Annotated in this window: 82 protein-coding genes and 2 pseudogenes; 43 read left to right on the top strand and 41 right to left on the bottom strand. The window is 62.4% G+C overall.

The genetic code is table 11. From position 1 onward, the window contains the following. The first annotated feature begins 163 nt into the window (after positions 1 to 163). The gene (locus tag ACIPO9_RS26310) at positions 164 to 1,984 is read left to right on the top strand and encodes a glycoside hydrolase family 15 protein (RefSeq protein ID WP_400784269.1); all 1,821 of its coding nucleotides are present in this window, start codon (positions 164 to 166) and stop codon (positions 1,982 to 1,984) included. A 203-nt stretch (positions 1,985 to 2,187) separates the two neighbouring features. Here ACIPO9_RS26310 and alkB read toward each other — a convergent pair whose 3' ends face one another. The 3 genes from alkB to ACIPO9_RS26295 all read right to left on the bottom strand — a co-directional run bounded on the left by alkB (position 2,188) and on the right by ACIPO9_RS26295 (position 3,460). Continuing rightward, positions 2,188 to 2,865: a DNA oxidative demethylase AlkB gene (alkB, locus tag ACIPO9_RS26305; protein WP_274130895.1), complete on the bottom strand. Its 678-nt coding sequence runs from the start codon at positions 2,863 to 2,865 to the stop codon at positions 2,188 to 2,190. 31 nt (positions 2,866 to 2,896) lie between these two features. Beyond that, positions 2,897 to 3,076, bottom strand: a complete 180-nt coding sequence (locus tag ACIPO9_RS26300; protein WP_274130827.1) for a hypothetical protein — start codon at positions 3,074 to 3,076, stop codon at positions 2,897 to 2,899. A gap of 75 nt (positions 3,077 to 3,151) precedes the next feature. Continuing rightward, positions 3,152 to 3,460 carry a DUF1883 domain-containing protein gene (locus tag ACIPO9_RS26295; protein ID WP_274130828.1) on the bottom strand — a complete coding sequence of 103 codons (309 nt, stop codon included), beginning with the start codon at positions 3,458 to 3,460 and terminating at the stop codon, positions 3,152 to 3,154. Positions 3,461 to 3,629: 169 nt separating this feature from the next. On the opposite strand from ACIPO9_RS26295, the gene ACIPO9_RS26290 reads away from it, so the two are divergent. After that, on the top strand, positions 3,630 to 3,986 hold the full coding sequence (locus ACIPO9_RS26290) for a hypothetical protein (protein WP_400784268.1): 357 nt from the start codon (positions 3,630 to 3,632) through the stop codon (positions 3,984 to 3,986). Positions 3,987 to 3,992: 6 nt separating this feature from the next. Here ACIPO9_RS26290 and ACIPO9_RS26285 read toward each other — a convergent pair whose 3' ends face one another. Next, entirely contained in the window at positions 3,993 to 4,274 is a 282-nt protein-coding gene (locus ACIPO9_RS26285) for a hypothetical protein (protein WP_400784267.1), read from the bottom strand. Between the two features lie 171 nt (positions 4,275 to 4,445). Next, positions 4,446 to 4,628 carry a hypothetical protein gene (locus ACIPO9_RS26280; protein WP_274130831.1) on the bottom strand — a complete coding sequence of 61 codons (183 nt, stop codon included), beginning with the start codon at positions 4,626 to 4,628 and terminating at the stop codon, positions 4,446 to 4,448. A gap of 362 nt (positions 4,629 to 4,990) precedes the next feature. Here ACIPO9_RS26280 and galU point away from each other — a divergent pair, with 362 nt between their 5' ends. The 4 genes and pseudogenes from galU to ACIPO9_RS26260 all read left to right on the top strand — a co-directional run bounded on the left by galU (position 4,991) and on the right by ACIPO9_RS26260 (position 9,178). After that, a complete protein-coding gene (gene galU / locus ACIPO9_RS26275; RefSeq protein WP_274130832.1) occupies positions 4,991 to 5,860 on the top strand; it encodes a UTP--glucose-1-phosphate uridylyltransferase GalU in 870 nt (289 codons plus the stop codon). A 163-nt stretch (positions 5,861 to 6,023) separates the two neighbouring features. Beyond that, the gene (gene gorA / locus ACIPO9_RS26270) at positions 6,024 to 7,379 is read left to right on the top strand and encodes a glutathione-disulfide reductase (protein ID WP_400784265.1); all 1,356 of its coding nucleotides are present in this window, start codon (positions 6,024 to 6,026) and stop codon (positions 7,377 to 7,379) included. Positions 7,380 to 7,462: 83 nt separating this feature from the next. After that, positions 7,463 to 8,743, top strand: a pseudogene (locus ACIPO9_RS26265) (ATP-binding protein); the annotation flags it as partial. A gap of 75 nt (positions 8,744 to 8,818) precedes the next feature. Continuing rightward, the gene (locus ACIPO9_RS26260; RefSeq protein WP_400607750.1) at positions 8,819 to 9,178 is read left to right on the top strand and encodes a response regulator; all 360 of its coding nucleotides are present in this window, start codon (positions 8,819 to 8,821) and stop codon (positions 9,176 to 9,178) included. On the opposite strand, the gene ACIPO9_RS26255 is transcribed toward ACIPO9_RS26260, so the two are convergent. Beyond that, positions 9,175 to 9,882, bottom strand: a complete 708-nt coding sequence (locus ACIPO9_RS26255) for a DNA-binding protein (protein WP_400784263.1) — start codon at positions 9,880 to 9,882, stop codon at positions 9,175 to 9,177. The genes ACIPO9_RS26260 and ACIPO9_RS26255 overlap by 4 nt on opposite strands. Positions 9,883 to 10,230: 348 nt before the next feature. On the opposite strand from ACIPO9_RS26255, the gene ahpC reads away from it, so the two are divergent. Both ahpC and ahpF read left to right on the top strand, forming a co-directional pair. Beyond that, positions 10,231 to 10,794: an alkyl hydroperoxide reductase subunit C gene (gene ahpC / locus ACIPO9_RS26250; RefSeq protein ID WP_274130835.1), complete on the top strand. Its 564-nt coding sequence runs from the start codon at positions 10,231 to 10,233 to the stop codon at positions 10,792 to 10,794. A gap of 135 nt (positions 10,795 to 10,929) precedes the next feature. After that, a complete protein-coding gene (ahpF, locus tag ACIPO9_RS26245) occupies positions 10,930 to 12,492 on the top strand; it encodes an alkyl hydroperoxide reductase subunit F (protein WP_400784262.1) in 1,563 nt (520 codons plus the stop codon). A gap of 171 nt (positions 12,493 to 12,663) precedes the next feature. On the opposite strand, the gene gloA is transcribed toward ahpF, so the two are convergent. Next, the gene (gene gloA, locus ACIPO9_RS26240; RefSeq protein ID WP_400784261.1) at positions 12,664 to 13,191 is read right to left on the bottom strand and encodes a lactoylglutathione lyase; all 528 of its coding nucleotides are present in this window, start codon (positions 13,189 to 13,191) and stop codon (positions 12,664 to 12,666) included. 151 nt (positions 13,192 to 13,342) lie between these two features. On the opposite strand from gloA, the gene ACIPO9_RS26235 reads away from it, so the two are divergent. Then, positions 13,343 to 13,894 carry a DUF4946 domain-containing protein gene (locus tag ACIPO9_RS26235; protein ID WP_274130838.1) on the top strand — a complete coding sequence of 184 codons (552 nt, stop codon included), beginning with the start codon at positions 13,343 to 13,345 and terminating at the stop codon, positions 13,892 to 13,894. A gap of 413 nt (positions 13,895 to 14,307) precedes the next feature. On the opposite strand, the gene ACIPO9_RS26230 is transcribed toward ACIPO9_RS26235, so the two are convergent. The 8 genes from ACIPO9_RS26230 to ACIPO9_RS26195 all read right to left on the bottom strand — a co-directional run bounded on the left by ACIPO9_RS26230 (position 14,308) and on the right by ACIPO9_RS26195 (position 24,922). Then, a complete protein-coding gene (locus tag ACIPO9_RS26230; protein ID WP_274130839.1) occupies positions 14,308 to 14,670 on the bottom strand; it encodes a histone-like nucleoid-structuring protein, MvaT/MvaU family in 363 nt (120 codons plus the stop codon). Positions 14,671 to 15,032: 362 nt separating this feature from the next. Beyond that, positions 15,033 to 16,130, bottom strand: a complete 1,098-nt coding sequence (locus ACIPO9_RS26225; RefSeq protein WP_274130840.1) for a tetratricopeptide repeat protein — start codon at positions 16,128 to 16,130, stop codon at positions 15,033 to 15,035. Between the two features lie 303 nt (positions 16,131 to 16,433). Next, the gene (locus ACIPO9_RS26220; protein ID WP_274130841.1) at positions 16,434 to 17,831 is read right to left on the bottom strand and encodes an efflux transporter outer membrane subunit; all 1,398 of its coding nucleotides are present in this window, start codon (positions 17,829 to 17,831) and stop codon (positions 16,434 to 16,436) included. Continuing rightward, positions 17,831 to 21,022 carry an efflux RND transporter permease subunit gene (locus tag ACIPO9_RS26215; RefSeq protein ID WP_274130842.1) on the bottom strand — a complete coding sequence of 1,064 codons (3,192 nt, stop codon included), beginning with the start codon at positions 21,020 to 21,022 and terminating at the stop codon, positions 17,831 to 17,833. Before ACIPO9_RS26215 ends, ACIPO9_RS26220 begins: the two co-directional genes overlap by 1 nt. Positions 21,023 to 21,034: 12 nt before the next feature. After that, entirely contained in the window at positions 21,035 to 22,276 is a 1,242-nt protein-coding gene (gene mexE / locus ACIPO9_RS26210) for a multidrug efflux RND transporter periplasmic adaptor subunit MexE (RefSeq protein WP_274130843.1), read from the bottom strand. 138 nt (positions 22,277 to 22,414) lie between these two features. Further along, positions 22,415 to 23,056 carry a 3-oxoacid CoA-transferase subunit B gene (locus ACIPO9_RS26205; RefSeq protein ID WP_400784259.1) on the bottom strand — a complete coding sequence of 214 codons (642 nt, stop codon included), beginning with the start codon at positions 23,054 to 23,056 and terminating at the stop codon, positions 22,415 to 22,417. 8 nt (positions 23,057 to 23,064) lie between these two features. Further along, positions 23,065 to 23,760, bottom strand: coding sequence for a 3-oxoacid CoA-transferase subunit A (locus ACIPO9_RS26200; protein ID WP_274130847.1), 696 nt, complete (start codon positions 23,758 to 23,760; stop codon positions 23,065 to 23,067). A 247-nt stretch (positions 23,761 to 24,007) separates the two neighbouring features. Continuing rightward, the gene (locus ACIPO9_RS26195) at positions 24,008 to 24,922 is read right to left on the bottom strand and encodes a LysR family transcriptional regulator (RefSeq protein WP_274130848.1); all 915 of its coding nucleotides are present in this window, start codon (positions 24,920 to 24,922) and stop codon (positions 24,008 to 24,010) included. Between the two features lie 473 nt (positions 24,923 to 25,395). Between ACIPO9_RS26195 and ACIPO9_RS26190 the strand changes: the two genes are divergently transcribed. The 5 genes from ACIPO9_RS26190 (at position 25,396) to pgm (ending at position 34,574) form a co-directional block, all read left to right on the top strand. Further along, the gene (locus ACIPO9_RS26190; RefSeq protein WP_274130849.1) at positions 25,396 to 26,430 is read left to right on the top strand and encodes a zinc-dependent alcohol dehydrogenase family protein; all 1,035 of its coding nucleotides are present in this window, start codon (positions 25,396 to 25,398) and stop codon (positions 26,428 to 26,430) included. A 672-nt stretch (positions 26,431 to 27,102) separates the two neighbouring features. After that, entirely contained in the window at positions 27,103 to 28,608 is a 1,506-nt protein-coding gene (locus ACIPO9_RS26185) for a hypothetical protein (protein WP_400784258.1), read from the top strand. Between the two features lie 100 nt (positions 28,609 to 28,708). Further along, positions 28,709 to 30,103: an aminotransferase class I/II-fold pyridoxal phosphate-dependent enzyme gene (locus ACIPO9_RS26180; protein WP_400784256.1), complete on the top strand. Its 1,395-nt coding sequence runs from the start codon at positions 28,709 to 28,711 to the stop codon at positions 30,101 to 30,103. A gap of 459 nt (positions 30,104 to 30,562) precedes the next feature. Beyond that, complete coding sequence (locus tag ACIPO9_RS26175) at positions 30,563 to 32,788, top strand: ATP-dependent DNA helicase (protein ID WP_400784290.1); 2,226 nt, start codon at positions 30,563 to 30,565, stop codon at positions 32,786 to 32,788. Positions 32,789 to 32,927: 139 nt separating this feature from the next. Further along, positions 32,928 to 34,574, top strand: a complete 1,647-nt coding sequence (pgm, locus tag ACIPO9_RS26170) for a phosphoglucomutase (alpha-D-glucose-1,6-bisphosphate-dependent) (RefSeq protein WP_400784254.1) — start codon at positions 32,928 to 32,930, stop codon at positions 34,572 to 34,574. A 307-nt stretch (positions 34,575 to 34,881) separates the two neighbouring features. On the opposite strand, the gene ACIPO9_RS26165 is transcribed toward pgm, so the two are convergent. Continuing rightward, positions 34,882 to 35,577, bottom strand: a complete 696-nt coding sequence (locus ACIPO9_RS26165; protein ID WP_274130853.1) for a pirin family protein — start codon at positions 35,575 to 35,577, stop codon at positions 34,882 to 34,884. A 364-nt stretch (positions 35,578 to 35,941) separates the two neighbouring features. Here ACIPO9_RS26165 and ACIPO9_RS26160 point away from each other — a divergent pair, with 364 nt between their 5' ends. After that, a complete protein-coding gene (locus tag ACIPO9_RS26160; protein ID WP_400784288.1) occupies positions 35,942 to 38,356 on the top strand; it encodes a UvrD-helicase domain-containing protein in 2,415 nt (804 codons plus the stop codon). A gap of 140 nt (positions 38,357 to 38,496) precedes the next feature. On the opposite strand, the gene ACIPO9_RS26155 is transcribed toward ACIPO9_RS26160, so the two are convergent. Then, positions 38,497 to 38,778, bottom strand: coding sequence for a DUF1652 domain-containing protein (locus ACIPO9_RS26155; RefSeq protein ID WP_400784252.1), 282 nt, complete (start codon positions 38,776 to 38,778; stop codon positions 38,497 to 38,499). A 489-nt stretch (positions 38,779 to 39,267) separates the two neighbouring features. On the opposite strand from ACIPO9_RS26155, the pseudogene ACIPO9_RS26150 reads away from it, so the two are divergent. Continuing rightward, positions 39,268 to 40,065, top strand: a pseudogene (locus tag ACIPO9_RS26150) (MCP four helix bundle domain-containing protein); the annotation flags it as partial. Continuing rightward, positions 40,060 to 40,923, top strand: coding sequence for a methyl-accepting chemotaxis protein (locus ACIPO9_RS26145; protein WP_400784287.1), 864 nt, complete (start codon positions 40,060 to 40,062; stop codon positions 40,921 to 40,923). The pseudogene ACIPO9_RS26150 and the gene ACIPO9_RS26145, both read left to right, overlap by 6 nt. A 264-nt stretch (positions 40,924 to 41,187) precedes the next feature. On the opposite strand, the gene ACIPO9_RS26140 is transcribed toward ACIPO9_RS26145, so the two are convergent. The 5 genes from ACIPO9_RS26140 to ACIPO9_RS26120 all read right to left on the bottom strand — a co-directional run bounded on the left by ACIPO9_RS26140 (position 41,188) and on the right by ACIPO9_RS26120 (position 46,409). Beyond that, positions 41,188 to 42,159 (bottom strand): 2-hydroxyacid dehydrogenase, encoded by a 972-nt coding sequence (locus ACIPO9_RS26140; protein ID WP_400784251.1) that lies wholly within the window; start codon positions 42,157 to 42,159, stop codon positions 41,188 to 41,190. A gap of 15 nt (positions 42,160 to 42,174) precedes the next feature. Continuing rightward, positions 42,175 to 43,491 (bottom strand): MFS transporter, encoded by a 1,317-nt coding sequence (locus ACIPO9_RS26135; RefSeq protein WP_400607122.1) that lies wholly within the window; start codon positions 43,489 to 43,491, stop codon positions 42,175 to 42,177. A gap of 71 nt (positions 43,492 to 43,562) precedes the next feature. After that, positions 43,563 to 44,528, bottom strand: coding sequence for a sugar kinase (locus ACIPO9_RS26130; RefSeq protein ID WP_400607120.1), 966 nt, complete (start codon positions 44,526 to 44,528; stop codon positions 43,563 to 43,565). After that, the gene (locus tag ACIPO9_RS26125; RefSeq protein ID WP_400784250.1) at positions 44,521 to 45,318 is read right to left on the bottom strand and encodes a sugar phosphate isomerase/epimerase family protein; all 798 of its coding nucleotides are present in this window, start codon (positions 45,316 to 45,318) and stop codon (positions 44,521 to 44,523) included. Before ACIPO9_RS26125 ends, ACIPO9_RS26130 begins: the two co-directional genes overlap by 8 nt. Before the next feature lie 107 nt (positions 45,319 to 45,425). Beyond that, entirely contained in the window at positions 45,426 to 46,409 is a 984-nt protein-coding gene (locus tag ACIPO9_RS26120; RefSeq protein ID WP_400784285.1) for a LacI family DNA-binding transcriptional regulator, read from the bottom strand. 456 nt (positions 46,410 to 46,865) lie between these two features. Between ACIPO9_RS26120 and ACIPO9_RS26115 the strand changes: the two genes are divergently transcribed. The 5 genes from ACIPO9_RS26115 (at position 46,866) to ACIPO9_RS26095 (ending at position 51,491) form a co-directional block, all read left to right on the top strand. Further along, positions 46,866 to 47,999, top strand: a complete 1,134-nt coding sequence (locus ACIPO9_RS26115) for an MFS transporter (protein ID WP_400607116.1) — start codon at positions 46,866 to 46,868, stop codon at positions 47,997 to 47,999. A 285-nt stretch (positions 48,000 to 48,284) separates the two neighbouring features. Then, positions 48,285 to 48,896 carry a hypothetical protein gene (locus ACIPO9_RS26110; protein WP_400784284.1) on the top strand — a complete coding sequence of 204 codons (612 nt, stop codon included), beginning with the start codon at positions 48,285 to 48,287 and terminating at the stop codon, positions 48,894 to 48,896. A gap of 211 nt (positions 48,897 to 49,107) precedes the next feature. Next, complete coding sequence (locus tag ACIPO9_RS26105; protein WP_400784249.1) at positions 49,108 to 50,028, top strand: DNA-3-methyladenine glycosylase family protein; 921 nt, start codon at positions 49,108 to 49,110, stop codon at positions 50,026 to 50,028. Between the two features lie 83 nt (positions 50,029 to 50,111). Next, complete coding sequence (locus ACIPO9_RS26100; RefSeq protein WP_400607111.1) at positions 50,112 to 50,633, top strand: methylated-DNA--[protein]-cysteine S-methyltransferase; 522 nt, start codon at positions 50,112 to 50,114, stop codon at positions 50,631 to 50,633. Between the two features lie 54 nt (positions 50,634 to 50,687). Continuing rightward, complete coding sequence (locus ACIPO9_RS26095) at positions 50,688 to 51,491, top strand: isocitrate lyase/phosphoenolpyruvate mutase family protein (protein WP_400784248.1); 804 nt, start codon at positions 50,688 to 50,690, stop codon at positions 51,489 to 51,491. Positions 51,492 to 51,757: 266 nt separating this feature from the next. On the opposite strand, the gene ACIPO9_RS26090 is transcribed toward ACIPO9_RS26095, so the two are convergent. Together ACIPO9_RS26090 and ACIPO9_RS26085 are read right to left on the bottom strand one after the other, a co-directional pair. Next, entirely contained in the window at positions 51,758 to 52,795 is a 1,038-nt protein-coding gene (locus tag ACIPO9_RS26090; protein ID WP_400784246.1) for an LLM class flavin-dependent oxidoreductase, read from the bottom strand. A 95-nt stretch (positions 52,796 to 52,890) separates the two neighbouring features. After that, complete coding sequence (locus ACIPO9_RS26085) at positions 52,891 to 53,376, bottom strand: flavin reductase family protein (RefSeq protein ID WP_274130872.1); 486 nt, start codon at positions 53,374 to 53,376, stop codon at positions 52,891 to 52,893. A 371-nt stretch (positions 53,377 to 53,747) separates the two neighbouring features. Here ACIPO9_RS26085 and ACIPO9_RS26080 point away from each other — a divergent pair, with 371 nt between their 5' ends. Beyond that, positions 53,748 to 55,166 (top strand): purine-cytosine permease family protein, encoded by a 1,419-nt coding sequence (locus ACIPO9_RS26080; protein WP_400784245.1) that lies wholly within the window; start codon positions 53,748 to 53,750, stop codon positions 55,164 to 55,166. A gap of 114 nt (positions 55,167 to 55,280) precedes the next feature. Here the strand turns inward: ACIPO9_RS26080 and ACIPO9_RS26075 are convergent, their stop codons facing one another. The 6 genes from ACIPO9_RS26075 to ribBA form a co-directional block, all read right to left on the bottom strand. Continuing rightward, positions 55,281 to 55,913: an START domain-containing protein gene (locus ACIPO9_RS26075; protein WP_400607100.1), complete on the bottom strand. Its 633-nt coding sequence runs from the start codon at positions 55,911 to 55,913 to the stop codon at positions 55,281 to 55,283. Between the two features lie 186 nt (positions 55,914 to 56,099). Further along, a complete protein-coding gene (locus tag ACIPO9_RS26070) occupies positions 56,100 to 57,260 on the bottom strand; it encodes an ABC transporter ATP-binding protein (RefSeq protein ID WP_400784244.1) in 1,161 nt (386 codons plus the stop codon). Continuing rightward, entirely contained in the window at positions 57,257 to 58,072 is an 816-nt protein-coding gene (locus ACIPO9_RS26065; protein WP_400784243.1) for an ABC transporter permease, read from the bottom strand. The genes ACIPO9_RS26070 and ACIPO9_RS26065 overlap by 4 nt, the downstream gene beginning before the upstream one ends. A gap of 6 nt (positions 58,073 to 58,078) precedes the next feature. Next, the gene (locus ACIPO9_RS26060) at positions 58,079 to 59,023 is read right to left on the bottom strand and encodes an ABC transporter permease (RefSeq protein ID WP_400784283.1); all 945 of its coding nucleotides are present in this window, start codon (positions 59,021 to 59,023) and stop codon (positions 58,079 to 58,081) included. After that, complete coding sequence (locus tag ACIPO9_RS26055) at positions 59,020 to 60,045, bottom strand: ABC transporter substrate-binding protein (protein WP_400607093.1); 1,026 nt, start codon at positions 60,043 to 60,045, stop codon at positions 59,020 to 59,022. Before ACIPO9_RS26055 ends, ACIPO9_RS26060 begins: the two co-directional genes overlap by 4 nt. A gap of 320 nt (positions 60,046 to 60,365) precedes the next feature. Next, entirely contained in the window at positions 60,366 to 61,475 is a 1,110-nt protein-coding gene (gene ribBA / locus ACIPO9_RS26050; RefSeq protein ID WP_400784242.1) for a bifunctional 3,4-dihydroxy-2-butanone-4-phosphate synthase/GTP cyclohydrolase II, read from the bottom strand. 124 nt (positions 61,476 to 61,599) lie between these two features. Between ribBA and ACIPO9_RS26045 the strand changes: the two genes are divergently transcribed. Next, positions 61,600 to 61,893 (top strand): DUF1330 domain-containing protein, encoded by a 294-nt coding sequence (locus tag ACIPO9_RS26045; RefSeq protein WP_400784241.1) that lies wholly within the window; start codon positions 61,600 to 61,602, stop codon positions 61,891 to 61,893. A 153-nt stretch (positions 61,894 to 62,046) separates the two neighbouring features. Here ACIPO9_RS26045 and ACIPO9_RS26040 read toward each other — a convergent pair whose 3' ends face one another. From ACIPO9_RS26040 to ACIPO9_RS26015, 6 genes are all read right to left on the bottom strand, one after another. Beyond that, a complete protein-coding gene (locus ACIPO9_RS26040; protein WP_400784240.1) occupies positions 62,047 to 62,610 on the bottom strand; it encodes an NUDIX hydrolase in 564 nt (187 codons plus the stop codon). A 1-nt stretch (position 62,611) separates the two neighbouring features. Continuing rightward, positions 62,612 to 63,364, bottom strand: a complete 753-nt coding sequence (locus ACIPO9_RS26035) for a GntR family transcriptional regulator (protein WP_274134711.1) — start codon at positions 63,362 to 63,364, stop codon at positions 62,612 to 62,614. A 161-nt stretch (positions 63,365 to 63,525) separates the two neighbouring features. Continuing rightward, entirely contained in the window at positions 63,526 to 64,026 is a 501-nt protein-coding gene (locus ACIPO9_RS26030; protein ID WP_400607083.1) for a flavin reductase family protein, read from the bottom strand. A gap of 12 nt (positions 64,027 to 64,038) precedes the next feature. After that, the gene (locus ACIPO9_RS26025) at positions 64,039 to 65,520 is read right to left on the bottom strand and encodes an aldehyde dehydrogenase (protein WP_400784239.1); all 1,482 of its coding nucleotides are present in this window, start codon (positions 65,518 to 65,520) and stop codon (positions 64,039 to 64,041) included. Further along, entirely contained in the window at positions 65,517 to 66,350 is an 834-nt protein-coding gene (locus tag ACIPO9_RS26020) for an alpha/beta fold hydrolase (protein ID WP_274134705.1), read from the bottom strand. Before ACIPO9_RS26020 ends, ACIPO9_RS26025 begins: the two co-directional genes overlap by 4 nt. A gap of 47 nt (positions 66,351 to 66,397) precedes the next feature. After that, positions 66,398 to 66,988, bottom strand: coding sequence for an amino acid synthesis family protein (locus ACIPO9_RS26015; RefSeq protein ID WP_400607078.1), 591 nt, complete (start codon positions 66,986 to 66,988; stop codon positions 66,398 to 66,400). Positions 66,989 to 67,249: 261 nt separating this feature from the next. Here ACIPO9_RS26015 and lexA point away from each other — a divergent pair, with 261 nt between their 5' ends. The 4 genes from lexA to ACIPO9_RS25995 are packed head-to-tail and all read left to right on the top strand — an operon-like array spanning position 67,250 to position 73,029. Continuing rightward, positions 67,250 to 67,867, top strand: a complete 618-nt coding sequence (gene lexA, locus ACIPO9_RS26010; RefSeq protein ID WP_400784238.1) for a transcriptional repressor LexA — start codon at positions 67,250 to 67,252, stop codon at positions 67,865 to 67,867. After that, entirely contained in the window at positions 67,867 to 68,484 is a 618-nt protein-coding gene (imuA, locus tag ACIPO9_RS26005; RefSeq protein WP_400784237.1) for a translesion DNA synthesis-associated protein ImuA, read from the top strand. Before lexA ends, imuA begins: the two co-directional genes overlap by 1 nt. Positions 68,485 to 68,491: 7 nt before the next feature. Further along, a complete protein-coding gene (locus ACIPO9_RS26000) occupies positions 68,492 to 69,928 on the top strand; it encodes a Y-family DNA polymerase (RefSeq protein ID WP_400784235.1) in 1,437 nt (478 codons plus the stop codon). Continuing rightward, the gene (locus tag ACIPO9_RS25995; protein WP_400784234.1) at positions 69,925 to 73,029 is read left to right on the top strand and encodes an error-prone DNA polymerase; all 3,105 of its coding nucleotides are present in this window, start codon (positions 69,925 to 69,927) and stop codon (positions 73,027 to 73,029) included. The genes ACIPO9_RS26000 and ACIPO9_RS25995 overlap by 4 nt, the downstream gene beginning before the upstream one ends. Before the next feature lie 466 nt (positions 73,030 to 73,495). Here ACIPO9_RS25995 and iolG read toward each other — a convergent pair whose 3' ends face one another. Further along, entirely contained in the window at positions 73,496 to 74,494 is a 999-nt protein-coding gene (gene iolG, locus ACIPO9_RS25990) for an inositol 2-dehydrogenase (protein ID WP_400607067.1), read from the bottom strand. 53 nt (positions 74,495 to 74,547) lie between these two features. After that, a complete protein-coding gene (locus ACIPO9_RS25985) occupies positions 74,548 to 75,573 on the bottom strand; it encodes a LacI family DNA-binding transcriptional regulator (protein WP_400784232.1) in 1,026 nt (341 codons plus the stop codon). Positions 75,574 to 75,737: 164 nt separating this feature from the next. Between ACIPO9_RS25985 and ACIPO9_RS25980 the strand changes: the two genes are divergently transcribed. Continuing rightward, positions 75,738 to 76,589, top strand: coding sequence for an SDR family oxidoreductase (locus ACIPO9_RS25980; protein WP_274134689.1), 852 nt, complete (start codon positions 75,738 to 75,740; stop codon positions 76,587 to 76,589). After that, a complete protein-coding gene (locus ACIPO9_RS25975) occupies positions 76,586 to 77,737 on the top strand; it encodes a phytanoyl-CoA dioxygenase family protein (protein WP_400784230.1) in 1,152 nt (383 codons plus the stop codon). The genes ACIPO9_RS25980 and ACIPO9_RS25975 overlap by 4 nt, the downstream gene beginning before the upstream one ends. A gap of 134 nt (positions 77,738 to 77,871) precedes the next feature. On the opposite strand, the gene ACIPO9_RS25970 is transcribed toward ACIPO9_RS25975, so the two are convergent. Then, entirely contained in the window at positions 77,872 to 78,915 is a 1,044-nt protein-coding gene (locus tag ACIPO9_RS25970) for a LacI family DNA-binding transcriptional regulator (protein ID WP_400784228.1), read from the bottom strand. 193 nt (positions 78,916 to 79,108) lie between these two features. Between ACIPO9_RS25970 and ACIPO9_RS25965 the strand changes: the two genes are divergently transcribed. The 5 genes from ACIPO9_RS25965 (at position 79,109) to ACIPO9_RS25945 (ending at position 83,738) form a co-directional block, all read left to right on the top strand. Next, on the top strand, positions 79,109 to 80,200 hold the full coding sequence (locus ACIPO9_RS25965) for a fatty acid desaturase family protein (RefSeq protein WP_400784226.1): 1,092 nt from the start codon (positions 79,109 to 79,111) through the stop codon (positions 80,198 to 80,200). A 37-nt stretch (positions 80,201 to 80,237) separates the two neighbouring features. Then, positions 80,238 to 80,570, top strand: coding sequence for a MocE family 2Fe-2S type ferredoxin (locus ACIPO9_RS25960; RefSeq protein ID WP_400784225.1), 333 nt, complete (start codon positions 80,238 to 80,240; stop codon positions 80,568 to 80,570). Then, complete coding sequence (locus ACIPO9_RS25955; protein WP_400784223.1) at positions 80,567 to 81,808, top strand: NAD(P)/FAD-dependent oxidoreductase; 1,242 nt, start codon at positions 80,567 to 80,569, stop codon at positions 81,806 to 81,808. The genes ACIPO9_RS25960 and ACIPO9_RS25955 overlap by 4 nt, the downstream gene beginning before the upstream one ends. Further along, the gene (locus ACIPO9_RS25950; RefSeq protein WP_400784222.1) at positions 81,801 to 82,643 is read left to right on the top strand and encodes a sugar phosphate isomerase/epimerase family protein; all 843 of its coding nucleotides are present in this window, start codon (positions 81,801 to 81,803) and stop codon (positions 82,641 to 82,643) included. The genes ACIPO9_RS25955 and ACIPO9_RS25950 overlap by 8 nt, the downstream gene beginning before the upstream one ends. Before the next feature lie 243 nt (positions 82,644 to 82,886). Then, complete coding sequence (locus ACIPO9_RS25945; protein WP_400784221.1) at positions 82,887 to 83,738, top strand: urea carboxylase-associated family protein; 852 nt, start codon at positions 82,887 to 82,889, stop codon at positions 83,736 to 83,738. A 275-nt stretch (positions 83,739 to 84,013) separates the two neighbouring features. On the opposite strand, the gene ACIPO9_RS25940 is transcribed toward ACIPO9_RS25945, so the two are convergent. Together ACIPO9_RS25940 and ACIPO9_RS25935 are read right to left on the bottom strand one after the other, a co-directional pair. Continuing rightward, entirely contained in the window at positions 84,014 to 84,415 is a 402-nt protein-coding gene (locus tag ACIPO9_RS25940; RefSeq protein ID WP_274134680.1) for a hypothetical protein, read from the bottom strand. A 7-nt stretch (positions 84,416 to 84,422) separates the two neighbouring features. Next, positions 84,423 to 85,361 carry a LysR family transcriptional regulator gene (locus ACIPO9_RS25935; RefSeq protein WP_400784219.1) on the bottom strand — a complete coding sequence of 313 codons (939 nt, stop codon included), beginning with the start codon at positions 85,359 to 85,361 and terminating at the stop codon, positions 84,423 to 84,425. Between the two features lie 211 nt (positions 85,362 to 85,572). Here ACIPO9_RS25935 and ACIPO9_RS25930 point away from each other — a divergent pair, with 211 nt between their 5' ends. From ACIPO9_RS25930 to ycaC, 8 genes are all read left to right on the top strand, one after another. Beyond that, positions 85,573 to 86,856 (top strand): MFS transporter, encoded by a 1,284-nt coding sequence (locus ACIPO9_RS25930; RefSeq protein ID WP_400784281.1) that lies wholly within the window; start codon positions 85,573 to 85,575, stop codon positions 86,854 to 86,856. An 18-nt stretch (positions 86,857 to 86,874) separates the two neighbouring features. Then, on the top strand, positions 86,875 to 88,149 hold the full coding sequence (locus ACIPO9_RS25925) for a glucarate dehydratase family protein (protein WP_400784218.1): 1,275 nt from the start codon (positions 86,875 to 86,877) through the stop codon (positions 88,147 to 88,149). 471 nt (positions 88,150 to 88,620) lie between these two features. Continuing rightward, positions 88,621 to 89,121, top strand: coding sequence for a GNAT family N-acetyltransferase (locus tag ACIPO9_RS25920; RefSeq protein WP_400784217.1), 501 nt, complete (start codon positions 88,621 to 88,623; stop codon positions 89,119 to 89,121). 72 nt (positions 89,122 to 89,193) lie between these two features. Next, entirely contained in the window at positions 89,194 to 89,805 is a 612-nt protein-coding gene (locus ACIPO9_RS25915) for a hypothetical protein (protein WP_400784215.1), read from the top strand. A 161-nt stretch (positions 89,806 to 89,966) separates the two neighbouring features. Then, positions 89,967 to 90,383: a DoxX family protein gene (locus ACIPO9_RS25910; RefSeq protein ID WP_400607038.1), complete on the top strand. Its 417-nt coding sequence runs from the start codon at positions 89,967 to 89,969 to the stop codon at positions 90,381 to 90,383. Then, on the top strand, positions 90,376 to 91,008 hold the full coding sequence (locus tag ACIPO9_RS25905) for an antibiotic biosynthesis monooxygenase (RefSeq protein WP_400784214.1): 633 nt from the start codon (positions 90,376 to 90,378) through the stop codon (positions 91,006 to 91,008). The genes ACIPO9_RS25910 and ACIPO9_RS25905 overlap by 8 nt, the downstream gene beginning before the upstream one ends. Positions 91,009 to 91,156: 148 nt before the next feature. Then, positions 91,157 to 92,995: an amidohydrolase gene (locus tag ACIPO9_RS25900; protein WP_400784280.1), complete on the top strand. Its 1,839-nt coding sequence runs from the start codon at positions 91,157 to 91,159 to the stop codon at positions 92,993 to 92,995. Between the two features lie 96 nt (positions 92,996 to 93,091). After that, positions 93,092 to 93,712, top strand: coding sequence for an isochorismate family cysteine hydrolase YcaC (gene ycaC / locus ACIPO9_RS25895; RefSeq protein ID WP_274134673.1), 621 nt, complete (start codon positions 93,092 to 93,094; stop codon positions 93,710 to 93,712). Positions 93,713 to 94,026 lie beyond the last annotated feature (314 nt).

The following is a 94,026-nucleotide window of genomic DNA, read 5'->3' as shown; positions in this document are numbered from 1 at the left end:
AGCTTGACCTCCTGCCAGGCGGATTCAAACGATGCCCCGTAGCAGCACGGCTTGCCGGCGGGAGCGGTGTGTCAGAAAACCCTCTGTGCCTGACACACCGCTCCCGCCGGCAAGCCGTGCTGCTACGGGTTCTTCACCCAGACACCAGAAGGACACGCACCTAATGGCTGTACCGATTGAAGACTACGCGCTGCTCGGCAACTGCCGCACCGCAGCGCTGGTGACCCGCGACGGGTCGCTGGACTGGTTGTGTTTTCCGCGTTTCGACGCGCCTGCCTGCTTTGCTGCCCTGTTGGGCGACAGCGACAACGGTCGCTGGAAAATTGCCCCGCAACAGACCGCCAACTGCCAGATCACCCGCCGTTATCGCGACGGCACGCTGATTCTGGAAACCCTGTTCACCACCGATACCGGCCGCGCGATGCTCATCGACTTCATGCCCATGGCAGTCGATAACAGCGTGGTGCGTCTGGTGGTGGGGCTGGAAGGCGAGGTCGAGCTCGGCATGGATCTGGCGATTCGCTTCGATTACGGCAGCAACGTGCCGTGGGTCGAAAAGCGCGAGCCCCATGTCATGACGGCTGTCGGCGGCCCGGAAATGCTGGTGTTGCGCACACCGGCCGAAGTGCATCCGATGGATCACCACACTGAAAGCCTGTTCAGCGTGAAGGCCGGCCAGCGCCTGGGTTTCGGACTGACCTGGCAGGCGTCCCACGAGCCGGTGCGCAAGGGCTTCGATTGCGAGCAGGCGCTGGAACAGACCGAAAGCTTCTGGCGCGAGTTCTCCGACCGTTGTCCCGACGTCGGCCCCTGGTCCGAGCAGGTCAAGCGCTCGCTGATCACCCTCAAGGCCATGACCTATGCGCCCACGGGAGGCATCGTCGCCGCCGTGACCACCTCGCTGCCTGAGCAACTGGGCGGCGAGCGCAACTGGGACTACCGCTTCTGCTGGCTGCGTGACGCAACCATGACGCTGCTGGCCTTCATGAACCTGGGTTATTTCGATGAAGCCACGGCGTGGCGCAACTGGCTGTTGCGCTCGGTGGCCGGCAACCCTGAACAGGTGCAGATCATGTACGGCCTGGGCGGTGAGCGGCGCCTGCCGGAATATGAACTGCCCTGGCTCAGCGGCTATGAGGATTCGCGCCCGGTGCGGATCGGCAACGCAGCGGCCACCCAGATGCAACTGGACGTGTATGGCGAAGTGGCGGATGCCATGACACAGGCGCTCAAGAGCGGGCTGCCGCGCTTGCCGCGCAGTATCGAGATCCAGAAGGTCATCATGCCGTTTCTGGAGAGCGTGTGGCGCAACCCTGATGCCGGGATCTGGGAAATCCGTTCCGAGCCACGGCATTTTACACATTCCAAGGTGATGGCCTGGGTGTCGTTCGACCGCAATGCCGGTGTGCTGGCGCAGAGTGACAACCCGGAAGACCGCGAGCGTGGGCTGCATTACCGCAAGATCGCCGACGAGATCCACGCCGACGTCTGCGCCAGGGGCTACGACGCCCAACTGGGCAGCTTCGTGCAGACCTACGGCGGCAAGGAAATGGATGCCAGCCTGCTGCAGATCGCCTTGACCGGGTTTCTGCCGGTCGAGGATCCGCGCGTGGCCGGCACCATCGCGCAGGTCGAGAAAGCGCTGATGCAGGATGGGCTGCTGTTGCGCTATGACAGCGAGCGCAGCACCGATGGCGTGTCGGGCAGCGAAGGCACCTTTCTGGTCTGTTCGTTCTGGCTGGCGGATGTGTATGTGTTGCAGGGGCGCGAGGAGGAGGCGGCCGCGCTGTTCGACCGCTTGTGCGGCCTGTGCAACGACGTCGGTTTGCTGGCCGAGCAGTATGATCCCAGGGCCAGGCGCATGCTCGGCAATTTCCCGCAAGCGTTCAGCCACATCGGCATCATCAACACCGCCCTGAACCTGCACCGCGTGATCTGCCCGGTCAGGGCCCGGGCCGCCCATGAGGATGCGGTGACGCAGTGATGCATTCACGCCGCATACCCGTAGCAGCCGGGCTTGCCTGCGGGGGCGGCCTTGAGATCGCTCCCGGCGGCAAACCGTGCTGCTACAGAAGCATCGCTACGTACCTGTAGGAGCGCGCTTGCCCGCGACTGCGGCGTGTCAGTCACTGCAATGGGAACAGACACACCGCCGTCGCGGGCAAGCGCGCTCCTGCAGCATCAGTGTCAACGTGCCTTGCGAAAGGTGAAGTTGATCCGCTGCTCGCCCAACTGCGGATGCTCCGCCTGTTTGATCGGCATCACGCCGTGGTAGCGCAGGCGGTCTTCGCCGCCCCAGACCACCACATCGCCATGAAACAGCGGCACCCGTTGCGTGGCGTCGCTGCGGGCATGGCCGCCGAACAGGAAAATGGCCGGAATGCCCAGGGATACCGACACCACGGGCCACTGATAATCGCGCTCGTCCTTGTCCTGATGCAGCGACAGCCTTGCGCCTGGAATGTAGCGGTTGATCAGGCAGGCATCAGGCTGGAAGCCCGCAAACCCCGCAGCCTCGGCTGCTGCGCGTGCCAGCTCCATGAACACTTCAGGCATTGCCGGCCAGGGCTGGCCGGTCTGCGGATCGATGGGGCTATACAGGTAGCCGTTGCGGTCGGTGGTCCAGCCGAACTGGCCGCAACTGCTCAGCGCAACCGACATGGTGTAACCACCCGGGGTGACCATGTTGCGAAAGGGCGCCTGTGTCAGCGTCGCTTCCAGGGCAGGCAGCAAGCGGTCTAGCAGGGGCAGGGCAAAGCCACGAAACACAAAGGATTGCGCCCCGATCTGCTCGGTGGACGGCGGCTGCGGGCTGTCGTCGGCGAACAGGTCGAATGTGGCGGGCGTAGTGCCTTTGCGTTGCATCATCGCGGCGTGCCTGGCTGTCTGTTGGCGCTTACAGCGCTTTGCTGACCTTGACGTCACTGATGACGTCGTCGCTGTCGCCGTGCATCTTCTGCAGGGCTGCCAGGGCTTCTTCGGCGGACGGCGATTGCAGCAGGGCGAACTCGAAGCGGCGCTCGCCGTTGAGTTTGTAGCTGATGGCGTATTTGACGACGGGGGCTTGGTTGCTCACGTTGGGTTCCTTGGCAGGTGTCAGGTGCGCGTGCTGCAACGAAGCTTTCACGCGCACCGGTGTCTAATGAAAGAATCAGCTCAGGCGCGACGAGGTGCGGCGAACGATCTTGATCGAGTGGGTGAACGTGGTCTTGCGCCCGCCGCCGTGGCTGTCCATCTTGCGCCCGGCGGTGTCGATGGTGATGTTCCAGAAGCCGCTGCTGGGCACCGTGATCTTGGCCGGGAAGCGGTCAAATGCGCCGCCGTGGTAGGTGTGGCGCCCGCCGTTCTTGAAGCTGCGGAAATTCGCGTCGCTCATCAGACGGATGTTGCAGAGCTGGGAGCACTCGATGACGACCATGTCGTCTTCATTGAGGTGCTCGCGCTGGTGTACGAATTTCATGGGTGTCTCCAGGGACAGGGCATGCTTGAAAACCCGAAACGATATCACGGCAACCCGGGCCTTTGCTCGCCACATGGCCTATGGAGGCGATTGCGGCAATGAAAAAGTGCAAAACCCGGGGATTTAATCGAAGTCCGGCTTGTCGTAGGACATTTATTGGAGGGATTGTATGAAACTGGCTGTTGTTATTTTGGCCCTGGCGATGACCGGTTGTGCCTCTGTGGCGGACATCGAACACACGCCACCGACCATGAGCGTGATGTCTGGCAAATCCCCCCAGGAATACGCCGACTGCTTCGTGGCCAGGATCACCGACAGCCGCAATCCGCCGCAGATCGAGCCGCACCGTGAGGGCATGCGGGTCATCGTCCCGCAGAAATTCACCCACGGGACGCCGACCGCGATCGTCGATATCGAGAAGCGCTCGGGCGGCAGCTCCATCAAGTTGTTCGAGAGTGGTGGCAACAACCCGCTACGCCCCAAGGACATCCAGCACGCGGTCAACGCCTGTATTTCCGGTGAGTGACCGCGCTTACTTGCAGGTCACCAGCACGCTGCGGGTCTTGTAGTTGCCGACGTCCACGCCCAGGGTCTTGTCGGCATCCTTGGGCTGCGGGGTGCCATTGGTGCTGACGATGTTGTAGCCGGTGCCTGCGCAGGACGCCTCGGCTTTTTCGTAGCAGGCGGCCCAGGACATGGCTTCGCCCGAGCAGTCGATACTCAGGGCCTGCTTGCCATCCTTCAGGTAAGTGTTTTGCGCGGTGGCGCAGCCGGTCAGGCCCAAGACAACAACGAAGGACAGGATCTTGATCATTTTCGGATGCTTCACGATGAGGGCCAGATGAACGCCAGGGTTTTCGCGGGGATCGCGCCTGGCGTTGGGTAAGACTGGAAGACTGTGCCATCGTTCCGGCATCACGGGAACATTTTTACCCGTGCGCCGAGGCTCAGACCCCGCACAGGCGGGGCCGAACCGGTCTTTCGATCAGGACTTCTTGCCCGGGCGGCTGCGCGGGGCCAGGTCTTCGAACACCGAGGCCACTTCGACTGCGCTGCTTTCGCTCGGGAAGGGGCCGGCGACCTGCTCGCCGTCGTGGCCGATCAGCCACCAGCCGCCATCCTGCATTTTCTTGATCTGGTACCCGTTTACAACTTTGACTTCCGCCATCGATCCGTCTCGATAAATGATTCAGGCCGCCATGATACGGCGCAAGCGCATAATTTTCCTACGCAATCGAATGAATCCGGCTACGCTTGCTCCAGTCATCGCTCGGTCGTTTCGTGGAAATGGATACCCTCGTACGGATGATGTGAAGAACAGTCGGCAATCACCGATCAGAAAAAACGTTTGCGAACCGTCCCCGGACAGCTTGCAGATGCGCGGTGGTCGCAATAACCGGAATCGTGCGGAACTATCTGCGCATCCGTTCCTCTACCAAGTCAGCTAACGGCCAGCGTCGGGGGCATTGTAAGGTTATCGCCTCCTGATTAGACTGCGCCGCAACACCCCCAGCACCATCAAGGACTTATATGATCAAGAAATGCTTGTTCCCTGCAGCCGGTTACGGCACTCGCTTCTTGCCAGCGACCAAAGCCATGCCCAAAGAGATGCTGGCCGTTGTCAACAAGCCACTGATCCAGTACGGCGTGGAAGAAGCACTGGCTGCGGGCCTCAATGAAATCTCCATCGTCACCGGTCGCGGCAAACGCGCCCTGGAAGACCATTTCGACATCAGCTATGAGCTGGAGCACCAGATCAAGGGCACCGACAAGGAAAAATACCTGGTCGGCATCCGCCAGCTGATCGACGAGTGCAGCTTCTCCTACACTCGCCAGACCGAAATGAAAGGCCTGGGCCACGCGATTCTCAGCGGCCGCCCACTGATCGGTAACGAGGCATTCGCCGTGGTGTTGGCGGATGACCTGTGCGTGAACCTGGAAGGTGACGGCGTGTTGGCCCAGATGGTCAAGCTGCACAAGCAGTACAAGTGCTCGATCGTCGCGATCCAGGAAGTGGACCCGAACGAAACCAACAAGTACGGCGTGATCGCTGGCGAAGAAATCAAGGACGGCCTGTACCGTGTCACCGACATGGTCGAGAAGCCAAAACCTGAAGATGCACCGTCGAACCTGGCGATCATCGGCCGTTACATCCTGACCCCGGACATCTTCGAGAAAATCGAACAGACCGAGCCAGGCAAGGGCGGTGAAATCCAGATCACCGACGCACTGATGAAGCAGGCTGCCGAAGGCAACGTGCTGGCTTACAAGTTCAAGGGTCGTCGTTTCGACTGCGGTGGTGCCGAGGGCTACGTCGAAGCCACCAACTTCTGCTTCGAGCATTTCTACAAGACGGGCAAGTCGCTGGATCCGGTCGTTGTACCGACCAAAGCCAAGTAACTGTACTGCTCTGCAAAGCCACCTTCGGGTGGCTTTGTCGTTTCTCGGTCCTGGCCCTTGCCCGGCGCGCTGGAGCGGTTATGCTTAGGCTCTTTCGCTGGCCTGGCCAGCGCCGCGATTCGCCATGAATCCGCGAAAATCCATGCCTGCCAAGGATACAGAAATGAGCTACGACTTCGACCTCTTCGTCATCGGTGCCGGTTCCGGCGGCGTGCGTGCGGCCCGTTTTTCTGCCGGGTTCGGCGCGCGCGTGGCCGTCGCCGAGAGCCGCTACCTGGGCGGTACCTGCGTCAACGTCGGCTGCGTGCCCAAGAAGCTGCTGGTGTACGGGGCGCATTTTTCCGAAGATTTCGAGCAGGCCAAGAGCTTTGGCTGGACGGCAGGCGAGGCCGATTTCGACTGGCCGACCCTGATCGGCAACAAGAACCGTGAGATCAGCCGCCTGAACGGCATCTACCGCAACCTGCTGGGCAACAGCGGCGTCACCCTGATGGAAGGCCACGCCAGGCTGCGCGGCCCCCATGAAGTGGAAATCAACGGCCAGGTGCACACCGCCGAGCACATCATGATCGCCACCGGCGGCTGGCCGCAGGTGCCTGAGATTCCGGGTCGCGAACACGCCATCACTTCCAACGAGGTGTTTTTCCTCGAGCAGATGCCCAAGCGCGTCGTGGTGGTGGGGGGCGGTTACATCGCCGTCGAGTTCGCCTCGATCTTCAATGGCCTGGGTGCCCAGGTGTCGCTGATGTACCGCGGCGAACTGTTCCTGCGCGGCTTCGACGGCAGCGTGCGTACGCACCTGCACCAGGAACTGACCAAGCACGGCATGGACATCCGCTTCAAGACCGAAATCGCCAGTATCGAAAAACTCGCCGATGGCACGCTGCAGCTGACGCTCAACGACGGCAGTTCGGTGAACACCGATTGCGTGTTCTACGCCACGGGCCGCCGCCCGATGCTGGACGACCTGGGCATGGAGACGGTCAATGTCGAGCTCGATGACAAGGGCTTCGTCAAGGTCGACGACAACTACCAGACCAGCGAGCCATCGATCATCGCCGTGGGCGATGTGATCGGTCGCGTGCAACTGACCCCGGTGGCGCTGGCCGAAGGCATGGCGGTGGCCCGTCGCCTGTTCAAGCCTGAGCAGTATCGTCCGGTGGACTACCGCCACATTCCGACGGCGGTGTTCAGCCTGCCGAACATCGGTACCGTGGGGCTCACCGAGGAAGAGGCGAAGAAGGATGGCTTCGACGTGCAGGTCTTCGAAAGCACCTTCCGCCCGATGAAGCTGACCCTGACCGACAACCAGGAGCGCACCCTGATGAAGCTGGTGGTCGACAGGAAGACCGATCGCGTCCTGGGTTGCCACATGGTGGGGCCCGACGCCGGCGAAATCGTCCAGAGCCTGGCCATTGCGCTCAAGGCGGGCGCGACCAAGCAGATCTTCGACGACACCATCGGCGTGCATCCGACAGCAGCCGAAGAGTTCGTCACCATGCGCACAGCGACCCGCTGACCGCTTGATGTCATGGATGTAAAGGATCCGGTCTCATGGATGAGGACCGGACGGGTATAGTTTGAACGGGATGGACCCAGTTTTTGACCAGAAAGAGTTTTTCGGCATCCATGCCTCTGAATCCCGCAGGACCTGACGAGCCGGGCGCAGAACAGGCGCAGGCGCTGCATGAAAGCGAGCGCCAGTTCCGCACCCTGGCCGACAACATGAGCCAGCTGGCCTGGATCGCGGACCCGGCTGGACGCATCTATTGGTACAACGCCCGCTGGTACAGCTACACCGGCACTTCCCACGAGGCCATGATGGCCCTGGGCTGGCGCTCGCTGCATCACCCGGACCACCTGGAGCGCGTCGATTCCAGAATGCGTCGCTGCTTCGCCACGGGCTCCATCTGGGAAGACACCTTCCCGCTGCGGGGCAAGGATGGCCTGTACCGCTGGTTCCTGTGTCGCGCGCTGCCGATCCGCGAAGCGTCGGGCAACATTACCTACTGGCTGGGCACGAGCACGGACATCACCGCCCAGGTGAAAGCAGAGGATGCCCTGCGCGAACTCAACGAGAGCCTGGAGCGGCGGGTGGCGGAGCGCACCCGCGAGCTGGCCGAAATCAACGAACGCCTGCAGATCGAGATCAGCGAGCGCGCCCAGGCCGAGGAGGCGCTGCGTCACGCACAGAAGATGGATGCCATCGGCCAGTTGACCGGCGGCATCGCCCACGACTTCAACAACATGCTGACGGGTGTGCTCGGTGCGCTGGACCTGATCCAGCGCCGGGTGGCAGCGGGGCGTGTCGGCGAGATCGGCCGCTATATCGATGCCGCCATGAACTCGGCCAATCGTGCGGCATCCCTGACTCACCGGCTGCTGGCCTTCGCCCGGCGTCAATCACTCAATACCCAGCCGGTGGACATCAACCGCATGGTGATGTCCATGGAAGAGCTGCTGCGGCGCACCACCGGTGAAAGCATCGAGCTGGAAATCGACCTCAGCAGCGCGTTGCGCCTGACCCGCACTGACGAGCACCAGCTGGAAAACGCGCTGCTCAACCTGGTGATCAACGCCCGGGATGCGATGCCCAACGGCGGCCGTCTGCTGATCCAGACCGAGGCGGTGCATGTGGCGGTGATGCATGATGCCCTGGCGCCCGGTGACTACGTTCGCCTCGGCGTGCAGGACACGGGGGCCGGCATGTCGGCGCAAGTCATCGCCCGGGCCTTCGATCCATTCTTCACCACCAAGCCCATCGGCCAGGGCACCGGCCTGGGGTTGTCGATGGTCTATGGCTTCATCAACCAGACCGGTGGCCAGGTGCTGATCGACAGCACCGAGGGGCAGGGCACGCGCATCGATCTGTACCTGCCGTGCCACTTCGAATCCAATGGCGGTACCCCGGCAGACGACGAAGACATCGCCCCGCCACGTGCGAGCCAGGGTGAGCGAGTGTTGGTGGTCGAGGATGAGCCGGACGTGCGCATGCTGGTGGTCGATGTGTTGCGCGAGCTGGGCTACTCGGTCGAGGTCGCGGCGGACGGAGCGGCGGCCTTGCCGTTTCTGGAGGGTGGCGGACGTATCGACTTGCTGGTGACCGATGTCGGCTTGCCCGGGCTCAACGGCCGTCAGGTGGCGGAAATTGCCCGGCAGCACCGACCGGGCTTGCGCGTGCTGTTCATGACCGGTTACGCGGGGAACGCGCTGGTCCGTGGCGAGGTGCTGGAGGACGGCATGGACATGCTGACCAAGCCGTTCACCATAGACGACCTCGCGCAGCGGGTGCGCGGATTGATCGAAAGCGCTGACTAGTCCGGTTGCGCGCCGGTCTTGCCGCCCTTGAGGTTTTCCAGCGCCAGTTCGGTCTTGATCAGGATCAGCTCCAGTACACGGTTCTGCTGGTCGCGCTCGGTCAGTTGTTGCTTGAGCTTTTCCATCTCGACCTTGGCGTTGCGCACCCGCTCCTTGAGCAGGACGCTTTGGCCGTGGGCGTCGAGGTGCCGCTCCTTGAGGGTCTGGATTTGCCCGTCCTTGTCAGCCAGGCGGCTGGCGGTGTCCTGAGCGGCCTGACTCAGGCGGGCGTTTTCCTTCTGCTCATTCTGCAGCGCCTCGCGCACCTGCAGCAGGGTGGCGGTCTGGCTGCCCAGGGTGGTGGTCTGCGCGGCATGCCGCTCGCGTAACTCGGCCAACTGGCGGCGTGTGTCCTGGAGCTCGCCTTGCATTGCCTGGCGCTCAGCGTCGAGGCTGGCCCTGGCGTCGTCAATCTGCTCGCGGGACTTTTCCTTCAGGCGCGAGGCCAGTCGGGCGACCAGGGCGGTCAGTTCCTCGTCGATCTGCGACGCCGCTGCATCATGGCCTTCAGCATCGATTTCCCGCATGAGGCGATGGATGGTGGTCTTTGACCCTGTATTGCCCATCTCGATGCGTACTGCATCGATACTGGGGTTTTCGCCCCGGGCGATGATCGCATTGCGCGCGGCTTGCACTTCGGCCCTGTTAATACCGCTTCTTGCCATGATGCTTTCCGTTCAATTCGTACCAGATACGTATCGCATATTACGTACCACCTAATGGCGCGTATTGTGCGTCATTGTCAGCAGGTTGTCTGCACCGGGTTGAACAGTGCGGGATGAACTGGGTAGGCTGGGACGGCGTCTGATGATCCGTCGCTGGGCAGGGACGGGTTCGCCAAGCTGTAACCTGATTCTGCTACTGACTGAATTCTTCTATTAATAGAGTCTTCTTATAGCGAAAACCAATTAGCCGCATCAGGTTTGCCAATGAGCCCCTGCCGCCGATTGTGCGTAAGATCCTTCCCATCGAATTAATGACCTGATTCATTCAACCCTAAGGAGATCCACCCGATGCCTATCATTAACAGCCAAGTAAAGCCGTTCAAAGCTACCGCTTTCAAAAACGGTTCTTTCGTTGACGTTTCGGATGCTGACCTCAAAGGCAAATGGTCTGTGGTGTTCTTCTACCCAGCCGACTTCACCTTCGTCTGCCCGACCGAGCTGGAAGACCTGGCTGACAACTACGAAGCCTTCAAAAAGCTGGGCGTAGAAATCTACTCCGTTTCGACCGACACCCACTTTGCCCACGCTGCCTGGCACAACACTTCGCCAGCCATCGGCAAAATCCAGTACACCATGATCGGCGACCCGACCCTGACCATCTCCCGCAACTTCGACGTGCTGATCGAAGAAGCTGGCCTGGCTGACCGCGGTACTTTCGTGATCAACCCTGAAGGTCAGATCAAGATCGTCGAGCTGAACGACGGTGGTGTTGGTCGTGACGCCTCCGAGCTGCTGCGCAAGATCAAGGCTGCTCAGTACGTCGCTGCACACCCAGGTGAAGTCTGCCCGGCCAAATGGCAGGAAGGCGAGGCCACTCTGGCTCCGTCCCTGGACCTGGTCGGCAAGATCTAAGTCCTCGTGACCGGATCGGGGGCGATGAGCCCATAAGCAAGTAAACCGCATCGCCCCCAAAAAAACGCCCGGGCGGTCATCGCCTGGGCGTTTTTATTTCAAGACCTGAAAAAAGCTGATTAAGGAAAGTCGATCATGTTGGACGCCAATCTCAAAGCCCAGTTGAAATCGTACCTGGAGCGGATCACTCGCCCGATCGATATCGTCGCGTCCCTCGATGACGGCGCGAAATCACAGGAAATGCTGGTCCTGCTCAACGACATCGTTGCAAGTTCCAGCCAGATCACCCTGAACACCAATGGCACTGACGCACGCACTCCATCCTTCGCCCTGAACAGCCCAGGCCAGGACATCAAGCTGCGTTTTGCCGGCCTGCCCATGGGCCACGAATTCACCTCGCTGGTACTGGCGCTGCTGCAAGTGGGCGGCTACCCGTCCAAGGCCACCGAGGACACCATCGAGCAGGCACGTTCCCTGAGCGGTGAGTTCAAGTTTGAAACCTACTTCTCGCTGACCTGCCAGAACTGCCCGGACGTGGTCCAGGCGCTGAACCTCTTGGCCGTGCTCAACCCCAACGTGCAGCACGTCGCCATCGAAGGCGGCCTGTTCCAGCAGGAGGTCACGGACCGCCAGATCATGTCGGTGCCGAGCATCTACCTCAACGGCGAACTGTTCGCCCAGGGTCGCATGAACCTGGAAGAGATTCTGGCGAAGATCGACACCAGCGCCGGTGATCGCCAGGCCGAGAAGCTCAATGCCAAGGAAGCCTTCGACGTGCTCGTCGTCGGTGGTGGCCCTGCAGGTTCGGCAGCGGCGATCTACGCCGCGCGTAAAGGCATCCGCACCGGTGTCGCGGCTGAGCGCTTCGGCGGTCAGGTGCTGGACACCATGGCAATCGAGAACTTCATTTCGGTTCAACACACCGAAGGCCCGAAACTGGCCGTTGCCCTTGAAGAGCACGTCAAGGAATACGAAGTCGACATCATGAACCTGCAGCGCGGCGACCAACTGATTCCTGGCAAGGACGGCGAGCTGCACCAGGTCAAGTTCGCCAGCGGCGGCGTGCTCAAGGGCAAGACCGTGATCCTGGCCACGGGCGCCCGCTGGCGCGAGATGAACGTGCCCGGCGAGCAGCAATACCGCAACAAGGGCGTGGCCTACTGCCCGCACTGCGACGGCCCGCTGTTCAAGGGCAAGCGCGTGGCGGTGATCGGCGGCGGCAACTCGGGTGTGGAAGCGGCCATCGACCTGGCTGGTATCGTCTCCCACGTGACCCTGCTGGAATTCGACAGCAGCCTGCGTGCCGATGCGGTGCTCCAGCGCAAGCTGCACAGCCTGCCGAACGTGACGGTACTGACCAGCGCCCTGACCACCGAAGTGACCGGCGACGGCCAGAAGGTCAACGGCCTGCGCTACAAGAACCGCACCACCGATGAGGTGCTGGACATCGAGCTGGAAGGCATCTTCGTGCAGATCGGTCTGTTGCCCAACACCGAATGGCTCAAAGGCACCATCGAGCTGTCGCCACGGGGAGAGATCGTGGTCGACAACCGCGGCGAAACCTCGATCCCGGGCATCTTCGCAGCCGGTGACGTGACCACCGTGCCGTACAAGCAGATCGTGATCGCCGTGGGCGAGGGCGCCAAGGCTTCCCTCAGCGCATTCGACCACCTGATCCGCACCAGCGCTCCGGCGTAATGGCTGGCTGAAACGGCGCCACAAAAAAACCTCATGAGTAATCATGAGGTTTTTTTTATGGGCCACCGAACCGTAGGAGCGCGCTTGCCCGCGACGGGGGTTGTCAGTCACTGCAGTGGCGGCAGACACACTGCGCTCGCGGGCAAGCGCGCTCCTACAAGAGCACTGGCGTTATTCGGCGACCGGCGTCGGCTGAATGATCTCGACCCAGTAGCCATCCGGATCCTTGACGAACGCCAGGCTCTTCATGCGCCCGTCGGTCAGGCGTTTCTGGAAGTCCACGCCCAGCTCTTCGAAGCGCGCGCAGGCGACGTGCACGTCCGGCACCGAGATGCAGATGTGGCCGAAACCGCGAGGGTCGGTGTTGCCGTTGTGGTAGGCGAATGCCGGGTCTTTTTCGGTGCCGTGGTTGTGGGTCAGCTCCAGGATGCCCGGGATGCCTTTCATCCAGACGGTACGCGCGGCGTCGTCAGCCGGGATCTGCGCCTTGTCGACCAGTGCCAGGAAGTACAGGCTGAATTCGGCTTCGGGGAAGTCACGCTTCTCCACCAGGCTGAAACCCAGCACGCGGGTGTAGAAATCCAGCGATGCGGTGATGTCTTTCACGCGCAGCATGGTGTGGTTGAACACGAATTGGGCGGTGGCGGTGTCCGGTTGGGCGGTAACGCCAGGGAAGGTGTTCAGTTCGTGCAGACTCATGGGTGACTCCGGATAGATCCTGTAAATGTTGCTCAATGATACGGGACCCGGCGCCCGAGCCAAACCCGAAATGTGCACAAACCTTACGCCTGCGCTTGTGAACCCCGAGCGACAGGCCCACACTTTGTGGCTCTACGCTCAGGTATCGCTCATGTTTTCAACGTTACGCGCAGTTTCCCTGGCCGGCATGTGTCTGGCATTTGGCGCAGGCCATGCCCTGGCGGCAGACGCCATGATTGTCTGGCCCAGCGACTGGGAGGTCGAGGCACTGCCCACGCAGGAAGCCGGCCCTGATCGGCCCTCGGTGCAGGTGCGCCAGCGTGCGGTCAAGAGCGATGGCAACGGCGATCCGGCGATGGTCGTGGAACTGACCCAGACCCGCTTGCAGGCCGGTCATGAAGTGAACGTCGAAGGCGTGCTGCTGGAGATGCGCAAGGCGGTGCAGGTCAACTTCGTGCACGGCGGCTTCCAGAGCGTCTGCACCCGGATGAAAGAAAGCACCCTGAGCCAGGTGCCGGCGATGGAAACCACCTGCACCATTACCCAGAACGGCGCCCATGTGATGACCCAGACCCTGGTGGCGGCCGCCAACAAGGAAACGGCCTGGTCGTTGTCCTATGCGGGCTCGGCCGATGGTTACGCGGCCAACAAGGAAGAGGTGCAGCGTATAAGGGATAGCCTGAAACTCAATGCCGCGCCATGATCTTAATTGATCGCGATCAAATCGCAGGCATAAAGAAGCCCGCCGAAGCGGGCATGGGGCGCTAATCCTTTAGCAGCCTTCATCCTGTAGAAGTGCTTGTGAAAAAAACGTGAAGAAAACTCCCCTTCGGCGGCTTTGCTAGATATTTCTCGACCACTTGTCATTTGGCGTCAATAGTTTGTGGGTGACGTTCTTTTGTCGCGGTATCAGCCATGGCGATAACACCAACTCATTACTGCTTTCGAGGAAGGACGAGGCGGCGATAACTATACGAAAGGAGGCGGCAAACCGTTACTGCGCGGGGCACAGGAACTAGCAGAAGGGGATGTGGCCAGGTCTTGTATTATTAGCGCTTATAAGAAAGCCCCGGCAAGCGGGGCTTTTTTATAACAGCATTGCGCAACGGGATGGGATCAGCCGCGCAGCCAGGAGTCGACGGTTTCGGCGCCGTACTGTTCCTTCCAGGATTTCAGGCCGCGATGGTTGCCGCCCTTGGTCTCGATCAGCTCGCCGGTGTGCGGGTTCTGATAGACCTTGACCACGCGAGCGCGGCGGCGTTTCGGGCCTGCTGGCGCGGCGGTTGCGGCCGAAGGGTTGGGATCGAGGATGGCAATGACATCACGCAGGCTCTTGTCGTAGCTGGTCATCAGGGCCTGGAGCTTCTGTTCGAATTCGATCTCCTTTTTCAGTCCGGCATCATTCTTCAGGCTTTCCAGCTGGGCCAGCTGTTCCTGAAGGGCTCGTTCTGCTGCGCGAAACTCGGCAAGTCTGGACAAAAAATAGTACTCCGGCGATTAGTGGCTGTTGTCAGCCCAACCCAAGCAACATGGACGCATGTAAGGGTCCTGTGCTCATTTTTAAGGCTACCCCGTGGCGTGATCGTCATACATCGGAATAACGTCAGGCGGTCAGCTCAACATCAGCGAAAGGGTAGTTGTGATGCGCGACAGGTAAATAATGCACTTTTTTTTCGAGTTGTAAAATAGCCGGGGCGCAATTGTTAAATGAAACATCCATGTAAAATTATCGGGTCTGACAGAAAATGCCGGAGCAGGAGAACAGCCGTTGTAAGTAATTTCTCAAACTTGGCAATTTATGGAAAAGATCAAAGCCAGCGGTTGGCGCGGCCCTGGCGTATTTACAGGCCCTGTTGCAGGGCAGGGTCGTCGGGGTTGAGCTGCTCCAGTTCCGCCAGCAGAACCTGCACCTTCTGCAACTGGCCGTTTTCTTTCCAGTAGTCGATGAGTAGCGTTCGGGCGCGGCGGTTGGCGGGCTGGCGCTGGAGGATTTCCTCGAGTTGGCGCTGGGCCGGTTCTAGTTGCGCAAGGTCATGCAGGGCCACGGCCAGGTCGTAGCGGTACTGGGTGTTGTCGGCGTCCAGTTCCACTGCCTTGGCCAGCGCCAGCAGCGCGTATTCGTTCTGTTGATGGCGCAGCAGCCAGGTGCCCAGTTCATGTTGCAGCAGCGAGGATTGCGGGTGTTTTTCGAGCAACGCCGCCAGTTGCTGGCGTGACTGCTCCATCTGCCCCTGACGGTCGAGCAGTTGCACCTGGGCGACTCCGGCCTCGATGTTGTTCGGTTCCAGTTTCAGCGCCAGGTCCAGGGCCTCCAGTGCCTTGCGGGGAGCGTTCTGGGTGACCAGTATCTTCGCCAGCTGGATCTGGCTCTGACCGCTGGGTGGCTGGGACGCCAGGGTGTTCTGGTACTGATCGGCGGCCTCCTGGAAGGCGCTGAAGTACAGGCCCAGGTCATCCGGCGTGAGCCCGGTCAATGCCCGCACTGCGCTGAATCGAACGTTCTGGTCGGGGGCGTCCAGCAGCGGACCGATCAGCATGCTGCGCTGGGCGTTGGACACCATGTTGGTCACTGCATCGATGGCTGCCTGCTGCACCAGCGGCACGGGGCGCTTGAGGTCGCCGTCGAGGATTTTCAGCGCCTGGGCGCTGGGGTAGTTGCCCAGTTCAGCCAGCAGCCCTGCGCGGCGGATGTCCGAAAGGTCGGTGCGGCTCAATTGCTGGTACAGCACCCGCGCCGCGCCCGGCTTGCCGTTGTGGGCCTGCTCCAGCGCCTCGGCATAGCTGTGATTGACCACCACGGGGGCCGGCGGGGCGTACCAGCCACGCACCAGCCAACCTGCGCCCAGGAGCAGCAACAGCACGGACACGACCACGACAGCCCGTCCGCGACGGCGAGCCTTCAACGGTGAAGGGGAGTGTGGCTGGGGCGCGTTAGGCATACCGATTTCCGTTTCTGCATGAGGGGCAAGCTTCGGGGACCGATGGCCGGGTGTCAAACGGCAATCGTGTGGCGGGTGTCTGGGCGTCCGTCCGGGTCCGGATTTTGTGGGAGCGGGCTTGCCCGCGAAAGCGGTGGGGCAAATGTCGTCGGCGCGCCAGGTCGGACGTCTTCGCGGGCGAGCCCGCTCCCACAGGATTGAAGGTGGTCCGGCCAGGCGTGCTACCCACAAAAAAGCCCCGGACCTTGTGAGCCCGGGGCTTGGGCGGTGCAACCGGTAAGTGGCACCGCAGCATTGCAAGGATCAGGCGTTCGGTTGCCAGCCGCCACCCAGGGCTTTGTAGATGGCGACGATGCCACGGTACAACTCGATCTCGGCCTGTGCCTGGCTGTCTTCGGCCGCCAGGCGCTCACGCTCGGCGTCCAATAGCACCAGGAAGTCGGCGGTGCCTTCGCGGTACTGGATGTTGGCCAGGTCCGCTGCCTTGCGGCTGGATTCGCTCTGACGCACCAGCGACACCAGACGCTGCTGACGCTTGTCGTAGTCGCTGAAGGCGTTGTCGGTTTCTTCCAGGGCCAGCAGCACGTGCTGCTCGTAGTTGGCCAGTGCGCCTTCGGCATCGGCGTTGGCGCCACGGATGCGCGCCTTCACGCTGCCCAGGTCAAACGCTGCCCAGGTGATGCTCGGGCCAAGGCCCCAGGCTTGCGCCGCACTCGAACCGATCTGCGATCCACGGCTGGCGGTGAAGCCCAAGAAGCCACTGAGGCTGACCCGCGGGAACAGGTCTGCCGTCTGCACACCAATGCGCGCGGTTTGCGCCGCCAGTTGACGTTCGGCACTGCGCACGTCAGGACGGTTTTCCAGCAGTTTGGTCGGATCGCCAATCGGCAACGCCTTGGAAATCGCTGGCAGCTTGGCCGGCGCCAGCATCGCGGTCATTGCATCCGGGCGTTCGCCCAGCAGGGTAGCGATGCGGTTGCGCTCGCGGGTCTGCTCGGCCTGCAGTTGCGGAATGCTGGCTTCGACCGCCGCCAGACGCGCATCGGCACGCACCACGTCGATCTCGTTACCCACGCCTTCGTCACGCAGTTGCACGGTGACGCCACGGGATTCCTGCTGGTTCTTCAGGTTGGCCCGGGCGATGTCCTCGCGCAGTTGTGCACCGCGCAGTTGGCCGTATGCATCAACCAGCTCGGCGATCATGGTCACCTGCAGTTGGTACAGGTTGGCCTCGGCCACTTGCTGATCGGCCTCGCTGGCTTCCAGTTCGCGCTGGATGCGGCCGAACAGGTCGATTTCCCAGGCCATGTCCAGGCCCAGGTCATAGCGTTCCTGATTGACCCGGTGCTCGGTTTCGCCCGGCACCTGGGCGCGGCCGATCTGGCTGCTGGCGCGGCTGGTCACCACCGGCATGGCATCGTTGCTGATGTCGTCACGGATGGCGCGCGCAGCCTTGAGGCGGGCAAACGCCACCCGCAGTTCACGGTTGCCCTGCAGCGATTGCGCGACCAGCTTGTTCAGCGTCGGATCGTCGAACTGCTGCCACCAGATGGTTTCGATGTGGCTACGGTCATAGTTGCCCTGTGTCGCGGCCGGAATGTTGGCTGCGGCGGTGTCCGGCTTCTTGTAGTCCGGGCCGACGGCACAGGCCGCCAGCGCCAGGACCAACAGGCTCGGCAGGAAGAGTTTTGCAGCCTTCATCAATGAGCCTCCGGAGCGATTTTCTGAACGCTTTGAGCCTTGGCCGCCTTGCGGGCTTCCTTGCGTTCGACGTAGTTACGGATCAGGACATAGAACACCGGCGTCAACAGCAGACCGAAGAAGGTCACGCCCAGCATCCCGGAGAACACCGCCACGCCCATGGCATGACGCATCTCGGCACCGGCACCGCTGGACAGCACCAGAGGCACTACACCCATGATGAACGCGAAGGAAGTCATCAGGATCGGACGCAGACGCAGGCGGCAGGCTTCCAGAACCGCTTCCAGCGGGGTCTTGCCTTTCTCCTGTTCGTCCTTGGCGAACTCGACGATGAGGATCGCGTTCTTACAGGCCAGGCCCACCAGTACGATCAGGCCGATCTGGGTGAAGATGTTGTTGTCGCTACCGGCGATGATCACACCGGCGATGGCCGACAGCAGGGTCATCGGTACGATCAGGATGACCGCCAGTGGCAGGCTCCAGCTTTCATACAGGGCCGCCAGTACCAGGAACGCCAGCAGTACGCAGAGCGGGAAGACCAGCAGCGCGGTGTTGCCCGACAGGATCTGTTGGTAGGTCAGGTCGGTCCACTCGTAGGTCATGCCGTTGGGCAGTTCCTGCTTGAGCAGCTTGTTCATCGCAGCTTCGGCCTGGCCCGAGCTGAAGCCTGGACCTGCAGCACCGTTGATTTCAGCGGTGATGAAGCCGTTGTAGTGCATCACGCGGTCAGGGCCTGAGGTGTTGGTGACCTTGAGCAGCGTCGCCAGCGGAATCATTTCGCCCAGGTTGTTGCGCACTTTCAGCTGACCGATCTGCTCGGCGTCCTGACGGAACTGCTGTTCAGCCTGGACGTTGACCTGATAGGTACGGCCGAAACGGTTGAAGTCGTTGGCATACAGCGAACCCAGGTACACCTGCAGGGTGTCGAAGATGTCGCTGATGGCCACGCCGTGGGTCTTGGCTTTCTCGCGGTCGATGGCGGCGTCCACTTGCGGCACGTTCACGGTGTAGCTGGTGAACAGGGCGGCGAGTTCCGGCACGCTGCGGCTCTTGGCGATGACGTTCATCGTCTCTTTATACAGCTCGTCGTAACCCAGGTTGCCACGGTCCTCGATCTGCAGGCGGAAACCGCCGATGGTGCCCAGGCCTTGTACCGGTGGTGGCGGGAAGATCGCCATGTAGGCTTCCTGGATCGACGCGTACTTGCCATTGAGCTGGCCGGCGATGGCGCCTGCCGACTCACTGGCCAGCTTGCGCTCCTCGAACGGCTTCAAGGTCACGAACACGATCCCGGAGTTGGGGCTGTTGGTGAAACCGTTGATCGACAGGCCAGGGAAGGCTACGGCACTTTCCACGCCCGGTTGCTTGAGGGCGATGTCCGACATGCGCTTGATGACGTCTTCGGTACGGTCCAGGCTGGCGGCGTCAGGCAGTTGAGCGAAGGCCACCAGGTATTGCTTGTCCTGCTGCGGCACGAAACCGGTTGGCGTGGTCGAGAAGCCCAGCCAGGTCATGACGATCAGACCGGCATACACCACCAGTGCCACGCCACTGACGCGGATGACCCGGCCAACGGTGCCGACGTACTTGTTACTGGCCTTGACGAAGAACCGGTTGAACGGACGGAACAGCCAGCCACCCAGCAGCTTGTCGAGGAAACGCGAGAAGGCGTCTTTCGGTGCATCGTGGGCGCGCAGCAGCACGGCAGCCAGGGCCGGCGACAGGGTCAGGGAGTTGAACGCCGAGATCACCGTCGAGATGGCAATGGTCAGGGCGAACTGTTTATAGAACTGCCCCGTCAGGCCTGAGATGAACGCCGCCGGTACGAACACCGCACAGAGTACCAGCGCGGTCGCGATGATCGGGCCGGTTACTTCGCGCATGGCGATCTGCGTGGCTTCCATCGGTTGGTGGCCGAGCTCGATGTTACGCTCGACGTTCTCCACCACCACGATGGCGTCGTCCACCACGATACCGATGGCCAGTACCAGGCCGAACAGCGACAGCGCGTTGAGCGAGAAACCGAACAGGTGCATGACCGCGAAGGTACCGATCAGCGACACCGGCACGGCGGCCAGCGGGATGATCGAGGCGCGCCAGGTCTGCAGGAACAGGATCACCACCAGCACCACCAGGATCAGTGCTTCGAACAGGGTGTGAACCACTGCCTCGATGGAGCCGCGCACGAAGATGGTCGGGTCGTAGACGATGCTGTAGTCCATGCCTTCAGGGAAGCTCTTCTTGAGCAGTTCCATTTCGCTGCGCACTTCGTTGGAAATGTCGATAGCGTTGGAGCCAGGGCGCTGGAAGATCGGGATCGCCACAGCCGGCTGGTTGTTCAGCAAGGAACGCAGGGCGTACTGGCTGGAACCCAGCTCCACGCGGGCAATGTCTTTCACGCGGGTGATCTCGCCGTTTTCGCCGGCGCGCACGATGATGTTCTCGAACTCTTCCTCAGAGACCAGACGGCCCTGGGTGTTGATCGACATCTGGAAGCTGGTGGCGCTCGGGGAGGGCGGTGCACCCAGTTGACCGGCCGCAACCTGACGGTTCTGCTCGCGAATGGCAGTGACCACGTCGGTCGCGGTGATGTTGCGCGAAGCGGTCTTGTTCGGGTCCAGCCAGACACGCAGCGAGTAGTCGCCCATACCGAACAGCTGCACGTCGCCGACACCGTTCAGACGAGCCAGCTCATCCTTGATGTTCAGCACCGCGTAGTTGGACAGGTACAGCATGTCGTAACGCTGATCCGGCGAGGTCAGGTGGACCACCATGGTCAGGTCCGGGGACGCCTTGTCCACGGTGATACCGATGCGCGTCACCTCTTCAGGCAGCTTCGGTTCGGTCCGCGTCACACGGTTCTGCACCTGCACCTGCGCGGTGTCCAGGTTGGTACCCAGCGCGAAGGTGATGGTCAGGGTCAGCTTGCCGTCGGCGGTGGCCTGGGAGGACATGTACAGCATGTTCTCGACACCGGTGATCGCCTGTTCCAGTGGCGCGGCCACGGTTTCGCCGATCACTTTCGGGTTGGCGCCTGGGAAGTTGGCGCGCACGACCACGGTCGGCGGCACGACTTCCGGGTATTCGCTGATCGGTAGCTGGAACAGCGAAATGGCGCCGGCGATCAGGATCAGCAGCGAGAGCACCGCTGCGAAGATCGGCCGTGTAATGAAGAACTTGGAAAAATTCATCGAGTCTGTCCCTTAACCGCGTGGCGTAGCGGCAGCGGCAACTTTGGCGTCCAGTTTCGACTGGGCCTTGGGTTGGTTGCTGGCTTCAAGTGCTTGGCGCTGTTGTTGCAGCGCAGCGAGGGTTTCCGGGCTGGCCATCTGAGTGTCCTGCGGATCGACCGGCGAGCCCGGGCGCACACGCTGCAGGCCGCTGACGACGATACGATCGTCCTTCTGCAGACCGCTGCGCACGATACGCAGGCCTTCGAGTTTCGGCCCCAGGTCAACGTTGCGATAGGTCGCCTTGTTGTCCTTGTCGACCACCAGCACGAATTTCTTGCCAAGGTCGGTGCCCACGGCTTCGTCCTTGATCAGCATCGCCGAGTAGGTGGCGCTGCCGACCAGCTTCAGGCGTGCGTACAGGCCCGGGGTGTATTCGCCCTTGCTGTTGTCGAACACGGCGCGGCCACGGATGGTGCCAGTGCGCGGGTTGACCTGGTTGTCGACGAAGTTCATCTGGCCCTGATGCGGGTTCTCAGCCTCGTTGGACAGGCCCATGTACACCGGCGTGGTCGCACCGCGCTTGCCGTCGCGAGCCAGCTGGTTGTACTTGAGGAACACGCGCTCGTCGGCATCGAAGTAGGCGTAGACCTTGTCGGTGGAGACCACGCTGGTGAGGATCGACTGATCGGCGGTGACGATGTTGCCGGCGGTGATTTCCGCACGGCTGACGCGACCGGTGATCGGTGCGGCAACGCGGGTGAAGCTCAGGTTCAGTTTCGCCAGGTCAAGCTGGGCCTGAATGGCGGCTACCGCTGCCTTCGATTCCTGGGCGGTGGTGGTTCGCGAGTCAGCCAGCTCCGCCGAGATGGCATTGTTGGTGCGCAGGCGTTCGCCACGTTGTGCTTCGTTGTTGCTGCGTACCGAAGCCGCCTTGGCCTGTTGCAGTTGGGCTTCCAGACGATGCACTTCGGCTTCGAACGGACGCGGGTCGATCTGGAACAACAGATCGCCTTTCTTGACCAGCTCGCCATCGGTGAAGGCCACCGAGTCGATCTGACCGGAGACCCGAGGACGCACCTGCACGGTTTCCGGGGCTTCAAGGCGTGCGGTTACTTCATCCCATTCGTTGACCGGCTGCTCGAGCACCTTGGCCACGTTGACTTTCGCCGCTGCGGGGGCAACCGTCGCCTCTGGGGTCCGGCCGCAAGCGCTGATCACCACCAGAGCCAGCGCGGCAAGGGGATAGCGCAAAGGAGTAAGTGACTGAACCATGGGAAAATCCGCCGATGTTATTGAGATGGGCGGATTCTGTTCCCGGGGGTTTTATTGCACGAATCGAATACGACGAAGGTAAATATCAGTGGGAATGATATTTACCTGTGCAGAGGCTCTATTTCGGGGTTTCTCGGATTACTTGATCAATGGCACGCCACTGAGCTTCTGCAGCTCGTCGAAGTCGATGTCGGAGCAGATTTCCACCACTTTCAGGCCATCGGATGTCACTTCCAGCACGGCCAGGTCGGTGTAGATGCGGCTGACGCAACCGATGCCGGTCAAGGGGTAGGTGCACTCGGGCACGATCTTGCTTTCGCCGGACTTGGTCAGGTGGTCCATCATCACGAATACCTGGCGGGCGCCTGTGGCTAGGTCCATTGCGCCGCCCACGGCCGGGATCGAGCCTTCGGCGCCGGTGTGCCAGTTGGCGAGGTCGCCCTTGACCGACACCTGGAAGGCGCCCAGCACGGCGATGTCCAGGTGGCCGCCGCGCATCATCGAGAACGAGTCGGCATGGTGGAAGAAAGCACCACCGGTCAGCAGGGTGACGTGCTGCTTGCCGGCGTTGATCAGGTCATCGTCCTCCTCGCCGGCGGCCGGGCTTGGCCCCATGCCCAGCAGACCGTTTTCGCTGTGCAGGAACACTTCCTTGTCGCCCAGGTAGTTGGCCACCAGAGTCGGTGCGCCGATGCCCAGGTTGACGTACGCGCCTTCCTGGATGTCTGCGGCTACGCGCTGGGCCATTTCGGCACGGGAGAGCTTTTTGGTAATGGTCATGGCAGGCCTCAGACAGCGTTGGCGATCGAAGAAGCGCCGGCGCCGGAAACGGCGACCACGCGCTGGACGAAGATACCCGGAGTGATGATGTGCTCTGGGTCCAGTTCGCCAAGCTCGACGATCTGGTCGACTTGGGCAATGGCGGTCCTGGCGGCCATGGCCATGATCGGGCCGAAGTTGCGGGCGGCCTTGCGATAGATCAGGTTGCCCCAGCGATCACCCTTGTACGCCTTGATCAGCGCGAAGTCGGCGTGCAGCGGCATCTCCAGGACGTACTGGCGGCCATTGATCTCGCGGGTTTCCTTGCCTTCGGCCAGGAGGGTGCCGTAGCCGGTCGGCGAGAAGAATGCACCGATGCCCGAACCCGCTGCGCGGATGCGCTCGGCCAGGTTGCCTTGCGGCACCACTTCCAGCTCGATCTTGCCGGCGCGATACAGTTCGTCGAAGACGTAGGAATCGGACTGGCGCGGGAACGAGCAGACCACCTTGCGCACGCTGCCCGCCTTGAGCAGAGCGGCCAGGCCGATCTCGCCGTTGCCGGCGTTGTTGCTAATGATGGTCAGGTCGCGGGTACCGGTATCGATCAGCGCATCGATGAGCTCGGACGGCATGCCGGCAGTGCCGAAGCCTCCGACCATGATGGTTGAACCGTCGGTGATTCCCTGCACCGCGCTGGCGATGGACTCGAACGTTTTATTGATCAAAGCGAGCTCCTGGTCATTCCTGGAGTGTGGATTGTCGGTCTGGCCGTCGTCCTTTGAAGGAGGGGCCAGTCGCGCTTGGCGTTGTTTGTTGCGTTGCGCTAAGCGTGCCGCAAGATCGGGCAACAGTAGAGAGGGTTTGGCGGAATTGGTGCGATTATCGAACGGTTGTGCGATTTTCGAGCATTACGCGGTTTGCCCGCTGTAACGCTCGATGAAGGGCACGCCCAGGCGGGCATGCCCACAGGTATCAAAGGCTGTCGGGGTCGCCAAAAAACATCTGAATCCGCGACCTCAACCAGCGCTCGCCGGGGTCGTTGTCCTGGGAGCCGCGCCAGGCCATGTGCAGTTCGAAGGTACGGGCTTCCAGTGGCAGTTCCTCTGCGCGTACGCCGCCGGCGGCGGTCAGCACGTCGGCTGTGTAGTCGGGCACGGTAGCAACGATGTCGGTGCCGGAAATCAGGGTCGCCAGGCCGTTGAACTGCGGCACGGCCAGTACGACGTGGCGCTTGCGGCCGATCTTTTCCAGATACTCGTCGATGAAGCCGCCCAGATCACCGGCGAACGACACCAGCGCGTGGGGCCGGGCGCAGAAGTCGTCCAGAGTGATGGCGCCGGGCATGGAATCGGCGCGCAGCAGTTTGGGTCGGCTACGGCGCAGCACCTTGCGCTTGGCGTTGGCGGGCAGGTCGTCGGTGTAGCTGACGCCGATGGAAATTTCGCCGGACGACAGCAGCGAGGGCATCAGAATGTAGTTGGTGCGGCGTACCACCAGGACGATGCCGGGGGCTTCGGAGCGCAGGCGCTTGAGCAGCGACGGCAGCAGGGCGAATTCGGCGTCGTCCGACAGCCCGATGCGGAACACCGCGGTGCTGGTGGCCGGGTCGAAGTCGGCGGCGCGGCTAACGGCGGTGGAAATGGAATCCAGCGCAGGGGAGAGCAGGCCGAAGATTTCCACGGCGCGGGCCGTCGGTTCCATGCTGCGCCCGGTGCGCACGAACAACGGGTCGTCGAACAGCCCGCGCAGGCGTGACAGCGCAGCACTGATGGCGGGCTGGCCGAGAAACAGTTTTTCCGCCGCACGCGTGACGCTGCGTTCATGCATGAGGGTTTCGAACACGATGAGCAGGTTGAGGTCGACGCGACGCAGGTCGTTGCGATTCATGACGGGGTCTCGGGAACGTGGGTCGATACGTTGGCCGCCCGCAAGGCAGGGCCGGTTTTGGCTCAGGAACGAATAGTACGGGTATTGGCCGATTCTGCGCACGGTTAAATTCATCCGCAAGCATACCAACGTGTTAACCATCACGGCCGTCGATAATTTGCGCTGAACCTTGCCCCGGCGATCTTGACCAATGGGTATGAGCACCCGGATTGGCCTGGGTGCCGCAGCGCCCGTGCAGTTTACGCGCCGTCTGGCGGTACGTTCATCCGGAAAATGGCCGTCGGGTTGCATTGTCGATACGAGAAAAGAACAATGACCGCCTTGAATACGTGAGCATTCGATGGTTATCTAATGACCGCCTTTCAACAACAGAATCGATGACAGGCATGTCGACTATTAATAGCCACTGATAGTGTTACCGGCAGCGCCCGGATAGAGTTCATGGCATCAAGGTTCATAAGGCGAGGTTCGAAATGTCCCGCACGATCCGTTTTCATCAGTTTGGCCCGGCCGAGGTGCTCAAGGTAGAAGAGCAGCAAGCCGCGTTGCCAGCACCCGGAGAGGTGCAGATACGCGTCCAGGCGATTGGTGTCACCTGGTATGACGTGCTGTGGCGACAAAATCTGGCATCGTCCCAGGCAAAGCTGCCCGCTGGCCTGGGTTCTGAAATGGCCGGCGTGATTACCGCCGTCGGCGATGGCGTGGATGACCTGAAGGTCGGCGACAAGGTCGCAAGCTTTCCGTCCGCCAACCCTAACGAGCATCCGGTGTATGGCGAGTTCATCGTCCTGCCACGCACCTCCGTGACCAAATACCCGGACATCCTCACGCCCAATCAGGCGGCGGTGCACTACACCCCGATGCTGGTGGCGTATTTTGCCTACGTTGAGCTGGCCCGCGTGAAAGAAGGGCAAGTGGCCCTGATCACTGACGCCGGTCACTGCGCCGGTCCCGCGTTCCTGCAACTGGGCAAGGCGCTGGGCCTGAAAGTCATCGCGGCCATCAAGACCGATGATGAAGAAGGCACTTCACGCCGCTACCTGACGTCCCTGGGCGCCGACAAGGTGGTGGTGACCGAGGAGCAGGATTTGCTGCTCGCGATCAACAAGTACACCGACAAGGCTGGCGTCAACGTCATCCTCGACGGTCTGGGCGGCCCGCAGATGTCGATTCTGGGCGATGCCCTCGCGCCTCGCGGCAGCCTGATCCTGTACGGTCTGCAAGGCGGCAACCAGGTGCAATTCCCGGCCTGCGCTGCGTTCCAGAAGAACATCCAGTTCTTCGTTCACTGCGTTGGCAACTTCACCGGCAAGCCGGAACTGGGTATCCCCCAGGACAAGGAAGCGGTCGAGCGCGCGCTGCTCAAGATCAACGAGCTGACCCGCGACAAACTGCTGCTGCCACAGGTGACCAAGGTCTTCCCGTTCGAGCAGGTCGTGGAAGCCCATCGTGTAATGGACGGCTGCCCGGTAGGTGGGCGTGTCGTGGTGGAAGTCGAGTCCGCCTGAGCGCAATCCACCGCGCGAGGCTGACTGTTCGACGCCCAGGCCCAGGCGTCGGCGTTGTGGATCCGGTCACCGGTTCGGGGTGTCCGTCCCGTCATTTACCGGCCATGCAAGACCCGACAAAGCCTTCCCGATTCGTTCAGGAAGGCTTTTTTGTTTATGGGGTGGAACCTGTTGAACGGATGTGTACTTTGCCCGGTGTGCGAAGTTAGAGCGCTGTGTGTTGTTCAGGGTGTTCGATCATTAAACAAAGTTGTTTAAAAGTGTGCATGTTTCAGTGGAAAGCTGACAGGCATTCCGTCGGCATTCTGTAGCTTGTAATTGTGAATCAGATACCGATAATGACGGGGTGAACCAAAACTCAAGGAACGAGTCATGCCTGACTGTCTGTCGTGGCCGATGGTTATACGGTGCCGGATGCACGCCACTATCGGTCTTCCATATTTGTCTGTGTCCAACCCCGTGTGCGGTGCGCTGCAAGGCGCGCCTGCCATGGCTTGCGGGCCTTTCCCGTCACTGGCGTTTCAGTGCTGTTCAACTCAGGACAGCAGTTGATCGCGAATATCATCACGCGCTGTTTGAGCGTGGTACGCAGAAGGTGATCAACTCTTCAATGACGCGTGTTGTCGCAAGAGTTTGATGTTGTCGCAGGGCTGCACTACGGATGATCGGATAATGGGTTCCATACATGAACAGGCAATGACATATGTCTATCAGCAAGTTCTTCAGCGCTTGTTGAGTTATTTGAACCGCGCGGAACGCACCGCGCTGCAACTATTGATTCAACGCCTGATAGTGGCCGCCGGTGGCATGGAGCGGGTCGGGCAATACAAGATTCTGGTGGCTTTCAGTGGCGGCAAGGACAGCGCCTACACCGTGGCCCTGTTGCGCGCCGCCCAGTTGAGCATCGCCTGCCGGGCGCCCACCACCTTCAACCTGCGCATTGCCAACATGCGCCATGCGGGGATGACGTCGGCAGTGATGGACAACATCAACCGCTGTTACTCGGCGCTGTTCCTGCACGACGACCCTCGGGTCGAGTTGCTGGTGGTGGATCACCGCTACGTGCAGGCCTTCGAGCCCGACTTGCCATTCTCCACGGCCGGGCGCGAGCAGAACCGCTCCGACATGCTGCTGGGCGGGCACCTGACCGCAGGGGATGCCCGCACCACCTTCTGCAACAGCTGCTATCTGGGCATGACCGAGTTCCTCGGCCGTGCGGCCTGTTGGGGCGAGGGTGTGGACGCGGTGCTCAGCGGGGATTCGCTCAAGGAGCAGAAACAGTACGCCACCTGGATCATGCGTCTGGCGCGGCAGAACGGCCAGAAGGTCGAGCACTGGCACAAGCTCGGCTTCAGCACGGCCCTGAGCACCATCGACAGCGTCGGCCAGGCCTATTACCACGAGCTGTATGGCGAAGAGGCCGAGCCGCCCGCGTTTACCCCGCGGTTGCCGGTGTATCCGGGCCGGCCCGTGACTCCGGCGTTCCTGACGGTGGCCGACCTGATCGGTTTCAGGGTCGAGGATCACTGGCCATTGCTGACGGATTTCCTGGGGTTCCGTTTCGACGATCTGGCCTTCAGTTTCAGTGAGTCGGATTGCGCGAACCCGCTGCTGATGGCTCACATGCGCGGGCTCAAGGCGCAATTCGTCCAGGGGCGTGAATACGCCGACGGCATCAAGGAATACCTGGAACTGGCGGCGGGCATGATGCGGCGCAAAGGCATGCCGCGACGCCTGATCGAACAGGCCATGGCGGCCTACGACAGCCCCGAGAAATTGCTGGAACGGCGCGAGCTGGCGGCCGGTTACGGGTTTGAGGCGTTCGGCCTGAACGAGGCGCAACTGGTCTGCCTGATGTTCGCGCCCTTCGTCGATTGCGGCGCGCAACTGGAAGCGTTTCTGCGCCGTTGTCATCCCGGCATGCTGGTGGCGCTGGGCGATCTGCACAAGGTGCTGTCCGGCGACGTGGCCTCGGATCAGGTGGTCCAGTGGCTGGTGGATGTCAGCGGCCTGACGCTCAAATGCCTGCAGAGTCTCTACGCGAAACGGCGCGTGGACTTCTGCGACGACAGCTCGATCATTGCCCGAGTCCGCGCCAGCGACCCCGACAAGGGCCATGTCACGACGATCGACCAGGAAACCGGCGAGACGGTCTCGGAACTGATCTCCGGTCGCTGACCATTGTGCCCGTGATGCCGTTGCGCCGGGCTCCGGCGGCCGCACCACGGGCGATTTCTCTCAACGACCCTGCGCCTTGCGCATGGATGGGGTGTGCCTGATGAATAACAACAAGACCGATTTTGCCTACCAGGTGGTGTACCGCTACCTGTCTCGCCTGACCAATGAACTGCCCCAGGGACCGGCAGTCAAGCTGCCTTCGCTGCGGCTGCTGGCCCGGCGTTTGCGGGTGTCCATTTCCACCGTGCAGAACGCCTACTCATTACTGGAAAAGGAAGGCCGTATCTGCTCGGTGCCCAAATCCGGCTATTACGCCTTGCCCCAGCCCTGTAACGACATCCTGTGCGAGGGCGACGCACCGCTGGAGCGTTACCAGGCCAGCACCCGGCGCGGCGACATGTTCGTCTTCGGCGCTGACGAGCCCACCTTGCTGCAGTCGCTGGACGGCGCCTTGCTCACCCTGGAGCGCGAGCTGGTGCGTCACTATCCCTGCCAGCCTGACCCGCGTTTCCAGCCGTTTGGCGACATCGAACTGCGTACGGCACTGGCCGCGCACTACACCTCGTCCACCGAGAACTGCTGGCACCCGGACAACGTGTTCGTCGGCCCGGACAAGACCGGCGTGCTGAAAACCGTGCTCAAGGCGTTGCAACTGCGTGACTGCGCCGTGCTGGTGGAATCGCCGTGCAGCTGGAGCCTGTTGCGCACCTTGCAATCCTTTGGCATTCGCGTGGTGGAGTGGTGCACCGAGGCCGGCGATGAGACCGATGTCCAGGAACTCCATGGCCTGCTCAAGCGTGGCGAGATCAAGATGGCGATCCTGTCTTCGCGCATGCAGCCGATTCGCGGCAGGGTCAGGGCGCTTGAGCAGCGTCAGCGCCTGGCTGAGGTACTGAATCGCAGCGGGGTCTGGGTGCTGGAGAACGACACCCACGGCGGACTGTGCTTCGTGGAGCATTCGCAACCCTTGCGCGACCTGATCGATCCCCGGCGTCTGCTGATTCTGGGGGCGTTCGACAAGAGCATCGGTCTGGAAGCGCCGTTCGGTTATCTGCTGAGTCGGCATTCCAGTGCGCTGTGGCACCAGCAGATGCTGCTGCGCTCGTTTCGACTGCCGCCGATTCGGCAGAAGGCTATCGCGCGGCTGTATGGCTCGGGGCAGGTGGACCGGCATCTGCACTGGCTGCGCAAGAGCCTGGAGGAGCGGATGGCGCAGTTGGGCGGCCTGGTCGAGCAGTACCTGGGCGAGGAGGTGCGTTTCGAACAGCCTCAAGGCGGGGCCACGCTGTGGCTGGAGAGCGTGCACCGGGTGGAGATGGCGCGGGTGTTCGAACGGTTGCTGGAACAGCGTATCGTGATCGCGCCGGGAGAGTTGTTCAGCGTGCGCGGCTTGCACCAGCAGAGCCTGTGCCTGAGCGGCGCGGCGGACTGGAGCCAGAACATCGAGTCGATGCTGGTGATGATCAGAAACGCCCTGGTGCAGGAGCGGGTGTAGCCGGATGTTGCGTAGCAGCACGGCTTGCCGGCGTCGGCGTCCTCAAGATCGCCCCCGCGGGCAAGCCCGGCTGCTACGGAGGTAATCTATGCACGCGATATCGGGGCAAACCTTGAACCCGTAGCAGTCCGGCTTGCCGGCGTCGGCGTCCTCAAGATCTCCCCCGCGGGCAAGCCCGGCTGCTACAGGTGTGATGTATGTACGCGATATCGGGGCAAACCTTGAACCCGTAGCAGCACGGCTTGCCGGCGGGAGCGGCGGTGAGATCACCGAGACAGCCAGATCAGACTCGAACAGATACCCACCACCGATCCATTTCCATTTGCCATCGGCGCCGCAGATCGGTTAACTGTACGTTCGTCCAGTGTCAGCCCAACGGCCCGAATCCGCGTGACTTCCATCGCCACCATCCTTCCCCAACCTGCGGCCGCTGCGGGCTACACGATCGGTGTGCGCGGCATGTGCGAGTTTACCGCCAAGGCCGGGGACCTGGACCTGCGTTTCACACCATCGCCCACGGCGCTTGAGGGCATCGCCGGGCATCGCACCGTGGCCAGCAGGCGCTCAGCGGATTACCAGACCGAAGTGGCGCTCTCCGGCACCTTCCACGAACTGAGCGTGCGGGGCAGGGCAGACGGCTACGACCCCAGCCTCAACCAGCTCGAAGAAGTGAAGACCTACCGCGGCGAGCTCGACGCCATGCCGGATAACCACCGGCAACTGCACTGGGCCCAGGCCAAGGTCTACGGCTGGTTGCTCTGCCAGCAGCTGCAACTGCCCGAGATCAACCTCGCGCTGGTTTACTTCAACGTCGTCAGCGAACAGGAAACCCTGATTCGCGAGCGCCATACGGCTGAACAACTGCATGCCGTCTTCAACCAACAGTGCGGCATTTTCCTGAACTGGGCGCGCCAGGAAATCGCCTACGTCCAGAACCGCAATACCCAACTCACCGGCCTGAAATTTCCCCACGCCGACTTTCGCAGTGGCCAGCGCGTGCTGGCCGAGTCGGTGTACAAGGCGGTCAGCACCGGCCGCTGCCTGATGGCCCAGGCGCCTACCGGCATTGGCAAGACCATCGGCACCGTGTTCCCGATGCTCAAGGCGATGCCAGGACAAAAGCTGGACAAGCTGTTCTTCCTCACCGCCAAGACCCCTGGCCGCAAACTCGCGCTGGATGCCCTGGGCTTGCTGGGCCAAAGTGCCCCGCAGCTCAAACTGCGGGTGTTGGAGCTGGTGGCGCGTGACAAAGCCTGCGAATACCCCACCAACGCATGCAACGGCGATTCATGCCCGCTGGCCAAAGGCTTCTACGACCGCCTGCCCGCAGCGCGCCAGGAAGCGGCGCAACAGGGCTGGCTCGACCAGGCCGGTATGCGGGAGGTCGCGCTGCGCCATGAGATTTGCCCCTATTACCTGAGCCAGGAAATGGCCCGCTGGTGCGACGTGGTGATCGCCGACTACAACTATTACTTCGACCTGAACGCCTTGCTGTTCGGGTTGTGCCAGTTCAACCAGTGGCAGGTGGCGGTGCTGGTGGACGAGGCGCACAACATGGTCGAGCGCGCCCGGCAGATGTACAGCGCAAGCCTCGACCAATACAACCTCGACCTGCTGCGCAAGACCGCGCCTGAGCCTTTGAAGAAGCCGCTGAACCGGCTCAACCGCGACTGGAATGCCTTGCACAAGGAGCAGATTGCGCCGTATCAGGCCTATCCGGGAACGCCGGCTAAATTCATCGCCAGCCTCAACCTGTGTGTCGCGGCCTTCGGCGACTATTTCAACGACCACCCCCAGGCCGCCAACGGTGAGCTGCAAGGCTTCTACTTCGAGGCGATCCAGTTCGGGCGCATCGCCGAGCTGTTCGACGAGCATTTCCTGTTCGACATCAGCAAGCGTGAACTGGGCAGCAAGCGTGCCTTGTCCCGGCTGACGTTGCGCAACGTGGTGCCGGCCGGTTTCGTGCGGCCACGGCTGACGGCGGCGCGCAGCACGGTGCTGTTTTCCGCGACACTCAACCCTCGGCATTTCTACCGGGACCTGCTGGGTTTGCCCGACACCACGGCCTGGGTCGACGTCGATTCGCCGTTTCAGCGCTCGCAACTCCAGGTGCAGATCGCCAGCCACGTATCCACCCGGTTCAACCATCGGCAGGCGTCACTGGGGCCCATCGTCGAGCTGCTGGCCGGGCAGTTTCAGGCGCGGCCGGGCAACTACCTGGCGTTTTTCAGCAGCTTCGATTATCTGCAACAGGTGGCGCAACTGCTGGCCGACAGCCACCCGCAGATCCCGATGTGGCAGCAATCGCGGGGGATGGCCGAGGCTGATCGCCAGGCGTTTCTGGAGCGCTTCACCCCCGACAGCCAGGGTATCGGCTTCGCGGTACTGGGCGGGGCATTCGGCGAGGGCATCGATCTGCCCGGCGCACGGCTGATCGGTGCATTCATCGCGACCCTTGGGCTGGCGCAGGTCAATCCGGTCAATGAGCAACTGAAACAGCGCATGGGCCTGTTGTTCGGCGCCGGATACGACTACACCTATCTCTACCCCGGCATGCAGAAAGTGGTGCAGGCCGCCGGGAGGGTGATCCGCGGCACGGAGGATCGGGGCGTGGTGGTTCTGATCGATGATCGCTTCGCCGAACACAGGATTCAGCAATTGTTGCCGGCATGGTGGCAAATCTGAATCACAGCTGCTATTTGTCTCAACGGTTTACGGATCAATACCCGAGCACGACGGTCCAAGTGCCAGTAAACTGCCGCGCCGCAGGCCTTTTTCCTGTTTCGCCGACGCTAATTTCTTTTTTCATCCACGGAGGTTTCGCATGAGTATCAGTCCATTCGCAGGCAAACTGGCGCCTGCAGAATTGCTGGTCGATCTTCCTCGTCTGGTCACGGCGTACTACACCGGGCAACCTGACGCCTCGGTCGCCACCCAGAAGGTTTCCTTTGGCACCTCCGGCCATCGCGGCAGCTCGTTCGACCTGAGCTTCAACGAGTGGCACGTCCTGGTCATCAGCCAGGCGATCTGCCTGTACCGTCAGGCCAATGGCATCGACGGCCCGCTGTTCCTGGGCGCCGATACCCACGCGCTGTCTACTCCGGCTGCGGCGTCGGCGCTGGAAGTGCTGGCGGCCAACGGCGTCAACGTGATGATTTCCGAAGGCGACGAATACACCCCGACGCCGGCGGTGTCCCACGCCATCATCTGCTACAACAAGGGTCGCACATCGGGCCTGGCCGACGGCATCGTCATCACGCCGTCCCACAATCCGCCGGAAAGCGGCGGCTTCAAGTACAACCCGCCCAATGGCGGCCCGGCCGATTCGCACATCACCAAGTGGATCGAGACCAAGGCCAACGAACTGCTCGCCGAGAAGATCGTCGGCGTGACCCGCATGAGCCATGAAAAAGCCCTGCGCGCCGACACCACCCATCGCCATGACTACCTCAACACCTACGTCGCTGACCTCAAGAACGTCATCGACATGGACGCCATCCGTGGCGCCAGCCTGCGTCTGGGCGTAGACCCTTTGGGCGGCGCGGGCGTGCGCTACTGGTCGGCCATCGGTGAGCACTACGGCCTGAACCTTGATGTGGTTAACCAGCACGTCGATCCGACCTTCCGCTTCATGAGCGTGGACTGGGACGGCAAGATTCGCATGGACCCATCGTCCAACTTCGCCATGCAGGGCCTGATCGGCCTCAAGGACCGCTATCAGGTGGCCTTCGCCTGTGACCCGGACCACGACCGCCACGGCATCGTGACCCCGACCGGTGGCTTGCTGGCACCGAACAATTATTTGGCGGTGTCCATCGACTACCTGTTCCAGAACCGCCCGCAGTGGCGCGCCGATGCGGCCGTGGGCAAGACCGTGGTCAGCAGCGGCATGATCGACCGCGTCACCCAGCGTCTGGGCCGTCGCCTGTATGAAGTACCGGTGGGTTTCAAGTTCTTCGCCGAGGGCCTGTTCGAAGGCTCGCTGGGCTTTGGTGGCGAGGAGAGCGCCGGTGCGTCGTTCCTGCGTCGCGACGGCACAGTCTGGACCACCGACAAGGACGGCCTGATCCCGGCCCTGCTGGCCGCCGAAATCCGTGCGCGCAAAGGGCGTGACCCGAGCGAGATGTACAAGGCGCTGACCGACGAGCTGGGCGAACCGGTTTCGACCCGCGTCGAGGCCAAGGCCAACTTCGAGCAGAAGGCATTGCTGAGCAAGCTGTCGCCGGAGCAAGTGACGTCCACGGAGCTGGCCGGCGAGAAGATCACCGGCATCCTGAGCAAGGCGCCGGGCAACGACCAGGCCATTGGCGGGTTGAAGGTCATGACCGAAAACGGCTGGTTCGCGGCGCGTCCTTCGGGCACGGAAGACATCTACAAGATCTACGCCGAAAGCTTCAAGGGCGAAGAACACCTCAAGCGCCTGGTGGCTGAAGCGCAGGTGTTGGTGGATGCGGCGATTGCCCCGAAGTAAGCGTTCGGGCGACGGACGCCTTCGCGGGCAAGCTCACTCCCACAGGTTCGATGGGGTGTCAGTGATCGCTTGAGTCACCCGACTGTAGGAGCGCGCTTGCCCGCGATGAGTTGTTCCAGACGCCTCAGAGGTGACTGACCTGACGCCATCGCGGGCAAGCGCGCTCCTACAGGATCGCAGGTTGTTCGAACGCCCTGCGCACCTGTGGGAGCGAGCTTGCTCGCCAAGGCCGTTATGTGGCTTGCAACCGCACACGCAAAAAAAAGCCCCGACGCTCATACGTCGGGGCTTTTTCATTTCAGCTCGATCACGCCACGTCTACCAGCACGATCTCGCTGTCTTCAATGGCCGTCACGCGCAGCACACGCTCGTCTTCGACTGCCACACCGTCGCGGGCCCTGGCTTGCAGGCCGTTGACTTCGATGGCGCCAGTGGCCGGCACCAGATAGGCGCGGCGACCTTCGTCCAGCACGTACTCGGCCGATTCACCGGCTTTCAGGTTGGCGGCGACCAGTCGGGCATTGGCGCGAATGCGCAGCTCGATGTCATCGTCAGCCTTGCCGCTGGCCAGGGTCACGAAACCTTCGCGATTGGCTTTCGGAAACGGCTTGGCACCCCAGGAAGGTGGCGCACCGACTTCGTCCGGCATGATCCAGATCTGGAAGATCTTGGTATCGGTCGCTTCCAGGTTGTACTCGCTGTGGGCCACGCCGGTGCCAGCGCTCATCACTTGCACGTCTCCGGCTTCGGTACGGCCTTCGTTGCCCAGGCTGTCCTTGTGGGTAATCGCGCCTTCACGAACGTAGGTGATGATTTCCATGTCGCGGTGCGGATGGCGTGGGAAGCCGGTCCCGGCCTGGATCACGTCGTCGTTCCACACCCGCAACTGGCCCCAGCTCATGCGGCTTGGGTCGTAATAATTGGCGAACGAGAAATGGTGATGCGCGTTCAGCCAGCCATGGTCGGCACCGCCGAGGGATTTGAAAGGTCGAAGTTGCAGCATGATCAGTTCCTCCGTAGCAGGGCCGGACCGTTTATCGCGGCGCCGCTGGTTAGTCGATGGAGCAATCATCCAACAATCTATTATCGATAAAAAGCGTAAGTTTTGCGTTATTATTATCGAAATCCTAGATGCGTTTGTTGAGCTTATTCTGCCGTATTACCTGCACTTGATCGGCTAAGCCCATGAGCACAAAGCATTTCGCTGGAGCTTGGCGGCGAATGGGGCGACCATAGGCACCTTTACATCAACACTGATATCCGGAGCCTGCGTGCCGCACGATTTTTCCGCCAAGCCATCTCCCGATCTTCCACCTGATCTCACGCCTCCCGAGCGCCTGCCGTTCTTCAAACGCCTGCTGGCGCGCATGATCGGTAGCAGCCTTTTGCGCCTGCAGGCACAGCACGTGCCGTCCTGGCATCAGGGCCACGCCGATGGCTACCTCAACGGCCACGCCGAAGGCATGGACGAAGGCTATGCCGAGGGCCGCATGGACGGCATCGAGGAAGGGCGCCGGGTGCTGGTGATTCGTGACACGCGCCCTCAGGAACACCGTGGACCCAAGGTTGACGAGCGCCTGTTCGATGACTGGCGCCTGCCGCTGACCAACGAACTGAAGAAGCGCATCAAGGCCGACGTCGCCGAAAAACTCCCGCCCCACGCGCAGCCGACCACCGCGCAATGGAAGATGATTTTCAGCGACACGCCGTCCACCTACGTGATCGCAGGCGCGGGGGCTGGCAAGTCCACCTCGCTGGTACTGCGGGTGCTGCTGCTCAACCACTATCTGGGTTTCGAGCTGGACTCCATGACCGTGGTGACATTCACCCGCGAGTCACGCAAGGACTTCATCAACAAACTGATCGAGATCATGGGCCTTTGGGGCCATGACCTGACCCAACGCCAGGCCCGCGAAGTGGTGCGCACCTTCCACTCGCGCATTCTGCCGCTGGTGCGCAGTCTGCCGGGCTTCGAGCAGTTGCAGGCGTTCGAGAACCTAAGCAGCCAGAGCGCCGACCTGTTCGGCAACCCGCTGCTGAACGATGGCGCCGACAGCAACCCGTTCGATCTGCGCATCAATGACGCTCAGCGTCAGCAGATGAACCTCTGCTACCGCGACCTGTACGCCAGCAATCAGCGTTTCCGCGAAGTGATGGCGCCGCTGTATCGGCATTCGTTGCAGCTCAAGGAACTGGACCGCGACCACCCCGACGTGCAGAAACGCATCACCGTCATGGGCCTGTCGTCCAAGCGTGACGAAGAACTGTGCGACGTCATCGAGGACCTGTGGATCCGCAAGGGTGCCTGGCCGATCCTGGGCGTGGAGCCGATGCGTCAGACAGTCGAAGTCAGTGGCCTGACGTTCCATGTCCACGGTCACGCCGTCGAACTGGACGCCTGGATCGTCCTGGGTTTCGACCCCAGCGAAGACCAGCACCTGCGCCGCCCGGACGCCAAGCTGCCGGTGTGGGCCGAGTGGGTCATCAAGCGCACGCTGTTCCAGGCGTTCTGCCGCAAACCGGTGATCTGGCTGGAAAACTACGAGGCCTCGCGGGGCATGATGCAGTCGTTGTCGGGTGCCGCTGTGGCGGGGCCGGGCTTCGATTACAAGGTCAAGGGCGAGCTGAGCGCTGCGCCGCTGCTCGATTGCTTCGTCGCGGCCGCAGGTTTCATCGAGAACCTGGGCCTGGACGTGCCGGACGCGGTGGCGCAGATGAGCTTTTCCGATCAGGACCCGGACCGCTTCTTCTTCGAAGCCTTGAGCCTGTTCTGGAAAGCTTTCGAGGATCACTTGCTGGCCCAGACACCGCCGATCATGACCTACAACCGCATGTTCTCCCTGTTTGGGGAGAACTCGCCGGAGAACCTCAAGCTGGTCAGCGACGAGGGATTGCGCCCGCTGTCGCACCTGATGATCGACGAATTTCAGGACGTCTCGCCGCAGATCGTTTCCTGGATTCGCGCCAGCCTGCGGGAAGTGCGCAGCCGCGGTGCCTCGCTACACGTCGGGCGTGGCGCCCAGCGCTCGTCGCTGTTGTGCGTGGGCGATGACTGGCAGTCGATCTACGGCTGGCGCGGCAGTTCGCCGAAGTTCTTCATGGAGTTCCCCAAGGAGTTCTCGTCGCCGTCGACCACCAAGGTCATGCTCAGCGACAACTTCCGCAGCCACCAGCACATCATCGACGCCGCCGAGCACATCGTGCGCGCGGCGCCTGCGATCAGCGGCAAAAAGGCCCGGGCCAGTGGGCCGGTGCAGGAGTTGCTGCCGGTCACGGTGCTCGACCGCGACGACGATCGCCTGGTGGCCAGCCTGATCGAGCATTACAACGCCGGAGATTCGGTGCTGCTGCTGTACCGCAAGGGCAGCGAGCGCAGCAAATTGCCCGAGGCGCTGACCGCGCTGGTCGATGCCGACTACGCGCTGCCGCCCCACGAACGGCGGCTCAAGCAACTGACCTATCACAGCTCCAAGGGCCTGCAGGCCGATGCGGTGTTTCTGCTCGGCGATTGCCAGCACCTGACTCAATCGCCGTACAAGAATCAGGTTTATCAGTTGGCGGGGTTGGGCAAGGAGGGCGATCTGGAGGCGTTCGATAACGCGCAGAAAGATGAAGTCCTGCGCCTGGCCTACGTCGCGATCACCCGCGCCGTGCGCCATTGCTACTGGTTCATCGATGCGGCGGGCAATGACGAGGCGGCGGTGCCGAGGGCGTCAGCGAGGATCGCCTCTGACAAGGCGTTTTTCGAGGATCGGCGTGGCGGGATGACTGCCGAAACATAATTTCCACGGCCATCGACACCTTCTGTAGGAGTGAGCTTGCTCGCGATGGCGTCGGACCAGCCAACTCTGTGCTGACTGTGATGCCAAATCGCGAGCAAGCTCACTCCTACAGGGAAGTGGCAGTGGGTCGAGATCGGGTGTCAGGCCTGCTGCAAATACTCGATTCGGCTGGGGACGAACGTCTCCAGTTCCAGCTCGATGGCCTCGATAATGCGTTCCACGTCCATCGCGTTCATCACCGTCGCGCACGGGATGCCGGCAATGGCGATCACCGTTTCACCGCTGGCACGGTCGAACAGGCGCGCGACCATGCTGCTGGGTGCATCCATGTTGGCTTCAAAGCCCACAGGATGAAAATGCCAGCGCATCAGCTGGCAGGCGTTGGGGAACGTGACTTTATTCATGGGACCCACCTCGTTCAATCGAGCAATTGTGTAGCTCCGCAGGGCAGGAAAACGGTTGTGTCAGGCCAGGTTCGAGCAACGGCGCAATGCTTGAGCCAGAGCTCCGCACTACCTGTTATGTCTTTCACGTTGGTCGATAAGTGGACGCGCCAGATAAAGGTAGCACCGAGTTCTGACAGTAGTGAGAAAAAAATCCTACAGACCATAAAAATTACAGATTTTTGACGTGGGTCATATTCCTTTATATCCGTGCGCGCACGATTCTGATGCGCAATCGTTATTTAAAACTAAGGCACTGGGCCACTACTTCTGCGACAAGCCAGCCCGTTAAATGCCCATCTTCTATTTTCCGCTGTAACGCTCGCTTAACACGCAAACGTTTTGCGTTGAAGTATTGGATCCACTAAAGCGCGTGTTTAAAAAAAGTATTAAAGCGCACTGAATTTATCGACAAAGCCGGCCGATATCAGAGAAGGCATTGGTGGGTGCGTTAGTCGCATTTATCCGATGAGCCGGATCTTTCACGAGAGTACTTCCATGTCGATACGAAACATGAACATCGCGCCACGCGCATTCCTGGGGTTTGCGTTCATCGCCGTACTGGTGATCGGACTCGGCTTTTTCTCCGTCAACCGCATGGCGCTGATTCGCCAGGCGACCACCGACATGGAAACCAACCAGCTGCCCAGTGTCGGCTACCTGGGCGGGATGCTGGAAAACAGCCTGCGCCTGCGCATCACCTCGTTCCGCACGCTGGTCAACCGCGATCCTGCGGCGCTGCGTGAAACCGACGCGCGCATCGCCGAGCTGATCGGCAAGTTGCAGGAAGCCAAGAAGAATTACGCGGCACTTCCTGCCGAAGGCGAGGAACTGGTGGTTTATCACCAGTTCGAAGCGACCCTGGCGACCTTTCTCGATGTACAGGCTCAAGTGCTGGAGTTATCACGCCAGGACAAGGCCGAAGAAATGCGCAACTTGATCAATACGCGGATGAAAGATGCCACCGACTTGATGGGGGTGCAGATCAACCAGCTCATCACTATCAACAAGGCCGGTGCCCGGGAAGCGGCGGTTATTTCAAAAGAGCAATATGACAATGCCAATATCGGCATCATCGTGGTGTCGGTTATTGCGGTCTTCTTGACGGTGATCCTGGCCTGGCTGCTGACCAAAAGTATCGTCAACCCGCTGAATAGAGCGGTTCGTGTAGCCGAAGAAATTGCCGGGGGCGATCTGACCAAGCCAATCGAGATCGATGGCAAGGATGAAGCCACGCAGTTGTTGCGCTCGTTGTCGACCATGCAGCAGAACCTGCGCAAGACCATCGAGCTGATTGCAGGGTCTGCCACTCAACTGGCATCGGCGGCGGAAGAGCTCAGCGCCGTGACCGAGGAATCGTCCCGCGGCCTGCAACAACAGAATAATGAAATCGAACAGGCGGCCACGGCGGTCAACGAGATGACCGCAGCGGTGGAGGAGGTGGCGCGCAACGCGGTGTCCACTTCCGAAGCGTCGCAGGAGTCCAACCAGACGGCGCGTCAGGGGCGTGATCGGGTGGTCGAGACGGTGCGCTCGATTCAGGACATGACCCAGCAGATCCAGGCCACCACCGGATTGGTGGAAGGTCTCGCCGAGCAGGGCCGTGACATCGGCAAGGTGCTGGACGTGATTCGTTCGATTGCCGAGCAGACCAACCTGCTGGCCCTCAACGCCGCCATCGAGGCGGCGCGGGCGGGCGAGGCCGGACGCGGGTTTGCCGTGGTGGCCGATGAGGTGCGGGCGCTGGCGCACCGCACAGCCCAGTCGACCACGGAAATTGAACAGATGGTGGCGGGGATCCAGACGCGCACGGGGGATGCCGTGCAGTCGATGTCGCGCAACACCGACAGCACTCGCAGCACGTTGAGCCTGGCGAGTTCTGCCGGCGATGCGCTGGAACTCATTACCGAAGCCATCTCGCGCATCAACGAGCGCAACCTGGTGATCGCCAGCGCCTCGGAAGAGCAGGCTCAGGTTTCACGCGAAGTGGATCGTAACCTGATCAACATCCGTGACCTGGCCGCGCAATCAGCGGCAGGGGCCAACCAGACCAGCGCCGCCAGCCACGAGTTGTCGCGTCTGGCGGTGGACCTGAAAGCGATGGTGACGCGGTTCAAGATCTGAGCGGGACACAAACCCTGCAAACACCCTGGCCCTCGTAGCAGCACGGCTTGCCGGCGGGAGCGGTCTGCCTGACATACTGATGTCGACTGACACGCCGCCCCCGCCGGCAAGCCGTGCTGCTACGAGGGTGAGGTGAAACAACAATTGCCCGAACACCCTGGTCCGTAGGAGCGCGCTTGCCCGCGAATGCGATATGTCTGCGACCCTGTGGGTGGCAGGCACGACGCCATCGCGGGCAAGCGCGCTCCTACAGGTCGTTGAGTTTCAGGTTCCGGTATTCACCAGATTCGGCGGCCGCTCGCCGGCCAGTGCGGCCAGCAGATTGTCCACCGCACACCGCGCCATCGCCTCGCGGGTCTCGAAGGTCGCCGAACCCATGTGCGGGGTGGCGACCACGTTGTCCAGCGCCAATAATGGTGAGTCCTGAGCCAGCGGCTCCTGCTCGAAAACATCCAGCCCCGCCGCGCGGATCTGCTTGTTGCGCAGGGCTTCGATCAGCGCCTTTTCGTCCACCACCTTGCCCCGGGCGATGTTGATGAAGATCGTCTCGGGGCGCATCAGCGCGAACTGAGCGGCGCCGATCAGGCCTTCCGTGTCTGCCGTCAGGGGCAGCGTCAGGCAAACGAAATCCGCTTCTCTTAGCAGGTCTTCGAGACTGCGGTACTGCGCGCCGAATCGTGCCTCCACCGCCGGCTTGCGCGAGTGGCTGTGATAGAGCACCGGCATGCCGAACCCCAGGTTGCCCCGTTGCGCCAGCGCTTCGCCAATCCGGCCCATGCCGATGATGCCCAGCTTCTTGCCGTGCACATCGCTGCCGAAGTGCCGGGGTCCGATGTTCTGTTTCCACTGGCCGTCGCGCACCATGTTCGCCAGTTCGACGACGCGCCTGGCGGTGGCCATGATCAGGGCAAAGCCTGTGTCTGCTGTGGTTTCGGTCAGCACATCCGGGGTGTTGGTGAGCTGGACCCCGCGCCGGGTCAGGTCCTGGAGGTCGTAGTTGTCCACGCCTACGGAAACGCTGGAGATAACTTTCAGCTTGGGCGCAAGGTCCAGCAGCGGTCCGTCTATCTTCAGGCTCGCGCCCAGCAATCCGTCCGCCTGGGGCAGGGCATCTCGCAGGCGCGCCAGGCCGCCGGGGCTTTTGACATCTTCAATCAGTGTGACCTGCGCGTGATCCTCCAGGCGCTGCATCAGCGGCGCCGAGAGGGACTTGTAGAGAACGACGTGTGGTTTCATGCAAAGGTTTCCAGATCAGGGGTGCGCAGGGCTGCGACGAACGCTGGGCTCATCGCGCAGGGGCTTTGCGGCGGCGTCCGGCTTGAGCATGAGCGTCAGCACAACCGAGACCAGCAACGCGCCGCTCATGAACAGGTACGAGGCGCTCAGGGTGCCAGTGGCGCCGTTGAGGTAGCCCACCAGGTAGGAGCCGGCGAACGAGCCCAGCGCGCCGAGGCTGTTGACCAGCGCCATGGCGCCGCCTGCGACGTTGGCCGGCAGGATCTCCGGAACGATGGCGAAGAACGGCCCGTAAGGCGCGTACATGCAGGCGCCGGCGATCACCAGCAGCGAGTACGACCACCAGAAATGCTCGGTGCCCAGGGCGTATGAGCCGTAGAACGCGAACGCGGCCAACAGCAGCGGCGGCCAGACGAACAGTTTGCGCTTCTGCAGTTTGTCCGAGGCCCAGGACACCACGACCATGCCGATCACCGCGGCAAGGTATGGCAGCGCCGACAGCCAGCCGGCCTCCACCATGTCCATCTGCATGCCTTTCTTGATGATGGTCGGCAGCCACAGGACGAAGCCGTAGACGCCGATGCTCCAGCAGAAATACTGCGCGGCCAGCAGCAATACTTTCGGCGAGCGGAAGGCTTCGGCGTAGTTCTTCACCGGCTTGATGCCCACTTGCTCGGCGTCCAGGCGCGCTTGCAGTTCGGTCTTCTCGTCAGCGGTCAGCCATTTGGCCTGGGCCGGACGCTCGTCCACCAGACGCCACCAGATGAAGGCCCAGATCACCGCAGGCAGACCTTCGACGATGAACATCCAGCGCCAACTGAAATGCGCCACCAGATAGCCGGACACCACCGACATCCAGAGCATGGTCACCGGGTTGCCGAGGATCAGCACGGTATTGGCCCGCGAGCGTTCGGCCTTGGTGAACCAGTAGCACAGGTACACCAGCATGGCCGGCATGACGGCTGCTTCGACCACGCCGAGCATGAAGCGGATGGCGATCAGCATGTAGGCATTGGAGACGATGCCGGTCAGGGTAGCGAGGCTGCCCCACAGGATCAGGCTGACGAAGATCAGCTTCTTCACGCTCTTTTTCTGCGCGTAGATCGCGCCGGGCACCTGGAAGAAGAAGTAGCCCAGGAAGAACAGCGCGCCCAGCAGTGACGACATGCCGGGGGTGATGTGCAGGTCTTCGGCCATCCCGGAGGCGGCGGCGAAGCCGTAGTTGGCGCGGTCAAGGTAGGCCAGGCTGTAGGTGATGAAGACAATAGGCATGATGAGCAGCCAGCGACGTTTGAGGCCGGCGTGCTTCACGGTGTCGAGTAGCTTTTCCATGTTGGGCTCCCTGAGCATGTTGTTTTTGTCGCAGCAGGTGATTGAACAGAGTCGTTGCAAGGCATGTGAATTCAGGCGGTTTGTCGTCGCGGATCTTTACGGGTTTCGGCCGTTTGCAGCGCCACTCGGGTCGGCAGGCCTTCCATGTCGCCGCGGCTCTGGACCGCCTGGCTGCCGATCCAGTTGCCACGGGCGGTGGCCTGGGCGAAGTCGAGGTTTTCCAGCAGGGCGCTGATGACGCCCACGGCAAAGCCGTCGCCTGCGCCCACGGTGTCGACGACCTTGGCCACCGGCACGCCGGGGACGAAGGCCTCGTTCAACTGCGTGCGGTAGTACGCGCCCTTGGCGCCGAGCTTGATGACCACCGCTTCCACGCCCATGTCCAGATAGAACCGGGCGATCTCGGACGGGGTGTCGAAGCCTGTGAGCAGCTCGCCTTCGGCCAGGCCCGGCATGACCCAATGGGCCAGACCCGCCAGGCGGTTGACTTCGCGGATCATGGTCGCCTGATCCGGCCACAGCGAGGGCCGCAGGTTGGGATCGAACGACACGCTGCGCCCGGCATCGCGCATTTGCGTCATCAAGACGTGGGACAGTTCGCGGCAGGTGGGCGAGAGCGCCGCCGGAATCCCGGTGGCGTGCAAGTGACGGGCCTTGAGCAGGTCAGGGACGATATCATTCACCGACAAGTGGCTGGCCGCCGAGCCACGGCGGAAGTACTCGACCACGGGGTCGGCGCCTTCAAGCTCAAGGGATTTGAACTGGAAACCGGTCGGATGCGCCGGGTCCACCGTCACATGGCGGCAGTCGACGCCTTCCTGTTCCAGGCTCTGGGTGACGAAACGGCCCATCGAATCGTTGCCGACCCGGCTGAGCCAGGCGACGTTGAAACCCAGCCGGGACAGGCCGATGGCGACGTTGCTGTCGGCGCCGGCAATGCGCTTCTCATAGTGGCGGACCGCAGCCAGATCGCCGGACTGTTCGGCCACCAGCATGGTCATGGTTTCGCCGAAGGAAAGGATATCGATCTCAGGCATGGCTCAGCGCCTCCGGGGCATGTTGAAGCTGTGGCTGGCCGAGGCGGGCGAGGGCGTCGACCTGGGTGCGGGTGACGTCCAGCAGGTTTTCGCCCTGCAATGGGTATTCAACGGCGCGGGGCACACCGACCGGCATGTGCGCGAGCAACTGCTCCCACTGCTGCAGATCGGCCTCGCGGGGCGGTACGGCAATCAGCTTGCCGCTGGCATTGCGCGACACGGCCTTGCAATGCAGGTATTCGACATGGCGCCCTAGATGCTGTGCGGCCTCGCTTGGAGACTGCTCCTGCCACTTCCAGTTGCCGATATCGAAGGTCATGCCGATGGGCATTTGCAGGGCGTCGATCCGCGCGAAGAACTGCCTGAAGGGTTCGATGCGGCCGCCTTGGGGCGTTTGGTCGTTCTCCACCAGCAAGTGCACATCGTAGCGGGCCAGGCGCTCGGCCAACGCTGCGACGTCGCTGTCTTCGGTGAAATGTCCCAGGGATACCTTGAGCCAGGCAGCGCCACAGGCAGTGGCCCGTTGCAGGGTGGTTTCCAGCTCAGGGTCGGGCTGGTGTTGTCCTGCCAGCCACAGTTCCAGCGGCGCCGAGTACAGGCACTCAAGACCTTGGTCGCGAATGGCCCGGGCCAGCGTTGGCAGGTCTTCGCCCACCAGCAATTCTTCGCGCACCTCGATGCGCGTGACGCCTGCGGCCGCCAGGACGGGAATGAAACTGGCCTGGCCGATCTGGCGCACATAGTCGGCACCGTAGGCGCCCAGGCTGATGGCAACGGGGAATCGGTTCATTGTTATTGTCCTCTGAAACCGGTTTCATTTTTGTTCGAGCTAGGGTGCCCGATGGAAGTTCTTCACATCAGCAGGTTTGCGGACCTGCGGTCGCTAAAGGGATAGGTTCAGGGTCGCTGTCGTGTCGAGCCGCGCACGATCAGTTGCGCTGGAAAGTCATACAGACGCACCGGCTCCTGATCGCCACGCAGGCGGTCGAGCAAGCATTGGAAGGCGGTGACACCGATGTCGTGGGTGGGTTGGGCCAGCGAGGTGATGCCGCTGCCCACCAGCGGGTACCAGTCCAGTTCATCGAGGGCGATCAGGCCAATGTCGTCGAACAGGCGGCAGCCCAGTTCGTGCAGCTGGCGGGTGGTGCTCAGGGTAGCCACGCCGTTGGCGGTGAACAGCGCCTTGTGGCCGTGGCTGCGCTGGGCGAGGAATTCGCGCAGTTGCTCGCGCAGCTGCTCGCCGGTCTCGCGGACCTGGCCGCGCAAATTCGGACGCTGAGCGATGCCAGCCTTGAACGCATCGACTCGCTCGATGCGGGAACTGGTGCCGTCCTGAGGTTCGGTGACCATGAGGATGTCGCCGAAGCCCTGTTCCTGCAGGTGATCGAGGGCCTGGTTGACTGCCGCGACGTTGTTCAGGCCGACCAGATCGCTCTGCAACTGATCGACCTTGCGGTCCACCAGCACCATCGGCAGTTCTTCGTGCAGCTCGCGCAGTTCGTCCAGGTGATGGCCGAGGGTGTTCACGATCAGGCCTTCGATGTTGTACGAACGCAGCGCGGCAAGGTGCAGGCGCTCCTGTTCGTCATCGCGGTCGGTGTTGCACACCACCAGGCTGTAGCCGTGCTTGCGGCAGGCGGTTTCGACGCCGTGCATCACGGCAATGGAGTAGGGGTTGCGGATGTCGGCCACCAGCATCCCGATCAGCCGCGTGCGCCCACGCTTGAGGCCACGGGCCATCTGGTTGGGGCGATAGCCGAGGGTGTCGATGGCCTGCTCGATGCGTTGGGCGATGGCCTGGGACAGCAACTGGCGGTCTTCGCCGATGAAGCGCGAGACGCTGGCCTTGGAGACGCCGGCCAGGTCAGCCACGTCATTCATGGTGACGCGCGAGCGCGTCGATGTCGGAATACTGTTCACGGCCTGACCCTTATTGGATTTATCAGCAGGCTTTCTTTCGCAGAGCGTGCGTTGCTCTGAAACCGGTTTCAGGAAACACCAAAGCGCGAGAATCGTCAACACAAGATCGGATGAAAGGTGGGCATCCCCATCACAAATCCCATGACCACATTGGCCCCCGTAGCAGCACGGCTTGCCGGCGGGAGCGATCTTGAGGACGCCCCCGCCGGCAAGCCGTGCTGCTACGGGGTTCTGTGGTGAACCCAAATGCTGCGAGCACCCCTGCCTTGCAGGAGCGCGCTTGCCCGGGATTGCGACCTCGAAAACGCCCCCGCCGGCAAGCCATGCTGCTACGGGTTTTGTGGTGAACACCTGTTGCCATGGCCCGGCCATATCTGCATGCTGCAATTTCATTTGTGTTACAGGACCTTTCTGCGCATGCCTGCCGCCCGAGATGCCGATTCAGCCTCCCGCCGTTCGGCGACCGTCCTAAGCCTGTGCCTGCCCAGTGACGTCCTGTTGTACCTGCTGTTGCCGATGAACACCGATGCATTCGGTATCACCCTGGCCGAAGCGGGGATACTGCTGGCAGCCAACCGCCTGGTGCGGATTTTCGGCTACAGCTACGTGGTGCGGTTCTACGCAAGATTCGGCGACCGCCCGACCGTGATGCTGGCGGCCACGGTGTCGGCCCTGTGCGCGTTCGGCAATTCGTTCATCACCGGTTTCTGGTGGTTGCTGATCCTGCGCCTGGGCTGGGGCCTGACCTTTGGCGCGCTGAACCTCTCAACCCAGGCGCTGGCCACATCCGAGGCCGGTGGTGCGGCGCGCAGGTCCGGCACATCGCGGGCGATCATCGCCATAGGCCCGATGCTGGCCTTGCCCATCGGCGCCTTGATAAGCCTGCATTACGGCCCGCGAGTGATTTTCCTGATTCTGGCGTTCTTCTCCCTGGCGGCGATACTGGTTGCCAAAGGCCTGCCCAATATTCCCCACGCAATGCCCACGGCAGGAGGGCGCCGATTCAAGGCGCCGGACAGCGTGGCGATCTGGTCTTTCATCGAAGGCGTGGCACTGGACGGGCTGTTCATCTTCGGCCTGTCTTTGCAGGCGCAATCGGTACTGGGCGGCAACGCGGTGTTCATTGCCGGGGTGCTGCTGGCGCTGCGCTATGCCTCGGAAATGCTGCTCAGCCCCCTTGGCGGACGTGCTGCGGCCAGTTACGGCGCGGTGCGCATGCTGGTGGTGTTCTCCGCGCTGACCACGCTTGCGCTGACCGCCTTCGGCTTTCACTGGCTGATCCTCGGCGCAGGTGGGGTGCTGATCCTGCGGGCGTTGCAGTTGCCCCTGGTGACCACCCTCGTAGCCGAGCGCAATCCGGGTGCGGCTCGGGTGCAGGCGCTGGCGGGCAATGCGGTGTGGCGCGACATCGGTGCCGGGGTCGGGCCGCTGCTGGCCGGGATTCTGCTGCCCGTGGCGTCACCGGTGTGGGTGTACAGCCTGGCGGGCCTTGCCGTGGTGGTCAGCGCGCTGGTGTGCAGCCGCTACAAGCCTCGGCAATTGCCTGCATGAGGCGCGCGATACACATTCTCTTACATACCGTTGGGCCAAAAATTCGATAAATCAGGGGCTTGCATGCAACCTCTGAGGCTATTTGCCATCTGATGGTCATTCTTCATACGGACATAAAGCTTCGCTAGGCTGCATCTCGCTAGCTGATCGCCAGTTCACAGGGACGTTGCACAGGGCACACATGCCCCTCACGCATCATCAGAACTCCAGGCCGACATGACCTTTTTCAAATCCTCCGTTCTCTCCCTAGCACGCCAGCGTTTTGCCTATTTCTTCCTGCCGATCATGCTGGTTTGCTCGGCAGTGTTCTGGTTTGTGGCAGGCAAGGGCGTGCACGCCGAACCCAAGAACGGCACCCAGACCCTGGTCTTCCTGCGCCACGCAGAAAAGCCGGCCATGGGCCTGGGGCAGCTCAACTGCCAGGGTTTGAACCGCGCCATCGACCTCTCCACGGTGCTGCCGAACACCTTCGGCAAGGCTGACTTCATCTTCGCCGCCAACCCCAGCCGCCACGTGGAAGAAGGTGAGGGCGATCACTCCTACAGCTACCTGCGACCCTTGATGACCGTCGGGCCGAGCGCCATCAAATTGGGCCTGCCAGTGAACATCGACTTCGCCGCCAACGACACCAGCGACCTGGCCGACGAACTCATGCGCGACAAATACCACGACGCCACCATCTACACCGCCTGGTCCCACGGCTACCTGCCCGAGCTGATCAACAAGGTCGCCGAGGAAGCCTCCGGCAAACGCCTCAAGCTGGTCGACGACTGGACCGGCGATGACTTCGACTCCGTGCTGGTGCTCACCCTGAAGTGGAACAACGGCAAGGCCACGTTGCAGTACGAGAACTACAAGCAGAATCTTAACGACGGCGCGGTGGGGTGTCCGACCTGATCCTTGACATTGCGAAGGTTCTGCATCGCGACGCCGGCAAGCCACGGGGTGTCTGTGGTTGTATCCCTGACCTCGAACCTGTAGGAGCGCGCTTGCCCGCGACGGCGTCCTTGAGACCGTCCCCGCCGACAAGCCGTGCTGCTACGGGTTTTGTGTAAACCTGTAAAGTGCGTTAGCGTTCGGTTGGTCCCTATCTTGCCCGGCCTTATCGATGTCAGCACTCATCGCTCCCCACGCCACGCGCCTCTTGCCCTTCATCCCCCCCTTCGACTGGCCACGCATGCTTGCCTTCTTCGCAGGCCGTGCGACCGCCGGAGTCGAGGCCATTGTTGGCGGCGAGTACCGGCGCAACATCGACTACAAAGGGCATTTCGGCTGGTTGTCGGTGACGCTGGCCGCCGAGGGCAATCACCTGGTCGCGACCTTGCACGGTGAGGTCAGCGCTTACATTGATGAGCTGATTGCGCCGATCTCCCATATGTTCGACCTGTATGCCCAGCCGGGGCAGATCGATGCCGATCTGTCGGCGGACCCCTGGCTGGCGTCGTTGGTCAAGCTGCGGCCTGGGTTGCGGGTGCCGGGTGCGTTTTCCGGTTTCGAGCTGGTGGTGCGCACCATCGTTGGCCAGCAGGTCAGCGTCAAGGGCGCGACCACCATTGTCGGGCGGCTGGTGCAGCGGGCGGGGACGCAGGTGGCGGACGATCCGCTCGATCCGCTGGCCTGGCGTTTCCCCACACCGCAGGCGCTGGCGCAGGTCAACCTGGACAAGATCGGCATGCCCGGCAAGCGCGTGCAAACCCTGCAACGCCTGGCGGCAGCGGTGGCCAGTGGCGAGCTGTGCCTGGACGCCGCCCATGGCGACACCAGCGAGCTACGCCAGCAATTGCTGGCCATGCCCGGCATCGGCCCATGGACCGTGGAATACATCGCCATGCGCGCCTGGCGCGACCCCGATGCCTGGCCTGCGTCGGATCTGGTGCTGATGAACCTCATGACCGGCCAGGACCCGACCCTCACCAGGCTAGCGTTGCACAAGGCGCGGGCCGAAGCCTGGCGGCCGTGGCGTGCGTACGCGGCGTTGCATATCTGGAATTCGGCGGCGGACGTAGCGGGCAAGGCCAAGGGCGGCTGAGCCGAATTAGACCGCAAGAACTGGATGGAACTGCGCGCCGGCGCGGTTAACATGGGCTCATCGTCAAGCGCAGGAGCCTTGCCATGAACTTCACCTACCGCTTCATCGACTCTCCGGTCGGGCAGTTGAAACTGGTGGCCAAGGGGCCGCGTCTGGCGGCCATTCTCTGGGAGCACGAACGGCCCAATCGGGTGTTGCTCGGCCCCATGGCCGAGGCAGAGAGCAGCGAAATCCTGGACCGTGCCGAACAGCAACTGGCCGAATATTTTGCCGGCACCCGCGATCGTTTCGAGCTGGATCTGGAATTCCACGGCACCGAGTTCCAGAAAAAGGTCTGGCATGCACTGCTGACCATCCCGTTCGGCCAGACCCGCAGCTACCTCGACATCGCCACCCAGATCGGCAATCCGGCGGCCGTGCGTGCGGTGGGCGCGGCCAACGGCAAGAATCCGATTTCCATCGTCGCGCCCTGTCATCGGGTGATCGGCAGTTCCGGTTCGCTCACAGGATTCGCCGGAGGGCTTGAGGCCAAGGCCTTGCTGTTGACGTTGGAAGGCTGTCTGCCGCGTACACCCCGACAAGCAGTTCAGGCGTCGCTGTTCTAGACTGCCTGCTCGCACAACTTTCGCATAATCACAGCACTTTCAATGGAGATGAACATGCCTGCTTCTGCCAAGACCTTTCGTGACCTGCACCACCAAACCACGGTTCTGCGTCTGCCCAACGTCTGGGATGCTGGCAGTGCGCGGCTGGTCGAAAGCCTGGGAGCCAAGGCGGTGGCGACCACCAGCGCCGGTGTCGCCTGGAGCCAGGGCTATGCCGATGGCCGGGTGTTTCCCGTGGACGTTGCCGTCAACGTGGCGCAGAGCATCGCTCGGGTGATCAAAGTGCCGCTGTCGGTGGACATCGAAAACGGCTACTCCAACGAGCCGCTGACCGTCGCGCAGAATATCAAGCGGGTGCTGGATGTGGGCGCGGTGGGCATCAATCTCGAGGACGGCCCGGATGCGCCTGAATTGCTGGCGCGCAAGATCGAGGCGATCAAGGACATGGCGGCGCGTAACGGCCTGGACGTGTTCATCAACGCGCGCACGGATGTGTATCTGGCGAGTCTTGTGAGTGAAGAGTTGCGGGTCGAGGAGACGCTCAAGCGCGGGCGCTTGTACCGCGAGGCCGGGGCCGATGGGTTGTTTGTGGCGGCGGTGACCGATCTGGAGCAGATCAAGGCCATCGTTGCGGGAGTGAACCTGCCGATCAACGTGCTGGCCCGGCCTGGACTGCCGTCGGCCGATGAGTTGGCGAAATTGGGCGTGCATCGGCTGAGTGCCGGTTCGAGCATGGTGCTCAATCTCTGGGGACAGGCTGAAGAGCTGGCGCGGGGGTTTCTGGAAGAGGGCGCGTCCGATGCCGTGACCCACAGCAGCATGGGTTACAACCAGGTGCAGGCGCTGTTCGGGCATTGATGTCTTTGTAGGAGCGGGCTTGCCCGCGATAGCGATCTGTCTGCAACATCGCCGTCGCCTGACACGACGCCGTCGCGGGCAAGCGCGCTCCTACAAGGTTCAGGGCGTTCCCGTGGTGGCGGCCGTGAGAACGTCCCCGCCGGCAAGCCGCGCTGCTACGGGTTTGGTGTGAACACAGAACTCGCGAACACCTCGCCCTCGTAGCAGCCGGGCTTGCCCGCGGGGGCGATCTTGAGAACGCCGACGCCCGCAAGCCGTGCGCCGTTTCACCGAAACGCCGGCACCACGTGCTTGATGAACAGTTCCAGGGATTTCTTCTTTTCGGCGTGGGGCAGGCTGTTGTCGCACCAGAAGCTGAACTCGTCGACACCCAGTTCCTGGTAGTACTTGATGCGCGGGATGATTTCTTCGGGCGTGCCGATCATCGCGGTCTTGTGCAGGCTGTCCAGGGAGAATTCCGGACGTTCGGCGAACTTCTCTTCCGGGCTCGGCGCGAGAAAGCCATTGACCGGCGTGGTCTTGTTGCCAAACCAGGCATCAAAGGTGCGGTAGAACTTCGCGATGGCCCGTGCGCCGACTTTCCAGCCTTCTGGGTCGTTCTCGGCATGCACGTGGGTGTGACGCAGCACCATCAGTTGCGGGCGCGGCACACCCGGGTTTTTGGCCAGTGCGGCTTCGAACTTGTTCTTCAGATCGACGACTTCTTCATCGCCCTTCATCAATGGCGTGACCATCACGTTGCAGCCGTTCGCCACCGCGAAGTTGTGAGAGTCAGGGTCGCGGGCAGCGATCCACATCGGCGGGGTCTTCACCGGCTTCGGCACGCTGGTGGAAGTCGGGAATTTCCAGATTTCACCGTCGTGGGCGTAGTCGCCTTGCCAAAGCGCCTTGACCACCGGCACCATTTCGCGCAACGCCTTGCCGCCTTCGGATGCAGGCATGCCGCCGGCCATGCGGTCGAATTCGACCTGGTAAGCGCCCCGGGCCAGGCCCACTTCCATGCGACCGTTACTGATCACATCCAGCAGCGCGCATTCACCGGCTACCCGCAACGGGTGCCAGAACGGCGCGATGATGGTGCCCGCGCCCAGGTGAATGGTGCTGGTCTTGCCGGCCAGGTACGCCAGCAGCGGCATCGGGCTTGGGGAAATGGTGTATTCCATGGCGTGGTGTTCGCCGATCCACACGGTGCTGAAGCCGCCTTGTTCGGCCATCAGCGTCAGTTCGGTCAGGTCTTCGAACAATTGGCGGTGGCTGACAGACTCATCCCAGCGTTCCATGTGAACGAACAACGAAAATTTCATGACGCTTACCTCGGATTGTTCTTACCGCGCTGCGGTGTTTTTCGGTATACCGTAATAGAGAGCAGCTACAAGCTTCAAGCTGCAAGTCACGAGCTTCAAGCCAGGGCGGGCAGGGCGCCCATCTTGCCCCGGCAGTAGATCATGGGGCTGGCGGGCTGCTCGGGGACGATCAGGTTCTTCACCGCGCCGACCATGATGGCGTGGTCGCCACCTTCGTACTCGCGCCACAGTTCGCACTCGATGATGGCGGTGGCGTTGGCCAGCAGCGGGTTGCCCAGTTCGCTCAGGGTCCACTCGATGCCGGCGGCCTTGTCCTTGCCTTTGCGTGCAAAAGCGTAGGCTTCGCTCTGCTGGGAGCCGGACAGCAAGTGAATGGCGAAGCGCTTGTTCTTGATCAGGGTCGGGTAGGAGTCGGAGCTGTAGTTGGGGCAGAACAGCACCAGCGGCGGATCCATCGACAGCGAGCTGAATGCACTGGCAGTCAGCCCGACCACTTCACCGTCGTCATTGAGGGTGGTGATCACAGTCACGCCAGAGGGAAAAGAGCCCATAACGTTCTTGTAGACGGTTGCGTCGATCATGTTGCTACCTCTGCGGTTCGGTGCCGAAGGCGATAAGTTTTGTGTGTCTGATGGTATACCGTAATACCTTTTCTGCAAGTGTTTTTTCTTTCGTCGATCCCGCCCCGGATTTATTCGATTTCCTCGCAGCCCTTGTAAACCGGCGCTCCAGCCTTTGCTGAACCGGTTTTTCCTTGTATATCTGAGCCTTGCCGTTGGTAAAAAATACCGTTCAGGCGGTTGTAAAATATTGGCATACCATAATATGGTTGCCTCGCTCGTGAGTGCAGGGATGTGTTTGCGGCGTTGAAAGGCGCGCACCAAGGCCGCAAGGCTCTGCCAGTCGCTTCATGGTTTTAGCTAGCCACAAAGACAAGAATTCAGGCGAAACGATGACTACATCCGAGAATCATGGCGGCAACGCCACGCATTTGATTGAAAACCACACCGTCGATTACGTTCCCCTGGCCGAGCGCCATGGCAAAGCGCGGGATCTGTTCACCCTCTGGTTCAGCACCAACATTGCTCCACTGCCCATCGTGACCGGCGCGATGGTGGTCCAGGTGTTTCACCTCAACCTGTTGTGGGGCGTGATCGCCATTGCGCTGGGCCACATGATCGGCGGGGTGTTCATTGCCCTGGCCTCGGCCCAGGGCCCGCGCATGGGCATTCCGCAGATGGTCCAGAGTCGTGGCCAGTTTGGCCGTTACGGTGCGCTGTTGATCGTGTTCTTCGCCGCGTTGATCTACGTCGGCTTCTTCATTTCCAACATCGTGCTGGCAGGCCAGTCGATCCACGGCATGCTGCCTTCCGTGCCTCTGCCTGCGGGCGTGGTGATCGGCGCGTTGAGCGCAACGGCCATCGGCGTGATCGGCTATCGCTTCATTCACACCCTCAACCGCATCGGCACCTGGGTGATGGGCGCCGCGCTGCTGGCCGGTTTTGTGATGATCTTCAGCCAGGACCTGCCGCTGGATTTCTTCAGCCGCGGTGGCTATAACCTGTCGGGTTTCCTGGCGACCCTGTGCCTGGGGATCATCTGGCAGATCAGCTTCTCGCCCTATGTCTCGGATTACTCGCGCTACCTGCCGTGCGATATCGGCATTGCACGGCCTTTCTGGGCAACGTTTTTCGGTGCAACCCTAGGCACCACATTGTCGTTCTGTTTCGGCGCGGTCGCCGTGCTGGCAACGCCGGAAGGCACCGAAGCCATGGCGGCGGTCAAGCAGTCCACCGGCGTGCTGGGCCCGGTCCTGATGCTGTTGTTCCTGCTCAACATCATCAGCCACAACGCCTTGAACCTGTATGGTGCGGTGCTTTCCATCGTGACCTCGATCCAGACTTTCGCCGCGAGCTGGACGCCCAGTATCAAGGTGCGGGTGATCCTCGCGTCGGTGATTCTGGCCGGTTGCTGCATCACGGCAGTGGGCGCGTCCGGGGACTTCATCAAGGAGTTCATCGGCCTGATCCTGACGCTGCTGATCGTGCTGGTGCCGTGGGCGTCGATCAACCTGATCGATTTCTATTTGATCAAGCGCGGCAACTACGACATCGCCTCGATCTTCAGCCCGGATGGCGGGATCTACGGCCGCTTCAACCCCCATGCGATCATCGCGTACTTCATTGGCATCATCGTGCAGTTGCCGTTCGCCAACACCGCGCTGTATGTCGGGCCCTGGGCCAATTACCTGGAAGGGGTGGACCTGTCGTGGCTGGCGGGGCTGCTCATCACCTGTCCCCTGTATTACTGCCTGGCGACGCGGGGCCGTTCCGAGCAGGCTCGTGCGGCGCGGTTGGGGTTCACCGACTGAGATCGCCTTTGTAGGAGCGCGCTCGCCCGCGACGGCGTCAGATCAGCCATCACACCAGCGTCTGACACACCGCGGTCGCGGGCAAGCGCGCTCCTACGGGTTCGATAGCCATGATTATGGATTTTCCACATCCGCCGAATGCCCACCCTGGCGTTCGGCCACCGCCCGTAGTGTCTTGAGCGTCACCATCGGCGCATCGATCACGAACCGGTTGGCCAGCCACGCCGGGATCGCCCCGGCAGGATCGGCCTGCATCTGGTAAGTCACCTCTGTTTCCCTCTCGCCCCTGGGCACCATGATCCACTCGCCGTGCAGTTCGTTGACGCGGATCACACCGTCTACCTCAGGCTCCATGCCCTTGATCGCGCTCAGGTGGCGGATGACCGTGCCGTTGTCCAGCAGCTCGGTCTGCACCTGCAGCACCATGTCCCGCACGCTGGCCGGTGCCGGCAGGTCGGTGGTCAGGTAGACGAAGGTCTTGTCGCCATCCACCTTGAGCAGGCGCATGTCCGCGCAGGCGTAGAGCCATTTGCAGGCGATGGTGAGGTTCTCTTGCAGACGGCTGAGGGTGGGAATGTCGGCCTTGATCCGGGCCACGCCGCGAAAGCTCTGGTAGTCGGAACCGATTGGCCGGCTGAGGTAGACCTTGATGCCGTTTTCGTCCCTGGCCAGTTTCCAGTCTTCGGCCACCGCGCAGGTAAAGTGAGCGGCCAGCAACAGGGCGCACAGGACGGGCAGTGTTTTCATGAGAAGCTCCGGGACTGCACGTTGAGGGCGCGGGTCTTCAGAGCATAGGCGAAGGGGAGGGAAGTGAACCCCGTAGCAGCACGGCTTGCCGGCGGGAGCGGTGTGTCAGTCGACATCTGGGTGTCAGACACTACGCTCCCGCCGGCAAGCCGTGCTGCTACGGGGTTTTGCGCTTACTGGGTGGGATCAATGCGCCCCGGCGGCCTTGTTCAGATCGCTCTCGGCCCATTCGGTGTACACGCACGCATCGGCCGTGGCCCAGCGTACGCGCACCTGGTCACCGGCCTTGAGCGGCATGCCCGCCGCAGACAACGCCTTGACCGTCATCGAGGTTCCGCCTGCGGTCATCACGGTGCAGGTCTGGCTTTCACCCAGGAACAAGACTTCGCCGACCTTGGCGCCGACTTCGTTCCAGCCGGTGGGCAGCGGTTGTGCGGCGGCCTGTTCGACGCTCAGGGCCTGGGCTTTTTCCGGGCGGATCATCAGCAGCACGTCCTGATCCGTGGTCAACCCCGAAGTCAGGCGAATCGACAGTGCCTGGCCTTCGAACGTGGCCGCGCCATTGCCCTGGGCCTTGAGCTTGAGGAAGTTCGAGTTGCCCAGGAACGAGGCGACGAAGGCGTTCGGCGGGTTCTGGTACAGGTCATAACCGGTGCCCAGGCCGACGATCTTGCCATGGCTGAAAATCGCGATGCGCTGGGACAGGCGCATGGCTTCTTCCTGGTCGTGGGTCACGTAGACGATGGTGATGCCCAGGCGGCGATGCAGCTGGCGCAGTTCGTCCTGCAGGTCTTCGCGCAATTTCTTGTCCAGCGCGCCCAGCGGTTCGTCCATCAGCAGGATGCGTGGTTCGTAGACCAGCGCGCGGGCGATGGCCACACGTTGCTGTTGGCCGCCAGACAGTTGGGAAGGGCGGCGATGGGCGAATTGCTCCAGTTGCACCAGCTTGAGCATGGCGTCGACGCGCTTGTCACGCTCGGCCGCCGACAGCTTGCGGATGGCCAGCGGGAAGGCGATGTTATCGCGCACCGAAAGATGCGGGAACAGCGAGTAACGCTGGAACACCATGCCAATGTCGCGCTTGTGCGGCGGCACGTTGACCAGGGATTTGCCCTGGACCAGGATCTCGCCGGAGCTTGGCGTTTCGAACCCGGCCAGCATCGACAGCGTGGTGCTCTTGCCCGAGCCGCTGGAGCCCAGGAAGGTCAGGAATTCGCCGTCCTTGATGTCCAGGGAAATGTCGTCCACCGCCGCGAAGTCGCCGTAATGCCTGTTCAGGTTGCGCAGGCTGACGAGGGGCTGTTGCTGACTTTGTGCAGCTGCTGAATCTTTGATCACGGCACTCATGAAGGCATTCTCGCTTCGTTGCGGCGACGCAGGGTCGCGGCGATAAACATGACCAGGATGGACAGGGCGATCAACAGCGTCGAGGCGACGGCAATCACCGGCGTCAGGTCCTGGCGCAGCGTGGTCCACATCTTGACGGGCAGGGTCTGCAGATTGGGGCTGGCCATCATCACGCTCAGCACCACTTCATCCCAGGACACGAGGAAGGCGAACAGCGCGCCGGCGACCATGCCCGGACGGATGCCCGGAAAGGTCACCTTGAACACCGCCTGAATCCGCGACGCGCCGCAGATCACCGCCGCATCCTCGATGGACTGGTCGAACAGCTTGAGCGAGTTGATGATCGAGATGATGGTGAACGGCAGCGCGACGATCACATGGCTGACCACGAAGGACACCAGCGTGCCGGTGTAGCCCAGTTTCAGGAACAGCGCGTAGACCGCCACCGCGATAATCACCAGCGGCACGATCATCGGCAAAGTGAAAAGGCCGTAGAGCATGTCGCGGCCCGGAAAGCGTCCGCGCACCAGGGCGAAGGCGGTCGGCAGGCCCAGCAGCACGGCGAAGATGGTGGTCAGGATCGCGACCTTGAGGCTGGCCAGGGCCGCGGCCATCCAGTCCGGGTTGCCGAAGAACTGCACGTACCACTTCAGCGTCCAGCCCGGTGGCGGAAACACCAGCCACTGGGAGGAGCCGAACGACAGCAGCACGATGAACACGATCGGCAACAGCAGGAACAGGGCGATCAGCCCGGTGACCGAATACAGGCCCCAGCGCAGACGCGGGCTCATGGCATTGGGTGTCAGGAGCATGGCGGGTTACCTCGCGTGGTTCGAGCCGACCGGGGATTCCGGTTGCAGCTTGAGGTAGAAGTAGAACAGCACCAGAGTAATCACGATCAGCAACGCAGCGGCCGCACTGGCAAGCCCCCAGTTGAGGAACGACTGCACCTGCTGGACGATGAACTCGGGCAGCATCATGTCCTGGGCGCCGCCGAGCAGGGCCGGGGTCACGTAGTAACCCAGGGACATGACGAACACCATCAGCCCACCGGAAAACAGCCCCGGGCGGCACAGCGGCAGGAAGACCCGGGTGAAGTTGGTCCAGGGGCTGGCGCCACAGATCGACCCGGCTTGCAGCACCATCGGGTCGATGGCAGCCATGGTGGCCTGCAGCGGCAGCACGATGAACGGAATCATGATGTAGCTCATGCCGATCACCACGCCGGTCAGGTTATGCACCATCTCCAGCGGCTGATCGATGATGCCCATGGCCATCAATGCCTTGTTGATCACGCCCGAGGCCTGTAACAGCACCAGCCACGAATAGGTGCGCGCCAGCAGGCTGGTCCACATCGACAGCAGCACGATGTTCAGCATCCAGCGGCCCCAGCCCCGTGGCACCAGGGTGATCGCCCAGGCCAGCGGGAAACCCAGCAACAGGCTGAACAGCGTGACCAGGCCCGCCACCGAGAACGTGTTGAACAGCACTCGGGCATAGGCCGAGTTGGCGAACAGTTGCTCGTAGTTGCCAAGGCCGGGCGTGGGCTCCAGCACCCCGCGCAGCAAGAGGCCGATCAACGGCGCGAAGAAGAACAGGCCGAGGAAGATCAGGGCCGGCAGCAGGTTGCGGCTGCCTTTCCAGCGTTGCGACAGGGAGGTCGTCTGCTTCATCGTCACAGCCTGGGTGGTTGCCGCGCCGGCGGTGCTGGACGCACCACCGGCCGGGTTGGATTGACGGGACGCAATGGCCGTCATTTTCATTTGACCAGCCATTCGTTCCACCGTGACGCGATGGCAGGACCGTTCTTGGCCCAGTACGCGAAGTCGAGAGTGATTTGATCTTCAGGGTAGGCGGTCGGCAGGTCCTTGGCCAAGGTCGAATCCAGACGCTGCACGCTGTCCAGATTGACCGGCGCATACGCGGTCAGGTTGGAGAAATCGGCCTGGCCCTTGGCGCTGGCGGCCTCGGCGATCAGCTTCATGGCCGCATCCTTGTTTTTCGCGCCTTTAGGCACCACCAGGAAGTCGGCCATGACCAGGTTCTGTTTCCAGCTCACGCCCACCGGTGCGCCGTCCTGCTTGAGGGCGTAGGTGCGGCCGTTCCAGAACTGGCCCAGCGAGGCTTCACCGGAGGCCAGCAATTGCTGGGACTGCGCGCCGCCACCCCACCAGACGATGTCTTTCTTGATGGTGTCGAGTTTCTTGAAGGCGCGGTCCAGGTCCAGCGGGTAGAGCTTGTCTTTCGGTACGCCGTCGGCCAGCAGGGCCAGTTCCAGCACGCCCGGGCTTGGCCATTTGTAGAGGGCGCGTTTGCCGGGGTAAGTCTTGGTGTCGAACAGGGCGGACCAGTCTTCAGGCTTGGCCTTGCCCAGCTTGCTCTCGTTGTAGCCCAGCACGAAGGAGAAGAAGAAGGAGCCCACACCGTGGTCGGACTGGAAGCGTGGATCGATGCGGTCTTTCTTGATGACGCTGAAATCCAGCGGTTCGAGCAGGCCTTCGCTGGCGGCGCGCAGGGCGAAGTCGGCTTCGACATCGACCACGTCCCAGGACACGTTGCCGCTCTCGACCATGGCCTTGAGTTTGCCGTAGTCGGTAGGACCGTCCTGGACTACGGCGGTGCCGGTGCTCTTGGTGAAGGAGTTGGCCCAGGCCTGCTTTTGCGCATCCTGAGTCGAGCCGCCCCAGCTGACGAAGTTGACGCTGTCGGCCGCCATTGCTGCGTGACACGAGAGCGCCAGTACACCTGCTGTCAGGACCGCTGTTGCACGTTGAATCAACACCATTTTTTCGCCCTCTTTGTTGTGTTTTTTGAGCGGATCACATGCCCGCCTGTCGGGAGCAATGAGTGCGCAGCCTTGGCAAGCTGCGGACCTTTAAAACGGGGCCTGTCGGGTGGGGTGGAATGAGCTGTTCGTGGCAGCCACACCTGACGATAAAATCTTCGGCCTACGGGATGTCATATTATGGTATTCCAAACTTTCTGCAAGCACTTTGCCGCCTCTGATGCCTTGATTTTTTGTGCTTCTGTGACGAACGGAAAGGGAGGTGCCGGGGCAAGTGGCGCACTGCCCATGAGCTGATTCAGTGCGCCAGCTCGGTACCATCAGCCTGTAAATGGAATGCTTTCAACCACTTCCAGATCGTAGCCGGTCAAGCCTGCGTATTTGAGTGGCGGTCCGAGGTGGCGCAGCTTGCCGACGCCGATGTCCTGGAGGATCTGCGCGCCGGTGCCGACTTCCGAGTAGATGCGTGACTGCGAGCGGGTGTACTGGCGCGGTGGCTGGGTCAACTGCGGGATACGCTCCAGCAGCGCCTGGGACGATTCGTGGTTGGCCAGCACCACGACCACGCCGCGACCTTCCTGCGCGACCCGCTGCAGCGCAGCCCACAGCGTCCAGTTGGCCGGGCCGTTGTACTCGGCGCCCACCAGATCGCGCAGCGGATCGACCACGTGCACCCGCACCAGCGTCGGCTCGTCACGGCGTATATCGCCCATGACCATTGCCATGTGCACGCCGCCTTCGATGCGGTCCTCGAAGCTGATGAGGCGGAAGGTCCCATGCACCGTGGGCAGCTCGCGCTCGCCGATGCGCACGATGGTGTGCTCGGTGCTAAGGCGGTAGTGGATCAGGTCGGCGATGGTGCCGATGCGGATGCCGTGTTTCGCGGCGAAGCGCTCAAGGTCCGGGCGGCGGGCCATGGTGCCGTCATCGTTCATCACTTCGACGATCACCGAGGCCGGGGTGAAGCCGGCCAGCCGCGCCAGGTCACAGCCGGCTTCGGTATGGCCTGCGCGGGTCAGGACGCCGCCTTCGCGGGCTCGCAACGGAAAGATGTGGCCCGGTTGCACTACGTCGTCGGCGCAGGCATTGGCTGCGACGGCGGCCTGTACGGTGCGGGCGCGGTCGGCGGCGGAAATCCCCGTGGTCACGCCGGTGGCGGCTTCGATGGACACGGTAAAGGCAGTGGAGAATACGCTGCCGTTGCTCGGCACCATCTGCTCAAGGCCCAGGCGCTGGCAGTGCTCGTCGGTCAGGGTCAGGCAGATCAGCCCGCGGGCCTCGTTGGCCATGAAGCTGATGGCCTGCGGGGTGCAACGGTCGGCGGCGAGCAGCAGGTCGCCTTCGTTTTCCCGGTCTTCATCATCCACCAGCAGGACCATCTTGCCCTGGCGGTAGTCTTCGATGATGTCTTCGATGCGGTCGAACGCCATACTCGGGATCTCTTTTTATGGAATGAGGGATTACACAGGCAAATCGTGGTATACCATAAGACAGAATATTTCACAGATTCACCTTTTTTGAAACCACAGCATTGACCAAAAGAGCGAGAGCGCAATGAAGGCTTACTGGATCGCCCACGTCGACATCAACGATGCGACGCAATACACCGAGTACACCCAGCGCGGCCCGGCTGCATTCAAGAAATACGGCGGCAGGTTCCTCGCCCGTGGCGGCCGCGCCGAAGCCCTGGAAGGCCGCAAGACCCCGCAGCGCACGGTGGTGATCGAGTTCGATTCCTACGAGCAGGCACTGGCGTGCTACCACTCGCCCGAGTACCAGGAAGCCATGAGCCACCGCCAGGGCGCGGCCCATGCCGAGATCGTGATTGTCGAGGCGTTCGAAGGTTAAAAACCTGCGCTCCTGCAGACCGAGGTGTCGTTCGCAGATCGTCCAGCCGACACAAATCCCGTAGCAGCACGGCTTGCCGGCGGGGGCGGCCTCAAGATCGCCCCTCCGGCAAGCCGTGCTGCTACGGGTTTGGGTGTTGGTCGGTGATGGGCGTCAACGAATGAAATGCACCTTGCCGCTGTCGTCGTTGCCCACGTAGATGCCGTACACCCCAGCCTGGCGCTCGGCGATGTAGCGTTCCAGGATCTGGCGGATGGCGGGGTAGTAGATGCTGTCCCAGGGGATGTCTTCGGGGGCGAAGAAGCGGCAGGCCATGGTTTCGGGGCCGAACTGGTCGGTGACTTCCAAAGCGATGGCGCGGAAGACGATGTACACCTCGCTGATCTGCGGCACGCTGAAGATGGAATAGGGCGAGACGATTTCGGCGCGTACGCCGCTCTCTTCCCAGACTTCCCGCAGCGCTGCCTGCTCGGTGGTTTCGCCAGCCTCCATGAACCCTGCCGGGAGCGTCCAGGTGCCGGGGCGTGGCGGGATGGCGCGCTGGCACAACAGGTACTTGCCTTCGCGCTCGATGATGCAGCCGGCGATGATCTTCGGATTGACGTAATGGATGTACTGGCAGCCCCCGCACATCAGCCGCTCGTGGGTGTCTCCCTCGGGAACGCGCCGAGCGAGGTCGGCGCTGCCACATTGCGGACAAAAGCGCGGGGCGGGCATGTCAGTGTCCTATGCGCGGTTCCTTCAGAACCACGGGTTCGACGATGTCGCGCACCTTGGTGCCATCGTCCTGTTTGGATTTGAGGTAGTCCAGCGCGACCTTGGCGGCGCTGCGCACGTGGTCCACCGACGCCTGGTGAGCGGCCAGCGGGTCGCCGCTCTTGATGGCCTCGACCATCTTTTCCATTTCCCGGTTGCTCGCGCCGCGACGGTTTTCCTGAGACACCGAGGTCGCTCGCAGGTAGCTGATGCGTGCTTGCAACTGGCGCAACTGGGTGGCAGCGACGTGGTTGCCCGAGCCTTCGAGCAGCACGTCATAGAAGCCCTGAACCGAATCGAGCACCTGCTGCAGGTCGCCTTCTTTCAGCGCTTCGCTGTTCTCGTTGAGGGCTTTTTCCAGGGCGCGGATGTCCTTGGCCTTGGCGCGCAGGGTGAACAATTGCACGATCATGCCTTCGAGCACGCAGCGCAGCTCGTAGATGTCGCAGGCGTCTTCCAGTGTGATGATGGCCACGCGCGGGCCTTTGGCGTCGGCGAATTCCACCAGGCCTTCGGATTCCAGATGGCGGAGGGCTTCGCGTACGGAGGTGCGGCTGACGCCGAGGCGGTCGCACAGGTCGCGTTCGACCAGACGGTCACCGGGCAACAGCTGGAAATTCATGATCGCGCTGCGCAGTTTGTCCAGCACGATTTCCCGCAGGGTAACGGGGTTGCGGTTGACCTTGAATGTGTCGTCTAGGGGCAGGCGTTTCATGGAGTCCGCTCTTTAAAGTCTGTCTGCGGTAGGGGCGCGACAGCCTTGGGTGATTAGGGGCCTTTCGACCAAAACGTCGCGCAGTTTACCACGCCAGGCGACGCCAACCAGCAGGCCCATCGACACCGATGGGCCCTGTTTCACCTCTTTTTTCGCCTGTTTCAGCCCAAAGCTGGCAACGGCCCGAGTTTGCCGCGGTGATAGACCATCGGCGTGACAGGGTCTTCAGGCAGGATCAGGTTCTTCACCTCGCCGACGATGATCGCGTGATCGCCGCCGTCGTATTCGCGCCACAGCACGCATTCGATGATCGCGGTGGCGCGGATCTTCGACGAGTTGCTCAGCAGCGGGTTGCCCAGCTCGCTCAGGTGCCAGTCGATGCCTTTGGCCTTGTCCTTGCCTTTGCCGGCGAATGCGTAGGCCTCGGCCTTCTGGTCCGCCGACAGCAGGTGAATCGCGAATTGCTTGCTGTCACGCAGCACCGGGTACGTGTCGGATGCGTAGTTGGGGCAGAACAGCACCAGGGCCGGCTCGATCGACAGCGCGCTGAACGCGCTGGCAGTGATGCCGACGATACCGCCTTGCGGGTCCAGGGTGGTGACCACCGTGACCCCGGAAGGGAAGGAGCCCATGACGTCTTTGTATATGCCAGGTTCGATCATGTGGGCAGCCTCTTAACGCATCACGAAAGGATCGGGCATCGGTTCTTGCGAGAGGTTGATCCATACCGTCTTGAGCTCGGTGTAGGCCAGTACCGAATCGATACCGCTCTCGCGACCGTAGCCGCTGTTCTTGAAACCGCCGATCGGCGCCATGGCCGACACGGCGCGGTAGGTGTTGACCCAGATGATGCCGGAGCGCACGTCACGGGCCAGGCGGTGGGCGCGGCCCAGATCGCGGGTCCAGATGCCGGCGGCGAGGCCAAACTGCGAGTCGTTGGCGATGGCCAGTGCCTCGGCTTCGTCCTTGAAGCGGATCACCGAGGCGACCGGCCCGAAGACTTCTTCCTGCATGATCTTCATCGAATTGTGGTCGCATTCGAACAGCGTCGGCTCATAGAACCAGCCGTCGCTGCCGGTTTGCGCACGCTTGCCGCCGGTGCGCAGACGCGCGCCTTCGGCCAGTGCATCGGCCACCAGACCTTCGACCACCGCCAGTTGCTGGGCGGTCGCCATCGGGCCCATTTCGCTGGATTCATCCTGCGGGTTGCCGATGCGAATGCGTTGGGCGCGGGCGACCAGGCGCTCGACGAATGCGTCGTAGATCTCGTCCTGCACCAGCAGCCGCGAGCCCGACACACAGCTCTGGCCTGAGGCTGCGTAGATCCCGGCGACGGCGCCGTTGATCGCGCTGTCCAGATCGGCGTCGGCGAAAATGATATTCGGTGATTTGCCGCCCAGTTCCAGCGACAGCCTGGCGAAGTTCTCGGCACTGCTGCGCACCACATGACGGGCCGTGGCGGCACCGCCGGTGAAGGCAATCTTGCGCACCAGCGGGTGGCGGGTGAGGGCAGCGCCGGTGCTTGGGCCGTAGCCGGTCACCACGTTGACCACGCCGGGCGGAATTCCCGCCTCAAGGGCCAGACGCGCCAGCTCCAGAATAGTGGCCGAAGCGTGTTCGGACGGCTTGAGCACGATGGTATTGCCCGCAGCCAAAGCCGGGGCCAGTTTGATCGCGGTCAGGTACAGCGGGCTGTTCCAGGGAATGATCCCGGCCACCACGCCGATCGGCTCGTGCACGGTGTAGGCAAACAGGTCGGGCTTGTCCAGCGGCAGGGTGCCGCCTTCGAGCTTGTCGGCAAGGCCTGCGGTGTAATGGAAGAATTCGGGCAGGTAGCTGACCTGGCCACGGGTTTCGCGGATCAGCTTGCCGTTGTCGCGGCTTTCCAGCTGCGCCAGTTGTTCCTTGTTCTCGGCGATCAGATCACCCAGGCGGCGCAGCAGCTTGCCGCGGGCTGTGGCGCTGAGCTTGCGCCAGGCCGGGTTCTCAAAGGCCGCCTGGGCGGCCTGTACCGCGCGCTCGACGTCGGCTTCATCGGCGTCAGGCAGTTCGGCCCAGGGCTGGGCCAGCGCCGGGTTGAGGCTTTCGAAAGTCTTGCCGGACAGCGCATCGACCCATTCGCCGCCGATGCACATCTGAAAACGGGTAAGGCTCATGCAACGATCCCCTTTACCGAAGTGTTTTGCGCGTCTGCCTGCTTGAGGAAATCGAGCAGCATCTGATTGACCAGGCGCGGCGACTCAACCGGCATCATATGCCGCTGCTCGGCAAGTATCTGCACCTTGGCACCATGAATGCGCAAGGCCAGTTGGCGAGCCATGTCGGGCGTGGAGCCGGGGTCCAGCTCGCCGGTGGCGACCAGCGTCGGCGCCTGGATGCTGCCCAGGTCGTCGGCGCGGTACATGTCTTGGGTGGCGAACAGCTTGTAGGTGGTCAGGTAGCCCTGCGGATCGTTGCTGGCGAGCACTTGGCGGATCGCCGCGATCTGCGCCGGGTTGGCCGCCTGATATTCGCTGCTGAACCAGCGCGACAGGGCTTCGGCCGCGTTGGCATCAGGACCGTGTTCGGCGGCCTGGCTGGTGCGGGCAATGACGCCTGCACGCTGCTCGGGGCTGCGGTTGAACACGCTGTTGAGGATGACCATCCCCGAAAGCTGCTGCGGGTAGTGCAGGGCGAAGGCCCGCGCGACCAGGCCGCCCATGGAAAAACCGATGACCGTGGCGCTGGGCAGGCCCAGGTGTTCCAGCAGTTCATGCAGTTGCCCGGCGTAACCGGCAAGGCCGGTCTCGGGGTCCGGGCGCGGGCTGGCGCCATGGCCGAGCATGTCATAGGCGATGACTCGATACTGGGGGGCCAGACCGACCATCTGTCCTCCCCACATCTCCTTGTTCAGGCCGACCCCGTGAATCAGCACGACGGGGTGGCCTTGGCCGGTCGCCAGATAACTGGTGCCGGCCGGGGTGCGTTCAGCGGTGGGCTGAATCATGAAAGAGCTCCCAGGCCTTGCTTATTAGTATTGGAGGAGGCTGATGTTTACTGCGCTTTCTCAGCCGCCAGCTCTTCCAGGTCGATGTAGCGGTTGCCGATGCGCGGGTGCAGACGACCGCCGTTGGCAGCGCCCAGGACCACGATGATCTCGTCGGCGCGCGGCGAATCCTCGATCTGCATTTCCAGGGTGATGTAGTGCGAGCGCAGGCCTTCGTCGTCCTTGTGCATCATCGGGATCTGGATCGAAGTGCCAGGGCCGCCGCGCTTGTTGGTGAAGCTCAGGTAGCTCTTGGCTTTCACGGCTTCGCGGTAGTGGTTGCCGAAGCGCAGGGTGTGGATCACGGCCGAAGCGTGCTCGATCTCGCCCTCGGCACCGACCACGGCAGCTTTGCCGTAGGCCTGGATCTTGTCGGCGCCGCCGATCAGGCCGGTCAGACGCTCGACCATCATCGCGCCCAGATCCGAGCAGTTGGCGCGGATTTCAGGCTTGAGGTCTTCCACGAAACCGCGCCCCAGCCATGGGTTCTTCATCACCACGGCCAGGCCCACCATGGTCACCGGCGTGTCGGTGGCCTTGCCGCCTTCGATCAGGGTTTCTTCGAGGTAGCTGACGATTTTGCGAATTTCGAAACTCATGAGTGGCTCCCGTTCTTGTTCAGGGTTGGATGGGTTTGTATTTGGTCTGATGGTATACCATAAGACTAATCGTGCAAGTGGTTTGTTAGAACTTGTGTCGAAAAAAGGATGAACACCCCGCTATGTAGGAGCGCGCTTGCCCGCGACGGCGGTGTGTCCGACCCATATGTACCGCTGACACGCCGCCGGTCGCGGGCAAGCGCGCTCCTACAGGAAGGGTCGACGAGAGGGTCTAGCCAGAAGCAACCGAAAAGAGTACAAATGTACTCCATGACGAATTTATCTCCCCGACGCGCTTCCATCCTGACCTTCATCCGGGATCGCATCGCCCAGAATGGCCAGCCGCCCAGCCTTGCGGAAATTTCCGAAGCCTTCGGGTTCGCTTCGCGCAGCGTGGCGCGCAAGCACATCGTGGCGCTCACCGAGGCCGGTTACATTGAAGTCACCGCCCACCAGGCGCGGGGCATTCGCCTGGTCGAGCACCGCAAGCGTGCCGAGATGCTGGAAATACCGGTACTGGGTCGCGTGGCCGCTGGTGCACCGATCGGCCCGGACATCGACATTCACGACACCTTCACCCTCGACAGCCGCACCTTCCTGCGCATTCCCGACTACCTGCTGCGGGTCAAGGGCGACTCGATGATCGAGGACGGCATCTTCGACGGCGATCTGGTGGGAATCCTGCAAAGACCTGACGCCCGTGACGGCGAGATCGTCGTCGCCCGGCTCGATGGCGAAGTGACCATCAAGCGCCTTGAGCGCGGCCAGGACGAGTTCCGCCTGCTGCCGCGCAACCCGGCCTATGCGCCCATCGTGGTGCGCCCGGATCAGGACTTCGCCATCGAAGGCGTGTTCTGTGGCCTGGTGAGGCGCGAGTGATGGGCGCGGTTGTCAGCCTCGATGCGCTGCTGGATGAGCGCCGGATCTGGAAAGGCCGCCCGCAGGCCCAGCCGGTCGGGGTGCAACCCACCGGCCACGCCTTGCTCGATGCCGCATTGCCCATCGGCGGCTGGCCACCGTCTGCACTGACGGAGATCCTGATTCCGGCCCATGGCAGCGGCGAGCTGCGCCTGCTCTGGCCGACTCTGGCACGGCTGGCCGACAGCGGCGAACGCATCGTGTTGGTGGCGCCGCCCCACGTGCCTTATGCCCAGGCCTGGCAGGCGGCGGGGATCGATCTGCGGCAGTTGTCGGTGATCGACGCCAATGAGCGCGATGCCTTGTGGGCGGTGGAGCAGTGCCTGCGTTCGGGCAGTTGCGGCGCGGTACTGTGCTGGCCGGGCAAGGTCGATGACCGGGCGCTGCGTCGCTTGCAGGTCGCCGCCGAAACCGGCGAGACCCTGGCCTTTGCCTGTCGCGGGCAACAGGCGGCCGCCAATCCGTCGCCTGCAGCCTTGCGCCTGGCCATCGATGTTCGCCCCAGTCAGTTGCGGGTGCTCAAGTGCCGGGGCGGGCTGGCACCTTCATCACCCATTCCGTTCAACCTGGACGCCTGAGGTCTGCATGCTCTGGGCCTGTGTCCTGCTGCCACAACTGGCGCTGGACGGCGTGATGCGCCGTCGCGCCGAGCCTGAGCGGCCGCTGGTATTGCTCAGCGGCCCGACCCAACGCCGGGTGCTGCAAACCGTCAACAGCGTTGCCCGGGAACTGGGCCTGCGTCCCGGCCAGTCCCTGACGGCCGCCCACGCCATGACTCGCGACTTCGACACCGTTGAATACGATCCGGCCGAGACCGAGCGCTGGCAGCGATTGCTGGCAGCCTGGGCATACCGCTTCAGCTCTCAGGTCAGCCTGAAATACCCTAGGGTGCTGCTGATGGAAGTCGAATCCAGCCTGGGCCTGTTTGGTCCCTGGCCGGTTTTCGAAGCAAGGTTACGCCAGGAATTGACGGCCATGGGCTTCAGCCACCGCATTGTAGTGGCGCCAAACCCCGTGGCGGCGCGGATGCTGACCAACGCCCATGACGGCCTGGCTGTCACCTGCAACGAGCGCCTGGGTCCGATGCTGGAACAGATGCCGGTCAATCGCATCGGCCTGCCGGAAGAGGCCGCAACCGCGCTGATCCGCATGGGCCTGCATCGCCTGCATCAGGTGCTGGCCTTGCCCCGCGACACCCTGGCAAGACGCTTTCCCAAAACCGTGCTCGAGCATCTGGACACCCTGCTTGGGCGAAGGCCGGTGGCACTGGACTGTTACGTACCGCCGGATCATTTCGAGACGCGCATCGAGCTGAACTTCGATGTCGAATCCCATCAGGCGCTGCTGTTCCCCTTGAAACGCATGATCGCCGACCTGGCGCTGTTCCTGGGCGGGCGCGACAGCGGCGTGCAACGTTTCGTCATTCATCTGGAGCACGTGCCCAGCGTCGGCAGTGTGGCGCCTGATACGCTGATTCCCGTCGGCCTGCTCAGTGCCGAGCGTGAGGCCAACATGCTTTTCGAACTGGCTCGCGGGCGGCTGGAACAGGTGCAGGTGCCGTCCCCCGTACGCGCCCTGCGCCTGCTGGCCAGGGATTTACCAGCGTTCGTGCCGTCCCACCGTGAGCTGTTCGATGACCGCCCGCAACAGAGCATGCCCTGGGAGCAATTGCGCGAACGCCTGCGGGCGCGCCTTGGAGACGACGCGGTCAGCGGGCTGGGCTTTCATGCCGATCACCGCCCCGAGTGCGCCTGGCTGCCGAGCACAGCGCAAAAAAGCAAACCGGTGCTGGCGACGCTTCGAGTGCCGCGCCCCGGCTGGCTGCTGCGCGAGCCCGAGCCGCTGGCCGATTCGTCGGTGCGAGTGCTGGCCGGGCCCGAGCGCATCGAGTCAGGCTGGTGGGACGGCGCAGACGTGCGCCGCGACTATTTCCTTGTCGAAACCCGCAGCGGCCAGCGCGGCTGGGCCTATCGCAACGTGAATGACGACAGCGGCCTGTTGCTGCACGGCTGGTTTGCATGATGGCCGACTACGCCGAGTTGCATTGCCTGTCCAACTTCAGCTTTCAGCGTGGGGCCTCCAGTGCTGCGGAGCTGTTCGAGCGGGCGAAGCGCCACGGCTATCAGGCGCTGGCCATCACCGATGAATGCACTCTGGCCGGCATCGTACGGGCCTGGCAGGCGGCAAAAGAGAGCGAGGTGCCGCTGATTATCGGCAGTGAAATGTCCATCGAGAACGGCCCGAAAGTCGTGCTGCTGGTGGAAAACCTTGCCGGCTACCAGGCGCTGTGCGGCTTGATTACCCAAGGCCGACGGCGCAGCAAGAAGGGCGAATACCGACTGCTGCACGAAGACTTCAACGTCCCGCTCGATGGCCTGCTGGCGCTGTGGGTGCCGGACCTTGAACTCAAGGCCGACGGGCTTGCAGAACAAGGCCGCTGGCTGCGACAGGCCTTTGGCGACAACCTGTGGCTGAGCGTGGAGTTGCACTGCGGGCCGGATGACCGCAAGCGCCTGTCGATGCTGCTGGCTCTGGCGCGGGCCCATGGCATTCCCGCCTTGGCCAGTGGTGACGTGCACATGCATGCCCGTGGCCGGCGCGCCCTGCAGGACACCATGACTGCCATCCGCCACCACACCACGGTCGCCGAGGCAGGGCACCGGCTGTTTGCCAATGGCGAGCGGCATCTGCGGGCGCCGAGCGTGCTGGCCCAGTTGTATCCCGCCGAATTGCTGGACCAGACCCTGGTCATCGCCCGGCGCTGCACTTTCAGCCTCGATCAGTTGCGCTACGAATACCCCCACGAGCTGGTGCCTGAACAGCACACCCCCAGCAGTTGGCTGCGTCATCTGACCGAAGAAGGCGCGCGCAACCGTTGGCCTGACGGCGTGCCCGAAATCGCCCGCAATAACATCGAGCATGAGCTGGCCATCATCGCCAAAAAGAAATACGAAAGTTATTTCCTGACCGTGCATGACATCGTCCGTTTCGCCCGCCAGCAGGCCATCCTGTGCCAGGGTCGGGGCTCGGCGGCCAACTCGACGGTGTGTTTCGCGCTGGGCATCACCGAACTCAATCCGGCTTCGGGCAAGGGGCGGATGCTGTTCGCCCGCTTTATCTCCGAAGAGCGTAACGAGCCGCCGGACATCGACGTCGACTTCGAGCACGAACGCCGCGAGGAAGTGCTGCAATACATCTTCCGCCGTTATGGCCGGGGCAGGGCGGCGCTGACTGCTGTCGCCAGTACCTATCACGGCGCCGGGGCGATTCGTGACGTGGCGCGGGTGGTCGGCCTGCCGCCTGACCAGATCAACGCCCTGGCCGATTGCTGCGGGCGCTGGACCGACAACCTGCCGCCCGCCGAGCGCCTGCGCGAATCCGGGTTCGAGCCTGACAGCCCGGTGCTGCGCCGGGTCCTGACCCTGGCGGGCGAACTGATCGGTTTCCCAAGGCACCTGTCGCAGCACCCCGGCGGCTTCGTGATCTCCGAACACCCGCTGCAAACCCTGGTGCCGGTGGAGAACGCGGCCATGGCCGAGCGCACCATCATCCAGTGGGACAAGGACGACCTGGACCTGGTCGGGCTGCTCAAGGTCGACATCCTGGCCCTGGGCATGCTCAGTGCCTTGCGCCGCACCTTCGATCTGGTGACCCGCTATCGTGGATATGACTTGACGATCGCCAAGATCCCCTCAGAAGACAAGCCGACCTACGACATGATCAGCCGTGCCGACACGGTGGGCGTGTTTCAGATCGAGTCCCGGGCGCAGATGTCGATGCTGCCGCGGCTGCGGCCCCAGACCTTCTACGATCTGGTGATCGAGGTGGCCATCGTGCGCCCCGGGCCGATCCAGGGTGACATGGTGCACCCGTACTTGCGCCGGCGAAACAAGGAAGAGCCGGTGACCTACCCGCCAAAGCTCAAGGAGGTATTCGAGCGCACCTTGGGGGTGCCGCTATTTCAGGAACAGGTGATGGAAGTGGCCATCATCGCGGCAGACTACACGCCGGGTGAGGCCGATCAGCTGCGCCGCTCCATGGCCGCGTGGAAACGCCACGGCGGGCTGGAACCCCATCGCGAACGCCTGGCCACGCGCATGCGCGCCAATGGCTATGAAGAGACCTTCATCACGCGGATCTTCGAGCAGATCAAGGGCTTTGGCAGCTATGGTTTTCCCGAGTCCCATGCCGCCAGTTTCGCCTTGCTCACCTACGCCAGTTGCTGGCTCAAGTGCCATGAACCCGCGGCCTTCACCTGTGCACTGATCAACAGTTGGCCCATGGGTTTCTACAGCCCGGATCAACTTTTGCAGGATGCGCGGCGGCACCACATCGACGTGCACCCGGTAGATGTGCGCTACAGCGACTGGGATTGCTCGCTGGAGCCGGTTGAAGGCCGGGAGTACTCGCAGAACCTGGCGATTCGCATGGGGCTGCGGATGATTCGCGGTTTTCGTGAAGAGGATGCGCGGCGCATTGAAGAGGCTAGGGGAGTGCGGGCTTTCAAGGATGTCACTGACCTGTGCGTACGAGCCGATCTGGACAACCGTGCCCGGGCGTCACTGGCGGATTCCGGGGCGCTGCGCGGGTTGGTCGGGCATCGGCATCGGGCGCGCTGGGAGATTGCCGGGGTCGAGGTGCAGCGGCCGCTGTTCGGCGATGATTGTTTCGACAGCGAAGCACAGGTGCCCTTGCCGTTGCCCAGCGTGGCGCAGGACCTCAAGGCGGACTATGACATGCTCGGCACGACCCTGGGCCCGCACCCTTTGAGCCTGCTGCGCCGGACGCTGGCGGCCAAGCGCTTTCGCAGCTCGAAGGACCTGTTGCACGAGGAGCATGGGCGGCTGTTCAGTGTCGCCGGGCTGGTGGTAGGCAGGCAACGGCCCGGAACCGCCAGTGGCGTGACTTTCGTCACCCTTGAGGATGAACACGGGATGATCAACGTGGTGGTCTGGCGTGATCTGGCCGAGCGTCAGCGCAAGGTGCTGGTGGGGTCGCAGTTGATGCAGGTGTTCGGCAAGTTCGAATACCAGAAAGGCGTACGCCACATCATCGCCCAACGGCTGTTCGACCTCACGCCCTTGTTGACCGGGTTGGATGTGCGCAGTCGGGATTTCAAATAGTCCATACCCAACCCGTAGCAGTCCGGCCGGGCGGCGTTCCGCTTGCCGGCGTCAGCGATCTTTCGGACGCCCCCGCCGGCAAGCCGTGCTGCTACGGACCGAGGTGCCGTTCCCATCTCGTCCAGCCAACACAGCCCCGTAGCAGCACGGCTTGCCGGCGGGGCGATTTCGAGGACGCCATCGCGGGCAAGCGCGCTCCTACGAGCTGGGGTGTCAGGTCGATATCTTTCATTCAACACAAACCCCGTAGCAGTCCGGCCGGGCGGCGTTCCGCTTGCCGGCGTCAGCGATCTTTCGGACGCCCCCGCCGGCAAGCCGTGCTGCTACGGATCGAGGTGTTGGTCCCATATCCTCCAGCCAACACAGCCCCGTAGCAGCACGGCTTGCCGGCGTCGGCGATTTCGAGGGCGCCGACGCCGGCAAGCGGAACGCCGCCCGGCCGGACTGCTACGGGACCAATAAGGCCTTACAGCTCGACCTTCACCGCACGCCCGGTCTTGATCGATTCCAGCGCGCAATTGGCCAGATGCAACGCCTTAAGCCCGTCCCGTGCGTTGGTCGGCAGCGGGTCGCCAGCCTTCACGGCATCGATGAACTGGTTCAACTCGTTGCGATACGAATCAGCATAGCGTTCCAGGAAGAAGTTCATCAGCGGTTCCAGCACTTCGGTCTGGTTGGCGCTGTAGGTGCGCACGCTGGTGGCGCGGTGGTTGTCGTTGAGCACCATGCCCTTGGAGCCGAAGACCTCAAGGCGCTGGTCATAGCCATACACGGCCTCACGGCAGCAGTTGATGTGGCATTGCTTGCCGGAAGCGGTGCGCAGCAAGACCATCACGCTGTCGTAATCGTCGATCTGCGCCAGGGCCGGGTCCACCAGGCGGCTGGCAATGGCCATGACTTCCACCGGCTCTTCGCCCAACAACGTGCGCGCGGTGTCGAAGTCGTGGATGGTCATGTCGCGGAAAATCCCGCCCGAGTGCTTGAGGTATTCCACCGGTGCCAGGCCCGGATCGCGGCTGGTAATCACCACCTGGCGCACCTCGCCGATGCTGCCGTCGGCGATGGCCTTGCGCATCTTCAGGGTGTCGGGGTCGAAGCGGCGGTTGAAGCCCAGCATGACCTTGCCGCCCCGGCGCTCGATTTCTTCCACGGCCTTGGCCGCCTTGGCGAAATCCAGGTCGATGGGTTTTTCGCACAGCACCGGTTTGCCCAGTTCTACCGCACGCAGCATCAGGTCGATGTGGGTGTCCGTCGGGGTGCCGATGACGATGGCATCGACGTCGTCGCGGGCAATGGCCTGGGCGCAGTCATAGGCGGCAGCGCAACCGAGTCTTGCGGCCAGCTTGTCGACGCCTTCGCGCCATGGGTCGGCGATCACCGACAGTTGCACATCGGGATTGGCCGCGACGTTGGCGGCGTGGATGTTGGCGATACGGCCTGCGCCGAGGACTGCGATGCGTAGCATGGGTGGATCTCCAGAGATTGTTGTTGTGGGAGTGGATCGGTTGAAGCGGTAACTCAGTGCGCCAGGTTGAACGGCGTGACGATCTGCACCGCCGAAGACTGGATCGGATCGGCCTTGCACAGCCTGTGAAATTGCAGGATCTGGGTGAAGGCGTTCCGTGCATCGACCTGCAGGTTGTGGTCGATGATCGCGGCGATCTTTTCCTCGGCCAGCAACTGGCGGTTTTCCTGATCCAGGTCGTGGCCGATGAACACCGCCAGCGGCCGCCCAAGCGCAGCGAAGGCATCGACAATGGCGCGGTTGCCGCCGCCGACGCTGTAGATGGCCTTGATCGAGGGGTTGTCGTTGAGTGCCTGGGTCACGCGCTCGAAAGTGGGTTGGTGCACGCCGAAACCGCCGGTGATGTCGACCACCCGCAGGTGTGGGGCGCGGCTGCGCAGCCAGGTGCGAAAGCCCATCTCGCGTTCTTCCTCGCCGCGAAACAGCTCGCTGCTGATCATCACCCCGACGTCCTGCACGGCGCTGTCCAGCCAGCGCGACATCAGGTAGGCGGCGGTCTGGCCGGCCGTGCGGTTGTCCATCCCGATGTAGCCGATGCGCTCGCTTTGCGGCAGGTCCGACACCAGGGTCACCACCGGAATGCCGGCCTGGGTGACCCGGTTCACCGCCTCGTTGATCTGCGGCTCATCGGCGGCCTTGAGGATCAAGCCCTGGCTGCCCTTGCTCACGCAACGCAGGATCAGGTCGTGCATCTGTTGTGTGTCGATTTCCTGATACAGGTGAAAGCGCGGAAAGATGCGGAAGGGCGCCAGGCTCCCCAGTTGCGCATGAATGGCGTCCTGCACCGCGTCGCTGAAGCGCTTGGGCACGTGCAGGATGATGTCGATGTGAAAGGTGCGGCCGACCGCGGGGCCTGATTTTTCCTGGGCTTCGAGTTCTTCCAGGGCCTGCTGGATACGCCGGTTGGTCTGGTAATGGACGCTTCCGCGCTCATGCAGCACACGGTCGACGGTCGCCTTGCTGACCCCGGCCTGGGCAGCGATCTGCTTGATGGAAAAGCGTCTGGCGCGGTCGAGCATGGAATCCCCTTGAGCCTGTTTTGAGGTCTTGTTGAGGTTGATTCGGGTCTCTGTGAGGTGAGGGCAATGCTAGCCTCAGTTCCAATCGTTGTACAGATGGAATTTAAATTCTATTGTCACTGTGTCATCCGCTATCAAAAACAACAACAGCAGGAGAACCGAGCATGTCAGGACTGGACCTTTCCACTTCATTCAGCGGCCGCTATTTCGTTGTCACTGGCAGTACTCAAGGCCTGGGCGCCGCCGTCGCGCGCACCCTGGCGCAACGGGGCGCAGCGGGCCTGGTGATCTGCGGCCGCAGCCGCGACAAGGGCGAAGAACAGGTGCGGCAGCTGGCCGAACTGGACTGCCAGGCGTTTTTCGTCGAGGCCGACATGGAGAACGTCGACGACTGCCGCCGCGTGGTGGCCGAGGCCAAAACTCGATTCGGCACGGTCCACGGTCTGGTCAACTGCGCGGGGATGTCGGACCGCGGCAGCATCATCGACACCTCGCCGGAGCTGTTCGACCGCATCTTTGCAGTCAACGTCAAGGCGCCGTTTTTCCTGATGCAGGAATGCATCAAGTTGATGATCGCCAACAAGGTCGAAGGCTCCATCGTCAGCATCCTCAGCGTCAGCGGTCACGGCGGTCAGTCGTTTCTCTCGGCGTATGCCGCCTCCAAAGGGGCGCTGGCGGTGCTGACCAGGAACGTCGCGTTCAGCACCTTGCGCAACCGCATCCGGGTCAACGGCTTGAACATCGGCTGGATGGATACGCCCCACGAAGACCAGATCCAGCGCCAGTACCACGGGGCCGACGACGGCTGGCTGGCTCGCGCCGAAGCCCAGGCGCCGTTCGGCCGTTTGCTCAAGCCGCAGGAAGTGGCCAATAGCGTGGCCTACCTGCTGTCGGACCAGTCGGGCATGACCACCGGCGCCGTGATCGACATGGAACAGGGCATCATGGGCTGCGGCGACGGCTCGACCCCGCGACCGGATGCGCCGCTGACCCTCGACGGCCTGGGTGGCCTGTGAGCCTGTTCGGCCGCGTCGATGACCTGGACCCCGACGCCTTTGCCCAGGTGTGCGAGCAAGAGGTTCATCTGGCCGACTATCCCTTCGCACAGGAAGTGGCCAGCCGCGTGGTGATCTACGCGGCCGACACCTTGCGCAACGCCATGCACAGCAACCGCCAGGCGCTGATGAGCGAACTGCATCGGCTGCTCAGCGATGGCCCCGGCGTGCTGGTGGTGCGTGGCGCCTACACCGACCACGGGGTGATCGACCGGCACAGCGAGGTGTTTCGCCAGATCATCGCCCAGGAGGCCGCGAAGGTGGTGCGTGCTGACCACTTCGCCAAGGCCGGGGCCAACCAGCGGATCTGGAATGCCTTGCAGAAGGCCGCCGAGCATTCGCCGGAATCGTTTATCGAGTACTACGCCAACCCGCTGTTGGGGCTGATCGCCGAGGCGTGGCTGGGGCCGTGTTTCCAGGCCACGGCGCAGGTCAACGTGGTGACGCCGGGCGGGCAGGCCCAGCAGCCCCATCGCGACTATCACCTGGGTTTTCAGACCGACGAGGTGGTGGCGCGCTACCCGCTGCCTTTGCATCGGCTGTCACAGAACCTGACCTTGCAGGGCGCCGTGGCTCATACCGACATGCCGCTGGAGACCGGTCCTACGCTGTTGCTGCCGTTTTCCCAGCACTATGAGCTTGGGTATCTGGCGTGGCGCGACCAGCGTTTCATCGATTACTTCGCCGGGCATGCGATTCAGTTGCCATTGAGCAAGGGTGATCTGTTGTTCTTCAACCCTGCGTTGTTCCATGCAGCGGGTACAAACCGCACGCCGGACCAGTACCGTATGGCCAACCTGCTGCAGATTTCAGCAGCGTTCGGCAAACCCATGGAGACGGTCAACCGCGAGCGGATGATGCTGGCGCTCTATCCGTGGCTGCGCAAGCGGGGGGCGCAGGGTGAAATGGACCCGGTCGAGGTGTCAGCGGTGATTGCCATGAGTGCTGATGGGTACTCGTTTCCAACCAATCTGGACACTGACCCACCGCTGCACGGCATGGCCCCGCAGACCGGGCAGCAGTTGATGGCGCAGGCGTTGGACGAGGGTTGGCCGGTCGAGCGGTTTGCCGAGGCGGTGGAGGCGATGCGGGTCAAGCGGTTGGCATAACGGGCGTCGGTCCTTCATCCCGTAGCAGCACGGCTTGCCGGCGGGAGCGGTGTGTCAGTGACGATAAGTGTGACTGACACACCGCTCCCGCCGGCAAGCCGCGCTGCTACGCCTTCGGCAGAATCAGTAGCCATTCAAATATTCTCAGGCGTCACGATCTGCAACGGCACCAGCACCCGATGCCGTTGCGGGTCGATTACCTTGACTCGCGGCAACTGCACCATCACCTCGATCAATTCCTTGGCGATCAGCCTGGGCTGGGAGTCGATCACCAGCGTCACCAGGCCTTTGCGCATGGCCTGGCGGGATTCCATCGTCGGCTCCTGCAGGATCACGCACAGTGGCGGGCGTTCGGGGCTTGCCGCCAGCGCGCTGATGACCCCTTCGACACCACCGCCGGCCACGTAGATACCGCGCAGGTCCGGGTGTCGCGCCAGCAGTTCCAGTGTGGCTTCCTCGGTGATCGCGCCGTTATCCAAGGTGATGATCGGCGCCAGCACGCGAAACTGCGGGGCCTTCTCCTCGAAGAAACTGCGCACCCCGGCTTCACGTTGCTCGTGCCCCAGAAAACGGTGTCCGCCGAGCATCACCGCCACCGAACCACCCGCTGGATGTGAGCCATGGGCGATCAGCCAGGCAGCCGTGCGGCCGACTTCATGGTTGTCGGTGCCAACGTAAGCGCCAGGATGCACGGTGGGCAACTCGGTCAGCAGCGACACCACCGGCACGCCGTTGAGCCGCACCTCTTCGATGGCCTGCAGAATCACCGGGTGCTCGAAACTGACCAGCGCCAGGCAATCGCATTTCTCGGCCAACTGGCGAATCTGCGCGGCAATGGACTGCGGCGAGCGGTCGTGAATCAGCTCCAGATGGCAGACGATATTCGCCGTGCGCGCCTCCCGTGCCTGGTCGAGGATGGCATCGCCCAAGGTCTTGTAGAACGTCTGGGAAGTGCCGAGCAGAAGAAAACCGAAGTGATAGGCCGGCTTCCTTTCGTTGATGCGTTGCGAGATCAGCCGCGCCGCGAAATAACCCACCGCTTCGGCGGCTTCATGAACTTTTTCCGCCGTTTCCGGATTGACCGGCGCCCTGGCATTGAGCACCCGGTCCACGGTCGCGACACTCAAGTTGGCGTACTGGGCAACGGTGGCGATCGTCGGGCGTTTCTTATTATTCATAGGGGCTCATTTTTATACGGCATGCCGCTGAAAAAGCAGTGCATGATAGAAAACTATCAAGGACAAACTGAGCTGGATGATAGCTTGAGAGAGAATACTTTCAAGCGCTTGTTGCAGAGCCCTTGCTCTCTATATTTTTGAATCAGCGAAGTGCGTGAACGACGCGGTTTCAATTATCTGGAGAACAATAAAAATGTCCCAAATACCCTACGATCCGGATCGCCCGAAAGACTACAGCCTGACCGGTGAACAGGCGCGCAAGGCCGAGGAGGCCGGGCTGGTGTCGGCGGTCTGGTATCAATGCCCGGTGCCGCGCAAACGCATGAAAGAACTCATGCAGCGCAGCGATGGCCGCGCCCTGCGTGATACCGCCCTGTGGCTCGGCGCCATGCTGGTCACCGGCATTGGCGGTTACCTCTTCTGGGGCAGCGCCGCCTGCGTGCCGTTTTTCCTGGTCTATGGCCTGCTGTACGGCACCGCCGCCAACTCGCGCTGGCACGAGACGGGCCACGGCACTGCCTTCAAGACCCGCTGGATGAACGATGCGGTCTATCAACTGGCGTGCTTCATGGTCATGTACGAGCCGCAGGTGTGGCGCTGGAGCCATGCCCGCCACCACACCGACACCATTATCGTCGGCCGTGACCCGGAAATCGTCGAGCCACGCCCGCCGCGCCTGAACATGATTGCCCTCAAGTTCCTGTCGCTGCCCCATGTCTACAACGCGTTCAAGTCGCTGTTCGTCCATGCCTCGGGACAGATGAGTGAAGAGGAGAAGGTGTTCGTCCCGGAATCGGAGTTTCCCAAGGTCTACCGCACCGCACGCATCTGGCTGGCCTTGCATGGGCTGGTGATTGGCGCGGCGCTGTACTTCAATTCCTGGCTGCCGCTGATGTATGTATTGCTGCCAACGATGTATGGCGGCTGGCTCAGTTACGCCTTCGGCCTGACCCAGCACGTGGGTCTGGCCGAGGATGAACTCGACCACCGTAAGAACTGCCGCACGATTTATATGAACCCGGTGTTCCGCTTCTTTTATTCGGACATGAACTATCACCTGGAACATCACATGTTTCCGATGGTGCCATATCACGCACTGGCCAAACTTCACGAGGAAATAAAAGCCGATTGCCCGCCGCCTTATAACAGCATCATCGACGCCTACCGGGAGATCATTCCGACGCTGCTCAAACAGCGCAAGGATCCGGGTTTTTATATTCGCAGGCCTGTGCGTGAAGTGACGCCGGACACCGCATCCTCCCCGCAGGAATCAGCCTTCAGCTGAAACCCCTTCGCCCTTCGAACAACAAGAGAGCACTGCCATGAGCAATCAGTGGGTAGAGGTGTGTCACGTCGACGATATCGATGAAGAAGACGTCATCCGTTTCGATCATCAGCAAAAAACCTACGCGGTGTACCGCTCGGCGGGGAGCGAATTCTTCGCCACCGACGGCTTGTGCACCCACGAGAAAATCCATCTGGCCGATGGCCTGGTAATGGACTTCGTTATCGAGTGCCCCAAACACAACGGCCGATTCGACTACCGCAACGGCAAGGCGCTGAACGCCCCGGCGTGCATCAACCTCAAGACCTATCCGGTCAAGGTCGAGGCGGGCAGGGTGCTCCTCGATATCCTGGCGCAGGGCCAGTCATGAGCCAGAATGCGATGGTCATTGTCGGCGCAGGCCATGCTGGTGGGCGCGCGGCGCTGACACTGCGCGAGGCCGGTTTTGCCGGGCGCATTATCCTGATCGGCGACGAGGTGCACCTGCCTTATGAAAGGCCGCCGCTGTCCAAGGCGCTGCTCAAGGGGGAGTCGACCCTTGAGGCGTGCAGCCTGTTCAGCGAAGCCGGTTTCATCGCCTCCGGCATCGAACATTTGAGCGGGGTGCGGGTGACCGGTATCGATGTGCGGGAGCAACGGCTGACGCTGGATAACGGCCAGCAGCTTGAGTACGGCAAATTGCTCCTGGCCATGGGCGGCCAGTCTCGCAGCCTTGATCTGGGGGGCCGCAGGTTCAGCAATGTGCATTACCTGCGCACGGTGGATGAGGCTGTGGGGCTGCGAGCCCGCCTCACGCCCGGGACTCGCTTGCTGGTGGTCGGCGGAGGGTTCATCGGGCTTGAAGTGGCCGCCACGGCTCGCGACCTGGGGTGTGCGGTAGCCGTGCTGGAAGCGGGCCCGCGACTCGCCGCACGGGCCCTGCCAGAACGCCTGTCGCAAACCTTGCTCAACCTGCACCGCGACCGGGGCGTGGTGGTGCATCTGGGTGCCCGGATCGAGAGCATTCAGGGCGAAGAGGCGCTGACAGCGGTGCAACTGGCAAGTGGCGAGTGCCTGCCCTGTGATGTGTTGCTGGTGGGGATCGGGATGCAGCCCAATCTGCAACTGGCGAAAGATGCGGGGCTGGAAACGGGCAGCGGCATTCGGGTCGACCGGTTCCTGCAGACCAGCGCCCCGGGCGTCTTTGCCGCGGGGGATGTCTGTGAGTTTCCCGATGGCGAGGGGCTGCTTCAGCGCCAGGAAACCTGGCGCAACGCCGAGACTCAGGGGCGGCTGGCGGCCTTGAACATGCTGGGGCACCAGCAGCCGATCAGCGGGGTGGCGGGCTTCTGGTCCGATCATTACGAGTTCGCTCTGCAGACCGTCGGCGCGCTTGAAGCGGGTGCGCAGGTGATCGCGCGGGAAGGGGGCGATGGCGGGTTCGTCTTGCTGTACCTCAACGCCCAGCAGCAACTGATGGGTGCCAGCGGCTGGGGTCGCGGCAACAGCGTGGCCAAGGACATCAAGCTCTGCGAGCGGCTGATCGAAAGCCAAGTGATGCTGCCGGTCACGCAACTGGCGGACGCGAACGTGTCACTTAAAGGACTGCTGCGAGGTGCCCATGTCTGACATCAAGCAACAGGAATTTGTGGTGTTTCAATCGATGTGGGCGATGCAGAACGAGCAAGGCGTTTTGCCAGGCCCTCTTGAAGCCCAGTTGACGCGCATCGCCGAAGCGGGTTTCGACGGCATCACCGATCACTTCTACGAGCCCGTCGCCGCACGGCTCCTTGCCGAATTGGCCAATGAACTGGGATTGCAGATCGAGGGCCAGTTGTTTCCCAAGACTGTGGACGATTTGCAGCCGGCGCTGGACATCGCCAGCCAGTGCGGTTGCCATCACCTGACGATCCAGGCAGACCTGCGGCCGCGCAACTTGAGTGAAGCGATCACGCTGGTCGATGGCTGGCTGCGGCTGGCCGAACAGGTGGATTTTCCGGTGCTGCTGGAAACCCATCGCTACCGCATCACCAACGACTTGCCGTTCACCCTCGACCTGCTCAGGGAGTTGCCGGAATTGAAGCTGCTGGCGGACTTGTCGCATTACGTGGTGGGCCGGGAAATCCCGTTGCAACCCGACGCACAGGATCAGCAGCAGATCGAAACCATCCTGCAGCACAGCTCAGGCTTTCATGGGCGCGTGGCCAGCTGCGAGCAGGTCCAGGTGCCGATCAGCTTTGAGCAACACAGGCCTTGGGTCGAGCTGTTCAGCCGCTGGTGGCGCTATGGGATCGACGATTGGCGCGAGCGTGCCGGCGCGAGCGCGAGCCTGTCGTTTACCTGCGAACTCGGCCCGCCGCCCTATGCGATCACCGACCGCTTCGGCCGGGACATCAGCGACCGGTGGCAAGAGTCGCTGATGCTCAAGGACTTGGCCCGGCGGTTATGGGCCGATGCGCCTTGACACGCGCATCCCTCAAGGATTGCAGGACAAACCTGTGGGAGCGGGCTTGCCCGCGAAGGCGTCGGACCTGACGCATCAATGGTGAATGACCCACCGTCTTCGTCCGAATGCGGCCCAGACCAAGCCCGCTCCCACAGATGAGTGTTGTGGGGGATCTTCGATACTGCCGATCCTTGGCACGGCCTATGCTGTTCCTGAGCCCAACCCAATCGCTGAAACAGCCCGGACCCTCAGGAGAGCCGCATGTACAAAGACTACCCCGCTGCGTATCAGGTCAGTAAAGGTGCAGCGTTACAGATCGACACAGCGTTCTACGACCGGATCCGCGACAACCAGGACCGCCGCACCCTGGTGGAGCACTTCGAAGTGCCGATTCGCACCGGTCGTGCGTGGAAGGTCAAGGCCGGTCAGGTGTTTCGTGTGACCACCCCGGTAGGCCCTCAAGTCGGCGATTTCAACGTATGGAACGCCAACGACCCGCGCGAGCGCATGTGGGCAGCGCGCACCCGGCAGCTGCAAGGCGCCCACGTCAGCACCCATGACCGGCTGTGGTCGAACCTGCCATTCCTGCGCCCCATGGTGACCATCACCGATGACAGCCTGGCCAGCTACGGCGTCGACGAACACGGCGGGCGTCTGCACGACCTGCTCGGCACCCGCTGCGATCCCTACGTGAACAAGATGCTCACCGGCGAAGATTTCCATCACCACTGCCACTCCAATCTCACCCGCGCTGTGCTGCCCCATGGGCTGACCGAATTCGACGTGCATGACGTGCTCAACATCTTTCAGTGCACAGGCCTGAACCACGACGACCTGTACTTCATGAAAGCCTGCCCGGCCCAGAAGGGCGACTACCTGGAGTTCTTCGCCGAAATCGACTTGCTGTGCGCGCTGTCCACCTGCCCGGGCGGGGACCTGTCGCTGCCGATGTGGGGCCCCGAGGCGCAGGATCCGTTGACGGTGTGCAGGCCGCTGGGCGTTGAAATCTACGACCTCGATCCGGCGTTGCTGCAAGGTTGGGAACAGCCCAAGCGTGCCGAGTACAACGGCTTGCACGGATTGGCGATCGCCAAGGCGGATTGGGAGAAGTAGCCAATACCTTCCCGACAACGCCAATCGTCGTAGCAGCCGGGCTTGCCCGCGGGAGCGGTGTGTCAGTGACGAAAAGTTTGACTGACACACCGCCCCCGCCGGCAAGCCGTGCTGCTACGGGTTTGGGGTTGTTCGCGAGGGCATGACCACCCTGATCCCTGGTAGGAGCGCGCTTGCCCGCGACCGCGGTTTGTCATTCAACAGCGAGGTGTCTGGCCTGACGCTATCGCGGGCAAGCACGCTCCTACAGCTTTCACCCAGAATGCGGATCGGACTTAGGCATCCCGCAACAAGTCATGGGCGTTGAGCAGGCTCCAGGCGATTTCCGGTCGCTTTTCCAGCCCTCGACGGATGGCGGCAGGGATGGCCTGGCGGGTCTTGCGGCACATGCCGGGCAGCTCGGCGATGTCGATGGCGATGCCGCGCATGCTGCGCACTTCATTGAAACCCGGGGCGATGGACAGGCGGATGCCCAGTTGCTCGTACATGCGCTTTTGCATGTGTTCGAGGTCGGTCAGGCTTGCGATGTTTTCCAGGCGTTCAAGCAGGCGCTTTTCTTCCTGGCGGGTCAGGCAGAGGATGCGCAGGTCTGTGCCTGCGGTTTCCAGCAGCCGTTCGCGCTCGCAAATGCAGGCGCCGGGCGGGCAGGGTGAGCGAATCGGCATCGAGGGCGTCATGGGCCGATCATAGCGAGGCCGGTGGGGGATTTACAGCGGCGTTTTGCAGGCGCGCCTCGGCCTTGACCGCCGCGCGGATTCCCTGAAGCAGCATCATGCACGCCGGGTTGTCGTTGTCCGAGCGCCACACCAAGTGCAGCTCGCTCTGCACTCCTTCGCCCAGATCCAGTTCGCGAAATACCACGTTCTTGAACACCACATTGGTCGCGCAGCGGGGTACCAGGGCCAGGCCCATGGCCGCATTGACCAGCGCCAGAATCGTCAGGGACGAGCCCAGCCATTGCACGTACTCCGGCGCCACCTGCGCCGAGCGGAACATGCCGGTCAGCAGTTCGTTGAACGGCGGGTAGGCTGAGTGCGAGTACATCAGGAAGGGCTGCTGATCCAGGTCTTCGACCCGCAGGTTTTGGGCATGCGCCAAAGGATGCGTGCTCGGCACCGCCAGCACAAAGGGCTCGCGCACCAACAGCTCGGTTTCATAACCGGACTGCAGCAGCGGCGCGCGGACGATGCCAAGGTCAACGCGGCGGGCGCGCAAGGCTTCGTGCTGGGAGGCGGTGTTCATCTCGCTCAGGGAAATTTTCACGTGGGGCTGGTTGAGCCGCGCCTCGGCGATCACCTTGGGCAGAAACTCATACACCGCGCTGCCGACGAAACTGATGTTCACCGAACCGATATCGCCCTGAGCAATGCGCTTGGCCGCCAGTGCCGCCTGTTGCGCACGATCCAGCAGGTTCTGCGCCTCGATGAAGAACGCCCGGCCGGCAGCGGTCAACGCCACGCTGCGCGTGCTGCGGGTGAACAACTCGACCCCCAGATGATGCTCCAGCAACTGGATCTGCCGGCTCAAGGGCGGCTGGGTCATGTTCAGGCGCTCGGCGGCGCGGCGAAAGTTCAGTTCCGTGGCCACCGTGGTGAAGCAGCGCAATTGGGCCAGTTCGAACATTGATATATTCCGGGTATCAATCAGCAGTCAATCTAGATTAGACGGGAACAATATCGGCGTCCATCATCGGCTCATCAGCAAAAAATCATCCCTAAAAAAACAATGAACGGGAGTCGCGCTTTTGAACAATCCCTCATCGTCCCTGGACGCCTCGGCGCTGGCCAGCGCTGCCGCGAAGGTCAAACGGCATGTGTTGCCGCTGTTCGTGGTCATGTTCATCGTCAACTACATCGACCGGGTCAATATCGGCTTCGTGCGCAGCCACATGGAAACCGACCTGGGCATCGGCGCGGCGGCCTACGGACTGGGTGCCGGCTTGTTCTTCGTCGGTTACGCGCTGTTCGAGGTGCCGTCGAACATGCTGCTGCAGCGCTTCGGCGCCCGCGCCTGGCTGACCCGCATCATGTTCACCTGGGGCGCGGCGGCGATGGCCATGGCGTTCGTGAAAGGCGAAACCAGCTTCTACATCCTGCGCTTCGTGCTGGGCGCGGCCGAGGCGGGGTTCTTTCCCGGCATCATCTATTACTTCACCCAATGGTTGCCCGCCAGTGAGCGCGGCAAGGCCATGGCGATCTTTCTCAGCGGCTCGGCCGTGGCGTCGGTGATCTCCGGGCCCGTGTCCGGCGCGTTGCTGGGCATCAGTGGGTTGAGCCTGCACGGCTGGCAATGGATGTTCCTGATCGAAGGCTTTGCCTCGATTGCCCTGTGCGGTTTCGTCTGGTTCTGGCTGCAGTCCCATCCCCGCGAAGCGAAGTGGCTCACGGAAGCGGAGAAGGGCGCACTGATCGCAGCCATCGACGCCGAGCAAAAGGCCCGCGAAGCGACGCAGGTGGTCAAACCGTCGATCTTCCGGCTGCTGGCTGACCGGCAGATCCTGCTGTTCTGCTTCATCTATTTCTCGGTGGCCTTGACCATCTACGGCGCGACCTTCTGGCTGCCCAGCATGATCAAGAAAATGGGCAGCATGAGCGACTTCCAGGTCGGGCTGTTCAACTCCATTCCGTGGATCATCTCCATTGTCGCCATGTACGGCTTCGCGGCGCTGGCCGCACGCTTCAAGCATCAGCAGGCCTGGGTGTCGCTGACTCTGGTCATCGCGGCGGGCGGGATGTTCATGTCCACCACCGGCGGGCCGGTGTTCGCTTTCGTTGCCATCTGTTTCGCGGCCATCGGCTTCAAGGCGGCCTCGGCGCTGTTCTGGCCTATTCCCCAGGGCTATCTGGATGCGCGCATCGCCGCGGCAGTGATCGCCCTCATCAATTCCATCGGCAACCTGGGCGGGTTCGTCGCGCCCGCTACCTTCGGTTTTCTGGAGCAGACCACAGGTTCCATCACCGGCGGGCTGTACGGCCTCGCGGCCACGTCCTTGCTGGCGGCGGTGGTGATCTTCTTTGCCCGCACCACGCCCCGCGTTGACCGGCACCTGCCGGGCGACATCGGCGCCACGCTGGCGGCCCCAGCGACGCTCAACCCCTCTTCAAGCCTCAAACCCTGATTGACCGGGAGAAGTCATTTGAAAATCACGCGTGTTACCGTCACCCCGATTGCCTTTCGTGACCCGCCGTTGCTCAACGCCAGCGGTATCCACGAGCCCTACGCGCTGCGCTCGATCGTCGAGGTGGAAAGCGACAACGGTTACATCGGCCTGGGCGAAAGCTACGGCGATGCCCCGGCGCTGGCGATCCAGCAGCAGGTCCAGAGCCAACTGATCGGCATGGATCCGTTCAACCTTGCCCAGCTCAAGGCGGTGGTCAAGGCCACTGTCGCGGCCCACAAACCGGCCAGTATTTCAGGGGCGGAACTGGCACCCGGCTCCCATGCCAGCAAGGCGGTGAGCAATGCCTATTCGGCGTTCGAGGTGGCCTTCCTCGACTTGCAGGCGCGCTCCATGAACCTGCCGCTGGTGGACCTGCTCGGTGGCGCGGTGCGCGACCAGGTGCCGTTCAGCGCCTACCTGTTCTTCAAGTACGCCACCCATGCCGGCTCGCCCTACGCGCCAGACAGCTGGGGCGAGGCCTTGAGCGAAGAGCAGATCGTCGCCCAGGCGCGGCGGATGATCGAGGCGTATGGTTTCAAGAGCATCAAGCTCAAGGCCGGGGCGCTGGAGCCCGAGCATGAGGTCTCGTGCATCAAGGCATTGAAGAAGGCGTTTCCTGGCTATCCGTTGCGCATCGACCCCAATGGCAACTGGTCGCTGGAAACCTCGATTCGCATGGCAGAGCTGCTGGGCGACGACTTGCAGTATTACGAGGACCCGACGCCGGGGCTCGATGGCATGGCCGAGTTGCACAAGCGCACCGGGCTTGCGCTGGCCACCAACATGGTCGTGACCGATTTCGACGAGTTCCGCCGCAGCGTCGCGCAGAACAGCGTGCAGATCGTCCTCGCCGACCACCATTACTGGGGCGGTCTGCGGGACACTCAGGCGCTGGCGAAGATGTGCGAAACCTTCGGGCTTGGGGTGTCGATGCATTCGAACTCGCATCTGGGCATCAGCCTCATGGCCATGGCCCACGTGGCCGCCGCGGTGCCGAACCTGGACTATGCCTGCGACACCCACTACCCGTGGCAGGAGCCGGACGAGGAGGTCATCAAGGGCGGCAAGCTGCCCATCGTCGACGGCTGCGTGAAGATCACCCGCGATCCGGGCCTTGGGCTGGAGCTGGACTACGACCAGTTGGGCAAACTCAACGACCAGTACCTGACCTGCGGAATCCGCTCACGCGACGACGTCAGGCAGATGCAGAAGTACAAGCCGGACTGGAAAGTGGTCAAGCCCAGGTATTGACCAAACCCCGTCCCGTAGGAGCGCGCTTGCCCGCGAAAGCGTCAGTCCAGCCATTTTGATGTCGAATGACACACCGCCGTCGCGGGCAAGCGCGCTCCTACAGGCTTCGGTCATCATTCGATGGGGTATGCGACGCCGATCCCGTAGGAGCGCGCTTGCCCGCGAAAGCGTCAGGCCAGACATCTTGATGTCGAATGACACACCGCCATCGCGGGCAAGCGCGCTCCTTCAGGCTTCGGTCATCATTCGATAGGGCATGCGACGCCGATCCCGTAGGAGCGCGCTTGCCCGCGAAAGCGTCAGGCCAGACACCTTGATGTCGCATGACACACCGCCATCGCGGGCAAGCGCGCTCCTACAAGCCGATGCCGCATGCACCCGTAGCAGTCCGGCTTGCCGGCGTGGCGCCCTCAGGATTGCCACGCCGGCGAGCCGGACTGCTACGATCGGTGTTTTTGCCTTGGCTGACGCATGTACCCTTTGATTTCCCTGGCCCGATCCTGCGATATCCCTGACATCCTGACCTTTGTCATGGGCGCGCGGGCCGGGATGTTTCCGATGCTCGACCCGGATGTGATGCCCGATGATCTGCAGCGCTTTGAGGACGTCTATCTGGCCCCGGACGCTGGCCGGTTTCTTACCGCTCGCCATGAAGGACGACTGGTGGGCGTCATCGGCTATCTGCCGTACGACGGGCGTTTCCCGCAGCTGGACTATTCAGGGCACAAGACGGTGGAGGTGGTGCGTCTGTTCATCGCCCCCGATTTCAGGCGCATGGGCCTGGCCGCTCGTCTGTTCGATGCCTTGAAAGCTGTCGCAGTGGAGCAGGGCGTCGAAGTGCTGTACCTGCACACCCATCCTTTCCTGCCGGGGGCGATCAGCTTCTGGCAGCGCCAGGGCTTTGCCATCGACGACATCGAAGATGACCCGATCTGGCACACCACCCATATGCACCGTTCAATCGGCGCGTGATGCAAAAGATCGAACGCTGTTCGTCGCCCGTCCTCCAACCCACAGACCCCTCGCGCTCTCGCTGGAGACACCATGATGATCCGCTCACGCAAAGCCTTGATCTCTCTGCTGTTTACCGCCGTTACGCTGGCACCTGCCGTGGCCCTGGCACAAACCGCTGACGCACCCGCGCTGATGATCGCCGCATCCGGGTTCGGTGCAGGCGGAGCAGGCGGAGCAACGGGCGGCGGATCGGCAGGCGGTGCAGCAACGGGCTCGGGGACTAACGCGACTGGCACCAATGGCACCAACGCCAACGGCACCAATGCAGCGAACACCAATGGCAGCAACAGCGGCAACACCAACGCAACCGGGACCAACGGCACCAACGCCAATGGCACCAACGCTGCGAACACCAACCGCAGCAACAGCAGTAACACCAACGCAACCGGCACCAACGGTACCAACGTCAATGGCACCAACGCTGCGAACACCAATGGCAGCAACAGCAGCAACACCAACGCCACCGGAACAAACGGCACCAACGCCAACGGCACCAACGCGACAAACAGCAACGGCAGCAACAGCCGCAACACCACCGCCCCAACGAATACCGGCACCAGCGACGCCCTGCAACAGCAGCGCCAGCAGAGCGGCCAGCAGATGATCATGGAGCGCAAGGGGCAGATTCAGGAAAGCAACTGACTGGCCCCGTAACATTTGGCATCAATCCCGCCACGCACAAACCGTCCAATCGCAGCACGTCCGTTCAATACCCCAATCCCTGTGCCCATCACTATGACTTCAATGCTCGTCAAGGGTGTTTACCGCCTTTGACGAGCCGTTCATGAATTCATGGGTATGCGATGAGCTATTCAACCTTCAACGACCGTTCACTGGACCTGGGGCTGTTGTTCCTGCGGGCCAGTGGGGCGCTGTTTCTGCTGTTCGTCCATGGGCTGCCCAAGCTGCTGGACTTCAACGCCCAACTGCAACTGATCGAAGACCCGTTCCACATGGGCGCCACCCTGACCCTGAGCATGGCGATTTTCGCCGAGGTCCTGTGCCCGCTGCTGATTCTGACCGGCGTACTGGCGCGTCTGGCGTGCCTGCCTATTCTCTTCCTGCTGTTGGTGGCCCTCGTAGTGGTGCACGGCGACTGGAGCGTTGAGCAGGGGCAGTTCGGTTGGTTGCTCATCATCATTTTCACCAGTGTGCTGATCGCCGGGCCTGGCCGCCTGGCGCTCGGCCATCGTTTTTCCGGAGCGCTTCGCTATGCCTGAATCCGCCATGTCCGCCGACGTCGCCGCGACCTCGAAACTGTCCCCTGACGAGATCGTCACGCTGGTGATCAAGCACCGGGTCAAGCAAGGGCAGGAGGCACAATACGAGGCCTGGTTGCGCCGCATCGTGGCCATTGCCGCCTCATATCCCGGGCATCTGGGCGTCGATGTCATTCGTGGCAAGGCCGACGGCCTGCACATGTTCACCTGCGTGCTGCGCTTCTGTTCGACGGACGCCATGCAGAGCTGGCTGGACTCGACCCAGCGCCGGGAACTGGTGGCCGAGGCCGCACCGATGCTGGCCGATGGCGACCTGACCGAGGTCAACCCGCACAACGAATTCTGGTTCGTGCCAGCCAGCGACACGCCACCGCCGCCACGCTGGAAACAGTCGGTGGTGACCTTTTTCGTGATCTGCCCGCTGACCCTGCTGATCCCGCTGCTGTGGGGCCCGGTGTTCCGCGCTTTCCCGCTGCTGGGCAACTACGTGATCAGCACCGCGCTGGTCACCATCACCATTGTCTTGCTGGTCGTCTACCTGCTGATGCCCCAGGCCACCAAGCTGTTCGCGTCCTGGCTCAATGCCGCGCCCAAGCCTGCGCCCGGTGCCGACCATGAAGGATAAGCACGACGATGACGCCCCAGGCAGCAGCGAGCGCCGCAGCTTCGTTGCCAAGGGCTCGTTGCTCGGTGCGGCCGCCGCGATTCTCACCTCAATGCCTGTCACCGGCTTTGCCGTCGGTGCTTCCAAATCTTCTGCCCAAGGAACTCCTATGAACGTCGATCTGATTCTATTCAACGGAAACTTTCATACGGTTGACCAGGAAAAACCCAAGGCCAGCGCCGTTGCCATCGCCGGCGGCAAGTTCGTGGCCGTGGGCACCGACGCCGAAATCATGGGCATGCGCAGCAGCGCCACCCAGGTCATCGACATGCACAAGCGCACGGTGATCCCGGGTCTGAACGACTCGCACCTGCACCTGATCCGCGGTGGCCTGAACTACAACCTGGAGCTGCGCTGGGAAGGCGTACCTTCGCTGGCCGACGGCCTGCGCATGCTCAAGGCCCAGGCCGATCGCACGCCGACCCCGCAATGGGTGCGCGTGGTGGGCGGCTGGAACGAATTCCAGTTCGCTGAAAAGCGCCTGCCGACCATCGAAGAGCTGAACCAGGCCGCGCCTGACACCCCGGTGTTCGTACTGCACCTTTACGACCGTGCATTGCTCAACCGCGCCGCGCTGCGCGTAGTGGGTTACACCCGCGATACGCCAAACCCGCCGGGCGGCGAGATTGTGCGCGACAGCAACGGCGAGCCGACCGGCATGCTGGTGGCGCGCCCGAACGCGATGATCCTTTACTCGACCCTGGCCAAAGGCCCGAAACTGCCGCTGGAATACCAGGTCAACTCGACGCGCCAGTTCATGCGCGAGTTGAACCGCCTGGGCCTGACGAGCGCCATCGACGCCGGGGGCGGTTTCCAGAACTACCCGGACGACTACGAAGTCATCACCCAGTTGGCCGAGGCCAAGCAGCTGACCGTGCGTATCGCCTACAACCTGTTCACCCAGAAGCCCAAAGAAGAGCTGGCGGACTTCAAGCACTGGACCAGCACCGTCAAGCTGCACCAGGGCGATGACTTCCTGCGTCACAACGGCGCGGGCGAGATGCTGACCTTCTCGGCGGCCGACTTCGAAGACTTCCTTGAACCGCGTCCCGACCTGCCAGCCGGCATGGAACAGGATCTTGAGCCGGTGGTGCGCCACCTGGTCGAACACCGCTGGCCGTTCCGCCTGCACGCTACCTATGACGAATCGATCTCGCGCATGCTGGACGTGTTCGAGAAGGTCAACCGCGACATTCCGTTCAACGGCATTCCGTGGTTCTTCGACCATTGCGAAACCATCACGCCGAAAAACATCGAGCGGGTGAAGGCCCTGGGTGGCGGTATCGCGATTCAGGACCGCATGGCGTTCCAGGGCGAATACTTCGTCGATCGCTACGGCAAGAACGCCGCTGAACATACGCCGCCGATCAAGCGCATGCTGGCCGAAGGCGTGCCGGTGGGTGCGGGTACCGACGCCACTCGCGTATCCAGCTACAACCCGTGGACTTCGCTGTACTGGATGGTCAGTGGCCGCACCGTGGGCGGCATGGAGCTGTACCCCGAAGGCCTGTCCCGCGAGACCGCACTGGAGCTGTTCACCCGTGGCAGCGCCTGGTTCTCCTCCGAGCAGGGCAAGAAGGGCCAGATCAAGGTCGGCCAACTGGCGGACGTGGTCGCGCTGTCCCAGGACTTCTTCAGCGTGCCGGAAGAGTCGATCAAGTGGATCGAGTCGGTGCTGACCATCGTCGACGGCAAGGTCGTCTATGGCACCAACGAGTTCGACCAACTGGCGCCGCCAAGCGTGCCGGTACTGCCGGACTGGTCGCCGGTGGCCATGGTGCCGGGTCACTGGCGTCAGGGCGCGCCGCTGGCCGCTGCGGTTCACCAGTGCAGCGGGCCGTGCGCCGTGCATGCCCATGGCCATGACAAGGCCCGCCAGTCGAAAGCCCCGGTCAGCGACTTCCAGGGTTTCTGGGGCGCCTTCGGCTGCTCCTGCTTCGCATTCTAAAGCGTCTCAACGCCTCGCCGGGCTTGCCTGGCGAAGCACCCGCCGACGCAGTCTGTTGGCATCGCACACACTGCAACCCCACTGATGGAGTCAATCATGACCGTTCCTTACAAGCGTCTGGATATCAACGATGCCGTCGTTCTGCTGGTCGACCACCAAACAGGTCTGATCTCGCTGGTGCAGGACTTCTCGCCCAACGAATTCAAGAACAACGTGTTGGCCCTGGCCGATTGCGCCAAGTTCTTCAAGTTGCCGACCATCCTGACCACCAGCTTCGAATCCGGCCCCAACGGCCCGCTGGTGCCTGAGCTCAAGGAAATGTTCCCGGACGCGCCGTACATTGCCCGTCCTGGCCAGATCAACGCCTGGGACAACGAAGATTTCGTCAAGGCGATCAAGGCGACCGGTCGCAAGCAGCTGATCATTGCTGGTGTGGTGACGGATGTCTGCGTGGCGTTCCCGACCCTGTGCGCGCTGGAAGAAGGCTTTGATGTGTTCGTGGTGACCGATGCTTCCGGCACCTTCAACGACGTGGTGCAGAAGGCGGCGTGGGCGCGTATGTCCGCAGCCGGTGCGCAACTGGTGAACTGGTTCGCCGTGGCCTGCGAGCTGCAGCGCGACTGGCGCAACGACATGGAAGGCCTGGCGAACCTGCTGTCCCAGCGCATCCCGAACTACCGCAACCTGATGAACAGCTACTCGGCGTTCAACAAGTAAACACCCCCCGTAGGAGCACGGCTTGCCCGCGACGGCGATCTCAAGTACGCCTCGCCGGCAAGCCGTGCTGCTACGGAATTTGGGTCCCCGCAATTCTGTGTTCGCCGCAAACCCTGTAGGAGCGCGCTTGCCCGCGACGGCGATCTCACGGACGCCCCCGCCGGCAAGCCGTGCTGCTACGGAATTTGGATCCCCGCAATTCTGTGTTCGCCGCAAACCCTGTAGGAGCGCGCTTGAACTGGCCTAATGATCCCGGACACCTCTTAAGGGCGATATGATTCGCCCAATTCAGGAGGTTCCATGCAAGAGCGAAA

The sequence above is a fragment of the Pseudomonas sp. NPDC090203 genome, from assembly GCF_044746765.1.
GTDB classification, from domain to species: Bacteria; Pseudomonadota; Gammaproteobacteria; order Pseudomonadales; family Pseudomonadaceae; genus Aquipseudomonas; species Aquipseudomonas putida_AD.
This window is presented reverse-complemented; position numbering and strand designations above follow the sequence as displayed.

Coding starts and splice junctions, on each gene's coding strand:
- ACIPO9_RS26030 (WP_400607083.1), bottom strand. CDS start 64,026: ATGATCGAACCTGGCATATACAAAGACGTCATGGGCTCCTTCCCTTCC.
- ACIPO9_RS26140 (WP_400784251.1), bottom strand. CDS start 42,159: ATGAAACCACACGTCGTTCTCTACAAGTCCCTCTCGGCGCCGCTGATG.
- ACIPO9_RS26215 (WP_274130842.1), bottom strand. CDS start 21,022: ATGAATTTTTCCAAGTTCTTCATTACACGGCCGATCTTCGCAGCGGTG.
- ACIPO9_RS26130 (WP_400607120.1), bottom strand. CDS start 44,528: ATGCCTGAGATCGATATCCTTTCCTTCGGCGAAACCATGACCATGCTG.
- ACIPO9_RS26190 (WP_274130849.1), top strand. CDS start 25,396: ATGTCCCGCACGATCCGTTTTCATCAGTTTGGCCCGGCCGAGGTGCTC.
- ACIPO9_RS26125 (WP_400784250.1), bottom strand. CDS start 45,318: ATGAACCGATTCCCCGTTGCCATCAGCCTGGGCGCCTACGGTGCCGAC.
- ACIPO9_RS26205 (WP_400784259.1), bottom strand. CDS start 23,056: ATGACCATTACCAAAAAGCTCTCCCGTGCCGAAATGGCCCAGCGCGTA.
- ACIPO9_RS26090 (WP_400784246.1), bottom strand. CDS start 52,795: ATGAAATTTTCGTTGTTCGTTCACATGGAACGCTGGGATGAGTCTGTC.
- galU (WP_274130832.1), top strand. CDS start 4,991: ATGATCAAGAAATGCTTGTTCCCTGCAGCCGGTTACGGCACTCGCTTC.
- ACIPO9_RS26110 (WP_400784284.1), top strand. CDS start 48,285: ATGCTGGTTTGCTCGGCAGTGTTCTGGTTTGTGGCAGGCAAGGGCGTG.
- ACIPO9_RS25935 (WP_400784219.1), bottom strand. CDS start 85,361: ATGTTCGAACTGGCCCAATTGCGCTGCTTCACCACGGTGGCCACGGAA.
- ACIPO9_RS26195 (WP_274130848.1), bottom strand. CDS start 24,922: ATGAATCGCAACGACCTGCGTCGCGTCGACCTCAACCTGCTCATCGTG.
- ACIPO9_RS26035 (WP_274134711.1), bottom strand. CDS start 63,364: ATGAAACGCCTGCCCCTAGACGACACATTCAAGGTCAACCGCAACCCC.
- ACIPO9_RS26045 (WP_400784241.1), top strand. CDS start 61,600: ATGAAGGCTTACTGGATCGCCCACGTCGACATCAACGATGCGACGCAA.
- ACIPO9_RS25955 (WP_400784223.1), top strand. CDS start 80,567: ATGAGCCAGAATGCGATGGTCATTGTCGGCGCAGGCCATGCTGGTGGG.
- ACIPO9_RS26290 (WP_400784268.1), top strand. CDS start 3,630: ATGAAACTGGCTGTTGTTATTTTGGCCCTGGCGATGACCGGTTGTGCC.
- ahpF (WP_400784262.1), top strand. CDS start 10,930: ATGTTGGACGCCAATCTCAAAGCCCAGTTGAAATCGTACCTGGAGCGG.
- ACIPO9_RS26105 (WP_400784249.1), top strand. CDS start 49,108: ATGTCAGCACTCATCGCTCCCCACGCCACGCGCCTCTTGCCCTTCATC.
- ACIPO9_RS25920 (WP_400784217.1), top strand. CDS start 88,621: ATGTACCCTTTGATTTCCCTGGCCCGATCCTGCGATATCCCTGACATC.
- ACIPO9_RS26160 (WP_400784288.1), top strand. CDS start 35,942: ATGATCGGTAGCAGCCTTTTGCGCCTGCAGGCACAGCACGTGCCGTCC.
- ACIPO9_RS26145 (WP_400784287.1), top strand. CDS start 40,060: ATGCAGCAGAACCTGCGCAAGACCATCGAGCTGATTGCAGGGTCTGCC.
- ACIPO9_RS25910 (WP_400607038.1), top strand. CDS start 89,967: ATGAGCTATTCAACCTTCAACGACCGTTCACTGGACCTGGGGCTGTTG.
- ACIPO9_RS26055 (WP_400607093.1), bottom strand. CDS start 60,045: ATGGTGTTGATTCAACGTGCAACAGCGGTCCTGACAGCAGGTGTACTG.
- ACIPO9_RS25995 (WP_400784234.1), top strand. CDS start 69,925: ATGATGGCCGACTACGCCGAGTTGCATTGCCTGTCCAACTTCAGCTTT.
- ACIPO9_RS26120 (WP_400784285.1), bottom strand. CDS start 46,409: ATGAATGACGTGGCTGACCTGGCCGGCGTCTCCAAGGCCAGCGTCTCG.
- ahpC (WP_274130835.1), top strand. CDS start 10,231: ATGCCTATCATTAACAGCCAAGTAAAGCCGTTCAAAGCTACCGCTTTC.
- ACIPO9_RS26080 (WP_400784245.1), top strand. CDS start 53,748: ATGACTACATCCGAGAATCATGGCGGCAACGCCACGCATTTGATTGAA.
- ACIPO9_RS25960 (WP_400784225.1), top strand. CDS start 80,238: ATGAGCAATCAGTGGGTAGAGGTGTGTCACGTCGACGATATCGATGAA.
- ACIPO9_RS26115 (WP_400607116.1), top strand. CDS start 46,866: ATGCCTGCCGCCCGAGATGCCGATTCAGCCTCCCGCCGTTCGGCGACC.
- ACIPO9_RS25950 (WP_400784222.1), top strand. CDS start 81,801: ATGTCTGACATCAAGCAACAGGAATTTGTGGTGTTTCAATCGATGTGG.
- alkB (WP_274130895.1), bottom strand. CDS start 2,865: ATGCAACGCAAAGGCACTACGCCCGCCACATTCGACCTGTTCGCCGAC.
- ACIPO9_RS26040 (WP_400784240.1), bottom strand. CDS start 62,610: ATGCCCGCCCCGCGCTTTTGTCCGCAATGTGGCAGCGCCGACCTCGCT.
- ACIPO9_RS26255 (WP_400784263.1), bottom strand. CDS start 9,882: ATGGCAAGAAGCGGTATTAACAGGGCCGAAGTGCAAGCCGCGCGCAAT.
- ACIPO9_RS26020 (WP_274134705.1), bottom strand. CDS start 66,350: ATGATTCAGCCCACCGCTGAACGCACCCCGGCCGGCACCAGTTATCTG.
- ACIPO9_RS26225 (WP_274130840.1), bottom strand. CDS start 16,130: ATGCCTAACGCGCCCCAGCCACACTCCCCTTCACCGTTGAAGGCTCGC.
- ACIPO9_RS26075 (WP_400607100.1), bottom strand. CDS start 55,913: ATGAAAACACTGCCCGTCCTGTGCGCCCTGTTGCTGGCCGCTCACTTT.
- ACIPO9_RS26220 (WP_274130841.1), bottom strand. CDS start 17,831: ATGAAGGCTGCAAAACTCTTCCTGCCGAGCCTGTTGGTCCTGGCGCTG.
- ACIPO9_RS25940 (WP_274134680.1), bottom strand. CDS start 84,415: ATGACGCCCTCGATGCCGATTCGCTCACCCTGCCCGCCCGGCGCCTGC.
- ACIPO9_RS26000 (WP_400784235.1), top strand. CDS start 68,492: ATGCTCTGGGCCTGTGTCCTGCTGCCACAACTGGCGCTGGACGGCGTG.
- mexE (WP_274130843.1), bottom strand. CDS start 22,276: ATGGTTCAGTCACTTACTCCTTTGCGCTATCCCCTTGCCGCGCTGGCT.
- ACIPO9_RS26165 (WP_274130853.1), bottom strand. CDS start 35,577: ATGCTGCAACTTCGACCTTTCAAATCCCTCGGCGGTGCCGACCATGGC.
- ACIPO9_RS26185 (WP_400784258.1), top strand. CDS start 27,103: ATGGGTTCCATACATGAACAGGCAATGACATATGTCTATCAGCAAGTT.
- ACIPO9_RS26180 (WP_400784256.1), top strand. CDS start 28,709: ATGAATAACAACAAGACCGATTTTGCCTACCAGGTGGTGTACCGCTAC.
- ACIPO9_RS25915 (WP_400784215.1), top strand. CDS start 89,194: ATGATGATCCGCTCACGCAAAGCCTTGATCTCTCTGCTGTTTACCGCC.
- ACIPO9_RS26175 (WP_400784290.1), top strand. CDS start 30,563: ATGTGCGAGTTTACCGCCAAGGCCGGGGACCTGGACCTGCGTTTCACA.
- ACIPO9_RS26135 (WP_400607122.1), bottom strand. CDS start 43,491: ATGGAAAAGCTACTCGACACCGTGAAGCACGCCGGCCTCAAACGTCGC.
- iolG (WP_400607067.1), bottom strand. CDS start 74,494: ATGCTACGCATCGCAGTCCTCGGCGCAGGCCGTATCGCCAACATCCAC.
- ACIPO9_RS26235 (WP_274130838.1), top strand. CDS start 13,343: ATGTTTTCAACGTTACGCGCAGTTTCCCTGGCCGGCATGTGTCTGGCA.
- gorA (WP_400784265.1), top strand. CDS start 6,024: ATGAGCTACGACTTCGACCTCTTCGTCATCGGTGCCGGTTCCGGCGGC.
- ACIPO9_RS26070 (WP_400784244.1), bottom strand. CDS start 57,260: ATGAGTGCCGTGATCAAAGATTCAGCAGCTGCACAAAGTCAGCAACAG.
- ACIPO9_RS25900 (WP_400784280.1), top strand. CDS start 91,157: ATGAACGTCGATCTGATTCTATTCAACGGAAACTTTCATACGGTTGAC.
- ACIPO9_RS25985 (WP_400784232.1), bottom strand. CDS start 75,573: ATGCTCGACCGCGCCAGACGCTTTTCCATCAAGCAGATCGCTGCCCAG.
- lexA (WP_400784238.1), top strand. CDS start 67,250: ATGTACTCCATGACGAATTTATCTCCCCGACGCGCTTCCATCCTGACC.
- ACIPO9_RS26310 (WP_400784269.1), top strand. CDS start 164: ATGGCTGTACCGATTGAAGACTACGCGCTGCTCGGCAACTGCCGCACC.
- ACIPO9_RS26065 (WP_400784243.1), bottom strand. CDS start 58,072: ATGCTCCTGACACCCAATGCCATGAGCCCGCGTCTGCGCTGGGGCCTG.
- ACIPO9_RS25905 (WP_400784214.1), top strand. CDS start 90,376: ATGCCTGAATCCGCCATGTCCGCCGACGTCGCCGCGACCTCGAAACTG.
- ACIPO9_RS26100 (WP_400607111.1), top strand. CDS start 50,112: ATGAACTTCACCTACCGCTTCATCGACTCTCCGGTCGGGCAGTTGAAA.
- ACIPO9_RS26085 (WP_274130872.1), bottom strand. CDS start 53,376: ATGATCGACGCAACCGTCTACAAGAACGTTATGGGCTCTTTTCCCTCT.
- ACIPO9_RS25965 (WP_400784226.1), top strand. CDS start 79,109: ATGTCCCAAATACCCTACGATCCGGATCGCCCGAAAGACTACAGCCTG.
- ACIPO9_RS25980 (WP_274134689.1), top strand. CDS start 75,738: ATGTCAGGACTGGACCTTTCCACTTCATTCAGCGGCCGCTATTTCGTT.
- ACIPO9_RS26095 (WP_400784248.1), top strand. CDS start 50,688: ATGCCTGCTTCTGCCAAGACCTTTCGTGACCTGCACCACCAAACCACG.
- ACIPO9_RS26025 (WP_400784239.1), bottom strand. CDS start 65,520: ATGAGCCTTACCCGTTTTCAGATGTGCATCGGCGGCGAATGGGTCGAT.
- ACIPO9_RS26060 (WP_400784283.1), bottom strand. CDS start 59,023: ATGAAAATGACGGCCATTGCGTCCCGTCAATCCAACCCGGCCGGTGGT.
- ribBA (WP_400784242.1), bottom strand. CDS start 61,475: ATGGCGTTCGACCGCATCGAAGACATCATCGAAGACTACCGCCAGGGC.
- gloA (WP_400784261.1), bottom strand. CDS start 13,191: ATGAGTCTGCACGAACTGAACACCTTCCCTGGCGTTACCGCCCAACCG.
- imuA (WP_400784237.1), top strand. CDS start 67,867: ATGGGCGCGGTTGTCAGCCTCGATGCGCTGCTGGATGAGCGCCGGATC.
- ACIPO9_RS26015 (WP_400607078.1), bottom strand. CDS start 66,988: ATGAGTTTCGAAATTCGCAAAATCGTCAGCTACCTCGAAGAAACCCTG.
- ACIPO9_RS25970 (WP_400784228.1), bottom strand. CDS start 78,915: ATGAATAATAAGAAACGCCCGACGATCGCCACCGTTGCCCAGTACGCC.
- ACIPO9_RS26295 (WP_274130828.1), bottom strand. CDS start 3,460: ATGAAATTCGTACACCAGCGCGAGCACCTCAATGAAGACGACATGGTC.
- ACIPO9_RS25945 (WP_400784221.1), top strand. CDS start 82,887: ATGTACAAAGACTACCCCGCTGCGTATCAGGTCAGTAAAGGTGCAGCG.
- ACIPO9_RS26285 (WP_400784267.1), bottom strand. CDS start 4,274: ATGATCAAGATCCTGTCCTTCGTTGTTGTCTTGGGCCTGACCGGCTGC.
- ACIPO9_RS25930 (WP_400784281.1), top strand. CDS start 85,573: ATGTTCATCGTCAACTACATCGACCGGGTCAATATCGGCTTCGTGCGC.
- ycaC (WP_274134673.1), top strand. CDS start 93,092: ATGACCGTTCCTTACAAGCGTCTGGATATCAACGATGCCGTCGTTCTG.
- pgm (WP_400784254.1), top strand. CDS start 32,928: ATGAGTATCAGTCCATTCGCAGGCAAACTGGCGCCTGCAGAATTGCTG.
- ACIPO9_RS26280 (WP_274130831.1), bottom strand. CDS start 4,628: ATGGCGGAAGTCAAAGTTGTAAACGGGTACCAGATCAAGAAAATGCAG.